103 protein-coding genes and 1 tRNA gene (2 of these 104 only partly in view) are annotated in these 113134 nt (G+C 66.0%); 45 read left to right on the top strand and 59 right to left on the bottom strand.

Annotated features, from left to right (window positions below; translation table 11 throughout):
• The 5 genes from Sj15T_RS16565 to Sj15T_RS16585 form a co-directional block, all read right to left on the bottom strand.
• Positions 1-408, bottom strand: the 5' portion of a protein-coding gene (locus Sj15T_RS16565; protein WP_007686537.1) for a hemerythrin domain-containing protein. 57 nt of this gene lie to the left of the window's left edge; the window shows 408 of its 465 coding nt (coding positions 1-408); its start codon is at positions 406-408; its stop codon lies beyond the left edge, outside the window.
• A gap of 53 nt (positions 409-461) precedes the next feature.
• Positions 462-812: a hypothetical protein gene (locus tag Sj15T_RS16570; RefSeq protein ID WP_007686535.1), complete on the bottom strand. Its 351-nt coding sequence runs from the start codon at positions 810-812 to the stop codon at positions 462-464.
• 75 nt (positions 813-887) lie between these two features.
• Entirely contained in the window at positions 888-2135 is a 1248-nt protein-coding gene (locus Sj15T_RS16575; protein WP_013039189.1) for a putative DNA modification/repair radical SAM protein, read from the bottom strand.
• Between the two features lie 46 nt (positions 2136-2181).
• The gene (locus Sj15T_RS16580; RefSeq protein WP_013039190.1) at positions 2182-4053 is read right to left on the bottom strand and encodes a CHASE3 domain-containing protein; all 1872 of its coding nucleotides are present in this window, start codon (positions 4051-4053) and stop codon (positions 2182-2184) included.
• A gap of 150 nt (positions 4054-4203) precedes the next feature.
• Positions 4204-4974 carry a class II aldolase/adducin family protein gene (locus Sj15T_RS16585; RefSeq protein WP_013039191.1) on the bottom strand — a complete coding sequence of 257 codons (771 nt, stop codon included), beginning with the start codon at positions 4972-4974 and terminating at the stop codon, positions 4204-4206.
• Between the two features lie 223 nt (positions 4975-5197).
• Here Sj15T_RS16585 and rpsU point away from each other — a divergent pair, with 223 nt between their 5' ends.
• Entirely contained in the window at positions 5198-5404 is a 207-nt protein-coding gene (rpsU, locus tag Sj15T_RS16590; protein WP_004208618.1) for a 30S ribosomal protein S21, read from the top strand.
• 81 nt (positions 5405-5485) lie between these two features.
• Positions 5486-6046 (top strand): FKBP-type peptidyl-prolyl cis-trans isomerase, encoded by a 561-nt coding sequence (locus Sj15T_RS16595; protein ID WP_013039192.1) that lies wholly within the window; start codon positions 5486-5488, stop codon positions 6044-6046.
• Positions 6047-6219: 173 nt separating this feature from the next.
• Here the strand turns inward: Sj15T_RS16595 and Sj15T_RS16600 are convergent, their stop codons facing one another.
• The 5 genes from Sj15T_RS16600 to pyrE are packed head-to-tail and all read right to left on the bottom strand — an operon-like array spanning position 6220 to position 9986.
• Complete coding sequence (locus Sj15T_RS16600) at positions 6220-7317, bottom strand: AI-2E family transporter (protein ID WP_013039193.1); 1098 nt, start codon at positions 7315-7317, stop codon at positions 6220-6222.
• Positions 7318-7340: 23 nt separating this feature from the next.
• Complete coding sequence (gene lepB, locus Sj15T_RS16605) at positions 7341-8234, bottom strand: signal peptidase I (RefSeq protein ID WP_013039194.1); 894 nt, start codon at positions 8232-8234, stop codon at positions 7341-7343.
• 31 nt (positions 8235-8265) lie between these two features.
• Positions 8266-8667, bottom strand: a complete 402-nt coding sequence (gene acpS / locus Sj15T_RS16610; protein WP_013039195.1) for a holo-ACP synthase — start codon at positions 8665-8667, stop codon at positions 8266-8268.
• Positions 8664-9401: a pyridoxine 5'-phosphate synthase gene (locus tag Sj15T_RS16615; protein ID WP_007686507.1), complete on the bottom strand. Its 738-nt coding sequence runs from the start codon at positions 9399-9401 to the stop codon at positions 8664-8666. Before Sj15T_RS16615 ends, acpS begins: the two co-directional genes overlap by 4 nt.
• A gap of 3 nt (positions 9402-9404) precedes the next feature.
• Positions 9405-9986, bottom strand: a complete 582-nt coding sequence (gene pyrE, locus Sj15T_RS16620) for an orotate phosphoribosyltransferase (protein ID WP_013039196.1) — start codon at positions 9984-9986, stop codon at positions 9405-9407.
• Positions 9987-10276: 290 nt separating this feature from the next.
• Between pyrE and coxB the strand changes: the two genes are divergently transcribed.
• From coxB to Sj15T_RS16670, 10 genes are all read left to right on the top strand, one after another.
• Positions 10277-11290: a cytochrome c oxidase subunit II gene (gene coxB, locus Sj15T_RS16625; RefSeq protein ID WP_007688548.1), complete on the top strand. Its 1014-nt coding sequence runs from the start codon at positions 10277-10279 to the stop codon at positions 11288-11290.
• Positions 11291-11308: 18 nt separating this feature from the next.
• A complete protein-coding gene (gene ctaD, locus Sj15T_RS16630) occupies positions 11309-12976 on the top strand; it encodes a cytochrome c oxidase subunit I (RefSeq protein ID WP_013039197.1) in 1668 nt (555 codons plus the stop codon).
• A gap of 117 nt (positions 12977-13093) precedes the next feature.
• On the top strand, positions 13094-14014 hold the full coding sequence (locus Sj15T_RS16635) for a heme o synthase (protein ID WP_013039198.1): 921 nt from the start codon (positions 13094-13096) through the stop codon (positions 14012-14014).
• Positions 14011-14142, top strand: coding sequence for a hypothetical protein (locus tag Sj15T_RS16640; protein WP_007688554.1), 132 nt, complete (start codon positions 14011-14013; stop codon positions 14140-14142). Before Sj15T_RS16635 ends, Sj15T_RS16640 begins: the two co-directional genes overlap by 4 nt.
• The gene (locus Sj15T_RS16645; RefSeq protein ID WP_013039199.1) at positions 14142-14717 is read left to right on the top strand and encodes a cytochrome c oxidase assembly protein; all 576 of its coding nucleotides are present in this window, start codon (positions 14142-14144) and stop codon (positions 14715-14717) included. Before Sj15T_RS16640 ends, Sj15T_RS16645 begins: the two co-directional genes overlap by 1 nt.
• A gap of 36 nt (positions 14718-14753) precedes the next feature.
• Positions 14754-15584, top strand: a complete 831-nt coding sequence (locus tag Sj15T_RS16650) for a cytochrome c oxidase subunit 3 (protein WP_007688559.1) — start codon at positions 14754-14756, stop codon at positions 15582-15584.
• 72 nt (positions 15585-15656) lie between these two features.
• Positions 15657-16067 carry a DUF983 domain-containing protein gene (locus tag Sj15T_RS16655; protein WP_013039200.1) on the top strand — a complete coding sequence of 137 codons (411 nt, stop codon included), beginning with the start codon at positions 15657-15659 and terminating at the stop codon, positions 16065-16067.
• Positions 16064-16690: an SURF1 family protein gene (locus Sj15T_RS16660; protein ID WP_013039201.1), complete on the top strand. Its 627-nt coding sequence runs from the start codon at positions 16064-16066 to the stop codon at positions 16688-16690. The genes Sj15T_RS16655 and Sj15T_RS16660 overlap by 4 nt, the downstream gene beginning before the upstream one ends.
• 42 nt (positions 16691-16732) lie before the next feature.
• On the top strand, positions 16733-18133 hold the full coding sequence (gene thrC, locus Sj15T_RS16665) for a threonine synthase (RefSeq protein WP_013039202.1): 1401 nt from the start codon (positions 16733-16735) through the stop codon (positions 18131-18133).
• A 1-nt stretch (position 18134) separates the two neighbouring features.
• Entirely contained in the window at positions 18135-19004 is an 870-nt protein-coding gene (locus tag Sj15T_RS16670) for a class I SAM-dependent methyltransferase (protein WP_007688563.1), read from the top strand.
• 103 nt (positions 19005-19107) lie between these two features.
• On the opposite strand, the gene Sj15T_RS16675 is transcribed toward Sj15T_RS16670, so the two are convergent.
• From Sj15T_RS16675 to Sj15T_RS16735, 13 genes are all read right to left on the bottom strand, one after another.
• Positions 19108-19725, bottom strand: a complete 618-nt coding sequence (locus tag Sj15T_RS16675) for a MarC family protein (RefSeq protein WP_013039203.1) — start codon at positions 19723-19725, stop codon at positions 19108-19110.
• The gene (locus tag Sj15T_RS16680) at positions 19722-20396 is read right to left on the bottom strand and encodes a hypothetical protein (protein ID WP_013039204.1); all 675 of its coding nucleotides are present in this window, start codon (positions 20394-20396) and stop codon (positions 19722-19724) included. The genes Sj15T_RS16675 and Sj15T_RS16680 overlap by 4 nt, the downstream gene beginning before the upstream one ends.
• Positions 20393-21286, bottom strand: a complete 894-nt coding sequence (folD, locus tag Sj15T_RS16685) for a bifunctional methylenetetrahydrofolate dehydrogenase/methenyltetrahydrofolate cyclohydrolase FolD (protein ID WP_013039205.1) — start codon at positions 21284-21286, stop codon at positions 20393-20395. Before folD ends, Sj15T_RS16680 begins: the two co-directional genes overlap by 4 nt.
• 14 nt (positions 21287-21300) lie before the next feature.
• Positions 21301-21612, bottom strand: a complete 312-nt coding sequence (locus Sj15T_RS16690; protein WP_013039206.1) for a DUF167 family protein — start codon at positions 21610-21612, stop codon at positions 21301-21303.
• On the bottom strand, positions 21609-21899 hold the full coding sequence (locus Sj15T_RS16695; protein ID WP_007688568.1) for a YggT family protein: 291 nt from the start codon (positions 21897-21899) through the stop codon (positions 21609-21611). The genes Sj15T_RS16690 and Sj15T_RS16695 overlap by 4 nt, the downstream gene beginning before the upstream one ends.
• Before the next feature lie 188 nt (positions 21900-22087).
• On the bottom strand, positions 22088-23005 hold the full coding sequence (argB, locus tag Sj15T_RS16700) for an acetylglutamate kinase (protein ID WP_013039207.1): 918 nt from the start codon (positions 23003-23005) through the stop codon (positions 22088-22090).
• Positions 23006-23030: 25 nt separating this feature from the next.
• Positions 23031-23702, bottom strand: a complete 672-nt coding sequence (locus tag Sj15T_RS16705; RefSeq protein WP_013039208.1) for a queuosine precursor transporter — start codon at positions 23700-23702, stop codon at positions 23031-23033.
• 70 nt (positions 23703-23772) lie between these two features.
• Positions 23773-24282, bottom strand: coding sequence for a sterol desaturase family protein (locus Sj15T_RS16710; RefSeq protein WP_013039209.1), 510 nt, complete (start codon positions 24280-24282; stop codon positions 23773-23775).
• 106 nt (positions 24283-24388) lie between these two features.
• Complete coding sequence (locus tag Sj15T_RS16715; RefSeq protein WP_013039210.1) at positions 24389-25144, bottom strand: TorF family putative porin; 756 nt, start codon at positions 25142-25144, stop codon at positions 24389-24391.
• A 252-nt stretch (positions 25145-25396) separates the two neighbouring features.
• Complete coding sequence (locus tag Sj15T_RS16720) at positions 25397-26656, bottom strand: mechanosensitive ion channel domain-containing protein (protein WP_013039211.1); 1260 nt, start codon at positions 26654-26656, stop codon at positions 25397-25399.
• Positions 26653-27876: a cystathionine beta-lyase gene (gene metC, locus Sj15T_RS16725; protein ID WP_013039212.1), complete on the bottom strand. Its 1224-nt coding sequence runs from the start codon at positions 27874-27876 to the stop codon at positions 26653-26655. The genes Sj15T_RS16720 and metC overlap by 4 nt, the downstream gene beginning before the upstream one ends.
• The gene (sseA, locus tag Sj15T_RS16730) at positions 27873-28721 is read right to left on the bottom strand and encodes a 3-mercaptopyruvate sulfurtransferase (protein ID WP_013039213.1); all 849 of its coding nucleotides are present in this window, start codon (positions 28719-28721) and stop codon (positions 27873-27875) included. The genes metC and sseA overlap by 4 nt, the downstream gene beginning before the upstream one ends.
• Positions 28722-28816: 95 nt before the next feature.
• Positions 28817-30001, bottom strand: coding sequence for a hypothetical protein (locus Sj15T_RS16735; protein WP_013039214.1), 1185 nt, complete (start codon positions 29999-30001; stop codon positions 28817-28819).
• A 111-nt stretch (positions 30002-30112) separates the two neighbouring features.
• Between Sj15T_RS16735 and queF the strand changes: the two genes are divergently transcribed.
• The gene (gene queF / locus Sj15T_RS16740) at positions 30113-30577 is read left to right on the top strand and encodes a preQ(1) synthase (protein ID WP_041386247.1); all 465 of its coding nucleotides are present in this window, start codon (positions 30113-30115) and stop codon (positions 30575-30577) included.
• A 252-nt stretch (positions 30578-30829) separates the two neighbouring features.
• Positions 30830-33475, top strand: a complete 2646-nt coding sequence (locus Sj15T_RS16745) for a M1 family metallopeptidase (RefSeq protein WP_013039216.1) — start codon at positions 30830-30832, stop codon at positions 33473-33475.
• A gap of 125 nt (positions 33476-33600) precedes the next feature.
• Here Sj15T_RS16745 and Sj15T_RS16750 read toward each other — a convergent pair whose 3' ends face one another.
• The 3 genes from Sj15T_RS16750 to hspQ all read right to left on the bottom strand — a co-directional run bounded on the left by Sj15T_RS16750 (position 33601) and on the right by hspQ (position 36757).
• Positions 33601-35568, bottom strand: a complete 1968-nt coding sequence (locus Sj15T_RS16750; protein ID WP_013039217.1) for an oligopeptide transporter, OPT family — start codon at positions 35566-35568, stop codon at positions 33601-33603.
• Between the two features lie 78 nt (positions 35569-35646).
• On the bottom strand, positions 35647-36429 hold the full coding sequence (locus Sj15T_RS16755) for a GDSL-type esterase/lipase family protein (protein ID WP_013039218.1): 783 nt from the start codon (positions 36427-36429) through the stop codon (positions 35647-35649).
• Positions 36386-36757 (bottom strand): heat shock protein HspQ, encoded by a 372-nt coding sequence (gene hspQ / locus Sj15T_RS16760; RefSeq protein WP_007688595.1) that lies wholly within the window; start codon positions 36755-36757, stop codon positions 36386-36388. The genes Sj15T_RS16755 and hspQ overlap by 44 nt, the downstream gene beginning before the upstream one ends.
• Before the next feature lie 123 nt (positions 36758-36880).
• Between hspQ and Sj15T_RS16765 the strand changes: the two genes are divergently transcribed.
• Positions 36881-36970, top strand: a tRNA-Ser gene (locus tag Sj15T_RS16765).
• A gap of 256 nt (positions 36971-37226) precedes the next feature.
• Entirely contained in the window at positions 37227-37502 is a 276-nt protein-coding gene (locus Sj15T_RS16770) for a tyrosine-type recombinase/integrase (RefSeq protein ID WP_253720708.1), read from the top strand.
• A gap of 166 nt (positions 37503-37668) precedes the next feature.
• Here the strand turns inward: Sj15T_RS16770 and Sj15T_RS16775 are convergent, their stop codons facing one another.
• The 4 genes from Sj15T_RS16775 to Sj15T_RS16790 are packed head-to-tail and all read right to left on the bottom strand — an operon-like array spanning position 37669 to position 49162.
• A complete protein-coding gene (locus Sj15T_RS16775) occupies positions 37669-38856 on the bottom strand; it encodes an HlyD family type I secretion periplasmic adaptor subunit (RefSeq protein WP_013039220.1) in 1188 nt (395 codons plus the stop codon).
• The gene (locus Sj15T_RS16780; protein WP_013039221.1) at positions 38853-41000 is read right to left on the bottom strand and encodes a type I secretion system permease/ATPase; all 2148 of its coding nucleotides are present in this window, start codon (positions 40998-41000) and stop codon (positions 38853-38855) included. The genes Sj15T_RS16775 and Sj15T_RS16780 overlap by 4 nt, the downstream gene beginning before the upstream one ends.
• Positions 40993-42327 (bottom strand): TolC family protein, encoded by a 1335-nt coding sequence (locus Sj15T_RS16785; RefSeq protein WP_338756155.1) that lies wholly within the window; start codon positions 42325-42327, stop codon positions 40993-40995. Before Sj15T_RS16785 ends, Sj15T_RS16780 begins: the two co-directional genes overlap by 8 nt.
• 55 nt (positions 42328-42382) lie before the next feature.
• Positions 42383-49162, bottom strand: coding sequence for an Ig-like domain-containing protein (locus tag Sj15T_RS16790; protein ID WP_013039224.1), 6780 nt, complete (start codon positions 49160-49162; stop codon positions 42383-42385).
• Positions 49163-49585: 423 nt separating this feature from the next.
• Between Sj15T_RS16790 and Sj15T_RS16795 the strand changes: the two genes are divergently transcribed.
• From Sj15T_RS16795 to Sj15T_RS16815, 5 genes are all read left to right on the top strand, one after another.
• Positions 49586-49864, top strand: coding sequence for a hypothetical protein (locus Sj15T_RS16795; protein WP_148225530.1), 279 nt, complete (start codon positions 49586-49588; stop codon positions 49862-49864).
• A 77-nt stretch (positions 49865-49941) separates the two neighbouring features.
• A complete protein-coding gene (locus Sj15T_RS16800; RefSeq protein ID WP_235181741.1) occupies positions 49942-50538 on the top strand; it encodes a spore coat U domain-containing protein in 597 nt (198 codons plus the stop codon).
• 29 nt (positions 50539-50567) lie between these two features.
• Positions 50568-51287 carry a fimbria/pilus periplasmic chaperone gene (locus Sj15T_RS16805; protein ID WP_041385687.1) on the top strand — a complete coding sequence of 240 codons (720 nt, stop codon included), beginning with the start codon at positions 50568-50570 and terminating at the stop codon, positions 51285-51287.
• Positions 51268-53580 carry a fimbria/pilus outer membrane usher protein gene (locus Sj15T_RS16810; RefSeq protein ID WP_013039228.1) on the top strand — a complete coding sequence of 771 codons (2313 nt, stop codon included), beginning with the start codon at positions 51268-51270 and terminating at the stop codon, positions 53578-53580. The genes Sj15T_RS16805 and Sj15T_RS16810 overlap by 20 nt, the downstream gene beginning before the upstream one ends.
• On the top strand, positions 53577-54062 hold the full coding sequence (locus Sj15T_RS16815; protein ID WP_013039229.1) for a spore coat U domain-containing protein: 486 nt from the start codon (positions 53577-53579) through the stop codon (positions 54060-54062). Before Sj15T_RS16810 ends, Sj15T_RS16815 begins: the two co-directional genes overlap by 4 nt.
• Before the next feature lie 430 nt (positions 54063-54492).
• Here Sj15T_RS16815 and Sj15T_RS16820 read toward each other — a convergent pair whose 3' ends face one another.
• A complete protein-coding gene (locus tag Sj15T_RS16820) occupies positions 54493-55680 on the bottom strand; it encodes a GGDEF domain-containing protein (protein WP_013039230.1) in 1188 nt (395 codons plus the stop codon).
• A gap of 489 nt (positions 55681-56169) precedes the next feature.
• On the opposite strand from Sj15T_RS16820, the gene Sj15T_RS16825 reads away from it, so the two are divergent.
• Positions 56170-58704, top strand: a complete 2535-nt coding sequence (locus Sj15T_RS16825; protein WP_013039232.1) for a cation-translocating P-type ATPase — start codon at positions 56170-56172, stop codon at positions 58702-58704.
• Between the two features lie 14 nt (positions 58705-58718).
• Here the strand turns inward: Sj15T_RS16825 and Sj15T_RS16830 are convergent, their stop codons facing one another.
• On the bottom strand, positions 58719-59099 hold the full coding sequence (locus Sj15T_RS16830) for a c-type cytochrome (RefSeq protein WP_013039233.1): 381 nt from the start codon (positions 59097-59099) through the stop codon (positions 58719-58721).
• A 141-nt stretch (positions 59100-59240) separates the two neighbouring features.
• Positions 59241-61580, bottom strand: a complete 2340-nt coding sequence (locus tag Sj15T_RS16835; RefSeq protein WP_013039234.1) for a heavy metal translocating P-type ATPase — start codon at positions 61578-61580, stop codon at positions 59241-59243.
• A 186-nt stretch (positions 61581-61766) separates the two neighbouring features.
• On the opposite strand from Sj15T_RS16835, the gene Sj15T_RS16840 reads away from it, so the two are divergent.
• Together Sj15T_RS16840 and Sj15T_RS16845 are read left to right on the top strand one after the other, a co-directional pair.
• On the top strand, positions 61767-62990 hold the full coding sequence (locus Sj15T_RS16840; protein WP_013039235.1) for an HlyD family secretion protein: 1224 nt from the start codon (positions 61767-61769) through the stop codon (positions 62988-62990).
• A 7-nt stretch (positions 62991-62997) separates the two neighbouring features.
• On the top strand, positions 62998-64944 hold the full coding sequence (locus tag Sj15T_RS16845; RefSeq protein ID WP_013039236.1) for a glycosyltransferase: 1947 nt from the start codon (positions 62998-63000) through the stop codon (positions 64942-64944).
• A gap of 87 nt (positions 64945-65031) precedes the next feature.
• On the opposite strand, the gene Sj15T_RS16850 is transcribed toward Sj15T_RS16845, so the two are convergent.
• The 3 genes from Sj15T_RS16850 to Sj15T_RS16860 form a co-directional block, all read right to left on the bottom strand.
• Positions 65032-66021: a LacI family DNA-binding transcriptional regulator gene (locus Sj15T_RS16850; RefSeq protein ID WP_041385693.1), complete on the bottom strand. Its 990-nt coding sequence runs from the start codon at positions 66019-66021 to the stop codon at positions 65032-65034.
• Between the two features lie 308 nt (positions 66022-66329).
• Positions 66330-67751 (bottom strand): HAMP domain-containing sensor histidine kinase, encoded by a 1422-nt coding sequence (locus Sj15T_RS16855; RefSeq protein WP_013039238.1) that lies wholly within the window; start codon positions 67749-67751, stop codon positions 66330-66332.
• A gap of 120 nt (positions 67752-67871) precedes the next feature.
• The gene (locus Sj15T_RS16860) at positions 67872-68558 is read right to left on the bottom strand and encodes a response regulator transcription factor (RefSeq protein ID WP_013039239.1); all 687 of its coding nucleotides are present in this window, start codon (positions 68556-68558) and stop codon (positions 67872-67874) included.
• Between the two features lie 109 nt (positions 68559-68667).
• On the opposite strand from Sj15T_RS16860, the gene Sj15T_RS16865 reads away from it, so the two are divergent.
• On the top strand, positions 68668-69432 hold the full coding sequence (locus Sj15T_RS16865) for an IS6-like element IS6100 family transposase (RefSeq protein WP_001389365.1): 765 nt from the start codon (positions 68668-68670) through the stop codon (positions 69430-69432).
• Positions 69433-69648: 216 nt separating this feature from the next.
• Here the strand turns inward: Sj15T_RS16865 and linB are convergent, their stop codons facing one another.
• Positions 69649-70539 (bottom strand): haloalkane dehalogenase, encoded by an 891-nt coding sequence (linB, locus tag Sj15T_RS16870; RefSeq protein WP_338756157.1) that lies wholly within the window; start codon positions 70537-70539, stop codon positions 69649-69651.
• A gap of 85 nt (positions 70540-70624) precedes the next feature.
• Entirely contained in the window at positions 70625-70939 is a 315-nt protein-coding gene (locus tag Sj15T_RS16875) for a hypothetical protein (protein ID WP_020820348.1), read from the bottom strand.
• Positions 70940-70987: 48 nt separating this feature from the next.
• On the opposite strand from Sj15T_RS16875, the gene Sj15T_RS16880 reads away from it, so the two are divergent.
• Positions 70988-71752 (top strand): IS6-like element IS6100 family transposase, encoded by a 765-nt coding sequence (locus tag Sj15T_RS16880; RefSeq protein WP_001389365.1) that lies wholly within the window; start codon positions 70988-70990, stop codon positions 71750-71752.
• On the opposite strand, the gene Sj15T_RS16885 is transcribed toward Sj15T_RS16880, so the two are convergent.
• Together Sj15T_RS16885 and Sj15T_RS16890 are read right to left on the bottom strand one after the other, a co-directional pair.
• Complete coding sequence (locus Sj15T_RS16885; protein WP_338756158.1) at positions 71724-72206, bottom strand: PDZ domain-containing protein; 483 nt, start codon at positions 72204-72206, stop codon at positions 71724-71726. The genes Sj15T_RS16880 and Sj15T_RS16885 overlap by 29 nt on opposite strands.
• Positions 72207-72247: 41 nt before the next feature.
• Entirely contained in the window at positions 72248-75565 is a 3318-nt protein-coding gene (locus Sj15T_RS16890; RefSeq protein WP_013039241.1) for a glycosyltransferase, read from the bottom strand.
• A gap of 378 nt (positions 75566-75943) precedes the next feature.
• Between Sj15T_RS16890 and Sj15T_RS16895 the strand changes: the two genes are divergently transcribed.
• A complete protein-coding gene (locus Sj15T_RS16895) occupies positions 75944-76537 on the top strand; it encodes a nitroreductase family protein (RefSeq protein WP_013039242.1) in 594 nt (197 codons plus the stop codon).
• A gap of 257 nt (positions 76538-76794) precedes the next feature.
• Here the strand turns inward: Sj15T_RS16895 and rpoZ are convergent, their stop codons facing one another.
• Complete coding sequence (gene rpoZ / locus Sj15T_RS16900; RefSeq protein WP_007688625.1) at positions 76795-77139, bottom strand: DNA-directed RNA polymerase subunit omega; 345 nt, start codon at positions 77137-77139, stop codon at positions 76795-76797.
• 119 nt (positions 77140-77258) lie between these two features.
• On the opposite strand from rpoZ, the gene Sj15T_RS16905 reads away from it, so the two are divergent.
• The 5 genes from Sj15T_RS16905 (at position 77259) to Sj15T_RS16925 (ending at position 83901) form a co-directional block, all read left to right on the top strand.
• Entirely contained in the window at positions 77259-78485 is a 1227-nt protein-coding gene (locus Sj15T_RS16905; RefSeq protein WP_013039243.1) for a cardiolipin synthase B, read from the top strand.
• 57 nt (positions 78486-78542) lie between these two features.
• The gene (locus Sj15T_RS16910) at positions 78543-80051 is read left to right on the top strand and encodes a glycerol-3-phosphate dehydrogenase (protein WP_013039244.1); all 1509 of its coding nucleotides are present in this window, start codon (positions 78543-78545) and stop codon (positions 80049-80051) included.
• Complete coding sequence (locus tag Sj15T_RS16915; protein WP_013039245.1) at positions 80048-81514, top strand: glycerol kinase; 1467 nt, start codon at positions 80048-80050, stop codon at positions 81512-81514. The genes Sj15T_RS16910 and Sj15T_RS16915 overlap by 4 nt, the downstream gene beginning before the upstream one ends.
• Before the next feature lie 66 nt (positions 81515-81580).
• Positions 81581-83362, top strand: coding sequence for a sensor domain-containing diguanylate cyclase (locus Sj15T_RS16920; RefSeq protein ID WP_013039246.1), 1782 nt, complete (start codon positions 81581-81583; stop codon positions 83360-83362).
• A 161-nt stretch (positions 83363-83523) separates the two neighbouring features.
• On the top strand, positions 83524-83901 hold the full coding sequence (locus Sj15T_RS16925; protein ID WP_007688631.1) for a MerC domain-containing protein: 378 nt from the start codon (positions 83524-83526) through the stop codon (positions 83899-83901).
• Between the two features lie 78 nt (positions 83902-83979).
• On the opposite strand, the gene glpX is transcribed toward Sj15T_RS16925, so the two are convergent.
• The 3 genes from glpX to Sj15T_RS16940 all read right to left on the bottom strand — a co-directional run bounded on the left by glpX (position 83980) and on the right by Sj15T_RS16940 (position 87564).
• A complete protein-coding gene (gene glpX / locus Sj15T_RS16930) occupies positions 83980-84963 on the bottom strand; it encodes a class II fructose-bisphosphatase (protein ID WP_007688632.1) in 984 nt (327 codons plus the stop codon).
• A 321-nt stretch (positions 84964-85284) separates the two neighbouring features.
• Positions 85285-86589, bottom strand: a complete 1305-nt coding sequence (locus Sj15T_RS16935; protein WP_007688633.1) for a homoserine dehydrogenase — start codon at positions 86587-86589, stop codon at positions 85285-85287.
• A 114-nt stretch (positions 86590-86703) separates the two neighbouring features.
• Complete coding sequence (locus tag Sj15T_RS16940; protein ID WP_081440687.1) at positions 86704-87564, bottom strand: hypothetical protein; 861 nt, start codon at positions 87562-87564, stop codon at positions 86704-86706.
• A gap of 268 nt (positions 87565-87832) precedes the next feature.
• On the opposite strand from Sj15T_RS16940, the gene Sj15T_RS16945 reads away from it, so the two are divergent.
• From Sj15T_RS16945 to Sj15T_RS16965, 5 genes are all read left to right on the top strand, one after another.
• On the top strand, positions 87833-88489 hold the full coding sequence (locus Sj15T_RS16945) for an energy transducer TonB (RefSeq protein WP_013039248.1): 657 nt from the start codon (positions 87833-87835) through the stop codon (positions 88487-88489).
• 85 nt (positions 88490-88574) lie between these two features.
• Complete coding sequence (locus Sj15T_RS16950; RefSeq protein ID WP_013039249.1) at positions 88575-89333, top strand: MotA/TolQ/ExbB proton channel family protein; 759 nt, start codon at positions 88575-88577, stop codon at positions 89331-89333.
• Between the two features lie 115 nt (positions 89334-89448).
• Positions 89449-89937 carry a biopolymer transporter ExbD gene (locus Sj15T_RS16955; protein WP_013039250.1) on the top strand — a complete coding sequence of 163 codons (489 nt, stop codon included), beginning with the start codon at positions 89449-89451 and terminating at the stop codon, positions 89935-89937.
• A gap of 19 nt (positions 89938-89956) precedes the next feature.
• On the top strand, positions 89957-90379 hold the full coding sequence (locus Sj15T_RS16960; RefSeq protein ID WP_007688641.1) for a biopolymer transporter ExbD: 423 nt from the start codon (positions 89957-89959) through the stop codon (positions 90377-90379).
• A gap of 319 nt (positions 90380-90698) precedes the next feature.
• Positions 90699-91016: a PilZ domain-containing protein gene (locus Sj15T_RS16965; protein ID WP_007688643.1), complete on the top strand. Its 318-nt coding sequence runs from the start codon at positions 90699-90701 to the stop codon at positions 91014-91016.
• 171 nt (positions 91017-91187) lie between these two features.
• Here Sj15T_RS16965 and Sj15T_RS16970 read toward each other — a convergent pair whose 3' ends face one another.
• The gene (locus Sj15T_RS16970) at positions 91188-93863 is read right to left on the bottom strand and encodes a TonB-dependent receptor (RefSeq protein WP_013039251.1); all 2676 of its coding nucleotides are present in this window, start codon (positions 93861-93863) and stop codon (positions 91188-91190) included.
• Positions 93864-94052: 189 nt separating this feature from the next.
• Here Sj15T_RS16970 and pip point away from each other — a divergent pair, with 189 nt between their 5' ends.
• Entirely contained in the window at positions 94053-95006 is a 954-nt protein-coding gene (pip, locus tag Sj15T_RS16975) for a prolyl aminopeptidase (protein ID WP_013039252.1), read from the top strand.
• A 2-nt stretch (positions 95007-95008) separates the two neighbouring features.
• The gene (locus tag Sj15T_RS16980; protein ID WP_013039253.1) at positions 95009-95335 is read left to right on the top strand and encodes a hypothetical protein; all 327 of its coding nucleotides are present in this window, start codon (positions 95009-95011) and stop codon (positions 95333-95335) included.
• A 50-nt stretch (positions 95336-95385) separates the two neighbouring features.
• Here the strand turns inward: Sj15T_RS16980 and Sj15T_RS16985 are convergent, their stop codons facing one another.
• Positions 95386-97173, bottom strand: a complete 1788-nt coding sequence (locus tag Sj15T_RS16985; RefSeq protein WP_013039254.1) for an ABC transporter transmembrane domain-containing protein — start codon at positions 97171-97173, stop codon at positions 95386-95388.
• Between the two features lie 52 nt (positions 97174-97225).
• Positions 97226-98512 carry a class I SAM-dependent methyltransferase gene (locus Sj15T_RS16990; protein WP_013039255.1) on the bottom strand — a complete coding sequence of 429 codons (1287 nt, stop codon included), beginning with the start codon at positions 98510-98512 and terminating at the stop codon, positions 97226-97228.
• Positions 98513-98607: 95 nt separating this feature from the next.
• Between Sj15T_RS16990 and dgcA the strand changes: the two genes are divergently transcribed.
• The gene (dgcA, locus tag Sj15T_RS16995; protein WP_013039256.1) at positions 98608-99582 is read left to right on the top strand and encodes an N-acetyl-D-Glu racemase DgcA; all 975 of its coding nucleotides are present in this window, start codon (positions 98608-98610) and stop codon (positions 99580-99582) included.
• Between the two features lie 65 nt (positions 99583-99647).
• Here dgcA and Sj15T_RS17000 read toward each other — a convergent pair whose 3' ends face one another.
• From Sj15T_RS17000 to Sj15T_RS17025, 6 genes are all read right to left on the bottom strand, one after another.
• On the bottom strand, positions 99648-100034 hold the full coding sequence (locus Sj15T_RS17000) for a hypothetical protein (protein WP_041386254.1): 387 nt from the start codon (positions 100032-100034) through the stop codon (positions 99648-99650).
• Between the two features lie 103 nt (positions 100035-100137).
• Positions 100138-101316: a mechanosensitive ion channel domain-containing protein gene (locus tag Sj15T_RS17005; RefSeq protein WP_007688653.1), complete on the bottom strand. Its 1179-nt coding sequence runs from the start codon at positions 101314-101316 to the stop codon at positions 100138-100140.
• Between the two features lie 27 nt (positions 101317-101343).
• Complete coding sequence (locus Sj15T_RS17010) at positions 101344-102351, bottom strand: DNA topoisomerase IB (protein WP_013039258.1); 1008 nt, start codon at positions 102349-102351, stop codon at positions 101344-101346.
• Positions 102352-102594: 243 nt separating this feature from the next.
• Positions 102595-103290, bottom strand: a complete 696-nt coding sequence (locus tag Sj15T_RS17015) for a hypothetical protein (RefSeq protein WP_013039259.1) — start codon at positions 103288-103290, stop codon at positions 102595-102597.
• A complete protein-coding gene (locus Sj15T_RS17020) occupies positions 103287-104648 on the bottom strand; it encodes a putative O-glycosylation ligase, exosortase A system-associated (protein ID WP_013039260.1) in 1362 nt (453 codons plus the stop codon). The genes Sj15T_RS17015 and Sj15T_RS17020 overlap by 4 nt, the downstream gene beginning before the upstream one ends.
• Positions 104641-104769, bottom strand: coding sequence for a hypothetical protein (locus tag Sj15T_RS17025; RefSeq protein WP_013039261.1), 129 nt, complete (start codon positions 104767-104769; stop codon positions 104641-104643). Before Sj15T_RS17025 ends, Sj15T_RS17020 begins: the two co-directional genes overlap by 8 nt.
• A 180-nt stretch (positions 104770-104949) precedes the next feature.
• On the opposite strand from Sj15T_RS17025, the gene Sj15T_RS17030 reads away from it, so the two are divergent.
• Together Sj15T_RS17030 and Sj15T_RS17035 are read left to right on the top strand one after the other, a co-directional pair.
• On the top strand, positions 104950-106176 hold the full coding sequence (locus Sj15T_RS17030; protein WP_013039263.1) for a TIGR04063 family PEP-CTERM/XrtA system glycosyltransferase: 1227 nt from the start codon (positions 104950-104952) through the stop codon (positions 106174-106176).
• A gap of 5 nt (positions 106177-106181) precedes the next feature.
• Complete coding sequence (locus Sj15T_RS17035) at positions 106182-107033, top strand: hypothetical protein (RefSeq protein ID WP_013039264.1); 852 nt, start codon at positions 106182-106184, stop codon at positions 107031-107033.
• A 47-nt stretch (positions 107034-107080) separates the two neighbouring features.
• On the opposite strand, the gene Sj15T_RS17040 is transcribed toward Sj15T_RS17035, so the two are convergent.
• Entirely contained in the window at positions 107081-107449 is a 369-nt protein-coding gene (locus Sj15T_RS17040; RefSeq protein WP_013039265.1) for a hypothetical protein, read from the bottom strand.
• Positions 107446-107631: a hypothetical protein gene (locus Sj15T_RS17045; RefSeq protein ID WP_007683166.1), complete on the bottom strand. Its 186-nt coding sequence runs from the start codon at positions 107629-107631 to the stop codon at positions 107446-107448. The genes Sj15T_RS17040 and Sj15T_RS17045 overlap by 4 nt, the downstream gene beginning before the upstream one ends.
• Before the next feature lie 112 nt (positions 107632-107743).
• Here Sj15T_RS17045 and Sj15T_RS17050 point away from each other — a divergent pair, with 112 nt between their 5' ends.
• The gene (locus Sj15T_RS17050; RefSeq protein ID WP_013039266.1) at positions 107744-108415 is read left to right on the top strand and encodes a S24 family peptidase; all 672 of its coding nucleotides are present in this window, start codon (positions 107744-107746) and stop codon (positions 108413-108415) included.
• 256 nt (positions 108416-108671) lie between these two features.
• A complete protein-coding gene (locus Sj15T_RS17055) occupies positions 108672-109589 on the top strand; it encodes an XdhC family protein (RefSeq protein WP_013039267.1) in 918 nt (305 codons plus the stop codon).
• Positions 109590-109667: 78 nt separating this feature from the next.
• Here the strand turns inward: Sj15T_RS17055 and Sj15T_RS17060 are convergent, their stop codons facing one another.
• Positions 109668-109853, bottom strand: a complete 186-nt coding sequence (locus Sj15T_RS17060; RefSeq protein ID WP_007683172.1) for a CstA-like transporter-associated (seleno)protein — start codon at positions 109851-109853, stop codon at positions 109668-109670.
• Positions 109850-111898, bottom strand: a complete 2049-nt coding sequence (locus tag Sj15T_RS17065; RefSeq protein WP_013039268.1) for a carbon starvation CstA family protein — start codon at positions 111896-111898, stop codon at positions 109850-109852. Before Sj15T_RS17065 ends, Sj15T_RS17060 begins: the two co-directional genes overlap by 4 nt.
• A 166-nt stretch (positions 111899-112064) precedes the next feature.
• Between Sj15T_RS17065 and Sj15T_RS17070 the strand changes: the two genes are divergently transcribed.
• Positions 112065-112646, top strand: coding sequence for a 2'-5' RNA ligase family protein (locus Sj15T_RS17070; protein WP_013039269.1), 582 nt, complete (start codon positions 112065-112067; stop codon positions 112644-112646).
• A 5-nt stretch (positions 112647-112651) separates the two neighbouring features.
• On the opposite strand, the gene Sj15T_RS17075 is transcribed toward Sj15T_RS17070, so the two are convergent.
• Positions 112652-112954 carry an alkylphosphonate utilization protein gene (locus tag Sj15T_RS17075; RefSeq protein WP_007683177.1) on the bottom strand — a complete coding sequence of 101 codons (303 nt, stop codon included), beginning with the start codon at positions 112952-112954 and terminating at the stop codon, positions 112652-112654.
• 3 nt (positions 112955-112957) lie between these two features.
• Positions 112958-113134 carry the 3' end of a ribosome biogenesis GTP-binding protein YihA/YsxC gene (yihA, locus tag Sj15T_RS17080; protein ID WP_013039270.1) on the bottom strand. It continues 471 nt past the right edge of the window, so the window shows 177 of its 648 coding nt (coding positions 472-648); its start codon lies off the right edge, out of view — the gene reads right to left on this strand; the stop codon is at positions 112958-112960.

Below are 113134 nucleotides of genomic sequence, written 5' to 3' on the forward strand. Positions count from 1 at the left end.
GGCCAGCTTCTGCTCCTCCTCCGCGGTCAGTTCCTTCGCCGCGTCGGGGAACATCTCCTCCTCCTCCTCCTCGATATGATGGAGGTAGCGCTTCTTCATCTGGGCGAAGACGCGGTTCCATTCATCGCCATTGAAGGGCAGGCCTTCCAGTTCCTCAAGATAATCGTCGATCTCCTTATGCTCCGACACGCTGTGCTGCGCGTCTTCGCGCAGGTCGGGCCGCGCCAGCATGGTGGCGTAGAGCGTTTCCTCCTCCGCCGCCGCATGGGCCGTCACCTCCACCCGGAACTGTTCGAACAGCTTTTCCAGCCGATCCGGCTCCGCCTGCGCATCGGCCATCTTGTCGAACAATTGCCGATGGGCGTCATGATCCTGCTTCAATCGGTCGAAAATGCTGGCGTCGGCCATGGGGCATGCTCCTTCTCTTGCGGAAGGAACAACGATGGACCAGGCCTTTGGGTTCAGCCGAACAGGGCGTGAAAAATGATCGCGACGGGAATCCAGAGCAGCCCGCCGCCAATGCTGGCGCCCCAGAGCTGCACCAGATCGCGGCGGAAGCGAAGGTCGAGGCTGTGCGCGGGCAGGCCGCTGCTGTCGAGCAACTCCCAGCGGCGCTCCAGCCCCCGCGCCGCGACGGCAAAGCCGCCGATCGCCACGATGATGCCCAGATGCAGCAGCAGCGACCCGCCCATCTTGGCGACGATGAAGATCTGAAGCAGGCAGAAGACGACCAGGGCGACGGCCAGATGGGTGCTCATCCGCTGGGCATGGCCCGTGCGGCGGGTCGCGCCATCGTTCCACTTCGTCGCCAAAAATCCGGCCCTTTCCTTGCGTTGGACAAGGAAAACATGAACCGCCCGTCCGATCAACGGCAAAATGCGCGCGACTCACGGAAAAAGCTCATATTGCGAGGCGGGCGGGTGCGCGATGTGCAGGGTCAGCCGGTCGGCCAGATGCACCGGGCGCCAGTCGGCCGCGACCAGGAAGGGGCGCAGCTTGGCGACGCTCCGCGTCAGCCGGGCGACATCGTCCAGCCGCAGCCGCCGGTGGCGGCGGCTGGCGACGATCCGGTCCACCGCCTTCACCCCCAGTCCCGGCACCCGCAGCAACGCCTCGCGCGGGGCGCGGTTGACGTCGACCGGAAAGCAATCCCGGTGCCGCAGCGCCCAGGCGAGCTTGGGATCGATGTCGAGCGGCAGGCAGCCGGTGGCGGGATCGGCGGCGCTTTCCAGCTCCTGCGCCGAATAGCCGTAGAAGCGCATCATCCAGTCCGATTGATAGAGCCGGTGTTCGCGCATCAGCGGCGGACGCTTCAAGGGCAGCACGCTGCTGGGCGAGGGGATGGGGGAGAAGGCGCTGTAATAGACCCGCCGCAGCCCGTGCCGGCTGTAGAGCGCACTGGCCCGCCGGATGATGGCGCGGTCGTCCGCCTGGTCCGCGCCGACGATCATCTGGGTGGACTGGCCGGCCGGGGCGAAGCGCGGCGCATGGGCGTAGCGGCGACTGGCGTCCGACCCATCCTCTATGGCGTCGCGCATGCCCGCCATGGCGCTTTCGATCCGCTGCCCGTCCTTCTCCGGCGCCAGCCTGCGCAGGCCCTGCTCGGTCGGCAGTTCGACGTTGATCGACAGCCGGTCGGCATAAAGGCCCGCCTGGCGCGCCAGTTCCGGATCGGCGTCGGGAATGGTCTTGAGGTGGATATAGCCGCGAAAATCATGCTCCTCGCGCAGGCTGCGGGCGACGGCCACCAACTGTTCCATCGTGTAGTCGGACGACCGGATGATGCCGGAGGAGAGGAACAGCCCCTCAATATAGTTGCGGCGATAGAAGCTGAGCGTCAGGTCGACCACTTCCCGCACGGTGAAGCGGGCGCGCCGCACATCGCTCGACCGGCGGTTGACGCAATAATGGCAGTCGAAGACGCAGCTGTTGGTCAGCAGGATCTTGAGCAGCGAAATGCAGCGGCCGTCGGGCGCATAGGCATGGCATATGCCCATGCCCTCGGTCGAGCCGATGCCGCCCTTCCGGCCCGAGGCGCTGTCGCGCTTCGCCGTGCCCGACGAGGCGCAGGACGCGTCATATTTGGCGGCGTCGGCCAGGATTTCCAGCTTCTGTCGGGTGGTGAGGGCGGTCATGATTGTTCATCATATGTTCCTCATCCGCCCCTGTCCATAATCTCGATCAGTCGGACTCGCCGGGATCGGCATCAAGGACCTGGCGCACCTTTGCCGCCAGTTGATCGAGCGTGAAGGGCTTGGCGAGGAAGGAGACGCCGGGGTCGAGCATGCCGTTATGGACGATGGCGTTGCGGGTATAGCCGGTGGTGTAGAGGATCTTGAGGCCCGGTCGGCTCGCCCGCGCCCGGTCGGCCAGGTCGCGCCCGTTGATGCCGGGCATGACCACGTCGGTGAACAGCATGTCGATGCGCGGCTGGATCGTCAGCATTTCCAGCGCCTGTTCGCCGTCGGATGCCTGGACGATGGTGTAGCCCAGCTCCCGCAGCGAATCGACCGACATGTGCCGGACGCGCTCCTCGTCCTCCACCACCAGGATGATCTCTTCCCCCTTGGCGCGGGGCAGTTCGGCGGGCGCCGCCTGGACGGCGCCGGCGACCGGCTCCGGCCCGTAATGGCGCGGCAGGTAGATCTTGATGATCGTGCCCTCGCCGGGTTCGGAATAGATCTTCACATGGCCGCGCGACTGCTTGATGAACCCGAACACCTGGCTGAGGCCGAGGCCGGTGCCCTTGCCCACGCCCTTGGTGGTGAAGAAGGGGTCGAAGGCGCGCTCCACCACCTCGGGCGGCATGCCGGTGCCGCTGTCGGTGACCGACACCATCACATATTGCCCGGCCAAGACGTCGTTGTGGGCGGCGGCATAGGCATCGTCGAGATGGGCGTTGGCCGTCTCGATCGTCAGCTTGCCGCCCATGGGCATCGCATCGCGCGAATTGACGCAGAGGTTGATGATGGCCGATTCGAGCTGGCTGGGGTCGATGCTCGCCCGCCACAGCCCGCCCGCCAGCACGGCCTCCACCCGGATGCTCTCGCCGATCGTGCGGCGCAGCAGTTCAGACATGCCGCCGACCAGCTTGTTGACGTCGGTCGGCTGCGGGTCCAGCGGCTGCTGGCGGGAAAAGGCGAGCAGCCGGGCGGTGAGCTGGGCAGCGCGTTGCGCCCCTTCGGTCGCGTTGTCGACGCCCCTGACGATCCGGACGTCGGTGCCCGGCGCCAGCCGCCGCCGGACAATGTCGAGCGAGCCGATGACGATGGCGAGCATATTGTTGAAGTCATGGGCGATGCCGCCGGTCAGTTGGCCGATCGATTCCATCTTCTGCATCTGGCGCAATTGCCCCTCGGCGGCTTCGCGCTCCCGCGCCTCGCTCATCAGGCGGCGGTTGATGTCGGCCAGCGCCTGCTGGCTTTCCGTCGCCTCGGCCACGCGGCGATAGGCGGTGCGCAGCGCCACCGCGCCCAACAGGGTGATCAGCACGGCGGACACGGCAAGCCCGATCGAAACCATGGTGCTGAGGCGATTGTCATTGGCCGTCCGGCCCTTCAGCAACTGCGCCTCCCGCGCCCGCATCGCCGCCACCAGGGCGCGGATGCGGGCCATCGTGACCATGCCCGCATCGAAATCGCCCGCCGGGATGATCTCCCCCCGCCGCCGCCGCTCTATGCCCGTGCGCATCAGGAACAGCCGGTCGTCCAACAGTTCCTCCAGTTCCTCCACCGATCGGGCCTGCGGGGGATTGTCGCGCACCTCCACGCGCAGCGCGGCGAGTTCCTGCCGCCATCGGCCGCGAAATGCCTCATAGGGACCAAGGAAGGAGTCCTTGCGCGTCAGCATGAACCCGCGCTGGGCGCTTTCCGCCTCCTGCACATGCAGCAGCAGCGTCGAAAGCTGGTTCTCGACGCGCAGGGTGTGCTGGACCCAGATGTTGACCCGCTGCTGCACCGCGTAGAGCCAATAGGTGCTGCCCACCGCCAGCCCGACGATCAGCAAGGCCAGAAGCAGCAGGAAGATCGACCGTTCGGGGCGGATGGCGGGCATGGGGGGAAGATGCGGAAATATGGTGCGGGTAGCAAGCGGGGACAGGCGGTTGCAATCGGATGAGGCCTGACGGGCGCGTCGGGCATTGGCTGCCGAAGAGCGCGATGTGGGGGGCGGGGGAGTTGGAACGCCCGCCCTCATTCCCCCGGCCTAATCCCGCCAGCCTGGATCGATCCGGTCGATCTTCCGCACCAGCGCCTCGAAATCCGGCACGCCGGGGCCGGTCGGCAATTGCACGCCGCTCAGGTCGCGCTGGTGCACGGCGATGACCTCCGGCGGGATGTCCACCGGCGTCCCGGCCGCGCCGGTCGCGACCTGTATCTCGCAGGCGCGCTGGAGCAGCCATTGAGTCAGGAAGGCTTGGGGCAGGGACTTCGCCATGACCAGCGTGCCATGGTTGCGCAGCATCATGATGCGCCGGTCGCCCAGATTGGCGACCAGTCGCTCCCCCTCCTCCGGCCGGATCGTGACGCCTTCGAAATCATGATAGGCGATTCGGCCGATGAAGGCGGCGGCGTAGAAATTGGTGGGCGTCAGCCCCTCCCGCGTGGCGCTGACGGCCATGCCGGCGGTGGTGTGCGTGTGGATGATGCAGTGCGCGTCGGGCAGGTGGCGGTGGAAAACGCTGTGCTGGGTGAAACCGGCGCGGTTGACCGGATAGGGGCTGCCGTCCAGCACATGGCCGTCAATGTCGATCTTGACCAGGTTCGACGCGGTCACTTCGCCGTAGAGCAGGCCGAAGGGATTGATCAGGAAGGCGTTTTCCTCGTCCGGCACGCGCAGGGTGATGTGATTGTAGATCAGTTCCGACCAGCCCAGATGGTCGAAAATGCGGTAACAGGCGGCGAGTTGCTGGCGCGCGGCCCATTCCGCGGGCGACATGTCGGGGCGCTTGCCCTTGGTCTTGGCGACTGTTGCCATGGCGATCCTCCTTATCGTTGATGGGGCGACTATCTGCCTGTCCCGCGCCTCTGTCGAGAAAAACGGCTTTTGGGTTGAATTTGCGCGACTCTGCTGGTAGGGCGCGCCCCACACGGCGCAGGGTGACCTGCGGCGACTCACCGCTATTTCATTCGGGCGGCCCGTCGGGAAGGGTTGAATTTCCTGGCGATCCGTCCGTTTTCGACTGGAGTTTGACTGGCTTATGCAAATCATCGTTCGCGACAACAATGTCGACCAGGCCCTGCGCGCGCTCAAGAAGAAGCTGCAGCGCGAGGGCGTGTATCGCGAGATGAAGCTGCGCCGTCATTATGAGAAGCCCTCGGAAAAGCGCGCCCGCGAAAAGGCCGCCGCCGTTCGCCGCGCCCGCAAGCTGGAGCGCAAGCGCGCCGAGCGCGACGGCGTCCGTTAAGGACCGCCGTTTCGGGGCGGCCGCCCGGCCGTCCTTCCTTCCGCTGAAAACACCACCCGCACCAATTTGCGAGGCTAAGCCATGTCGACCACGGCCGTTCCCCTTCATCCTATCGCCAAGGGGTCTTTGACGCGCCTCTGGGTGGGTGTCGCCGCGGTGGCGCTGGCGGCCGGCGGCCTGGCCTGGGCCGGGCAGCGGGGTGTGGAGCCTTCGCCCGCCAGCTTCCTGGTGCATAATGGCGGCGAAGAGGGCGTGGTGACGACCGGATCGGGTCTCCAGTTCAAGGTGCTGGAGGAAGGCGCCGGTCCCAGCCCGACGGCCGCCGACGTGGCGCTGGTGGGCTATAAGGGCGCGCTGCTCGACGGCACCGTGTTCGACGAGAATCCGCAGACCGCCATGCCGGTGGACGGCGTGGTTCCGGGCTTCTCCGAAGGCCTGCAGAAGATGAAGAAGGGCGGCAAGTACCGCCTGTGGATTCCGCCGCAGCTTGGCTATGGCGAGCAGGCGGCGGGTCCGATCCCGGCCAATTCGGTGCTGGTGTTCGACGTCCAGTTGCACGACTTCAAGTCCAAGGCGGACATCATGCGCATGCAGCAGATGATGCAGCAGGGCGGAATGCCGCAGGGCGCGCCGGGGCGCTGAGTCCGGACATGGCGGAAAAGCAATTAGGGCCGGGATTTCCCGGCCCTTTTTGTTGAGCCAACGCTCCCTACGGCGCAACCTGCTCCTGCGAAGGCAGGAGTCCAGTTCAGGCGGTGCCATGGTCCACTAGGGCAGGACTAGGCTCCTGCCTGCGCAGGAGCAGGTTGCATACACTACCCCGCCACCGGAACCGCCGCGCTCCTGCCGTTCTCCGCCTCCAGCGCCTTCGACCGCTCCTCCAGATAGACCTTGATCATCGCGACGATGGGATCGGCCAGGAATAGCCCCATGATCCCGAACAGCGCGCCGAAGAGGATCTGCGCGGCCAGCACCAGCGCGGGCGCCAGGTCGGTCGCCCGCTTGGCCACCATCGGCACGATCAGATAGCCGTCGACGATCTGCACCGCCAGATAGACCCCGAAAGCGTAAAGCCCCGCATCCACCCCGGCGGAAAAGCCCACGAGCACGATCAGCACGCCCGAAATGATCGATCCGATATTCGGCAGGAAGGCGAACAGCCCGGTCAATATGCCCAGCAGCCCCGCCATCGGCACGCCGCCCGCCCACAGCAGCAGCCAGGTGCCGCCCCCCTCCACCGCCATGCCGATCAGCCGCCCGAACATCAGCCGCCGCAGCGTCCAGCCCATCCTGTCGGCAATGGCGTAGAAGCGGTCGCGCCTGTCCATCGGCAGCATCCAGGCGACGCCTCGCTCATAGATTTTGGGTTCTATCGCGATGAATATGGCCAGCACCAGCATCATCACCCCGCTGGTGACCGCGCCGACCATGGTCCCGACCGCCGCCGTCACCCGGCCGAGCGAGCTCATCGCCTGTTGCGCCAGGCTCTTGAAATCCTCCGGCCCCAAATCCCCCGGCATGGTGGTGACGCCCAGTTGCTGCAACCACTGGCCGATCCGGTTGACCTGCGTCTCGACGATCACCCGCATCGCCTGCGCCTGCGCGGCCAGGCTCGATCCGGTAAGGTAGAAGGTATAGACCAGGAAGGTCAGCGCGGCGACCAATATGATGGCCAGCCGCCAGCCCCGCCCGATGGGCATCAGCCTGCCCAACAGCCGCGTGCCGCCGTCCATCATCGTCGCCAGCACCAGCGCGCCCATGATCAGCATGATCGGCTGGGCCAGCAGCACCAGCAGCGCGATGGAGATGCCCATGGCGAACCACACGCCCGCCCGCTTGACCTCATGCTGGACCAGCGGGCTGCGCAATTCGCTGGGACCGGGTTCCTCTATGTGGATTTTCGTCCCGCTCAACCCAAAGCCCCTATCCGAAACGCTTATTTCGGCGGGGTAACGCTCGCCGGGCGCAGGCTGTTCCCCGCGCGGCCAGCGCGGAAGGCATGGAGCCAGCTCAGCGGGTTCCAGGACGAATCGCCGTCCAGCGAGAAGGTGATGAACTCAGCCCGGCCGCCGATCGCTTCCCACGGCACCGGCCCGCCCAACCCGTTTTCCTCCAGCGGCGCGCGGCTGTCCGCGCTGTTGTCCCGATTGTCGCCCATCAGGAAGACATGGTCCGCCGGAACCCGCACCGGCCCGTACCAGTCCAGCGTGCTCGGCCCCATGTCGATGGTGACATAGCTTTTGCCGTTGGGCAGCACCTCCTGCCGCACCGGCAGTTCGCACCAGCTTCTGCCGCTCGCGTCCGTCACCAGCGCGCCGGGGAACTGCATGGGCGGGCAGGGCGCGTTGCCGTCGACGGGGATGCGGATGGGCTTCAGCACCCTCTGCCGCACCGGCACGCCGTTCAGCACCACCTGGCCGCCGCGCACCTCCACTATGTCGCCGGGCAGGCCGATGACCCGCTTGATATAATCCTCCCGCTTGTTCTGGGGCGAGACGATGACGATGTCGCCTCGTTCCGGCAGGCGCCCGAAAATCCGCCCTTTCAGAAAGGGCAGCGGATGGAAGCTGGGGGACACGTAGGACCAGCCATAGGGATATTTGCTCACCACCAGCCGGTCGCCCTTCAGCAGCACCGGCATCATCGATTCGCTGGGGATGTAGAAGGGCTTGGCGACGAAGCTGTGGAAGGCCAGCACCGCCAGGATCAGCAGGGTGATGCTTTTAACCTCCTGCCACCAGTTCACCGGCGTCTTTTCCGGTTCGGAAGCCGGGCTGCCGGGCTGGTCGGATGAGGCGGAATCGTTTTCGGTCATGTCGGCTGCCGTCATGGGAGGATTTCCGGCTGGAGAGGTGCGACGCTTATAACGGCAGGGCTTCGATAATCACAAAGGCCTGCGCCCATGGATGATCGTCGGTGAGCGTCAAGTGAACGACCGGCCGGTGCCCCGCGGGAACCAGCGATTCCAGCCGGGCCAGCGCTCCGCCCGTCAAATGCAGCGTCGGCGCGCCGCTGGGGCCATTGACGACGCCGATGTCCTTCATGAACACGCCCTGCTTGAACCCGGTGCCGACGGCCTTCGAAAACGCCTCCTTGGCGGCGAAGCGCTTGGCGAGCGTGCCCGCCTTGGTGAAGGGACGGCGATTGGCCTTGGCCTGTTCGACATCGGTGAACACGCGCTTTTCGAACCGCTCGCCGAAACGGTCGAGCGAATTCTCGATTCGCTCGATATTGCAGAGGTCGGAACCCAGGCCGACGATCAACGCGCCAGGTCCATCTGGCGGCGCATTTCGCGGATGCTGCTCTCCAGCCCGCCGAAGATCGCCTCCCCGATCAGGAAATGCCCGATATTGAGTTCGGCGATCTGCGGGATCGCCGCGACCGGCCCGACATTGTCGAAAGTCAGGCCATGGCCGGCATGGGGTTCGATGCCGTTCTTCGCCGCCAGCGCGGCGGCGTCGGCCAGCCGCCGCAATTCCTCCGCCCGTTCGGACCCTTCCAGATGCGCGTAGCGGCCGGTGTGCAGTTCTACCACCGGCGCGCCCAGGCGCATGGCCGCCTCGATCTGCGCGGCGTCGGGTTCGATGAACAGGCTGACGCGCACGCCCGCCTTGCCCAGCGCGTCGACGATCGGGTGGAGAGCGTCGATCTGCCCGGCGGCGTCCAGCCCGCCTTCGGTGGTCCGCTCCTCCCGCTTTTCCGGCACGATGCAGGCGGCATGCGGCCGATGCCGCAGCGCGATGCCCAGCATTTCCTGCGTCGCCGCCATCTCCAGGTTCAGCGGCACCGTCAGCGCCGCCATCAGCGTGGCGATGTCCTCGTCCCGGATATGCCGCCGGTCCTCGCGCAGATGGGCGGTGATGCCGTCGGCGCCCGCCTTGGCCGCCAGCAGCGCGGCCTTGACCGGGTCGGGATGCGTTCCCCCGCGCGCGTTGCGGATGGTCGCCACATGATCGATGTTGACGCCCAGGCGCAGATGAGCGGGGGTTCGGGACATGGGCTACTGCTTCCGGCTGCCGGGCTTGATCGCCGGGATCGCCGCCAGTTCGGGCGGGATCTGGTCGGCGTCATAGACCGGGAAGTTGATGCTGACGAGCGGGTAGAAGGGCACGCCCAGCTCCACCTCTCCGGCGGAACGGTCCACCAGCGTGGCTTCCGCTATGACGATGCCGCCTTCCGCCGCGACCGCCTCTATCGCCTGGCGGGAGGACAGGCCGGTGGTGACGACGTCCTCCACCATCAGCACCTTTTGTCCCGGCGCGATGGAAAAGCCGCGACGCAGTTCGAACCTGCCCTCCGGCCGCTCCAGGAACACGGCGTCCTTGTCCAGCGCGCGGCCGATTTCATGGCCGATGATGAGTCCCCCCATCGCCGGGGATACCACCAGGTCGATTTCCTGCCGCAATTCGCGCGGCAGCTTCTGCACGGTGGCGCGGGCCAGCCGTCCGGCGCGTTCCGCGTTCATCAGCACGCGCGCGCATTGCAGGTAGTTGGCGCTGCGGCGGCCGGAGGACAGGATGAAATGCCCCTCCAGCAACGCGCCCGCAGCCCTGAATTCCGCCAATACTTCCTCGTCGGTCATTCTTGTCTTCGATCCATTCGCCCGTGCCGCCCGCTTCATGCGCGATGCGGCGCGCCTTTCCCGTCATGGGTCGCCCCATGATCTCGCCCCATGTTTGCGCGGTTGCGCGCGGGGAGCGAGATAGGCTCACCAACTAGGCGTTGCAACAGCGAAGAAAATCTGGTTGTGGAACCTTGAGGCGTTACAAAAGATGCTTATAAGCCGCGGCAGACCGATACGGGCGGGGGGGACGTGTATGCGTGCGTCTTCGTTGCCGCGGCGCCAAGGGGTTACGGGGTAAGAAGACGCTTATGAACAAGGTGAAATCGCTCGTTCTCGCCGGGTTGTTGGCCTTTGCGCCGACGCTCGCCATGAACGGTCCGGCGCTGGCCCAGGACAATGCCGCGGTTGCGGCTCCGGCTGCCGGGAATGAAGCTGTGGCCGCTGATTCGGCCGGCAATGCAGCGGCTCCCGCCGCGGAAGCCGCGCCCGCCGCGAAGGTGGCCGCGCCGCCCCGGATGAAGCCGACGCCGGGCATCGGCATGCCCATGCCGGGTGAAATCACTCTCCAGAAGCAGTTTTCGCCCACCGGGCACACCGCACGCTGGCTGCATGACGTGATGCTGCTGCCGATCATCACCATCATCTCGATCTTCGTGCTGATCCTGATGCTCTACGTGATGGTCCGTTTCCGCCGCAGCGCCAATCCGACGCCGTCCAAGACCTCGCACAACACGGTGATAGAGGTGATCTGGACCGTGGTGCCGGTGGTGATCCTGCTGGCCATCGCGGTTCCCTCCATCGGCCTGCTCGCCGACCAGTACAAGCCCGCGCCTAAGGATGCGCTGACCGTCAAGGTTACCGGCTATCAGTGGTATTGGGGCTATGAATATCCCGACAACGGCATCCCGGAATTCGTTTCCAACATGCTGCCCAAGGACAAGGCGGAGGCGAACGGCGAGCCCTATCTGCTCGCTCCCGACAATCGCCTGGTCCTGCCGGTCGGCCGCCCGATCAAGCTGATCATCACCGGCGCCGACGTCATCCACAGCTTCGCGGTCCCCTCCCTCTGGGTGAAGATGGACGCGGTGCCGGGCCGCCTCAATGAAAAGAGCTTCACCATCGAGAAGCCGGGCGTCTATTACGGCCAGTGTTCGGAATTGTGCGGCGCGCGCCACGGCTTCATGCCGATCGCGATCGAGGCTCTGGAACCCGCGCAGTTCGACCAGTGGCTGCTGTCGCAGGGCGGCACGCTGAAGGGTGCCGCCGCCGCGACCACGGCTGAAGCTGCCGCGCCCGCCGCCGCTCCTGCCGCCAAGCTTTGATGTAAGGGCATAGACGCCATGACCACCATTACCGCAGATCATCACGGCGATCATGCTCATGATCATCATGACGCCGACCACAAGCCGGCCTTCTTCCAGCGTTGGTTCATGTCGACCAACCACAAGGACATCGGCACGCTCTACCTGATCTTCGCGATCGTCGCCGGCATCATCGGCGGCGCGATTTCGGGCCTGATGCGCGCCGAACTGGCGCAGCCGGGCATCCAGTATCTCCAGACCTGGGCGCAGTTCAGCGACGGTCCCGAAGCGACGCTGGACCAGGCCTATCACCTCTGGAACGTGCTGATCACCGCCCACGGCCTCATCATGGTCTTCTTCATGGTGATGCCCGCGATGATCGGCGGCTTCGGCAACTGGTTCGTGCCGATCATGATCGGCGCGCCGGACATGGCCTTCCCGCGGATGAACAATATCAGCTTCTGGCTGCTCATCCCCGCCTTCGTCCTGCTGCTCGGCTCGACCTTCGTGCCCGGCGGCACCGGCAACGGCGCTGGCACCGGCTGGACGGTCTATGCCCCGCTCTCGACCAGCGGTTCGGCGGGTCCGGCGGTGGACATGGCGATCCTGTCGCTCCACGTCGCGGGCGTCAGCTCGATCCTGGGCGCGATCAACTTCATCACCACCATCCTCAACATGCGCGCACCGGGCATGACCCTGCACAAGATGCCGCTGTTCGTCTGGTCGGTGCTGGTCACCGCCTTCCTGCTGCTGCTCGCGCTTCCCGTGCTCGCCGCGGCGATCACCATGCTGCTGACCGACCGCAATTTCGGCACCACCTTCTATGATGCGGCCGGCGGCGGCGATCCCGAACTCTACCAGCATCTCTTCTGGTTCTTCGGCCATCCCGAAGTGTACATCATGATCCTGCCGGGCTTCGGCATCATCAGCCAGATCGTCTCGACCTTCAGCCGCAAGCCGGTGTTCGGCTATCTCGGCATGGCCTACGCCATGGTCGCGATCGGCGTGGTCGGCTTCGTCGTCTGGGCGCACCACATGTTCACCACCGGCATGTCGGTGAACGTGAAGATGTACTTCACCGCCGCCACCATGGTGATCGCGGTGCCGACCGGCATCAAGATCTTCTCCTGGATCGCGACGATCTGGGGCGGCTCGATCAGCTACAAGACCCCGATGGTCTGGGCGCTGGGCTTCATCTTCCTGTTCACCGTGGGCGGCGTCACCGGCGTGGTGCTGGCGAATGGCGGCGTCGACGACGTGCTGCACGACACTTATTATGTCGTCGCGCACTTCCACTATGTGCTCTCGCTGGGCGCGGTGTTCGGCCTGTTCGCGGGCTTCTACTACTGGTTCCCGAAGATGTCGGGCCGGATGTACAACGAATTCCTCGGCCATCTGCACTTCTGGGTGTTCTTCGTCGGCGTGAACATGCTGTTCTTCCCGATGCACTTCCTGGGCCTGTCGGGCATGCCGCGCCGCTATCCCGACTATCCGGAGGCGTTCGCCTATTGGAACAAGTTTGCCAGCCACGGCTATGAGATCATGGCCGCCGGCATGCTGATCTTCTTCGTCAACCTCATCTGGTCGCTGGCCGCGGGCAAGAAGGCGGAGGGCAATCCCTGGGGCGAAGGCGCCACCACGCTGGAATGGACCCTGTCCAGCCCGCCGCCCTTCCACCAGTTCGAAACGCTGCCGGTCATCGACTGACCGCAGCCGGGGGCGTTCCGGTTTGCCGGAACGCCGGGATTGGCGTAAAGGCCGCCAGTTCCTGGAATCAGGCAATCCCGGCACGGTCGCCGCGCCGGGATGCCGCATGAGGAGACTATGGCAAGTTCGCCGTTCATGTCCGAAGGTCCGCTTCCCGTGATTCCCGCGCATTGGCGGGACTTTGTCGCGCTGACCAAGCCCAGGGTGATGACGCTGGTCGTCTTTACCGGGCTGTGCGGTCTGCTCGCGGCGCCGGGGCATATCCATCCGGTGCTGGCCTTCACGGCGATTCTCTGCATCGCGCTCGGCGCGGGCGCGGCGGCCGCGCTCAACCAATGGTATGAGGCGGACATCGACGCGAAGATGAAGCGCACGGCCAACCGCCCGCTGCCCGCGGGCCGGATGGACCGGCAATCCGCGCTGCATTTCGGCGTCGGCCTGTCCTTCTTCTCCGTGCTGCTGATGGGCGTCGCGACCAACTGGCTGGCGGCGGCCGTGCTGGCGGTGTCGATCCTCTTCTACGTCTTCGTCTACACCATCTGGCTCAAGCCCCGGACCGCGCAGAACATCGTCATCGGCGGCGCGGCGGGCGCCTTCCCCCCGGTCATCGGCTGGGCGGCGGTGACGGGCGACATCGGCGCCTTGCCGGTCGCGCTGTTCATGCTGATCTTCTTCTGGACGCCGCCCCATTTCTGGGCGCTGGCCCTGTTCGTGAAGACCGATTATGCGGCGGCGGGCATCCCCATGCTGCCGGTCGTCTCCGGCGAGGTCGCGACCCGCCGCCAGATCTGGTTCTACACCGCGATCATGGCGGTCGCCGCCATGGCGCCCGTGCTGCTGCGCCTTACCGGCCCGATCTACGGCACGACGGCCCTGCTCGGCACGGCGCTGTTCGTCGCCATGGCCTTCCAGGTGCTGCGGCGGCGGGAAAGCGACCCCGCCCACATGGCGCCCGAACGGCGGCTGTTCAAATATTCGATCCTCTATCTCTTCCTCCTCTTCGGCGCGGTCGTGGTCGACCGCTGGGTGTTCGCATGACTCCCGACGAAGACAGGCAGGTCCGGACGCGGCAGAAATCCCGCGCCATCGTGACGGGGGTGCTGCTGGGCGCGCTGGTCATCCTTTTCTACGCGATCACCATCGCCAAGATCGGTGGGGGACAGTGATGGCCAGCCTTCCTCCTTCGCCCTTCGACCGGGATCGCCGCAACCGGCGGACGATGATCGGCATGGCGGGCGTGGGCCTTGCCATGCTGGGCCTGGGTTTCGCCTCGGTTCCGCTCTACCGCATCTTCTGCGAGCGGACCGGATTCGGCGGCACCACGCAGCGGGCTGACGCCGATGTGCAGGTTGCAGAAGCGGCGGGGCATCGCATGTCGATCCGCTTCGATTCCAACGTGACGCCGGGCATGCCGTGGCAGTTCCACCCGGAACGCCACACCCAGACGGTGACGGTCGGCGCCCGGAACATGGCGATCTTCGTCGCGAAGAACCTGTCGGACCGGCCGGTCACGGGCACCGCCACCTTCAACGTCACGCCATCCCAGGCGGGCGCCTATTTCACCAAGATCCAGTGCTTCTGTTTCACCCAGCAAACGCTACAGCCGGGGGAGCAGGTGCGCATGCCGGTGATCTATTATGTCGATCCGAAGATATTGACGGATGCCGACAATAAGGACACGCAGGAAATCACGCTGAGCTACACCTTCTATCCTGTTGAGCAGGATAAAAAGCCAAGCTAAGGCACAATCATAACGCGAACGGGGATGAGAAACGTCATGGCAGGCGCCAAGAACCACGATTATCATATTCTTCCGCCCAGCATCTGGCCCTTTTTCGGCTCCATGTCGGTGCTGGTCATGGCTTTCGGCGCGATCATGTGGATGCATCCGGACGCCACGCCGGCTGGCGGCGGCTGGGTTTTCCTGATCGGCCTCGCGGGCGTGCTGTTCACCATGTATAGCTGGTGGGCCAATGTCATTACGGAGGCGCATGCCGGCGACCATACGCCGGTGGTGCAGCTCCACCTGCGCTACGGCATGATCCTGTTCATCGCATCGGAAGTCATGTTCTTCGTGGGCTGGTTCTGGTCCTTCTTCGACTTCTCGCTCTTCCCCAGCCAGTTGGCGCCGATCGAGGGGATGTTCCCCTCGAAGGGCATAGAGGTGATGAACGCCTTTGAACTGCCGTTGCTCAACACGCTGATCCTGCTCTGCTCCGGCACGACCGTGACCTGGGCGCACCACGCCCTGATCCATGGCGACCGGGACGGGCTGAAGAAGGGGTTGACGCTGACGGTCATCCTGGGCGCGCTCTTCTCCGCGATCCAGGCCTATGAATATGCCCATGCGCCTTTCCCCTTCGGCGGCAGCCCCTACAGCTCGGCCTTCTACATGGCGACCGGCTTCCACGGCTTCCACGTGCTGGTGGGCACGATCTTCCTGATCGTGAACCTGATCCGCGCGCATCGGGGCGATTTCACCCCGCGCCAGCATTTCGGCTTCGAAGCCGCCGCCTGGTACTGGCATTTCGTCGACGTGGTGTGGCTGTTCCTCTTCGTCGCCATCTATGTCTGGGGCGGCTGGGGCGCGCCGGTCCACGGCGGCTGATCCTCCCACCAATGAGTGCACGAATAACGGCCGGACCTGTTCCGGCCGTTTTCTTTTTGGGCGGCGGGCATTATGCCTGACGCCATGTCCGCCCCCGATCCTCATCCGCCTGCGCCGCAGCCCTTGCTGATCGGCGCGATGGCAGGCGCCTGCCCGCAATGCGGCGCGCCCACACTGTTTTCCGGCCCGGTCCGTTTCGCCCCATCATGCCGCGCCTGCGGAATGGATTACGGCCAGTTCAATGTCGGCGACGGCCCCGCCGCCTTCCTGACGCTGATCATCGGCGCGCTGATGGTGGCGATGGCGCTGATATTGGAACTGAAGGTCCACCCGCCGCTCTGGCTGCACCTGCTGCTCTGGACGCCGCTCACCGTGGCGGCGGTGATGGGCAGCCTGCGCGTGGCGAAGGGCGCGCTGCTGATCCTGGAATATCGCAACAAGGCGCGCGAGGGCCGCCTGATCGCAAGGGACCGCGAAGCATGAGCCGCCGCCTGCCCCTCATCCCCACGCTGATCGTCGCGGCGGCGGTGCTGGTCATGATCGGCCTCGGCGTCTGGCAACTCCAGCGCCGCGCCGAAAAGGAAGCGACGCTGGCCCTGGTTGCCGCCAATCCGGCCAAGCCGCCCGTCGCTTTCCCGGCCCATCCGCCGGTGCCGCCCGAACTTCTGTTCCGCCGCTCCTCCGCCCATTGCCTGCGCGTGGTCCGCTGGCGTAGCGAGGCGGGGCGCGCCGCCGACGGATCGGTCGGCTACCGCTATATCGCCGAATGCGCGACCGGCGCGGAAGGCCCCGGCGTGCTGGTCGCGGCGGGCGTCGCGAAGACGCCTGACGCAAGGCCCCAATGGCAGGGCGGCCAGATGCGCGGCTGGATAGGGGAGGAACCCGATCACCGATCCCTTCTGTCGCGCATCGGCGGCCAGGCCATGCCCCTTCGCCCCATGCTGATCGCCGGGGAGCCGGTGCCTGGCCTCAAGCCGCTGGCCCCGCCCACCGCCGCCGACGTGCCCAACAACCATCTGGCCTATGCCGGGCAATGGTTCTTCTTCGCCGCCATCGCGGCGATCATCTACCTGCTCGCGCTGCGCAGACGGACGCCGCGACCTTAAATGCTTGCCCGAAGGCGCGTCGAGCGCTACCGGGCTACCCCCATGCACTATGTGAGCACCAGGGGAAGCGCGCCCGCGCTCGGGTTCGAGGATGTGACGCTGGCCGGGCTGGCGTCCGATGGCGGACTTTACGTTCCGGAAAGCTGGCCCAGCTTCTCCGCCGACCAGATTCGCGCGCTTTCGGGCCTGTCCTATGTCGAAACGGCGGTGCGGGTCATGGCGCCCTTCGTCGCCGGATCGCTCAATGAAGAGGAACTGCGCGAATTGTGCGCCGCCGCCTATGGCCGGTTCAGCCATGATGCGGTGACGCCGCTGGTGCAGCTCGACCATCGCCACTGGCTGCTGGAACTGTTCCACGGGCCGACCCTGGCGTTCAAGGATGTGGCGCTGCAACTGCTCGGCCAGTTGTTCGAACGCTTCCTGTCGCGGCGGGACGATCATCTGACCATCGTCGGCGCGACGTCCGGAGACACCGGGTCGGCGGCCATCGACGCGGTGGCGGGGCGAGAGAAGATCGACATCTTCATGCTGCATCCCGACGGCCGCGTGTCCGACGTGCAGCGCCGCCAGATGACCACCGTGCTGGCGCCCAACGTCCATAATATCGCCATCGACGGCAGCTTCGACGACGCGCAGGCGCTGGTGAAGGCGATGTTCAACGACGCCGATTTCGCGCGCCGCTTCAACCTGTCGGCGGTGAACAGCATCAACTGGGCGCGGCTGATGGCGCAGGTCGTCTATTATTTCTACGCCGCCGTGCGCCTGGGCGCGCCGGACCGGGCCATCGCCTTTTCCGTCCCCACCGGCAATTTCGGCGACGTGTTCGCAGGCTATGTCGCGGCGAAGATGGGCCTGCCCGTCGCGAAGCTGATGGTCGCGACCAACGTCAACGACATCCTCCACCGCGCCTTGGCGGAGGGCGACTATAGCCAGGGCCAGGTGGTGGCGACCGCGACCCCCAGCATGGACATCCAGGTCAGTTCGAACTTCGAACGGCTGCTGTTCGACGCGGGCGGCCGCGACGGCAAGGCGCTCGCCGAACAGATGAAGGGCTTTGAAGCCAGCAAGGCGATGCGCCTCACCAACGCCCAGCGGGATGGCGCGTCCGCGCTGTTCACCTCGGCGCGGGTCGATGCCGACGCCATGACCATGGCGATGCGCTGGGCCTATGACGCGGCGGGGCAGGTGATCGATCCGCACAGCGCCATCGGCCTGGCGGCGGCGCGCTCGATCGACCTCGATCCGGCGGTGCCCGTGGTCACGCTGGCGACGGCGCATGCGGCGAAATTCCCCACGGCGGTCGAGCGGGCTACCGGCATCCGCCCGTCTCTGCCTTCGCGGGTGGGCGACCTGTTTGCGCGGGAAGAGGCCTATGCCAAGCTGCCGGGCACCTTCGAAGCGGTCACCGCCTATGTCGCGGGGCGGGCGACGCCGAGGGGCTGAGGTGAACCTCCAGACCCTTCCCGGCGAACCCTGGTCCGATTACGGCCTGATCGATTCGGGCCATGGGCGGAAGCTGGAACGCTATGGCCGTTATCGCTTCATCCGGCCGGAGCCGCAGGCCATGTGGGCGCCCGCGCAGGACGACTGGCAGGCCGACGGCGAATTCATCCCCGGTTCCGACGAGGAAGGCGGCGGGCGCTGGTTCTACGAACGGCCCGTCCCGGCCGAAGGCTGGCCGCTGCACTGGCAAGAGGTGACGTTCCAGGCCAGCTGCACGCCCTTCCGCCATCTGGGCTTCTTTCCCGACATGGCCCCGGTCTGGGACTGGATGCGCGGCAGGATCGCGGACAAGGACCAGGCGCAGGTCATGAACCTGTTTGGCTATACCGGCGTCGGCACGCTGGCGATGGCGGCGGCGGGCGCGCAGATGGTGCATGTCGACGCTTCCAAGAAGTCGGTGGCGCAGGCGCGGGCCAATGCGGCGCTGTCGGGGCTGGAGGATCGCCCGGTCCGCTGGATCGTCGACGACGCGGCCAAGTTCGTGGCGCGGGAGGTGCGGCGCGGCCGGCGCTATGACGGCATATTGCTCGATCCGCCCAAATATGGGCGTGGCCCCGATGGCGAGGTCTGGCGGCTGGAAGAGGATCTGCCGGGACTGATCGCGCATTGCCGCCAATTGCTGGACGCGGACAGCCGCTTTCTGTTCCTGACTGTCTATGCCGTCCGCATGTCGGCGCTGGCCATCGGGGAATTGCTGCGCCAGGCCTTTGCCGATCTGCCGGGCACCGTGGAAGCGGGCGAACTGGCGGTGCGCGAAGAGGCGCGCGGATTGATGCTGCCCACCGCGATCTGGGCCCGGTGGAGCCGCTAAGTCCATTCCGTCATTGGGCGACGGGCGGCTGAAGTTTGTTCCGTCTGCGCGGTTCAGACGTGTCAACCGGGCTCCTGCCCGCGCCCGATTAACGCGGTGCGCTCTAGAAACTGGCCTTCAGCCCGTCGATCACGAACTGAGCGGCCAGTGCCGCCAGCAGGACGCCCAGCAGCCGCGTGATGACCGCCTCGATCTTGGCGCCGAGCAGCGCCATGATCGGCCCAGCGGCCAGCAGCGACGCCAACATCAGCACCAGCGTCACGACCACGGCGCCGATCACCACCAGTCGTTCGCTCAGCCCTTCCGCCCGCGACATCAGCAGCATCACCGTGGCGATCGAACCCGGTCCGGCGATCATCGGCATCGCCATGGGGAAGACCGACACATCCTCCACCTCGGGCGTCTCCGCGATCTTCTGCGCCCGGTCTTCGCGCCGCTGGGTGCGCTTTTCGAACACCATGTCCATGGCGATGATGAACAGCATGATTCCGCCCGCGATGCGGAAGCTGTCCAGTTCGATCCCCAGAGTGCCCAGCAACTGCTTGCCCCAGAGCGCGAACAGCAGCAGGATTCCGGCCGCGATGGCGACGGCGCGGATCGCCATGCTGCGCCGCTGGACCTGCGTCGCGCAGGTGGTGAGGCTGGCATAGATCGGCGCGCAGCCCGGCGGATCGATCACTACGAACAGGGTGACGAAGGCGGAGATGAACAGTTCCGTCATGGCGCCGCGGCCACCCTGTCGTCGATCACGGTTTCATAGTCGGTCCCGTTCCACATGCGCACGGTCACGCGGCGGCTGCCGTCGGCTGCGGCCTCTGCGTTCCAGCTCAGGCTTTCGTCGCGGGGAGCCGTCGGCATCTCGCCCTTTGCCGCTTTGCGGCCCGGCGGAGGGCTGGCGGGGCGCGGGGCCCCTCCTGCGAGGGAGCGCTTGCAGGTCGCGACCTTGCCGATGAGGAATTCGGGCGCTTCACGGGCGCTGGCGAGCGTGTCGCCATGGTCCATGACCCATTTCCACTCGCCCTTCCTGTCCCGCTGCCAGATGGTGGTGAAATAGCCGACCGATCCGTCCGGCCGCTTCCAGCCGCCGGTGCTGGCCGCCAGATCGCCGTCGCAGGACACGTAGATGGCCGACGGCGTCCAGCTTACCGGGGCAGGGGGGTCGGCCCGCCCCTTCAGCCATTGCTTCGCCAAGACCCGCTGCGGCACGAACATGACGGCCTCGTCCGCAGCAGTTTCGCGGAAGGCGGTCCATTGCCCCTTCTGCTGCGCCAGCCGGTTGAAGGCGAGTTCGGCGGCGAACACGGAACTGGGGTCGGGCTGATAACGCATGGGCGGGCGCGCGCCCACCAGCGCCGGCAATGTCAGGGCAAGAAGCGCCGCGCGCGCCTTCACAGCCCCTCCGGCCTGGGCAGTCCGGCCCGCGCATGCGCCGCCACCAGCGTATTGCGCAGCAGGACGGCGATGGTCATCGGCCCGACGCCGCCCGGCACCGGGGTGATGGCGCGGACATGCGCCAGCGCTTCGGCTGTGGCGACGTCGCCGACGATCCGGCTCTTGCCGTCCTCCGTATCGGTGACGCGGTTGATGCCGACGTCGATCACGGTCGCGCCCGGCTTGATCCATTCGCCCTTCACCATCTCCGCCCGGCCTACGGCGGCGACGACGATGTCGGCGCGATGCACGACCGAGGCAATGTCCCGCGTGCGGCTGTGCGCGATGGTGACCGTGCAATTTTCCGCCAGCAGCAATTGCGACATCGGCTTGCCCACGATGTTGGAGCGGCCGACCACCACGGCTTCCAGCCCCGAAAGGTCGCCCAGCTCATCCTTCAGCAGCATGATGCAGCCCAGCGGCGTGCAGGGCACCATCGCCTCCTGCCCGGTGGCGAGCAGGCCCGAATTGACGACATGGAACCCATCCACATCCTTGGCGGGATCGATCGTGCCGATCACGGACGCCTCGTTGATGTGCGGCGGCAGGGGCAACTGGACCAGGATGCCGTCCACCCGCTCGTCGGCATTCAGTTCCTCGACCAGGTCCAGCAATTCCTCCTCGCCTATGGAGGCGGGCAGCTTGAACTCCATGCTCTCCATGCCCGCGGCGACGGTCATCTTGCCCTTGTTGCGGACGTAGACGGAACTGGCCGGATCTTCGCCGACCAGCACCACGGCCAGCCCCGGCTTGCGCCCGGTCTTGGCGATGAAGGCGCCGACCCCGTCCGCGACCTTGCCGCGAAGCGTCTCTGCAAAGGCCTTGCCGTCGATGATCTTGCCGATGGTCATGATGCTTCACCCTGTTATTCGATAATGGTGGAGAGCCGGCCAGAGGCTAACGCTTCACCGCCCCCCTTGATCCGCAGCCGCTTTAGCCGGTTGGCGTCGCCCGATTCCAGCGAAATCGCGCCGCGTGGCCAATCCAGCCGCTTCGCCAGCAGCGCGATCAGCGCCGCATTGGCCTTGCCCCTTTCCGGCACGGCGCGGACGCGGGCGCTCAGCCAGTTCGCGCCCTTGTCGTCCGTCCAGACGCCGCCGACCTCTTCCCGCGCCGCGCCCGGCGTCAACCGGACGGAAAGGATGAGGTCGTCTCCGTCCCGGCTCCAGACCGTCACACCAGTCCGAACAGCGGCGGCAATATGGCCTGGCGGATGATCAGAATGCCCAGCAGCACGACCATGGGCGACAGGTCCAGCGCCCCCAGGTCCGGCAGCACCCGGCGGATCGGATTGTAGATGGGCGCCGTCATCCGATCCAGCGCCACCATCACCGTGCGCACGAAATCATTGGAAAGATTGACGACGTTGAAGGCGATCAGCCAGCTCATGATGGCCTGGATGATGATGATCCACCACAGCACATCGAGCAGGATGACGATGATCTGATAGAGGGCGTAGGCCATGCGATCTCCGATTTGATTGGGATTGCTCTAGCCGAGGCGGGCGGCGCGGGACAAGCCATGGCGGGAGATTTGATTGGGTTGGGTGGTTGAAGGCTGGTGGAGGGAATGGGGCGTGACCTGCGTATTTCCCCTTCATCATCGGCTGCGCCGACGGTCCCCTTCCCCATGCAGGCATGGGGAGGAATGGGTTAGCGGCGCACCAGGGTGCCTGCGCCGCGATCGGTGAAGATTTCCAGCAGCATCGCATGCGGCACGCGGCCGTCCAGGATGACGGCGGCGTCCACCCCGCCTTCGACCGCGCGGACGCAGGTTTCCAGCTTCGGGATCATGCCGCCGCTGATCGTGCCGTCCGCCTCCAGCCCGTTGATCGCCTCCGGGTCGAGATCGGTCAGCAACTGGCCCTGCTTGTCCAGCACGCCCGCCACGTCGGTGAGGAGGAAGAAGCGCGCCGCCTGCAATTCCGCCGCGATGGCGCCCGCCATGGTGTCGGCATTGACATTATAGGTGTGTCCGTCCGCGCCGATGCCCACCGGCGCGACCACCGGAATGATGCCGTTCTGGGTCAGCGTGTCCAGGATGCTGCGGTCGACCCTCACCGGATCGCCGACAAAGCCCAGGTCGACATTGCGCTCTATGCCGGAATTGGGGTCCGCCTCACGCTTGCCCAGCACCTTTTCGCACAGGACCAGGCCGCCATCCTTGCCCGAAATGCCGACCGCGCGCCCGCCAGCGCCGGAGATCCAGCCGACGATCTCCTTGTTGATGGAACCGGCCAGGACCATTTCCGCGATCTGCGCGGTTTCCTTGTCGGTGACGCGCAGGCCGCCGACGAACTGCGATTCGACGCCCAGCTTCTTGAGCATCGCGCCGATCTGCGGGCCGCCGCCATGGACGACGACGACATTGATGCCGACCGCCTTCATCAGCACGACATCTTCCGCGAAATCGCGGGCCGCCTCCGGATCGCCCATGGCGTGGCCGCCATATTTCACGACGAAGGTCTTGCCCGCATATCGCTGCATATAGGGCAATGCCTCGACGAGGGTTTCGGCCTTGGCGAGGAGCGCCGGATCGGGGGAGTGCTTGCTGTTCATGCGCGGGCGCATAGGGCTTTATGCCCCCCGCTGCAAGTTAGCGGTCGAGCCGCCGCCCCAGCGCGACCAGCGCGTAGATGACCGGCGGCACCAGCAGGGCCGACAGCGCGACCTTCGCCAGCATCTGGCCCAGCAGCAGTTCGCCGATGGGGAACACGCCGTAGAAGGCGATGGACACGAAGAGAAGCGTGTCCGCGATCTGGGAGAGGATGCTGGCCACCGCGGCGCGCAGCCAGAGGAGGCGGCCGCCCTCCCTGCCTTTCAGCGCGGCGAAGAGGGTGACGTTCAGCGTCTGGGAAATGCCGTAGGCGACGATGCCGCCCAACCAGATGCGCGGCGTGCCGCCCATCATCAGCGCGAAGGCGTCTCGCCTTGCCGGGTCCATGTCGCTCGCGGCGGGCACGGCCAGCACGGCGATGGACAGCAATATGGAGGCGATCAGCGGCAGGAAGCCCACCTGCACCAGCCGGTTGGCGACGGCGCGGCCGTGCAATTCCGTCACTGCGCTGGAAATCGTCACCAGCAGCAGGAAGGCGAAGATGCCCGCCTCCACCGCCAGCGGGCCAAGGCCGAACCAGGGGCCGATGGCCGACAGCGGTCCCAGCGTCACCTGCTTGTTGCCGAGCACGCCCGCGATGCAGACCATGCCGCCGTAGAAGATCGAGAAGACGAAAAGCGAACGCGCGATGGGCGCGGGATGCGAAGCCATTGCCGGCACTTACCGGGGTTTTGGCGGAGTGGAAAGTGGTTAGACGACGGGACAGCTTCCGTTCGCTCGCTCAGCTCTCCAAAACGCCCTTGGCGGCGCGCAGCCCCGCCTTGCCGTTCCGCGCGAGCGTGCGTTTCAACGCTTCCGGACTGGGCGCGACGAGGAAGCCGAAGCTGACGCAGCCCTGTTTCGTCTCCACCGCATGGTGCAGGCGATGGGCCTGGACGATCCGCTTCATATAGGCGGAGCGCGGGACATGGCGATGGCCGACGCGGCGGTGGACGATGATGTCGTGGAAGCCGAGATAGATGGCCCCATAGGCCGCGATGCCGTCGCCCATTGCCGTCGCCCAGTCGCCCCATTGCCATTGCACGCCGCCCAGCAGCAGCAGGATGGAGGGCATGGCGAAGATCACGAAATAGAGGTCGTTCGCTTCCCAGCGGCCGGTGCGTTCCCGATGGTGGCTGGCGTGCAGGAACCAGCCCGGCCCGTGCATGACCCAGCGGTGCATGACATAGGCGAAGCCCTCCATCGCGGCGACGGTGGCCAGGAAGATCAGGATCGGCGGCAGGGCGTTCATGCGCGCCCTTATAGGGCGAGGAGCCTGCTCAGGCGACCCGCAAAAAGGGCAAAGGAAAAAGGGCCGCGATCCAATGGATCGCAGCCCCCCAAGACTTTTCCGTCAATCAGAAGGACGCGGTGATGGAACCGACCACGCCACCCCTTGCCGCGTCGCGGAAGTTGCCGACGCCAGCATTGGGCCGGAAATGGGTGTCGGTGTCCACATAGCTGACGCCGAAGGTCAGATGGCTCCATGTATAGGTCGCGCCGACGCTCCAGTCGGTATAGCCCTTGCCGACGGGAACCAGATAGCTGGGACCGAAGCTGTGGCCCAGATGCGCCGACACGCCCAGCGGGGTGTTCGGGATGCTGGCCGACAGGTCGCCTGCGAGGTACAGATTGTCTTCCTTGCCGTTGCCGACGGACAGGGCTTTCGCCTTGGGCGCATAGGCTGCGCTCAGCTTGGCGGTCGCCGGGCCGAACGTGCCCTTGACCGAGGCATAGGGCTCGACGAAGTCGGTGTTGCCGCCGCCCGAGCCGGGATAGTAGTAATAGAGCACGCCGAGATCGAAGGTGGCCGCGCCGACGGTCTTGGAATAGCCGGCGATCAGGTCGAGTTCCTGGTCGCTGCCGGCGGCGACATAGTCATCGATCGAGCTGCCCCAGGTCGAGACATAGAAGCCGGACGCATGGGTCACGGTGAGGCCGCCCTGCAGCGCGAAGCGCTTGTCGGTCTGCGAAATGCCGCGGAAGCGATAATCCGTGACCACGGCGGCGTTGCCGGTCACGGTGAGTTCCGGAGCGGGCTCGTCCTGGGCGAAGGCCGGCGCCGACATGGCGGCAAGGGCAAGGGCCGAGAGGCCGAATATGGACTTACGCATGTGATTTCCCCTTGATGGTATCTGCGATCGTCCCACCTGCGTCATGGTCCCGGATCTCTATTGCCCTGCACGGGATGGACCGGGTTGCCTCAACGAGGGAGGGATGCCTGCCCCCGCTGCGGCGCACAAGATCTTATTGCTATTTGGTGTCTTTTTGATTCTGTAATGTTGCTGGTATGCAACAAAATCAGGCATGATTATGGCGCTGCGCGCCGCTCCGCGCGGTTTTCGCCGCAATTGACGGGCCAGCCGTTACGGGAGAGGGGGCGCTGCGTCCCGCGCCGCGTGAATGACGCGCTGCGGATAGGGAATGGTGATGCCATGTTCGCGGAACAGCAGCCACAACCGGCCGAGAACATCGGACTTCACATTGCCGACGCCGCTTTCCGGATCGCTGATCCACACCAATATGTCATGTTCGACGCGATTCTCGCCAAAGGCGGTGAGCCAGACATTGGGCTTGGGATTGCGCAGCACGCGGGGGCTTTCCTGCGCGGCGCGCAGCATCAATTCCTGCGCCAGCTTCAGGTCGCTGTCATAACCGATGCCGACGGGGATGCGGACGCGGACGTTGCGGTCGGAATAGGACCAGTTCTCCACCTCCTGCGTCATCAGGTTCTCGTTGGGGATCAGATGCTCCTTGCCGTCGCGGGTGATGACGCTGACGGCGCGCACGCCGATCTTGTTCACCCAGCCGAAGCTGTCGCCAACGACGATGACGTCGCCCGGCTTGATTGATCGGTCCATCAGCAGGATGATCCCGGCGATCAGGTTGCCGAAGGTCTTTTGCAGGCCGAAGCCGACCGCCAGCCCCAGCGCGCCCGAAAAGACGGCGAAGGCGGTCAGGTCTATCCCCAGCAGGTCGACGCCGATGAAAAAGGCGGCGACGACAACGACTATGGCGGCCAGCTTCTGCGCGAGCAGCTTCTGCGTGGCGTCCAGCCCATGGGCGCGGGTGATGCTGCGCCCGACAATGCGGTTGGCAAGGCGGACTAGGGCGAACAGCGCGACGCAGATCGCCGCCATGCTGACCAGCCCCAGCAGCGTGACGCGCCGCTTGCCCAGGTCCAGGCCCACGCCGTCCAGCATGTCCGCCACCGGGGCGAAGCCGCCGCTGCTGCCGGAAAGGACCATCACGAACAGCAGCAGGGCAATCGGCAGCACCGCAAGGCGCGGAATGGCGAGGCTGCGCAATATGTGCACCGCCAGCAGCGAGAGCGAGAGGGCGAGCGCGGCGCCCAGGATCAGATGGGCGAAATCCCCGATCGGCCAGAGGGCGACGGCCAGCGCCATGACGGCGGCGGCGATGGCGTGGCGCAGGATCGGGCGCAGATGCCCGGCCAGCGCCTCCCCCAAAGCGCGGAATCGGCGGCGCAGGCGAGGCGAGGCGAATCGGGCGACGGCGCTGGCGACCAGATGGATGGCGACGGCCAGCGCCAGCGCGACCAGTGGGTGGACGACGGCCGGATCGCCGGGCAACAGGGACAGGAGGTCGTGCAGGCCAGGCGTCATCCGCGCGCCGCCCGGAAGCGGGCAAGGCTGGCGTCCAGATCCGCCATCAGGTCGTCGCTGTCCTCCAGCCCGATCTGGAGGCGGACGACCGGCCCCTCCGCCTGCCAGGCGGTGGCCGTGCGGTATCGGGCCGGATCGACGGGAAGCGCGAGGCTTTCGAAGCCGCCCCAGCTATAGCCGATGCCGAAATGGGCGAGGCCGTCGATCAGGGCGGCGCGCGCCTTTTCATCGCCGCCCTTGAGGACGAAGCTGAACAGCCCGCTGGAGCCGGTGAAATCACGCTGCCACAGGGCATGGCCAGGGCAGGAGGGCAGGGCCGGATGAAGCACGCGGGCGACATCGGGCTGCTGCGCCAGCCATTGCGCGATGCGCAGGGCGCTGGCCTGGTGCTGGTTGAGGCGGACGCCCAGGGTGCGCAGGCCCCGCGCCGCGAGCCAGGCGTCGTCGGGGCTGGTCATCTGCCCGAACAGATAGGCGGCCTGGCGGATTTTCGCGAAGAAGGCCGGGGTGGCCGTCACCGATCCGATCATCACGTCGCTGTGGCCGACGATATATTTGGTGCAGGCAAGAATGCTGATGTCGACGCCATGGCTGAGCGCCGGGAAGAACCAGGGCGTGGCCCATGTGTTGTCGATCAGGGTCGCGATGCCCCGGTCGCGGGCTATGGCGGTGATGGCGGGAACGTCCTGCACCTCGAAGGTCAGGCTGCCGGGGCTTTCCAGGAAGATGGCGCGGGTGGCGTCGGTGATGAGGTCCGCGATCCCGGCGCCCGCCATCGGGTCGTAATAGACCGTCTCTATGCCGAGCGGCCGCAGCATCTGTTCGCAGAAATTGCGCGTCGGGTCATAGGCGCTGTCGACCATCAGCAGTTGGTCGCCGGGCTTCAGCACCGCCATCAGCGCGCAGGCGATGGCCGCCACGCCCGACGGATAGAGCATGGTGCCTTCGGCGCCCGGCTCCATTTCGGTGAGGGCGTCGGCCAGGCTCCACGCCGTCGGCGTGCCCTTGCGGCCGTAGAACAGGCGTTCATGCGTGCTGCGCCCTGCCGCGCTACGCAGATGCGCGACATCGTCGTACAGGATGGTCGATGCGCGCCAGACCGGCGGGTTGACGATGCCGCCGGGCTGGCCGGGCATGCCGGTCCATTCGGGCTTGCGGCCCGCCTGCGCGATCTGGGTCAGGGGCTTGCGGTCGCGCCGCTTGTCGGAATCGCGGCTCATGCGGCAGGGCCGGTCGCTTTCGGCGTGGCGGGGTCCAGCCCCCATTCTGACCAGCTTCCGTCATAGAGGGTGACGTCGGTCTTGCCGAGCAGTTCGAGGCCCGCAAGCAGGATCGCCGCCGTCACGCCGCTGCCGCAGCTCGTGATGATCGGGCGGTCGAAATCCGTCCCGGCGTCAAGGAACAGGCGGCGCAGTTCCTCGCCCCGCTTCATGCTGTTGTCGGCATGGTAGAAGGCGGAGGAGGGAATGTTGCGGCTGCCCGGAATATGGCCTGACGCCATGCCGGGGCGGGGCTCCTTCTCCTCGCCCGTGAAGCGCGGCGCGCCGCGCGCGTCCAGCACCTGTTCGGCCTGACTTTCGACATTGGCGAGAAGATCCTCCTTGGTGCGGACCTGGTCCGCGGCGCGCTTCGCCACGGCATTGCCGGGTGGCGGCGTCGGCATGCCGCTTTCCGTCGGCCGTCCCTCCGCCAGCCATTTGGGCAGGCCGCCGTCCAGGATCGCCGCGCTCTTGCCCACGCCATAGAGGCGCATCATCCACCAGCCGCGCGCCGCGCTGTGGGTCGGGCTGTTGTCATAGACGACGATGCGGCTGTCCGCGTCGATGCCAAGCCGGCGGCAGCGTTCCGTCATGAAATCGTCGGTCGGCAGCATGCCGGGACGCGGATCGTCGGGATCGGCCAGGGTGGGGAGGTCGAGGAACGCGGCGCCGGGGATATGGGCGGCCTCGAACTCGGCCCTGGGGTCGCGGGGCACGCCGGGCAGGAACAGGCTGGCGTCGACGAGCCGCAGGTCGGGCTTGCCCAATTCCCCCTCAAGCCAGTCGGTCGATACCAATATGTCCATGCGCGCCCTTGCTCCCTGGCTGGTTCGGCCACCCGCACGGGTGGCGCGGAGCCATTCTAGGAGCGGCAGGCGGAGGTGGAAAGGGCCGATTGGCCTTAGCTGGAGAGGCTGAGCGCGGTCGCGCGGCTGCCCGGCGCGCGGTATTGGCGCGGGCCAAGATCAAGGCGGAAGGGGGAAAGGCGCTCGGCCGGGGGCGACTGTTCCTCCCCGACGATGAAGACGCCGCCGCTGCGTCCCGTCCCTTCGCTCTCGCCCGTCCAGCGATAATGGGCGTCGAAGGCGATCAGCGGGATCAACAGGGCGCGCTGGCCCATGGGGATCGCGGCGATCGCCTGGGCGTCGAGGCGCATTTCCCCGCTGAGCTTCTGCGTTTCGCCCGGCGCGATGGATACCACCGAATGGACGGGAAGGCCGGTTTCGCCCGCGAAGAACGACTGGAACAGCGCCTGTTGCTGCGCATCGGCATTGGCGATCAGGCTGCGGACGAGGATGTCCTCCGCCGCGCGGGTGCCGCGATTGCGGAGCGTCAGCCGATAGCCGATGGTCGCGCCCAGCAATGTCAGGCGGGCGGCCTGCACGTCCATGGCAAGTTCGATCCATGGGCGGTCGGCATCGTCCGGCGCGGCTTCGGGTTCGGGCGGGGCAGGCGTTGCGCTGGGAGGCGGAGGGGGCGGCGGCGGCGCGGTGTCGGCTTCGGCTTCAGCTTCGTAAGGCGGTTCCTCCGCCGCGTCCTGCCTGCGGCGGCGCAGCCAGGAATAGGCTCCGATCAGCAGCATGGCGGCCGCCGCTGCGGCGGCGATCCAGGGCCATGCGGGCGCGGACGGCCGCTCAGGCGGACTTGGCGATACCGGCGTCGGACTCGAAACAGTGCCGTTGTCGGCAGAGGGGAGGTTCTGGTCGGCGGCGGGAGGCGGCGGCGGAGCGGCTTCGCCGGGAACCGCGCTTTCGGCCGGGGCCTGGCTTTGCGGTGCGGCTTGCGGCGGGCGCACCGGCTCGGCGGATCGCTGGACAGGTTGGTTTTGCGCCGGTGCCGGCGTCGGGACCGGCGCGGCGATGGGCGGAAGCTGAATCGTCGGCGCGACGACCGGCGGCGGCGTCGCTGGGGTCGGCGCGCCGCGGAACACGTCCAGTTCCGGCCCCTGCGCATTGGGATCGGTCCGCGGCTGCGCGGGCGTGCGCGGCAGGTTGAAGACCGGCTCCGCGCCATTGTCCTGCTGCGCGAGGGCAGGCGCGGCCAGCAGCAGCGGCGCGGCGAACAGAAGCGAGAAGCGAAACCCCATGGGTGGCAGCCAAGGCATTCGCCCAAGTGAACCCGCCATGAACGAAAGGCAAGAGAGGCGCGACGATGACATCTGCCGTGCGATGGCGTAGATGGCCTGCCCATGACTGACATGCCGACTCCACTTCAGCCGTCCCCGATTCATTTGGGCCAGACCAGCGCCCTGCCTGCGCGTCCGGAAGACGCCGTGCTGGACTATGTGCCCAATCCCCGGCCGGGCAAGCCCTATCTGGTGCGCTTCACCGCGCCGGAATTCACCTCGCTCTGCCCGGTGACGGGACAGCCGGACTTCGCGCATCTGGTGATCGACTATGCTCCCGCCGCGACCATCGTGGAATCCAAGTCGCTGAAGCTGTTTCTGGGCGCCTTCCGCAACCATGCCGCCTTCCACGAGGATTGCACGGTCGGAATCGGCGAACGCCTGTTCGCGGAGATGAACCCGATCTGGCTGCGCATCGGCGGCTACTGGTATCCGCGCGGCGGCATTCCCATCGACGTGTTCTGGCAATCCGGCGAGCCGCCCGCAGGCCTCTGGCTGCCGCCGCAAGACGTGCCGGGCTATCGCGGCCGGGGGTGAGTTTAAATCAATTCCACGGTGTTCCTGCGGAGGCAGGAACCCAGTTCAAACCGTAGACCTGGGCTCCTGCCTCCGCAGCAGCGCGCCAGCTTCGGGATTGTCTTTTGTTTGACAAACGAACAACAAGATTCGACCAACGACATCGGCGGCGGGGCGCCCGGCTTGACCGGCAGGCCGAAACAGCCGATCCCCCTGTCATCCTGGCGCGCGTCTTCAGCCGTGCCGTTCCAACCTGTCGGAGTTGCGAACCCCATGTCCTTTTCGAAGATACTTCCGCTGATGCTGGCGGCCGCGCCTCTTGCGATGGCGATGCCGGCGCTGGCGCAGACGGCGGCTGCCGGGCCAGCCGCGGGCGTCACCACCCAATTGCCCCGCGGCGCCGCGCCCAGCCATTATGCCATCACCGTCACGCCCGACGCGGCGAACCTGAAGTTCACGGGTAAGGTGAAGATCGACCTCGCCGTGGCGCAGGCCATGCCCGCGCTGGTGCTGAACGCCGCCGACCTGACCGTGAGCAACGTCACCCTGACCCCGGCCAAGGGCAAGGCGATCAAGGGAAGCGCCAAAATCGACGCCGACGCCCAGACCGTGACCTTCGATTTCGGCAAGCCGGTCCAGCCGGGCAGCTACACGCTCGCCATCGACTATGCGGGCATCATCAACACCCAGGCGAACGGCCTGTTCGCGCTCGACTATAGCGACAATGACGGCAAGGCGAAGCGCGCCCTCTTCACCCAGTTCGAGGCGCCCGACGCCCGCCGCTTCGTCCCCAGCTTCGACGAGCCGAGCTACAAGGCGACCTTCGACCTTTCCGCCGTCATCCCCGCCGACCAGCTTGCCGTCAGCAACATGCCGGTCAAGAGCAGCGCCGACGCCGGATCGGGCAAAAAGCTGGTGACGTTCGGCACCAGCCCCAAAATGTCCTCCTACCTGCTCTTCTTCGGCCTGGGCGAGCTGGAGCGCGCAACGAAAATGTCCGGCGCGACCGAAGTCGGCGTGATTACCGGCAAGGGGAATACCGGCAAGGCGCAACTGGCATTGGACGCCTCGGCAGCGATCCTGCCCCATTATAACGACTATTTCGGCGTCCCCTTCCCGCTGCCGAAGCTCGACAATGTCGCCGGGCCGGGCCAGAGCCAGTTCTTCTCCGCCATGGAAAATTGGGGCGCGATCTTCACCTTCGAACGCGCCCTGCTGGTCGATCCGCGCTTCACGTCGGAAAGCACGCGGCGGACCATCTATTCCATCGTCGCGCATGAAATGGCGCATCAATGGTTCGGCGATCTCGTCACCATGGCCTGGTGGGACGATCTCTGGCTGAACGAAGGCTTCGCAAGCTGGATGGCGACCAAGGTCACCGACAAGCTGAACCCGGAATGGGAAATGCTGCTCAGCCGCGTCAACGGCCGCGAGCGGGCGATGAGCCTGGATTCGCTGGCGACCACCCACCCGATCCTTCAGAAGATCCACACCGTCGATGAAGTGAATCAGGCGTTCGACGACATCACCTATGAAAAGGGCGAGGCGGTCATCACCATGCTGGAGGGCTTTGCCGGGGAGGATGCGTGGCGTTCGGGCATCCGCGCCTATATGAAGCAGCACGCCTATGGCAACACCGTGACCGACGACCTGTGGAAGGCGGTCGAGGGCGCGGGCGCGAAGGGCGTGGTGGGCATCGCCCATGATTTCACCAGCCAGCCGGGCATTCCGCTGGTGAAGGTGGACAGCGCCCAATGCCAGGGCGGTTCGACCCTGCTGTCGCTCAGCCAGGGCGAATTCAGCCGCGACCGCAAGGACAAGACGCCGCTCAAATGGAATGTGCCCGTCATGGCGCAGACCGTTGGCGGCGCGCAGCAGCGCCTGATCCTCAACGGCTCCGCGCAGGTCACGCTGCCGGGTTGCGGCGCCTATGTCATCAATGCGGGCCAGACCGGCTATTATCGCTCGCTCTATCCGGAAGCGAATGTGAAGGCGCTGGCGAAGGACTTTACGAAGCTCGCCTCCATGGACCAGATCGGCCTGCTGGCGGATAATTTCCAGCTTGGCCTGGGCGGCTATCAGCCCATGGGCCTGGCGCTCGACCTGGTGGACGCCGTGCCCGCCGACGCCAGCCCCGCCGTGCTGGCGGAGGTGCCGGACTATCTCGACAGCGCCCACACCATGTTGGAAAGCGACAAGGCGGCGCAGGCGCGGGTCGCGGCCTATGCCTCCAAAAAACTGAGCCCGGTGCTGGCGACGGTCGGTTTCGACGCCAAGCCGGGCGAAAATCCGCAGGTGCCGGTGCTGCGCTCGGCGCTCGTCTCGACCCTGGGCGGCATGGGCGACAAGGCCGTGGTGGCGGAGGCGAACAAGCGCTTCGCCGCGCTGGCGTCCAATCCGGCGGCGCTCGACGGGCCGCTGCGCAATGTCTGGCTGCGCATCATCGCTGAAAATGCCGACGCCGCGACCTGGGACAAGCTGCGCGCCATGGCCAACGGCGCGAAGTCGGACCTGGAAAAGAGCACGGTCTTCGCGCTGCTGGGCGTCGCCAAGGATGAAGCGCTGGCGAAGAAGGCGCTCGACCTCGCCATGACCGACGAGCCGGGCAAGACCACCAGCGCGGCGATCATCTCCGCCGTTGGTGGGGAGCATTCGATGCTAGCGGTGGACTATGTGCTGGCGCATCGCCAGCAATATGAAGCGATGATCGATGTGTCGGCGCGGTCCCAGGCGATTGCGCGGCTGGGCGGCAATTCGGCCGATCCGGCGATGGCGACGAAGCTCGACGCCTATGCGACCCAATATCTGACGCCCGAATCGCGCAAGGTGGTGGACCGCTCCATCGCCGCGATCAAGACGCGGATCGAGACGCGGGCGCGGCTGAAACCCGCGCTGACCGCCTGGTTCGCCTCCAGGTAAAGGGAGGGGCGGTGGAGTGATCCACCGCCCTTTCTCATTCCTCCCTACGCGAAGCGTGGGGAGGGGGACCATGCGAAGCATGGTGGAGGGGAAGCAGCACAGGTCGCGCTCCTTCCCCCTTTTCCTTACCCCAACGGCGCGCTCGCCCAACGCCGCAGCCGCCTGTACAGCGCCGCAATCACCCCGAAGAAGGCAAGGATCGACAAGGGCACCGCCCAGCCATTTTCCGCCACCAGCGCCAGCGGCGCATCGCTGTCGGTCGCCGCGACCATCCCAGCGAAGGCCACGCCGAACAGGCTCTCCCCCACGATGAAGCCGGTCGCCATCAGCACGCCCATGCGCTCGGCGAATTCGGGGTTGGACTGGCGCAGCGCCCAGCGGTTGTAGACATGCCCGATCACCGCGCCAACCGGGATCAGCAAGGTCAGCGCCATCGGCAGGTAGATGCCCATGCCCACGGCCAGCGGCGGCAGGCGCAGCTTGCCAGCCTTGCCCAGCAGTTCGTCGATGGCGACGACGACCACGCCGATGCCCGCGCCGAAGCCGATCAGGCCCCAGTCGAGATCGCCGCCCAGCACGCCCTTCGCCAGCGCCGAAATCAGCGCCGCCTGCGGGGCGGGCAGGGCGGTCTCCTTGGCGCCCGGCGCGCCCGCGAAACCGAAGGCGCTGTTGAGCAGGTCCAGCACCGGCGGGATCACCAGCGCGCCGAAGATCACGCCCAGCACCAGCGCGACCTGCTGCTTCCAGGGGGTCGCGCCGACCAACTGGCCGGTCTTCAGATCCTGCAAATTATCGTTGGAAATGGTCGCGATCCCAAAGATAATGGCGGTCGTGAACAGCGCATAGGCGATCAGCGCCTGGGCCTGCTTCGGATCGCCGCCCGACCCGTAGATCGCGGCCAGGATCAGCGAAGCGCCCAGCACCGCAAGGATGCCGACGCCGGAAATCGGGCTGTTCGACGCCCCGATCAGGCCCGCCATATAGCCGCAGACCGACGCGATCACGATGCCCGCGACCAATATATAGGCCAGCGTCAGGCCGATGATCGGCACCGGATTGGCCGCGATCGGCCCGCCCTGCGCGAACAGCCACAGCAGGATGGCGATGGGGATCAGAGAGGCGAGAATGGTGCCGCCGACGATGCCGATGGGCAGGTCGCGCTCGGTCAGTTCCAGCAGCCCGGCATTGCCGCCCTTTCGCACCTTGGCGGCGGCGAGGGCGGACCGGATGCCGCTGACGATGGGGCCAAGGATCTTGAGCAACGTCCAGATCGCCGCGACGCCGATGGTGCCCGCGCCGATGAAGCGGGCCTTCATGCGGAAGGTGGCGCCGACGATCTCCGAAAGGTCCGCGCCCGAAGGCAGCGGCGCGGTGAGATAGGGCACCAGCCCGACCCAGCTTATCAGCAGGCCGAAGAACATGGCCACGCCCACCGACAGGCCGACCAGATGGCCGACGCCGATCAGCGCCATGGAAAAGCTGGTGGAGACGCTCGTCGCGCCCGCGCCGAATTTGAAAAAGGTCGCGGCTTCCTCCGCGATCAGCTTCGTCTTGGCGAGGACGGAGAAGGCGGCGGCGGCGACCGAACTGGCGACGATGGCGGCCAGCCCGCGCTTATTCTCCTCCAGCCCCTCGCGGGAGCCTGCGCCGACCTTCAGCACTTCGGCGGCGGCCACGCCTTCGGGATAGGGCAGGTCCGATCCCGTCACCAGCGCCCGGCGCAGCGGCACCGAATACATGACGCCCAATATGCCGCCCAGCGCGATGGTGAAGGCGGAGAGCCAATAGGGAAAGCCCTGCCACCAGCCGATGATGACCAGCCCCGGCAGCACGAAGATGATCGCGGACAAGGTGCCCGCCGCCGACGCGATGGTCTGGACGATGTTGTTTTCCAGGATCGTGCCGGTCGCAAACAGCCGCAGCACCGCCATGGATATCACGGCGGCGGGGATCGACGTGGCAAAGGTCAGGCCGATCTTCAGCCCCAGATAGACGTTCGCCGCCGTGAACAGCAATGTGATGAGCGCGCCCAATATCACGCCGCGAAGCGTCAGCTCCGCCATCGGGGCCGCCCTGGCCGAATCACCTGTCACTTGTCTGTCCCCTTGGCTGCGGCTGTTTTATCGATGTCTGGTAATAATGTTGCTTGCGCGTGGATCAATCGGAAAGTGTCAGGAAGGGGAAACCGGCTTGCGCTCGGCGGCGACGGCCTCGTCCAGATAAGCGTCCACCAATTGGGTCCAGAGCATATAGCCGCGCGGGTTCATGTGCAGCCCGTCGGGCCGGAACAGCGACGCGTCGGGCAGGCCGTCGGCCGCCAGCAGCACGCGGCCGACGTCCAGATAATCGAAGCGCGTCACCCGCGACCGCGCCGCCACCGTCATGTTGACCGCCGCCATCTTCGGCCAGAGCGTCCAGCGGATCGGACTGGGCTTCAGCGACAGATAGGCGATATGCGCCTTGGGATAATCGGTGCGGAGTTGCCTCAGCAGGGTCAGGACATTGTTGGCGACCTCGCCCGGCGATGCGCCCGCCGCCAGATCATTTTCCCCGACATAGACCAGGATGGAGCGCGGCTTCGCCCTGGGCAGCAGGCGCTTGTAATAATGCAGCACGTCGGGCGTGGTCGCGCCGCCAAAGCCGCGATTGACCGTGCCGATGTCGGGGAAGCTCCCGCCAATGTCCCACAGGCGGATGCTGGAACTGCCCAGGAACAGCGTGGCGTCGGCGACCGCCGGCCCCGCCTCATTGGCCTTGGCGAAGGCCTCGATCTCCCGGGAAAAGGGGAAGGCGGGATCGGCGTTGATCCTGGGCGCCGGAATAGTGGGCGCCGGGATCTGCGGCTCCGCTGCCCGCAACGCGCCGCCCGGCCCGATCAGCAGGCCAAGGCCGAGCAGCGCGGACGCGACCTTAATGCCGATGCAGCGGACGGAGTTGATATTTGCCGTTCGCATAGGTGCCGAACATGCCGGAGATGGCGGGATGGTCGACAGGCTCCTCGCTGTCGTCCGCGACCAGATTCTGCTGGCTGACATAGGCGACATAGCTGCTTTCGCCATTTTCGGCGAGCAGGTGGTAGAAGGGCTGGTGCTTGTCCGGCCGGACCTCCTCGGGAATGGCTTGGTACCATTCTTCGGTATTGGCGAAGACCGGATCTATATCGAACACCACGCCGCGAAAACCGAAGAGGCGATGTTGCACCACATCGCCGAGGCTGAAGCGGGCGTGGACGATCGGCGGGGCGGTAACATCGGGTCCGAAAATCTGAATCATGTCGTTCATATGATGCAATTTAGGATGGTTGCGTTGCGAAACAAGAAAAATGCTCGCCGCTGCTTGGCAAGGTAGGAATCATTCGCTAATGGCCGCCGCTCGACCGGGACGGCGCGCGCCGGACCCTTCTGCGGAGAGGTGGCAGAGTGGTCGAATGCACCGCACTCGAAATGCGGCGTGCCGGCAACGGTACCGAGGGTTCGAATCCCTCCCTCTCCGCCACCTAGCTTTTCTTCCCCATCCGTGGCCCGATGATCGCAATCTGCTCTCCGACATCTGGCTTGCCAAGCCGGAGACTTGCCAAGCCGGAGACGGCGGCGGGTCCGTCAGCGGATCGGCACCATATTCGATTGGGCCTATGCCTCGGGCTACCGCGAGAGCGAGGCGCCGATGCGGGCGATCACCAAGGGGGCTCCCCCGTCAACCCAGGAAGGAGGGGCATTTCGCGGCCATGCCCTATGCGAAGGTGCCGGCCTTCATGGTCAAGCTAGCCGAGCGGGAATCCTTCAGTAGGTTAGCGCTGTGCTTTGCCATCCTGACTGCCGTGCGATCGGGTGAGGTGCGCGGAGCGGTGTGGGAAGAATTCGACCTGGAGGAGAGGCTCTGGACGATCCCAGCTGCGCGCATGAAGGCAGCGCGCGAGCATGTCATTCCCTTGTCAGCCCCGGCACTCGCTATCCTTCGGACAAGCCGGAAGCGGTCGATCGTGTTGGTCGAAGCAGACAAGCGACCAAGCGCCACTTCTTGCCGTTAGCTTTGAGTTCACGTCAGCTGAAGCGGACATCTCCTCGAATGCACCTCCTGCATGGCGGCCGAAATAAATCGGGACACACATTCATTTGTTCTCGCGCGGTTGCAATCGGATGAGCTCAGAGATTTGTCTTCGATACAGTGCCGAGCGGACAGTAGCTCGGAGGGACCTAACGCTCTCGCATGGCTTCCTTCGCTTTGTTGATGGGCTTCAGCAGATATTGAAGCACCGTCTTGCGTCCCGTGCGGATTTCGACATTGGCGACCATGCCCGGCATGATTGCATGTTCGCGCCCGTCTTTCGTGCGCAAGCTGGAGTGGCGCGTACGGACATAGACGCGATAATAGACCTGCTCGCGGTTGACCTCGTCCTGCAAGGTGTCCGGGGAGATGCGATCTACCGTCCCGTCCAGCGTGCCATAGATGGATGGGTCATAGGCGGTGATCTTGACCGTGGCCGGCTGGCCGGGGCGGATGAAGGCAATGTCGCGGGGGCTGATGCGCGCCTCGACAAGCAGTTCATCCTCCAGCGGAACGATCTCCATCAGGGATCCGCCAGGCTGGATGACGCCGCCAATTGTCGTGACCTCCAGATTCTTGACGATGCCGCGCACCGGCGAGATCAACCGGGTGCGGTTAAGCTGATCGCGGCGTCCGCCGATGACCTGGTCGATGACATCGAGTTCGGACCGGGTCTTGGCATATTCCGCGTTGGCGTCGATCACATATTGGTTGCGCAGGGAATCGAGCTTGGCCTGCAGCTCATTCTCCTGCCGCTGAAGCTGGATGATTTCGACCCGGTTCGCGGCGCCCAGATCCACGAGCGGCTCCGTCATCGCCAGTTGCCGCCGCGTCAGGGCAAGTGACTGACGCAGACTGGCAGTGGCAACCTCCAGATTTTCGCGGCGGGACCGGAGGAGCTGCATTTCGCGCGCGACAAGCGCGGGGAGGGCCTGCACATCCGCACTGAAGCGCGGCATGCCGCCATTGATTTCCGCCTCCAGCCGGGCGGCCGCGGCTTCCAGCGCGCGCGCCTTCGCCTCCGCTTCGCCGAGCATCGAGCTGAAGCGCGCGCGATCCAGCGTCGCAAGTTGCTGACGCGGCTTCACTATGTCGCCTTCATGGACGAATATGCCGTTGACGATGCCGCCTTCCAGACTTTGTATCACCTGCGAACGGGATGGCGGCGTGACCTTGCCCGGGCCCACGGCAACCTCGTCCAGAACGCCGAAATAGCTCCAGATGAAAAAGGCGATGACCCCTGCCGACACCAGCGGAATGATGCGCAGGCTACCGATCAGGCGGAGCCAGCGGCTTTCCTTTTGCGGATCGATGCGGGCATAGATGTTGGCGGTCATCGATTTTGCTCCGCCCGCGATACAGGCGGTCTTTGCAACTGTGCCAGAACCCGCGTCTTCGGGCCGTCCACCGTGACCCGGCCGCCATCGATGACGATGATGCGGTCGACCAGTTCCAGCAGGCCGGGACGATTGGTGGTGACAATCAGGGTGCGGCCGACCAGCCAGGCGCCCAGCTGGGCGACGAGGTTACGCTCGCTGATCTCGTCGAGCGGGGCCGTCGGCTCGTCGAGCAGCAGGATGTTGCTGTTGCGCAGCAGAACGCGCGCCAGCAGCAAGGTCTGCCGCTGTCCGCCGGAAAGGCCTGCGCCGCCCTCCTGCAGTAACAGGTCCAGTCCCTTGGGCTGGCTTTGCAGCAGGGGCAGCCCCCCGCTCACGCGCAGGGCCTCCAATATCTGGTCGTCAGTCGCGCCCGGCGCTCCGATCAACAGATTTTCCCGAATGGTGCCCAGGAACAGTTGCGCGCCCTGGCCAAGATAACCGGTGTCGCGCCTGACATCGACGGGATTGATCAATGTCATGGCGGTGCCGTCCAGCAGCAGGTCGCCGCCGGTAGGACGGGCAAGGCCCGCCAGCAGCCGCAGGAGCGTCGATTTGCCCGCGCCGATCCGCCCCAGCAGGGCGACCCGTTCCCCGGCACTGATCGTCAGCCGGTCGATCGTCAGCGCGGGAGCGGATTCGGGATCATAGGCAAATCGCAGATCCCTTGCCTCATAATGACCGCGCAGGCCGCTTCGGCGCAGCAGGCCCTGTTCGGGGTCGTGATCGACGGGCTTGGCAAGCAGGTCATCCAGTCCCGCCAGTGCCACCTTGGCATTCTGCCAGCGGGTGAAGATCTGGCCAAAAGGCACGAACAGCACGAGAGCGCGACTGGTGAGGATGGAGCAGGCGATGACCGCGCCCATGGTCATGTCGCCGCTCATCACGCGGAAGGCACCGGCCAGGATCACGACGGTATAGGCCAGTTGCTGGAGCGTCTGCGTCCAATTGGTGAAGAATGCGGCGACGAAGCGTTGCTCCGCGCCGACCCTGGTATTGGCGAGCGTCAGCCTTTCCCACATGGACTGGAAACGGGGTTCGGCCTGGGCGGCCTTGATTTCATCGATGCGCTCTATGGATTCGACCAATATGGCGTTGCGAAGCGCCGCTTCGCGCATTCCTTCGCCAGCCAGGCGCGCCAGCGGCCGCTGTAGCAGGATGCCCGGAACGACGATCAGCGCCGCCGCGCCGATCAGAACGAAGGTCAAAGGACCTGCGAGGAGGGTGAACAGCGCCAGGAACAGGATGATGAAGGGCAAATCGATCAACGCCCCAACGGTGGTTGAAGTCAGCATCTCCCGCACCTGTTCGATGTCGCGCAGCTGGGTGATGAGGGCGCCGGTCGAGCGCGGACGTGCGTCGTTGCGGATGTCGAGGGCACGGGCGAAGACGCGCGCGCTGATCTCCAGGTCCGCCCTGCGGCCGATCCGGTCGACGAGCTGGACACGGGCGGTCCGCAGCATCAATTCAAGCAGCAGCGCCATGCCGGCACCCAACGCCAGCACCCAGAGCGTCGGCAGAGATTGCGCCGGAATCACGCGGTCCCATACCTGCATCGCGAATAGCGATGTGGCAAAAGTCAGCAGGTTGCCGACCAGTGATCCAATCATCACCTCACCATAGCCGCGCCTGTCGCCCATGATCACATCCCAGAGCCACGACCGGCTGGGCTTGCGCAGAAATTCGTCAAGACGGGCATCGCGCGATTTGGTGGAAAGCGGTTCGACAAAGCCGATCCGGCCGGTAGCCTGCACCTGCAATTCGGCAAGCGATATGTCCGTCGGCGCATCGCGGCGAAGCGCGGGCATCGTGATCCGGGCGCTGTCCCCGTCCCGCGAGAGGAGCAGCACCGACCGGCCGTCGCGTAGTTCGACAATGGCGGGCAGCAGCATGGCCGGGATCGTGTCGATCGCCATCTGGATGATTTCGAAGCGGATGCCGGACAGGCGCGCGGCGTGCACCAGAAGCTGCTCCATGTCGGCATCGGGCGACCAGTATAGCCGCGTCATCAACTCGCTGCTCGTTACCTGCACGCCTTTCAGAGTGGCCAGTCTGGCAATGGCGCTGACCCAGGGATTGTCGGAGACGTCGGAGAAATCAGCCATGCTCTTCCTCTCCTTCGGTCAGGCGCGCGGGAAGGCCGAGCGAGGGCCGCAACGTTCCACGGACATTTTCAAAACGAATGCGCGCCGCCAGCACGTCATATTCGGCGACGATGCGAGCGCTGGCCGCGCGATAGATTTCCAGCTGGGTGTTGAGCAATTCGGTCAGGGTGCGCTTGCCGAGCTTATACTCCTCGAAGAAGATGCGGCTTGCTTCCTCCGCCTGCTTTTCCTGATGGCTGAAGGCTTCGATGCGCAACGCACCGCCGCGTATTTCCTGCCGGGCCGTCAGCGCCCGGCCTCGCGCATCCAGCAGCACGGAGTCGCGCGCTGATCGGGCGGCACGGCGTTCTTCCTCCGCCGCGCGGACCTGATAACGGGTTCCGCGCTTGTAGAGGTCGCCTGTGACGGTGACGAGGGCCGAAAAGGCGTTGTTTCTCTCATTATATGTGTAGTTGTTGCGCGTATAGCCCAGTTGCAGTCCCAGTTGGGGGTAGCGCTCCGCCTTGGCCTGGCCGACTCGCGCGGCGGCGGCCTGTTCGGCCTTGTCCGCAGCGACGATGGCCGGAAGAGAGGCAAAGTCGGGCTCTTCCTCGGCTGCGCCGAAGCGGGTGATCTGCGGGTTCGGGTCCTGATAAACAGTCGGCATCGCCCCGGTCAGATTGGCAAGCGCGGCGCGGGCGGTGATGAGGGACGATTCCGCCAGGATTGCATCCCCGCGCGCACTGTCCACGCGAACATTGGCAAGCATCAGGTCGGATTTGTCGGAAATCCCGGCATCGACGCGAAGGCCGATCAATTCACGCAGATGCTCCAGCGCCTCGACCTGTCTTGCGGCCTCCCGCCCAAGCAGCTCGAACCGCTTCACCTGGAGGAAGGCGAGAGCGGCCTGTTCGGCAAGCTGATCCGCTACCGATTCCAGTTCATACCGACGCTGCTCCTCGGTCGAGCGGGCATAGCCGATCTCCCCCTTCGCCCGACCGAAATCCCATATGCGCTGCTGCAAATAGAGGCTGGGCCCGGCCATATTGTCGTTAAGCCCCGAACCGCTTGATCGGGAAAACATGTTCGGCCCCAGATTGGCCTGATAGGTCAATTGCGGCGTCCAGGCGCTTTTGGCCGCGCCCAGATCGGCCTGACCGCGCGCAAGTGCCGCATTGGATCGCGCGATCTCCGGATGCCTGGCCAGCGTCATCGCAACGGCGCCAGCAATGTCGATGCTGGCCTGGCCTACGTCCTCGACAGAGGGCTGCGCGACCTGCGCCGCAGCCGGCAGTCCCGCCATCATCGACAGTAAGGGCGCGCTGGCACGCCATGCACCGTTTTTCATGCTTCTCCTTGTCATTGGCCGATCTTTGTCGGCCTTTCCCCTGAAGATCCTATATTCAGACAACGACCATTACAGGGTCCTCCACATAGATGTTGGTGGTGCCCAAGGCGTAATGATCGAAGGCCTGCCCGTTGATCAGCGTCTGCCCCTGCAAGGTTGCGCCAGTCATGGTGACGCTGTCGTTGAGATCGCCTGTGACGATCAGTTGATGGCTTGCCTCCGTGGCGCGGATGATGCCGGCTTCCGTCAGCGTAATCTGTCGCCCTGCATCGCCGACACCCAAGTCGATCCGCTCGATATTGCGAATGTTGTTTACGGCGTCGAGGTTCAGCACCATCCCCGTCCCGCTGTCGATCAGCAGCGTGTCGACGCCGGTTCCGCCATCGATCGATGCATCGGCCGCGTCATGGACGAGCACATCATTACCCGTCCCGCCATTAAGGGTGTCGGCACCGGCTCCGCCGCGCAGAAGGTCATTACCGCCGTTGCCGTTCAGCGTATCTGCGCCGCCATGGCCATAAAGCCTTTCGTTCGCGGCCGTGCCATTGATCGTGTTGGCGCTGGCATTGCCTTCCAGCACGGCGCTTGAACCGCTGGCGTTCAGCAGGCTCAGATTGGCAAGCGTGCCTGTGGCCGAACTGGCCGTCAGCCCATTCATGTCGGTCGCGGTGATCGTCGTCGTATCCAGCACGTTAAGGCCGAGCAGCGTCAGATCCTGATTGAAATGAACCGTGTTCAGCAGTTCATTGATGGCCTGATTGCTGATCGGCCCACCGTCGAGCGCCGTGACGGTCAGGACGGAGGAGGGCGCCAAGATGCCCAGCAGCCCGGGATTGTTGGCAATGGAAACCTGCAGGCCCAGTTCAGCCGCCAGAGCGGTGGAAGCCGTCAATGTGAAAGCGCCCAGATTGGCCGACAGCAAGGGTGCGAAACGCACCTCGACGCTGCGCAGATTATTGTTGGGATCGTAGGCGGTGAGGGACTGGGTGCTGAGATCGATCAGGCCCAGCGCTTCTGCCCCCACCAGCCCCAGCAGGGAAGTGCCGCTGGCCTGCACGATCGGCGCCTGATTGACGTTGGTGATCGTGAACTGTTGCGCTTCCACATCGCCGATATTCCCGGCGGAATCGATGACGCGGACGTTGACGCCATGCTGGCCGACGGCAAGCGTACCGGGGCCGTAGAACCAGCTCGTCCCGCTGGCCGTCGCGGAAACCCAGGCACCTCCATCGATCTGGATTTCCACCCGTTCACCAGCGCTGAGGGGCGCGGTCAGGGTGCCCGCTATCGTGGGGGCACTATCCTGCGTCGACCAATCGCCGACCACGCCCGTATCCTGGGTAAGGGTGGTGATGGCGATGCCGGCGGTCGGCGCGACCGTATCGATGGTGACGGAATAGACTGGCGATGGGCTGCTGGCATTGCCGGCGCTGTCAAGCTGGGCAACGGTGAAGCCATGCGATCCGTTCGCCAGCGCCCCGCCGGGCGTGAAGCTCCAGTTGCCGCCGCCGTCAGCAACGGTCGTACCCAGCAACGCGCCATTGTCGAAGATCTGGACGGTCGATCCGGCTATCGCCGTCCCGCTGATTTGCGGCAACACGTCATTGCTGATGCCGCCATTTGTGACCGTGCCGGTCTGTTGGGCGACATCGTCCGTGACAGCGGTGATCGTCGGCGCGGGCGGCGGAGTGAGGTCGACCGTCAGGGTGAAGGCGGCGGAAAGGGGACCGGCATTGCCCGCCTCGTCGGCGGCCGACGCGGTGAAGCTGTGCAGCCCTTCGGCAAGCGGGCCGACGGGAGATATGCTCCAGTTGCCGCTGGCGTCAACCACGGCCGTGCCCACGGGACTGCCATTGTCGAACAGCGTCACCGTCGCGCCTATTTCGCCTGTGCCTCGAATCTCGGGCGCGCTATCGTTGGTAAGGCCGCCGTCCGTGATGCCGCCGGTGAACGCTGCCACATCGTCGATCGCCACCGTGATGGCAGGAGCAGCCGGAGCGGCGGTGTCGACATTGATGGTGAACGCGCCCGACGCAGGCCCGAACGCGCCACCGCCCAGCGCTTCGGCTGCGGTCAGATCATGGGTGCCGTCGGTAAGGGCGGTGGTGGGCGTGAAGCTCCACGCGCCCGATCCGTCGGTGGAAGCGGTGCCGATCTGCGTGCCATTGTCGAAGATGGCGAGCGTGGTGCTGGCCGGTCCCGTTCCGCTGAGCGTAGGCGTGGCATCGTCCGTCACGCCGCCGTTCAGGACCGGTCCGTTTACGGCGCCGACATCGTCGCTCACGCCGCCGATGACGGGAATGCCGCCCGCCACCGCGATCAGCGTGAAGTTGAATGGCGCTCCCTGAAGGCTTTCATTGCCGACCGCGTCGATTGCCGAGGCCGTGATGCTATGGGCGCCCAGTGCCAGGGGGGAGCCGGGGGTAAAGGTCCAGTTGCCCGAACCGTCCGCCGTCGTGGTGCCGATCGCGGTGCCATTGTCGAAGATGGTGACCGTGGCAAGCGCCTCGGTCGTGCCCGACAGGACCGGCAAGGCGTCGTCCGTCAGGCCGCCGGGAGCAATGGGGGTCGGCGCGCCGCCCACATCGTCGCTGGCCTGGGTGATGATCGGCAGGCTGGGCGCAGCCGTGTCGATGGTGATGGTAAAGGGTGAGGACAGGCCACTGCTGTTGCCTGCCGGATCGGTGGCGACAGCGGTGAAATTATAGGTGCCGTCCCCCAGCGGCAGTGCCGGCGTGAAGGTCCAGTTGCCCGCCGGATCGACCGACGCGTTGCCCGCTGGCGTGCCGTTGCTGAAGATGGCGACGGTGGATCCCGGCTCGACCGTTCCCGACAGGGTCGGCTGGACTTCGTCGGTCGAGCCTCCGGCCGCGACCGTGCCGGTGATCGATCCACTATTGTCTGCCGCGGCATCGATGACGGGCGCAGCCGGGGCCGCGCTGTCGATCGTCACCGCATAAGCGGTTGAGGCGCTGCTGCCGTTTCCGGCGGCATCCACCGTCACGATGGTGAAGCTGTGCGCACCATCGCTCAGCGGCGCGAGCGGCGTGAAGCTCCATGCGCCCAGGCCATCGACGGGGGCGGTGCCGATCGCGACACCATTGTCCATGATGGTGACGCTCTCGCCTGGGTCCGCCGTGCCTGATAGGGTCGGCTGCGCGTCATTGGTCAGGCTGCCGTTCGGGATCGGGCCGATTGCTCCCGGCACATTGTCGCTGATGCCCGTGATCGCGCCGGCATTGGGCGAAAGCGTATCAATCGTGATCGCGAAGGAAGCAGACAGGCTGCTGACATTGCCTGCAGCATCAACCGCGCGGGCGCTGAAGCTATGCGGCCCGTCCGGCAAGGCGATGGCGGGCGTAAAAGCCCAGTTCCCCGAACCATCCACGGCGGCTGTGCCAATCTGCGTGCCATTGTCGAACAGCAGGACCGTGGCGCCGATGTCGGCCGTTCCGGCGATGGCGGGCCGATCATCGTCCGTCGCAGCGCCGGGAGAGATCCCGCCCGTTGATCCACCCTGATCATCGGTCAGGGCCGTGATCGCGGGTGCCGCCGGTGCGATGGCGTCGATAACGGTCGATGCCGGGCCGGAGACATTGCCCGCCGCATCGCTGGCCGTGACGATCACGGTCGTCCCGTCTGGAACCACGCCGATCGGATCGAAGGTCCAGTTGCCGGATGGATCGGCGGTGACGCTGGTGTCCGCCGACCCGTTGCCGTCCAGATCGATGTTGATCGTCGCGCCGGCTTCGGCCGTGCCGGTCAGCACATCCCCGTTGCTGGGGCTGATCGTGGGTGCGCCGGGGGCAGCGGTATCGATCGTCAGCAGGAAGGGGGCCGATGCCGCGCTTTCATTGCCCGACCCGTCCGTCGCGGTCACTGTCAGGCTGTGCGCGCCCTCGCTCAGCGGCGCGCCCGGCGTGAATGTCCAGTTGCCCGACCCATCGACGGTGCCGTTGCCCAGCAGCACGCCATTATCGTAGATGGAAACGGTTGCGCCCGCTTCCACGCCGCTCCCCGCCAGCAAAGGCTGGGTGTCGTTGCTGGTCGCGCCGCTGGACAGCGCGGACAGGACAGGGGCGACATCGTCCGTTGCGCTGTCGAAGGTGGGAATGGGCGGCGGCGTGCTGTCGATCGCGGTCGTGACGGTTACTGTTGAAGGTCCAGAACTGTTGCCCGCGCTGTCGCTTGCCGTCGCGCTGACGAGAGTGCCGTTCCCCAGTGGCGTGCCAAGGCCGACCGACCATTCGCCCGCACTGTTGGCGGTCGTGGTCGCGTCGGCCGCTCCATCGCCATTGATGTCGATGGCGATCGTGGCCCCCGCCTCGGCCGTGCCGGATATGGTGTTGCCGTCCGTAGGGTTCATGGCGGGCGCGGCAGGGGCAGCGGTGTCCACCGTGATCACGAAGGGGGATGACGGACCCGAGATATTGCCTGCTTCATCCGTTGCCGTGACGGAAAAGCTGTGCGCGCCATCGGTCAGGGCAGCGGGCGTGAAGGTCCAGTTGCCGCTGCCATCGGCCGCCGCCGTGCCGATCTGCGCGCCATTGTCGTAAAGATAGACCGTCGATCCTGCTTCCGCCGTGCCGCTGAAGGTCGGCTGGACGTCATTCGAGCTTGCGCCATTGGCCAGCCCGCCGATGATCGGCGCGACATCGTCGACGATGCCGGTGATGACGGGCGCCACCGGCACGTCAGCGTCCACCACGCGCGATGCTGGCGGGGAAAGGTTGCCCGCGGGGTCGCTTGCCGTGACGATGACCGTAGCACCGTCGGGCAGCCGGGCGTCGGGGACATATTGCCACTCACCCGTTCCATCGGCTGTGACCGTGACATCGACCGTGCCGTCGCCGTTCAGATCCAGATTGATCGTTGCCCCCGGCTCCGCCATGCCGCTCAATCCAGCGCCATTGCTCGGGCGGATCGTAGGCGTGTCTGGCGCGACGGTATCGACCGTCAGCACAAAGGCTGGAGAGGCGTCGCTCTCATTGCCGAAGGCGTCGGTTGCCGTCACGGTCAGGCTGTGCGCGCCCTCACCCAGGGCGTCGGTCGGAGTGAAGGTCCAGTTACCGGCGCCATCGGCCGTTGTCGTGCCGATCACCGTGCCGCCGTCATAAATGGAAATGGTCGCGCCTGCTTCGACGCCGCCGCCCGCCAACAGTGGCCGAACGTCGTTGGTCGCGCCGCCGTTGCTGAGCGGACCCTGTGCCGGATCGACATCGTCCGTGACGCTGCCCAGGATCGGTATGGCCGGAGGAGTCGTGTCGAGGCCGGTATCCACGATGGCCGAGCCGGGACCGGACCGGTTTCCTGCCGCATCCGTCGCCGTTGCGCTGACCTGGGTGCCGTTCGCCAGCGATGTCGGCAGAATGATGCGCCACTCACCATTGGCGTCGGCTGTCGTCGTCGCATCGGCAATGCCGTCCCCATCGGTGTCCAGCTCTATCGTCGCACCGATTTCGGCAGTGCCGGAAATCGTCGTTCCGTCGGTTGGTCCCAGGACAGGGGCTGCAGGGGCGATCGTATCGACCGCAAAGGCAAAGGGGGGCGAAGCGGCGCTGATATTACCCGCTGCATCAGTCGCGGTCACGCTGATGATGTGGGCACCCTCGGCCAGTGGGGCGGCCGGCGTGAAGCTCCAGGCGCCATTGGCGTCAGCCGTCGTCTCGCCCAGCAGCACGTTGCCGTCATAGATGGAAAGCTTCGCTCCAGCCTCGGCGGTGCCGCCAAGGGTCGGCTGCCTGTCGTCGGTAGCGCCGCCGCTGGCGATACCGCCGATGATCGCTCCGACATCGTCCGTCAGCGTGACAAGGACCGGCGCGGCCGGGGCGCTCAGATCCAGGGTCAGGGACGTGGGCGGCGAGACATTGCCGACGGCATCCGTGGCGGTGACCGTGACGGTGGTGCCGTCCACCAGCGGCGCGGCCGGGGTGTAGGCCCAGCGTCCGTCGGTTCCCGCGACAACGGATGCATCGGGCGCGCCATCGCCATTGAGATCGATATTCACGGTCGAACCGGCTTCGGCCGAACCGTTCAGCATGGTTCCGTCCGTGGGGTCGATCGTCGGCGCGGCCGGAGCCGCTGCGTCCACCGTGATCTGACTGGGTGTGGAGACATTTCCAGCGCTGTCCACGGCCGTAACGGATATGCGGGTGCCGTTGGCGATGGGATTGGGCGGCGTATAGGTCCAGTTGCCGTTGGCGTCGGCGGTCACGCTGGCGTCGATGGAACCATTTGCATCCAGATCGATGCGAACGGTTGCCCCCGCTTCCGCCGTGCCGGAGAGGGAGCGCCCATTGCTGGGGGATATTGCCGGGGCGGCGGGAGGCGTCTGATCGACAGGCCCGGCAGGCCCTCTGTTGCTACCCCCGCCGCCCGCTGCTGCGGCGATGCCACCCCCCAAAACAAGCGCGCCGAGACCAGCGAGCAGCCCGTCGCTGATCCCGCCGCCTGCTGCCGCTGCTGCGCCAATACCGCTGGCCATGGGCGTGTAGGCGTAGCTCAGCGCCTGGCTCGTGGCATCGGTGGCAAGACCGCAGGCGGCATCGGTGAAGCTTACCAGCCATTCGCCCGCACTGGCTGGGTCTGCGACGAACAGCTGGCTGATGTCTTCAGTGGGACAGGCGAAATAGCCATCCAGTCGGATGGTAGATCCGTCGGCGAAGTGGATGATGAGGTCATCGCCTTCGCGCAGCATGGAGGAAACGCTATTGGGCGGAGCGACGACCTTTATGACGGATTGGGGTTGGACGGAGACGACCGCGTTCCGGTCAGTTACAGCCGTCTTCTCTGGAAGCTTCGATCCGCGTTGCTGGATCTCGACATGCTTGTCCATCCACCATCTCCCACTGAGGGCCGTGGCTGTTTTCGTCACCCAAGGGTGGCGCGTGCCACAATCGCCTAACGACTCATGAATACCACTTGATATGGGCCAGGAGCAACAATAAATCCTTTATTTACAATGGATTAACTGAAGATTGGCTGTAGAAGAGGCTGCCTCGCGCGCCTGTTCACCATGGTGCAAAATGGAAAAATCGGCCGAACAGGGTTGGAATTCCCTAGCGGCTCGCCCCGTCGAAAGCCGATGGTCTGAAGAGCAGGGCGTTATCGACTGAAACTTGAGATCTTCCAGAAAGTTCCATACCTTAGCTGGCTGTGTGTGGAGACAAAGAAAAAATTACGCGATCGACGAAGGATCTTAACAGCAATTGTCCGCGACCATGTTTAAGAACTATTCTGCTGATCCGTTTTGGAGCTCATGAATATTCGCTTCCTGGTTTCGCCGCTGGTCGGCAGTCTCTTGGCCTTGCCCACCGCGGCATTGGCAGCTGATAAAAAACTGAACATGGAGGTGAGCGTACGGGTCGTTACGCCATGTATGATTGAGCTAGAGAGAGTGCGCTGCGCCACAGTTGAGCATTTCAATAGCAGAGTCACGCGGGTCGGGGCGGCTCCCGTTCTGCCTGGTCCTAAACCCCCTCCTGGGGCTGAAGCAGAAACGCCCCTGCAGATTTTCATGCAAGAAGTGACGTTTTAACGACTGGTCGGCAACCTATTGAAAAGGAGAATCAATTTTCAAAACCATTCCTCCGTGCTTGCGGCGAATTGTGCTTGTTGCCGGACTATCTGCAAAAATCGGATGTTCGCTTCCCACAGGTTAAGCGTTTGATTTTCACGAAAAATCGACGTTCGATACAGTGGGAGGTTGGAATGGACCATTGCGCCAAGCGTTTGATGACTGCGATCACAATGGCTGCGTTATGCGCCATATCTCCAGGCCAAGCCGCAACCACGACGACGACTTTTCCGGTAACGGCTTCGGTGCTGACGGCCTGCGCGGTCAGTGCCAACCCTCTTAATTTCGGCAATTATGATCCGACCTCTGCGACGCCTCTGGATGCGACGACAAACCTGTCGGTCCTGTGCACCGTGGGGACGTCGTTTACAGTAGGCTTGAACGCCGGGGCAGCGAGCGGAGCAACGGTCACGGCCCGCCGCATGGTCAATGGCGCCAACATCCTGAACTACGCGCTTTACCGGGAAGCGGCCCGCACCAACATATGGGGCAACACGCCGGGAACGGATATGCCGCCCGCGACCACCGCGCCAATATTGCCGACAGCGCTCACCGTTTACGGGCGCATTCCCGCGGGCCAAAATGTGCCCGCCGGAGGCTATGCCGACACTGTCACTGTCACCGTGAATTACTGACGCCTGTGATCGGCCAAAATTTGCGCGGAATGATTGCCGCCCTGCTCGCTTCGTTTCCGGCAGCTCCGCTTTGTGCGGCAAGCCTGAAGATTTTCCCGGTACGTCTGCTGCTGACCCAGGACGAGCCGGTGCAGACGATGACGATCGCAAATAGCAGTGACACGCCCACTCGCGTGCAACTGCACATCTATAGCTGGCGCCAGGACGGCGAGGAAGACCGGCTGGAGGAAACTCGGGAGGTGCTTGCCAATCCGGGGCAGTTCGAAATTCCTGCTGGCGGCACGCAGATCGCGCGTTTCGGATTGCGTACAGGGATTGGCCCGCAGGAAAAAAGCTATCGCGTCATTCTGGAAGAGATACCTGGAATGCGCGCGGCCCTGCCCGGGCAGGTCGAAACCCTGCTGCGCGTCAGTATTCCGATCTTCGTTCCCCCCTCGCGTCCCAGCGGCCGCCTGTCCTGGCGCGCTTGGCCTTCGGGCAACCGCAACCTCACGCTTGCGATCCGGAACGACGGCAATGCGCATGTCCAGATCAATCGGCTGAGCCTGACGAAGCGCAATCGGCGAGAGGTGGGCCGGCAGGACATGTCCACCTATCTGCTGCCCGGATCAGAACGGCGCGTGACTGTGCCGCTCGGCGCGCCGGTCGCCGCGGGAGAGGCGCTCACCGTCATCGCGATGACCGATCAGGCCGAAATGAGCGCGGACCTGGTAACAGAAGGGCCGCGCCATGAAGAAGCGACCCCTTGAGCCGATCATGGTCGCGCTCTGCCTTCTGTCCGGCCCTGTCTTTGGCCAAGAGTCCGATCCCGCTCGCCCGCCAGCCTTGACAGGACCTGAACCAGAAATGTTGCTGGTGGAAGTGGCGGTCAACGGCGATCTGCGTCCCGGCGAATATCTGGTCGCGCGACGACACGCGCGCTGGCTGATGCGACCGGCCGATCTTTCCCGATTGCGAATCGCTATCGGCACAGATGAAGCAGTGACGGTCGAGGGAGAAAGATTCATCGCCCTGCCGCCCGCCATTTCCGCCGGGCTCGACAGTGTGCGGCAACGGTTGGAATTGAACGTGCCGACGGATTTTTTCGAAGGTCAAAAGCTGTCCGCATCCAATGATCGGCTCCCGCCGACGGAGGGTGCCCTTGCCGCTTTCCTTAACTATGATGTTTCTCTGAACTATCAGCGTGGACTGAACGGAAGTGGATTTGTCGAGACCGGGGTGTCCGACGACTGGGGGTTGCTGGCAACCACGATGGGCTTCGGACAGGGTTTGGGCACAGGCGATGTGGTTCGGCTGGAGAGTTATTATCTGCGTGACGATCTTTCGGGCCTTGCCAGGTTGGTCGTGGGCGACACGGTCACGGCGGCGCCGGATTGGTCGCGGCAGGTTCGCTTCGGGGGCGTGCGTCTCGGTACGGACTTCAGTTTACAGCCCAACCTTATTACCTTTCCGACGCCTTCTTTTGCCGGACGTACTGCCGTTCCTTCCAATGTCGAACTACTGGTCAACAACGCATCCCGCTACCAGGGCCAGGTCGATCAGGGACCCTTTTCGATTAACCAGGCGCCGCTGGTCACGGGGGCAGGCGAAGTCACGATCGTGCTGCAAGACGCGCTGGGGGTCGAACGACGGGTAAGGACCAGCTATTATGTCAGCCCCAGGCTGCTCGCACGAGGCCTTGCGGCCTGGTCGCTGGAAGCGGGAGCCGAGCGACAGGATTATGGCATCCGCAGCTTCGCCTACCGCAATCCTTTCGTCGCGGGCACATACCGACGGGGTATAGCGGATTGGTTGACGGCCGATGGGCGAGCAGAGCTTAGCAAAGATGTGCGCATGGCGGGGGCTGGCGTCACAATGGTCTGGGCGCCTGTGGGCGAATTCGGCCTGGTAGTCGCGGGATCGCAAGGAGGGGATGGGCGAGGTGGGATGTATCGCCTTTTCTACAGCCGTGTGTCGCCCGCCTGGAATGTGGCGGTCAGCTATCAGCGCGCGTCGCGCCGCTTCGACCAGCTCGGCATTGATCGCGATCAGGACCGCATCGCCAAACAGATGCAGGCATCGGCCGGCGTGTCGCTGGGGGGCGGCGGCAGCGTCGCGCTGACCTGGACAGACCTTCGCTACGGCGATGGCAACGGGGCCAAGATCGCCTCCGCCAACTATAGCCTGTCGCTGGGCAGCCGCGCCTTTCTGAACCTTTATGCGATCCGCAGCGACCTGCGAGACGCGGGACATCAGACTTTGTTCGGCCTTGGACTGACTCTACCGCTGGGTCAGCGCAGCAGTGGCTATGTTCAGGCGGACCGCCGCAACCAGCTGGCGGAGCTGCGGCAGACGCCCCCGATGGAGGGAGGCTGGGGCTATCGCCTATCGGCAGGCACAGGTGACAGCGACCGGCAGCAGGCGGAAGCGCGATGGCGCGGGGATGTCGGCGAAGTCAGCCTGGAAGTGGCCCGTCAGGGGAGTGAGGAGGGCGTCCGCATGCTCGCCAGCGGCGGCTTGCTGATTGCCGGCGGCGGCATTCGCCCCACGCGACGGATCGAAGGCGGGCTTGGTGTGGTGGAGGTGCCGGGGCATGCCAATGTCCGCATCTATCAGGAAAACCGGCTGATCACCCGGACAAACTCCAATGGAATCGCGATCATTCCTGACCTTCGCCCTTATGAGGCCAATCGACTTTCGCTGGCGCCGTCCGATCTGCCGTTAGACACGCAAATGCCCGATGACCGCATGATCGTGGTGCCTCGGTATCGGGGCGCGGTGGCTGCGCGCTTCTCCATCGAACGGCGGAACCCCGCCACCGTCATTGTTACCATGGCGAACGGTCAGCCGGTCGAACCGGGAGCGGACGTCATGGCGAGCGACGGAAGCCAGCTGTTCGTTGGCCAGCAAGGCGAAATATTCCTGCCTGACTTCAAGCCGGGGACCACGCTGAAAATCGATATCGGTCAGGGGGAATGTCAGGTCACCTTGCCGGCCGCAAAGGCGGGCGAGACCCTGCCACGGATCGGCCCTGTCGTCTGCCATCACGGTGATGCGCGATGAGAAGGGTAAGGTGGCTGTTCGCGCCGTTTGTCGCCCTGTCAGTTCCCACCCCGGCGGAGGCGGCGTGCAATGGCCTTGCGGGCTGTTCCTGCACGGTTACCGCCTCCGGGGTCAGTTTCGGCAACTACAATCCTCTTTCCTCCACTCCTAGTGACGTGACGGGGACAGTGCAGGTCAACTGCACTTTGCTGCTTGCGCTCGCGGGGTCGTTCACGGTCGATCTGAGCGCCGGCGGTTCAGGCGCCTTTTCGCAGCGAAGGCTAAGGCGGGGTACAGACAGTCTCGCCTATAATCTCTACACGGATGCCGCCCGGACCCAGATTTGGGGCGACGGCACGGGCGGATCGACGCGCGTCACTCGCAATTTCGCCGCGCTATTGAACTTTACCGATACGATGACGGTGTACGCTAGGCTACCCGCAAGGCAGAATGTCTCCGCAGGCAGCTATAGCGACACGATGATTGTGACTGTGACCTATTAGATCTGCTCTCCGACATCTGACTTGCCAAGCCGGAGACGGCGCGGCGGGTCCATCAGCGGATCGGCACCGGACTCGATTGGGCCTATGCCTCGGGCTACCGTGAGAGCGAGGCGCCGATGCGGGCGATCATCAACGTGCAGCATAGCAGCGGCTTCTGCGGCCGACCCTTTTGCGGCCGTTCAGCTGACGATTTTGGATCCGTAGGTGCAGATGGTTCGCTAGCCGGCTCAGCTTGATCTCGGCGCTCAGGCTCGATGGATTTTACTGAAGGGATCGAGATGCCATGAACCTACACTTGCTGGATCATCGCCGTCGTCTGGCTGGCCTCTAGGAAGCCGGGGATAGCTAGCTTGCGCAACTTGGCCATGGATAGCTTAGCCGTACCGGGGCGGGTCAGCACTCTTCCGCTCCGGCCGGGAGAATGGCGCCTCTAAGCTGTCTGAGCCAGGGGCGGTGCCGCGGCGGCAAGTCTACCGTAGCGTCTTCCGACGCCTTTTCCTGCATCCTTGGCGGCGTAAAGAGCTTCGTCTGCCCTAAGCCGCAGTTCCACGGTATTTGCGGCGTCTTCGGGCAGACACGCGAAGCCGATACTGGCGCCTACCCGGGCTGGCACGCTCTGGCCGGTTTCGTATGCGTGGCGAGAAATGGCAGCAATTAATCGGTCGGCAAGTGGGCCGACTTGGTCTGGCACCATTCCCCGCACAACAACCATGAATTCGTCGCCTCCCATGCGCGCGAGCAAATCATCGTCCCCGAGTGCGTCGCGCAGTCGACGTGCCACCTGGGTGAGCAGGAGATCGCCAGCACCATGCCCGAACCGATCGTTCACCTCCTTGAAGCCATCGAGGTCGATGCTGATAAGCGCCATCTGCCGCTCCGCATCAGGAACTATCCGACTGAGGGCTTGATCCATCCCTTGTCGGTTGAGGACGCCGGTAAGCCAGTCGTGCTCGGCCAGATGGCGGGCGTGGGCCTGCGCTGCCAGGGTCTGCAACATCGATCGATGAAAGGTCATGATGATCTGCATTGCACCCAGCAAAAATGGTGGTGTGATTGGGAGGATAACGAGAAGCCATGGCTCGGCGGATGTGACTGCGCCGGTCACAAACGGGATGTCGCAAAGTAGAACGAGCAAGAACGCAAAGCGCGGAGCGGCATAGTTGCGGGCGCAGATCGGTCCGATCATTGCCATAACGAGCGTCGCTGAAAGGACGCTAAGGACAAGATCCCCCGAGGAAATGATCGTGAATGCAAGCAGGCCCTGCAAGGTGCACCATAGGACGGACAAAAGAACGGACCTGTCAATTGTCGGCAGGTGAGTCGAGCTACGCTGGGCCCGACCTTGCCATTCGATCACTCTACAGGCAGCAACCGCCACCTCGCCTGCGATGAACAACCAGTAGATCGGCTGTCCGCTGCGATGCCATGCAACCAGTTCGATGGTCAGCGCGCAACAGGATCCCATCAGCGCGGCCAGCGGCGTGGTGAGAAGTTGCGCTAACAAAAACTCGCGGCCGGCATCGTCGACGTCATTTGTCGGCTTAAAGAGCCACTGCGCCGCCCGAAGTCGGCAGCTAAGCCTTGCTCGACCCGATATGTCTACGGCAGGTTGACCCATAGCCCAAATGTGACCGGAACGCCTTCAAAAAAGGTTAATCATTCGCCGCGTTGAGACATCTTCGTGGATCAGGGGCGATATTCAGCGCCTCTGGTCACGACATGCATGGATAGTATGCAAACGGCGTCCACCTGGTCTGGCGCCATGGGTCCGCCGCTTCAAGCTGCCTGATTGCAGACGACCCATTCTTGCCCCTCAACCGCGCCATCTCCTTACTCTCCCGATCGCTGCGGCGCTCTTGCCGAGCCTTTCACGGCCAGAGCTTGATTCCGCAACCTGCGAGCAGAAATCCTGAGCTGCCCGGAAACCGCCTTGTCTCCAGCCGATGACGATGGTCTTGCCGCCCCTTCTTGACCCATGGATGATATCACGGCCGGAACAGTCCGTAGATATCCGGATGGACGGCAACCGGGGACATATCGATCTTCCGCCGGTTGACAGGCCGGCGCCTGACGCTGCCTGCCGGTCGTTTTGCCGGGGAGAAAAGGCGTGGTGAGGGTAGGGAAGCAGCTTGATCATGCCGGTCTCTCCGCTTCGCAGGCGCGGGAGCGGCTGGCCGAGGATGGTCCCAACGAGCTGCCCCGCCCGAACCGGAGGACGCCGCTGCGGATCGCGGCGGAAGTGCTGCGCGAACCCATGTTCGCCATGCTGCTGGCAGCCGGGATCATCTATCTGCTGCTTGGTGACAGGACGGAAGCGTCGGTCCTGCTCGGCTTTGCGGGTCTGTCCATCCTTATCACCATCGTCCAGGAAGCGCGGACGGAGCGCACGCTGGAGGCGCTTCGCGACCTGTCGGCACCGCGCGCGCTGGTCATCCGCGATAACGAAACGGTGCGCGTCCCCGGCCCTGAGGTCGTGCATGGCGATATGCTGGTGCTGGAAGCGGGTGATCGCGTCGCGGCTGATGCGCTGGTGATCGAGGCGCAGGAGATGGAGGCGGACGAATCGCTGCTGACCGGGGAGGCGGTTCCGGTTCGCAAGCGTGCCGCCCGAACCGGCGAACCGGATCGGGCCGAACCGGGCGGCGACGATACGCCTTATCTTTTTTCGGGCGCCGTCATCACGCATGGGCGCGGCATTGCGCGGGTGAGCGCCACTGGCCTGCGCAGCCGCATCGGTCAGGTCGGACGGTTTCTGGAGACGTTGGAAACGGAAGTCCCGCATCTCCAGAAGGAAACCGCGCGGATTGTCGGCCTTTGCGCCATCGGCGGCGTGGCTGTCGCGCTGCTGGTGGTCCTTCTCTATGGCGGCTTGCGCGGCGACTGGATGGCTGCGCTGCTTGCCGGGATCGCGACAGCCATGTCCTTGCTGCCCGAAGAATTCCCCGTGGTCCTCACCATCTTCCTCGCCATGGGCGCGTGGCGCATCGCGCAGGTGGGCGTGCTCACGCGCCGCGCGTCCGCCGTCGAGGCTCTGGGCGCCGCGACGGCGCTATGCACTGACAAGACCGGGACGCTGACGCAGAACCGCATGACAGTCACGGAACTGTGGCTCCCGTCAGGGGAAACGGTGCCGCTGAGCGACGGATTGGTCTTGCCCGAATTCCATGCCCTGATCGAAACTGCGGCGCTGGCCAGCGCCCCGGTGCCGGTCGATCCGATGGAGGTTGCCTTCCACAGTGCCGCGAGGGATGCCCGCGTTCCGATGCGGGAAGGATGGCAACTGGTTCACACCAATGGGCTTCGGCCCGATCTGCTGGCTATGTCCAATCTGTGGCGGACAGGCGCGGAAGGAACGCTGACCGTAGCCGCCAAGGGCGCGCCGGAAGCCATAGCCCGACTTTGCCGGCTGGATGCCGCAGCGTATCAGGCGCTTGATCAGGCCGTTCGCGCCATGGCGGCCCGGGGCATTCGCGTGCTGGGGGTGGCCAGCGCGACGATCGCGCCGGAGGATCGGGACAAGGGGCATGAAGCGCATGACTTTTCGCTGCTCGGGCTGGTCGGCCTGTCCGATCCGCTGCGGGCGGGGGTTCCCGAAGCGATAGCGCAATGCGCCGCCGCTGGTGTCCGGGTGGTGATGATCACCGGCGACTATCCCGCCACGGCCCAGGCGATCGCGGCGCAGGCGGGAATCGCTTCGGACGGAGTCATGACCGGCGATCAGGTCAGCGCGCTATCGGATACCGAACTGGCCGAGCAGGCGAAGGAAATGACCATTTTCGCCCGCATCATGCCCGAACAGAAGCTGCGCATCGTCTCCGCGCTCAAGGCCGCGGGAGAGGTCGTCGCGATGACCGGCGACGGGGTGAACGATGCGCCTGCGCTCAAGGCGGCGCATATCGGCATCGCCATGGGCAAGCGCGGCACGGATGTGGCGCGCGAGGCAGCAGCCATCGTCCTGGTGGAGGATGATTTCGGCGCCATCGTCGTCGCCATCCGCCTTGGCCGCCGCATCTACGACAATATCCGCAAGGCCATCGGCTTCATCTTCGCCGTGCATGTCCCGATTGCGGGGCTTGCCCTTTCCCCGCTGCTGCTGGGCCTGCCGCTGGTGCTGGGTCCGATCCAGATCGCCCTGCTCGAAATGATCATCGATCCTGTCTGCGCGCTCGTCTTCGAAGCCGAGCGCGCAGAACAACACATCATGCGACGACCTCCGCGCAATCCCGCCAAACGCCTCTTTTCCATGGACCTCATCGTCCCAAGCGTTCTTTACGGCGGCATCGCCTTCGCGCTGCTGCTGGGGCTTCACATCGCCATGACATATTGGGGCTTTGCACCCGATCGAGTGAGGACCGTCCTGTTCTTCGGGCTGGTTGCTTCCATCATGGCGCTGGTGCTGGTGAACCGATCCTTCAGCACGTCGCTGACCCGTGCGCTCTGGCGTAACAATGCGTCGCTGCGCTACATGGCGGCTGCCGTGCTGGCAGCGTGCGGATTGATCCTAACCCTGGAGCCGCTGCGCCGCCTGCTCCACTTCTCCCAGCCAGATCCAGCAGATTTGCTGTTCCTGATCTTGCTGCCTGTCCTGCTGCTCTTGCTGTGCGAAGGCATGAAAGGCTGGCAGAAAAATATCAGCCCCTGATCCTTCGCTCTCCCTCATTCTGCGGGCGCGAAACATCTCGCCATGGCTTCGTCATCCGACGACGGCTTGCCGCATGGGTCGAGGTCATGGAGGAATGCGATGATGTCCGTCACTTCCTGGGCTGACAGGACAAAACGGGGCATATTCCGGTGACCGACCTCCAGCCCCTTGAGCAATGCCGGCCGCAAAGCATCGACCGGATATTGTCGATAAAGATTCCGGAAGGGCGGCGCGAGCGGGTCGGGGCTGTTGCCGGCCTCGCCGATGGCATGGCAACTCGCGCAACGCCGCTCGGCCAGTTCACGCCCTCGGGATACATCTCCAGCATTCCCGGCCGCGGCCATGGTTGCGACACTCGTCAGCGCGAGGCTGATTGCGATGGCGACCTTCCACATGGCTCTTTACCCCGATGACAGGAGGTCTGAATAAATCCGAAGCCTGCTGCTGTCCAATCCCGTCAAGCCTTGAGCGCCACGGGCTTGCCGACCCTGCGCGAGGCCGAGATGCTTCCGCCCTCGAACTAGGGCGGTGGGCGTTCACAGCGGCTGCCGGTTGAGCCGGAGCGCGTTGGCGACCACGCTGACGGAGGACAGCGCCATCGCGGCGGCGGCGATCATCGGGGACAGCAGGATGCCGAAGATCGGGTAGAGCAGGCCGGCCGCGACCGGTATCCCCGCCGCATTGTAGATGAAGGCGAACACCAGATTTTGGCGGATGTTGGACATGGTCGCCTGCGACAGGCGCCGCGCCCGGACGATGCCGTTAAGGTCGCCCTTGAGCAGGGTGACGCCCGCGCTTTCTATCGCCACATCGGTGCCTGAACCCATGGCGATGCCCACATCGGCGGCGGCCAGTGCCGGGGCGTCGTTGACGCCGTCCCCGGCCATCGCCACGATCCGGCCTTCCTTCTTGAACTTCGCGACGACCGCGCTCTTCTGGTCGGGCAGGACTTCGGCCTCGACCTCTTCGATCCCCAGTTTCGCCGCGACCGCCTCGGCCGTCGTCCGGTTGTCGCCCGTCAGCATGACGACCCGGATGCCTTCCTGCCGCAGGGCCGCAAGCGCCTGCGGCGTCGTTTCCTTGACCGGATCGGCGATTGCGAAGGCGCCCGCGACTTTGCCGTCGACGCCGATGAAGATAGCTGTAGCGCCCGTGCGGCGAAGGTCATCCGCCTGCGCGCTCAGTTCGGAGGGGTCGACGCCCTGATCCTTGAGGAACGCCGCATTCCCCAACACGATCCGCTTGCCGTCGACGGTACCAAGCGCGCCTCGTCCGGTGGGCGAGTCGAAGTCGGCGACCTCAGGCAGATCGAGTTGCCGCGCCCTGGCGGCCTCGACGATGGCGAGGGCCAGCGGATGTTCCGATGCGCGCTCCACCGCCGCCGCCAGCCGCAGGACTTCCCCATCATCGAAGCCGGTTGCGGGCACGATCCCGGTCACGGCGGGACGCCCTTCGGTGAGGGTGCCGGTCTTGTCGACGACCAGCGTGTCGACCTTCTCCATATGCTCCAGCGCCTCGGCATTCTTGATCAGCACGCCGAGCCCCGCGCCGCGCCCGACGCCGACCATGATCGACATGGGCGTCGCCAGACCCAGGGCGCAGGGGCAGGCGATGATCAGCACCGCGACGGCCGCGACCAGGCCATAGGCGAAGCGCGGCTCCGGCCCCCATATGCCCCAGCCGATGAAGGCGAGCATGGCGATGCCGATCACGACCGGCACGAACCAGCCGGAGACCTGGTCGGCCATGCGCTGGATCGGCGCGCGCGACCGCTGGGCCTCGGCCACCATCTGGACGATGCGCGCCAGCATCGTATCGCGCCCGACCTTCTCGGCGACGATGACGAGAGCGCCGGTCTGGTTGAGCGTGCCGCCGATCACCTTGTCGCCCGCCGCCTTGGTGACCGGCATGGATTCTCCCGTCACCATCGACTCGTCGAGCGAGGAACGGCCGTCGGCGACGACGGCATCGACCGGCACCTTCTCGCCGGGGCGGACGCGCAATCGGTCTCCGGCGGCGACCAGATCCAGTCCGATCTCTTCGTCGGTGCCGTCCGGCCCGATCCGGCGCGCGGTCTTGGGCGCAAGGTTGAGCAGCGCCTTGATCGCGCCGGAGGTGCGCTCCCGCGCGCGAAGCTCCAGCACCTGCCCCAGCAGGACCAGCACCGTGATCACCGCCGCCGCCTCGAAATAGATGGCGACGCTGCCGTCCGCTCCCCGGAAGGCGGGCGGGAAGACGCCCGGCGCAAGCGCCGCGACCATGCTGTAGGCCCAGGCGACTCCGGTGCCCATCGCGATCAGCGTGAACATGTTGAGGTTGCGGCTCCTGAGCGACGCCCAGCCGCGCTCGAAGAAGGGCCAGCCCGCCCACAGCACCACCGGCGTCGCCAGCAGCAGTTGAATCCAGGTCGAGACCTTCATCGGCACCAGATGGTGGAGAGCAGGGAAGACATGTCCGCCCATCTCCAGCAGGAACACCGGCAGGGCCAGCGCAAGTCCGATCCAGAAACGGCGGGACATGTCGCGCAGTTCGGGACTTGGCCCGCTTTCGGCGGTGACCGTGGCGGGCTCCAGCGCCATGCCGCAGATCGGGCAGGCGCCCGGACGATCCTGACGGACCTCCGGATGCATCGGACAGGTCCAGATCGTCCCCGCCGGAACATCGGCCTGCGGGGCAGGGGGACCGAGATAGCGTTCGGGGTCGGATACGAACTTGGACCGGCAGCCCGCGCTGCAGAAATGATAGGTCATTCCGGCATGATCCGCATGATGCGGCGTCTTCACGGGATCGACCGACATCCCGCAGACCGGATCCCTGGCCTGAGGCCCGCCGGAAACATCCGCCTGATCATGATGATGGTGATGTTCATGCGTCATCGAGCAGCTCCTGTGGAGGCATGGATTTCCACCGTTTTATTTGCGGTTATGAACCCTCCCTCCGCCAGTTCAGCCCCTGAATGGACAGGGCGTCGCCCTCCATAGCGTCGCTGTTGCCGCCGATGTCGGCCTCCAATTTTCCTTAACCATATCTGCGTATGATTCGCCGAAAAGGTCGAGGGCGAAATGAGCGTAGAAGCAAAATTTTCAACCGATGATGCACAGGAACTGCAGCTACCACAAAGCCCGAAGCGACAATGGTTCCGTCTGCCGCGCAGGATGCTGGTCGGCGGCGTTCTGTTGGTGATGGCCTTCGCCGTGCTGGTGCGCAGCTTTGTCTTCACAGCCGGTTACAATACCACTTTGGTGGCAGATATAGGTGTCGTCAGGGCTCCGATCTCTGGCGAAGTCGACCGGCTTGGCGCGAATGTCGGGGACCGCGTGACGCGGAACCAGCTGCTGGGAAGCTTTGCCGCTCCGGTCGGCCTGTCGGCGGCTGTCCGCGCCGGATCGGAAGATGTGGATCAGATCCGCACGAAACTGGTCAGCATCGACGGCCGAATGGCCGCTCTTGCGGCGGACGCCGCCCGCATCCGCAGTGAATCGGGCATCTATCGGTCTGAAAAGCTGGTGCAGATGGATGCCGTCGCGGACGAAAGCTCCGCCCAACTGTCCGCCGCGCAAGCGCGGCTGGCCTTTGCGCAGAAGCAGTTGGAACGCGCCCGGTCTCTTGCCGAGCGGGGCTTTATCAGCGCGGCCGGACTTCAAAGGGCAGAACAGGATCAGCGCGCCGCCCTGGGAGAGCAGAATGCGGCGATGGCGCGCCGACGCACAAACCTGATCGAGGCGCGCGCCGCGGGTCGAGGCCTGTTCCTCAACAACGGCTACAGCAACGTCCAATATTCGACCCAGCGCCTGAGCGATCTCAACCTTGCCATGAGCGAACTGCGGGGCGAGAGGGAGAATCTCGCCGCAGCGCTCGCCAACGCGCAAAAGCTGAGCGACGGCGGCAAGGCCGGCGCCATGCGGCGGTTGCAGCTTCCGTTGCAGGCGAGCGTCAACGGGCGGGTGTGGGCGAAGGTCGCTGCCCCCGGGGAATCGCTGCGTGAAGGCGATCCGATCTACATGCTCGCGGACTGTTCGTCCTTCTTCGCCTATTTCACCGTTGGCCGCAGCGCCTACAGCAAGCTCAACATCGGCGCGCCCGTGACGTTCGTCGCATTTTCGAACGGCGATCGCTGGCCAGGCGCCATCGTCAACATGGGGGTGGGCGATCCTTCCCAGCTCCGCGTCACCAGCCACATTCCCAATCCTGCCGCGGGCGAATATCTGATCGGCGCGCGGATCATGCTGGATGCGCAAGGCCGGAAGCAGTGCCCGGTCGGCACGGCGGGCCGGGTGGTGCTGTAACGCGGCCATGAACATCGTCGAGATTCCCTCCTATTTCTGGGGCCTCGCCACCCTGGGCCTTTGCCTGCTGGTGTTTCCGCAACTCGACCCAGCCAACCGCCTGCATCGGCTGATCGTCAGCGGCGCCGCGATCGGATCGATCCTGATCTACATGATATGGCGCCTGCTCGCCACGCTCGATCTGGACAGGCCGGTTTCCGCGCTGCTTTCCGCCGGCTTCTTCATGCTGGAGGTCTGCTCCACGCTGGGCGGGGTGCTGGTCCTGGTCGTGCTGACGCGAAGGCGCGACCGCCTGAAGGACGTCAGCAGCAACATACGCTGGCTGCACGCCAACAGGCCCAGCGCGGCGATCTTCATCTGCACCTATAATGAAGATATAGGCATTCTCGACCGCACGATCACCGGCGCGCTCAACCAGAATTATCCGGCGAAGGTCTACCTGCTGGACGATGGCCGCCGGCCGGAGGTGGAGGCGTTGTGCCGCCGCCGCCAGGTGGAATGGCTGACGCGCCCGGACAATGTTCATGCCAAGGCCGGCAATATGAATGCGGGCATGACGACCCTGGCGGCGCGCGGCGAAATGCCGGATTTCGTCGCCATATTGGATGCGGATTTCGTCGCGCTGCCCAATTTCATGTCCCATTGCCTGGCGCTATTCCAGGATCCCGCCGTGGGGGTGGTGCAGACGCCGCAGCACTTCTTCAACCCCGATCCATTGCAGCACAGGATCAAGGGGCATCTGGACCTGCCCGACGAGCAGCGATTCTTCTTCGACACTTTGCTGCCCGCCAAGGACGGATGGGGCACGGCTTTTTCCTGTGGGACATCGTCGGTCGTCCGCACCGGCGCGCTTGCCCGGATTGGCGGCTTCCCTACCGACAGCATTACCGAAGACATGCTGCTGTCGATCCGCATGAAGGAGCATGGCTTCGTCACCGCCTATCTGAACGAAAAGCTCAGCCTTGGCCTCGCGCCGGAGGGAATCGGCGAATATTGCACCCAGCGCATCCGCTGGTGCATCGGCGCGATGCAGATCATGCGCAGCGCCGACGGCCTGTTTTCGCGCAAGGGGCTGAACTGGATCGACAGGATGAGCCTGATGGAAACCCTGCTCTATTGGATGGGCAGCTTTCCCTTTCGCCTCGCCTGTCTGCTGGTGCCGATCCTCTATTGGTTGACGGGCCTTACCGTCATGGACGCGCCGATCGGCGAGCTTGCGACTTTCCTGCTGCCCAGGATCCTGGTGGAAGCCTTCGCCATCAGCTGGTATTCCAACGGCCGCATCCTGCCGCTGTTGACGGACACGTCCCAGTTGCTGGTCGCGCCAGAGATTGTGGCGGCATCCTGCCACACCTTGCTGTTCCCCGGGGAACGTCCGTTCAAGGTGACCAACAAGGGCGGCGACCGTTCCCGGACGGTGATCCACTGGAAATTGCTTTCGCGCTTTGCGGTCGTCCTGCTGCTGACGGCGGGCGGGATGCTGTTCAGCTATGGCTCGCCGCTGGCGCCCACCTTCTTCTCCGAACAGAAAGACGTCGTGGCGTTCTGGAGCATATACAACGTCCTTGTCTGCATCATCGCGATCATCGTCTGCATCGAAAAACCCCGAAGGGCGGAAGAACGCGCCCCCATCAGCGGAACGGCGCTTTTCAACGCAGGGGACAGCGCCACCCCGGTCCGGCTGCTCGACATTTCCTCCAGCGGCGTGGCCTTTGCCAATGAAGGCGGTTGGCGCATAGGCGACAGGGGCACGATTTCCATCAGGGAATTGGGGGAGGTTCCGGCGATCATCGCGCGGATCACGGATCGCGTCGTCGGGGCAAAGATCCTCCTTTCGCCCCAGCAGCAGGTTGCGCTTACACATTTCCAGTTTGCCGGCGACCGCATGCGCACGCCCGACGTGTCCACGCTGGGCAGCGTCCTGGCGCTGATCAGGGGGCTGGCGCTGAACTGATCGGATGCGGCGACTGATCGGATGCGGCGACAATCGGCGCCAGCATGGCCACCGATATTATTGCCCCATCTCCCGTCGCGCCATGCGTCATGCCGGCGCCGGTCCGGAACTGTCCCGCTGCACCAGCCTGAAGCTGAAGTGCGGCGTGTCGGCCGCGCCCCCCGCCAGCGCGTCGATCACGGCGCTGCCCATCGCCTCCAGCGGCTGGCTGACGGTGGTGAGGGGCGGCCAGGCCGTAAGGCCGGCGGGCGTGTCGTCGAAGCCGACCACCGACAGATCCTCCGGCACGCGCAGCTTCAGCCGGTGCGCCACCGTCAGCGCGCCGAGCGCCATGTCGTCATTGGTCGCGAAGATCGCGGTGGGGCGCTGGCCCCGGGTCAGCAAATGCTCGCCGGCCTTTATGCCCGACTCGAAATCGAAGGCCCCTTCGACGAACAGCCCCTCCTCCAGGAGCAGGCTCGCCGCGATCATGCCGTCGCGAAAGCCCTCGACGCGCTGCATCGCCGCCTTGTGGCTGGCGGGCGGGGTGATCACGCCGATGCGGCGATGGCCAAGACCGATCAGATGATCCGCGACCATCCGCCCCGCCGCCCGTTCCGGCGTCGGGATGTTGAAGCTCTCCGCCATCACCGATCCGGCGATGCGGGCGCAGGGCAGCTTCAGTTCGGACAGGCGCTGGAGCAATTGCGCGTCGTCGGACAGCGGCGGCACCAGGAAGACCCCGTCGGGCCGCAGCGCCGCGACCAGGCGGTCGAGAATGGCGAAGCGTTCCTCCCCCGCCAGCGGCATCGGCTCCACCACCAGGTGATAGCCCAGATCCCGGCATCGGTTCGCCGCGCCCGACTGGATGCCGCCATTATAGGAAGGCGCGGGGTTGTTGTAGAGGAAGGCGATCATGAAGGACCGGCCCCCAGCCAGCCGCCGCGCCGACTGGTTGGGCCGGTATCCAAGCTGGCGGATCGCCGCCGTCACCCGTTCGCGCAGCTCCTCGCTGACATTGGGCGCCTTGTTGACCACGCGGGACACGGTCTTGATCGATACGCGGGCCAGGGCCGCGACGTCGTGGATGCTGGGCATCAGCGATGCCGGTCGGAAGGAGGAGCGGTCATAAGCCGGTCTTGCCATGGAAGGCGGAGCGAGGAAACAACGTTTACCCGGACAATCGACAGGCAAAGCCATCATGGTCGTGCCGGAATCGCAACCATGGCGCTCCAATCGGCAGATCGATGCCCATCGCCGTGAAAAATCTTCTTGATCGGCCATCGGCGCTGGGCTAGAGCAACAAGACAACGTTGTCATACTCTCCAAGCAGGACAACGGCTGTCATCCCGGGCGGCGGTCGGATGAACTGCACGCTTCAGGTCGTTGCCCGGGATGCGCTTTTTTCAGGATCGGCGCAGCGTCAGCAGCACTTTCAGGCCGGGGCCGTTGTCCGCCAGCGCCACTCCGCCATGATGCAGCCGCGCCACCGCCTCCTCCAGCGACAGGCCCAGCCCCGATCCCGGCCTGCCCCGCGCCGGGTCGAGCCGACCGAAGCGCCTCAGGGCGGCAGGACGGCTCTCCGCCGGGATGCCCGGGCCATTGTCGGCCACGGCGATCAGCAGGTCGCCATTCTCGATCGCCGCGCTCAATTCGATGCGGTCGCCGCCCTCCGCATAATAGAGCGCGTTTTCGACCAGATTGGCGAGCGACTGGCTCACCAATTCGCGATGGAGCGGAAAGACCAGCGCGTCAGGCGCGGAAACGGCCAGCGCAAAGCCGCTATCCTCCACCAGCGGGCCGTAGATCTCTTCCACGTCGCGCAGCAGTTCCGCGACCTGGGTATCGCGCCGCCGGTCGCCGCCGAAGCCTGCCTCGGTCCGGCTGATGAGCAGCGCGGTGGTCAGCATGGAACGCAGCGTCTGCGCTTCATGATGCACCTTTTCCAGCGCATCCAGCGCGGTGTCGTCCCGCGTCTGGGCGCTGGCCTGCTCGACCACGGAAATGAGGCGCGTCACCGGGGATTTCAGGTCGTGGGCAAGGCCGTCGGTCATCATGCGAAGCTGCGTCACCAGCGCATCGATCCGTTCCAGCATGGCGTTGATCGACTGGCCGAGCCGGTCGAAGGCGTCGCCGCTGCCGTCGGTCGGCACCCGCCGGTCGAGCGCGCCGACGGCGACGTCATTGGCGGTCGCCGCGATGTCCGACACCTGCCGCGCCAATATGCGGCCCAGCATGATCGCGATGCCCAGCGCCAGCACCAGGCTCATGACGAAGGCGACGGTCAGCGCTTCCTCATAGATGCGGGTGAGTTGCAGGCTGTTGGAAACCACCATGCCGGTCAGCAATTGCCCGCCGTCCCCCAGCTTCACGGGAATGACGCCCATCGGCTCCGGCGCGTCCCGGCCCGTGCGGTAGAGCGACATGATCTGCCAGCGCCCGTCGGCGCGCAGCCCGGCGGGCCAGGCGCCCAGATTGCCGCTGATCGGCCGCCCGGCCGCGTCGGTCAGCAGCAACACGGCGCGTTCCCCCTCTATGGCGCGGAATCGTCGGGCGATCTCGGCGCGCAGGGCGGCCGTCCCGCCGCTGCGGTGAAGCGCGAGCAGGTCGTCGCGGGCATCCTCCACCGCCTGCCGGTCGGCGGCGACGACGGTGCGCTGGCTGGCCTGCTGCACGAACAGCAACACGCCGCCCGTCACCAGGAACTGGCAGAGGAAGGCGAGGCCGACGAAGCGCCCGATGGTCGAACGGGCAAAGCCGAACCAGCGGCGGGAGGGGAGGGTCTTGCGGATCGCTAATGGGCCTTTTTTTGGGCGGTTTGCCTTCATTTCCCTTTCGTCACCCCGGGCTTGACCCGGGGTCCCGCTGCCTTTTCCAGGCGGGCACCTCGAAAGAAAGCGGGACCCCGGATCAAGTCCGGGGTGACGGTGGAGCCCTCCCGCACGCCGCTAACTCTCCGGCCCCAGCCGATAGCCCATGCCGCGCACGGTATGCAGCAGGGGCCTGTCGCCGCCATCGTCCAGCTTGCGGCGCAGGCGGCTGACATGCACGTCGATGACGTTGGTGCCGGGATCGAAATGATAGTCCCAGACGCCTTCCAGCAGCATGGTTCGCGTCACCACCTGGTCTGGATGGCGCAGGAAATATTCCAGCAGGCGGAACTCGCGCGGTTGCAGGTCGACGGAGCGTGATCCCCGCTTCACCCGGCGGGAAAGCAGGTCCATCTCCAGGTCCGCGTGCCGCAAATGGGTGACGACCCCGCCGCCGCCCCCGCCCCGGCGCAGCAGCAACTGGACGCGGGCCATCAGCTCGGCGAAGGCGAAGGGCTTGGCCAGATAATCGTCCGCGCCGCTGGTCAGCCCCTCCACACGGTCCTCCGGCGTGCCCAGCGCGGAAAGGATGATGACCGGCGTTTCGATCTCCGCCGCGCGCAGGGCCTTCAGCATCGCCATGCCGTCCATCGCCGGCATCATCCGGTCCAGGATGATCGCGCCATAGCTGCCGTCGCTCGCCAGGAACAGGCCGTCGCGGCCATTGTCCGCCCGGTCGACGGTGAAGCCCGCCTCGCCCATGCCCTTGGCGACATAGGCGGCGGTCGCCGCATCGTCCTCCACCACCAAGATCTTGTGGCTCATCTCTTTCCTCCCGGCCGGTCCAGCATCACCACCCGCATCCGGCGCGCAGGCTCTGTTGCAAAAATCGTGAAGCTTGAGCATGCTTGGCGGAGATTGGACGGACGGAACGATGACGGATTTCAAGTGGCGCCATTTCCAGGGTGATGTGATCCTGTGGGCGGTGCGCTGGTATTGTCGCTATCCGATCAGCTATCGCGACCTTGAGGAAATGCTGGCGGAACGCGGCATTTCGGTCGACCATACGACGATCTATCGCTGGGTCCAGTGCTACGCCCCGGAGATGGAGAAGCGGCTGCGCTGGTTCTGGCGGCGTGGCTTTGATCCGAGCTGGCGCCTGGATGAAACCTACGTCAAGGTGCGGGGCAAGTGGACCTACCTGTACCGGGCAGTCGACAAGCGGGGCGACACGATCGATTTCTACCTGTCGCCGACCCGCAGCGCCAAGGCAGCGAAGCGGTTCCTGGGCAAGGCCCTGCGAGGCCTGAAGCACTGGGAAAAGCCTGCCACGCTCAATACCGACAAAGCGCCGAGCTATGGTGCAGCGATCACCGAATTGAAGCGCGAAGGAAAGCTGGACCGGGAGACGGCCCACCGGCAGGTGAAGTATCTCAATAACGTGATCGAGGCCGATCACGGAAAGCTCAAGATACTGATCAAGCCGGTGCGCGGTTTCAAATCGATCCCCACGGCCTATGCCACGATCAAGGGATTCGAAGTCATGCGAGCCCTGCGCAAAGGACAGGCTCGCCCCTGGTGCCTGCAGCCCGGCATCAGGGGCGAGGTGCGCCTTGTGGAGAGAGCTTTTGGCATTGGGCCCTCGGCGCTGACGGAGGCCATGGGCATGCTCAACCACCATTTCGCAGCAGCCGCCTGATCGGCGCAGAGCGACAGCCTACCTCTGACTGCCGCCAATCTTTGCAACAGAGCCCGGCTGATCGGCGGCAAAACGCTTCAGCCCGGCCTCGACCACGCTATCTTCAGTGTGAAAAATGTCGTCGCTCATGTCGGTCTCTCCTATTGTCCTGCGCGGGTGATCGGCGTCGCCGCGTCTGTGGTTTGTTCGGATCTTAGAAAATGAGCCGGTTCCGGATTATGCTGGGCGCAATCGCCGGACAAACGCCGCAATCGCCGCGCCAATCTCGTCCGGACTGTCCTCCTGGATGAAATGGGCGCCTGCGACCGTGATTTCGGTCTGGTTTGGCCATGTGCGGCAGAAGTCGCGCATTCGGCCCGTGGTCAGGGCTCCCGGCTCGGCGTTGATGAAGAGTTTCGGAATCGGGCTTTCGCTGAGCCAGCCGGCATAGTCCCGGACGATCGCGACCACGTCGGCCGGGGTGCCTGCGATCGGGATTTGGCGAGGCCAAGACAGGGTCGGTCGACGGGCTTCGCCGGCGGCGAGGAAGGGCTCGCGATAGGCGGCCATCTCCGCTTCGCTTAAGGGGCGCAGGATCAATCCGGGGAGAACTTGTTCGACAAAAACATTGTCCTGCAACACCAATTCTTCGCCCGCCTGCGAGCGAAAGGCCTGAAACAGATCGCGATCCTGTTCGGGAAAATCCGCCCATTCGATCGGCATGGCGAGCGCTTCCATATAGGCAATCCCCTGTACACGCTCGCGGTGGCGGCGGGCCCAGTCGAAGCCGAGGGCGGACCCCCAGTCATGCACGACCAGAACAACCCTGTCCCCGAGATCGAGCGCCTCCCACAGCGCGTCGAGATAGTCACGATGCTCGGCATAGGCATAACGCTCGGGCCCCGACGGATCGAGCTTGTCCGAATCGCCCATGCCGATCAGGTCACAGGCGATCAGCCGTCCCAGCCCGGCGCAATGCGGCATGATATTGCGCCACAGATAGGACGACGTCGGATTGCCGTGCTGGAAGAGGATCGGATCGCCGGTCCCTTCATCGATATAGGCCATGCGCCGGCCCTTGATCTCAATGAATTTCTTCTCGCCAAATGGCTTTGCGCCGAGGCTCATCGATATTCTCCTTGAGCGATTTTCTGGTCTGCCCGGTCGGCGATGCATATCGCATGATGAATATCATGTCAATCGAGGAATCGTTCTAGCCATTGCCGTCGAGCGGAGAGTTGCTGCCGGAGCATCGATGGATGACGGCGTAGGCCACGCAGGCGCCTCTCAGGCGGTAGCTTTCCTTAGCCCCGGGCGCATCCGAAAGATCGAGGAAGGTTTTGTGAGTCGGATACCAGACCGCGAGAATCTCATCGATATGTTGAGTGCCCACGGCCTGGCCAAACACGGGCGTGCACCACAGGATCCGCGCGCCCACCGCCGCTTCCTGCGTGTAGCGGTTCAAATTCATCATCAGGACCGGCCCGTCGTTGCCGCTCTCGACGATCTCGCGGAGGCTCTGTTGCAAAAATCGTGAAGCTTGAGCATGCTTGGCGGAGATTGGACGGACGGAACGATGACGGATTTCAAGTGGCGCCATTTCCAGGGTGATGTGATCCTGTGGGCGGTGCGCTGGTATTGTCGCTATCCGATCAGCTATCGCGACCTTGAGGAAATGCTGGCGGAACGCGGCATTTCGGTCGACCATACGACGATCTATCGCTGGGTCCAGTGCTACGCCCCGGAGATGGAGAAGCGGCTGCGCTGGTTCTGGCGGCGTGGCTTTGATCCGAGCTGGCGCCTGGATGAAACCTACGTCAAGGTGCGGGGCAAGTGGACCTACCTGTACCGGGCAGTCGACAAGCGGGGCGACACGATCGATTTCTACCTGTCGCCGACCCGCAGCGCCAAGGCAGCGAAGCGGTTCCTGGGCAAGGCCCTGCGAGGCCTGAAGCACTGGGAAAAGCCTGCCACGCTCAATACCGACAAAGCGCCGAGCTATGGTGCAGCGATCACCGAATTGAAGCGCGAAGGAAAGCTGGACCGGGAGACGGCCCACCGGCAGGTGAAGTATCTCAATAACGTGATCGAGGCCGATCACGGAAAGCTCAAGATACTGATCAAGCCGGTGCGCGGTTTCAAATCGATCCCCACGGCCTATGCCACGATCAAGGGATTCGAAGTCATGCGAGCCCTGCGCAAAGGACAGGCTCGCCCCTGGTGCCTGCAGCCCGGCATCAGGGGCGAGGTGCGCCTTGTGGAGAGAGCTTTTGGCATTGGGCCCTCGGCGCTGACGGAGGCCATGGGCATGCTCAACCACCATTTCGCAGCAGCCGCCTGATCGGCGCAGAGCGACAGCCTACCTCTGACTGCCGCCAATCTTTGCAACAGAGCCGGCGCGCATGCTTCAGGCCCAGCGCTATCCTGGATCGGCCATGGCGTAGCAGATAGGCGCTGGCCTGATCCAGCGAGCGGATCGGCATGCCGTCCAGGCTGACCACGCCGTCGCCGACGCGGATGCCCAGCCGCGACGCCTGGCCGTCCGTCTCCATGCTGGTGACGACCAGCCCAGATCCGTCCGGCACGCCGTTGCTGAGGGTGATGCCGGGCAAGGCGCGGGCCTGCGCGGCGGCCGCCTCCATCCGGTCGTCGCCGGCATGGCGGACGTGCAGGAAGAAGGCGCCGCTCATGACCAGCGCGCAGAGCGCCAGCGTCGCCAGAAGGACGCCCGATGCCGCGTTGCTCAGCCTCTGCCTGTCCATGCGCCTGCTTTCATGGGCGGAAGGATGATCCATGGGAGCCGCCATGTCATGTTACGCTTTGTTCATGCCGCGGTTCATGCCGCGGCCGGGCCTTCATGGACGGCGACCCGCCCCGTCCGCTTCAGCTTGCCCCAGCCCACGACCCAGCCGCCAATGGCCGACGCGATGGCGCGCACCACGACCCCATACATGATCTGGCGATAGACGAAGCGCTGCGCCACCAGCAGATGCGGCGGATAGCGCATGCCGCGATTGTCGAGCGCATAGGCGGCCCAGCCGCACAGCATGTCGATGGCGGTGAAGGCCAGCCAGTACAGCCCCATGGTCCAGACGTCGCCGCTGGTCTGCGCCCAGCCATGCTGGTTCACCCGGACGATGGTGCCCAGGATCGAGGCGACAAGGGCCAGGTCGATCAGCGGGGAGATGGCGGCGAACATGATCTGGAACAGCCAGGCCTGCGGCAGGCCGACCAGCGCCAGTCCGGTGGGCCGCCGTTCGCGCAGGATGCGGCGATGCTTCCACAGGCATTGCAGCGTGCCGAACGCCCAGCGATAGCGCTGCCGGGCGAGCGCCCGGAAGCTCTCCGGCGCCTCGGTCCAGGCGACGGCTTCGGGATCGAAGGTGACGCGCCAGCCCGCCCGCTGGATCGCGATGGTCAGGTCCTGGTCCTCCGCCAGCGTATCTTCGGGATAGCCGCCCACCGCGTCCAGCGCCGCCCGCCGCCACGCGCCGACCGCGCCGGGCACCACGGTCATGGCATCGAACCCGGCCAGCGCCCGGCGCTCCAGATTCTGCGCGGTGATATATTCCACCGCCTGCCAGCGGGTGACCAGGTTGACGCGATTGCCCACCCGCGCATCGCCCGCGACCGCGCCCAGCGCGGGATCGGCGAACCAGCGGGCGAGCCGGGCGATCGTCTGCGGCTCGAACTGGGTGTCGGCGTCCAGCGCGATGACGATCTCTCCGGTCGCCTGCGCCAGCGCCCGGTTCAGCGCCGCCGCCTTGCCGCCGTTCGGCAGCGTCAGCAGCGTCACGCGGGGATCGTCGGCGAAGGCCTGCGCGACGATGGCGCTGGTGGCGTCCCTTGACCCGTCGTCCGCGACGATCAGTTGCAGGCCCGGATATTGGCTGGCCAGCACCCGGCGAACCGAGGATTCGATGACTCGCGCTTCATTATAGGCGGGGATGATGACGGATACGGTCGGCTGATGGTCCGGCGGCGCGGGGCGGCCGCGCCGCGCCTGGAACCAGGCGAGGAAGGTCATCAGCACCGCCCGCGCCAGCCCCAGCGAGATGGCGACGTAGAAAATCCACCCCAGCAGCGCGGACAGCGTCGCCAGCGCCACGAAGGCGGCGACGTCGACCCGCACCGCCAGCAGGTCGCCGGCCTCGACCGGCGGCATGGCCGCCTTCGCCGGAATCCCGGCAAGCTGCGATACCGGCACGAAGCGATAGCCCTCCGCCCGCAACTGCGCGATGATGCGGGGCAGCGCGGCCACCGTCTGCGACCGCTCGCCCCCGCCGTCATGCAGCAGGATGATGTTTTCGGAGCGGTCGTCGCTGGCCGCATGGACCTGGTCGATCACCTGCCGCACGATGGCGTCGGCGCCGGGGCGCTGCCAGTCATTGGGGTCGACATGCAGGCCGACCACCGTATAGCCCAGCTTCTGCGCCGCCAGCGCGGGGCCTAGCTCGTCCGCCGTGGTCGGCTCCGCATCGCCGAAATAGGGGGCGCGGAACAGCCGCATGCCGCGCCCGGTATAGGCCTGCACCAGCCGCTGCGTGGCGTTGAGCTGCAACCGGGTCGGCTCCTCCGACCAGGTGGCGAGGTTCGGATGGTCGTAGGTGTGGTTGCCGATCTCGTCCCCATCCGCGACGATCCGTTGCAGCAGCCCCGGATGCTCCAGCGCGTTTTCGCCGATGACGAAGAAGGTGGCAGGCGTGCGCGTGCTCTCCAGCACGTTCAATATCTTCGGCGTCCATTCCGCATCCGGCCCGTCGTCGAAGGTCAGGGCCAGCATCCTGCGGTCCTGCCCGCCTGCGCGCTCCACCTGATAGGGCGTGGGCAGCGCGCCATAGCTTTCCTGTTCGATGGTCCCCTGCGGCCCGAAGGCGATGGCGCGATGGCCCTGCGCGGGCGTGGCGGTGATGCGCAGGATTTCGCCCGAACCCTCGACATCGGTGTTGAGCGTGCTCGCCATCGTGCCCAGCTTCGGCCGGCCGCCGGTGCGCCATGCGGTCAGGTCCGCCCAGAAGCCGGGGTCTTCGCTGCCCAGCCGCCACAGCGCGACGCTCCGGATGCCGAGCCGCTTCAGCACCAGCAACTCGTTCCAGCTCGCGGCGGCGTCCAGCATCCAGATCTGGTGGCGCACCCCCGCCTCATCATAGGCGAAGCCCGCATTGCCGCTCGCCGCGTCGTAGAGCGGGCGGGCGGCGCTGTCATGCGCGGCGAGCCAGGCCTCGTCCAGCGACAGGGCGTCGGCGGTCCCGCCATGCCAGTCATAGGCATAGCTGCCGAGCGCGACGAGGATCCTGTCAGCGCCGATGGCGCGCAGCGCTGCCTCCGCCTGCCGGGCGAACCAGCCCTGCGCGGCGATGGGGCCGGGCTGACCGCTCTGCCAATGCTGGTCGTAATCCATCAGGATCACCCGGTCCGCCACGGCGGCGAAGCGGGCCAGCGGCCAGCCTTGCTCCCCCGCGGGCACGGTCAGCGCGATCTTCGCGCCCTGCGGCAGGGCGACGCGCAACATGCGCAGGAAGCGCAGATAGCCGGGCATGGCGCTGTCCGGCAGCGATTCGAAGTCCATGACCAGCCCCGCCTCATGGCGGCGGGCGACATAGCCGCCTAGCTGACGGGCCAGCGCCCGCGACGCGACGGCATCGCGCAGCAGCCGCGCCGCGCCCGCGCCGTCCCAGCTTTCGCTGCCGATATTCTGCACCATGGGCAGCACCCTGGGCGGGCGGGGCATGGCGGCGATCATGCGGTCGAACGCCGCGTCGGCCGCGACATGGATCGGCTTGCCGGCGCCGGGCACGCTGATCAGCGCCGGCACCACCCAGTCCAACTGCCCGACATGGCGGCGCAGGGAGGCGATGCTGCTTTCATCGCCCGGCATGTAGAAGCCGACGTTCAGCGGCCGGGCCTGCGCGCGATGCCCGCCCCAACGCGGCAGCCATCTGGCGATGCCCCGGCGCAGCGAGGATATGCCCGACAGCCGGGCGGCATGCGGCTGGGGCAGCGGCAGGGCAAGGTCGCCCTCCGATGGGACGGCGACCAGGGTGGTGGCGAAGGCGATGGCGGCCAGCAGGATCAGCAGCAACGCGCCCGCCAGCAGCCGCCGCGCCCAAAGCCCCCTGCGGCCGGTAGGATCGAAGAAGATCGGTCTGATCATGGTTCGCGCTGTCGCCCTGTTTCGCAGGGCAGCCTTTACCCGCCGCGCCCTGCCGAGCCGATGAGCCGTTCATGAAATATCGGTCATATATTCGAACGCGGGGAATTGGGCGGGAGCGGACGTCAATGCTTCCCCTCCCCTTCAGGGGAGGGGACCGAGGGGTGGGGGCGTGCCCCACCCGAAAACTGTCCTGTAAAGGCACGCCCCCACCCCAACCCCTCCCCTGAAGGGGAGGGGCTTGATGTCTTAAACCCCCCCAAACCAACCGCGGCAGTTCATACTCCACGCCGAAAATGCGCGGGCGGTCTTGCCCTTCATCGCCCGACATCCGATATCGCCGCCATCGTCCGCACGTTCCATGATTTTCAGGGAGTTTCCATGTCAGCCAGTCCCCGTGCCGTGACGCGCGCCGTCGAACCGCTTTTCCTCGATCGCTGGTCGCCGCGCGCCTTCGATTCCTCCGCGATCCCGCAGGAGGATCTGGACACGATCTTCGACGCGGCGCGCTGGGCGCCCTCCGCCTTCAACTATCAGCCCTGGCGCCTGCTCTACGCCACCCGCGACAGCGCCGACTGGGGCCGCTTCCTGGGGCTGCTGATGCCTTTCAACCAGGCATGGGTGCAGAATGCCTCGGCGCTGCTGTTCATCCTGTCCGACACGCTGATCGCCGCGCCGGGATCGGAAGATTTCAAGCCCTCGCACAGCCACAGCTTCGATGCCGGCGCGGCCTGGGCGCTGCTGGCGTTGCAGGCGACCCGGATGGGCTATCACAGCCATGCGATGACGGGCGTCGATTTCGACAAGGCGCGGGCGGAACTGGGCGTGCCGGATCGCTTCCGGATCGAGGCCGCCGTCGCCATCGGCCGCATCGCCGACAAGGCGATCCTTCCCGAAGCGCTCCAGGAGCGCGAGGCGCCGAGCGGCCGCAAGGACATTGCGGAATTCGTCACGGCGGGCAATTTCCCCGCATAAGGCGGGAAGGGCGCGCCTGAATTTATGTGTGCGCCGCGCTCCTGCGAAGGCGGGAGCGCGGTTCCAACCTCAGGCCTGGGTTCCTGCCTGCGCAGGAACACGGCCTTGCATCATTACTGGCGGGGCCTTCGGCTCGCCCTGAACTGAATGTCGATCCCAATGATCGACTGCCAGCCTCAAACCAACCCCAAAAATGGTGAGGCCCGGTCCCGCTTGCGCAGGCCGAGCCTCATTCCCTCTCCAAACTGGTAAGCGGATCAGCCGTCGTAATCGCCGCCGATATTCTGGTTGCGCGGCGGGGCGGCGGCGGTCAGGCGCAGGGCCTCCGCCGACTGGGCGATCGAACCGATTTCGTCCGGCGTGTCGTCGTCGTCGATCTGCACCTTCTGCAGCGAGGCGACGAGCGAATCGTGCAGATCCACCGGCAGGACGGTCTCCTCCGCGATCTCGCGCAGGGCGACGACCGGGTTTTTGTCGCGGTCGCGATCCAGCGTCAGCTCGGCGCCGCCGGAAATCTCGCGGGCGCGCTGCGCGGCAAGCAGGACGAGGTCAAAACGGTTGGTAACCTTGTCGACGCAATCTTCGACGGTAACGCGGGCCAAACGGGCGCTCCTGAACCAAGAGAAATCGTGAAAGGCGCGCCTAACAGCGCAGGTCTTAAGAGTCAATGAAAAGCCCATAAACTGTGGCAAGCCGCCCCGAATGAGGGCATGAACGGAGCATGGCGAGCATCCAGCAGGCAGAGCCGGGGCCAGGCGAGGGGCCAGGTGAGGGGCAGGGCGAGGGGCAGATCGGCCTGTCGCTGCATGGCGACCGCCTGCGCGTGATAGAGACCGGACCGGCGCTGCGCCAGGCGCTGGTGGACCTGATCGACGGCGCGCAGGAAAGCCTCAAGCTCTATTATTACATCTTCGCCGCGGACGGCAGCGGGCAACTCGTCCTCGACCGGCTGATCGCGGCGCGGGGGCGCGGCGTTGCGGTCACGCTGATGATCGACGCCTTCGGATCGGGATCGACGCCGCTTGCCTTCTTCGATCCGCTGCTGGCGGCGGGCGGGCATTTCGGCCGCTTCGGCGCGCGCCGCTCGATGCGCTACCTGATCCGCAACCACCAGAAGCTGGCGATCGCCGACGACCGGCGGCTGCTGATGGGCGGCTTCAATGTCGAGGACGGCTATTTCGGCATTCCGGAGGAGGATTGCTGGCACGATCTGGGCCTGCTGGTCGAAGGGCCGCAGGTGCAGGCGATGACGAGCTGGTACGGCCAACTCTGGCGCTGGGTCTCGACCCGCGGGCAGCGTTTCCGCACGCTGCGCCGCATGGTGCGCAACTGGCACAGCCCCCTCCATCCGAAGGCAGGCGATCCGATCCGCTGGGTGATCGGCGGCCCCACCCGGCGGCTCAGCCCCTGGGCGCAGCTTGTGAAGCACGATCTGGAACGGGCGCGGCGGCTCGACATGGTGGAGGCCTATTTCTCGCCGGGCCGCGGCATGTTGAAGCGCATCGCCCGGGCGGCGCGGCGGAAGGGATCGCGCCTCGTCCTGCCCTCCAGGTCCGACAATGGCGCCACCGTCGCGGCGGCGCGCCTGCTCTACGGCCCGCTGCTCAAGCGCGGCGTGGAAATCTGGGAATATCAGCCCTGCAAGCTGCACATGAAGCTGATCGTGGTGGACGATGCGGTCTATGTCGGATCGGCCAATTTCGACATGCGCAGCCTGTTCCTGAACCTGGAGATCATGCTGCGCGTCGAAGATCCCGGTTTTGCCCAGGCGATGCGCGCCCTGATCGACCGGCGGGTCGCGCAAAGCCGCCAGGTCACGCTGGAAACGCACCGCGCCCAGCGCAGCCTGCCGACGCTGGTCAAGCAGTGGATCAGCTATTTCCTGGTGGGCGTGCTGGATTACACCGTGACCCGCCGGCTCAATTTCCGCGACCCGGATGCCGATTAGGGCGGGGACAGAGCCGTTGCGGTTCCCCCCGCCCCGGAAGCGCGCTAGGGTGGCGGCGTGACAAGGGAGACGGACCCGGCGGCCTACGACCTCGCCGTGATCGGCGGCGGCGTCAACGGCTGCGGCGTGGCGCGCGATGCGGCCGGGCGCGGTGCGCGGGTGTTGCTGCTGGAGCGCGGCGACCTGGCGCAGGGCACCTCCTCCGCCTCCACCAAGCTGATCCATGGCGGGCTGCGCTATCTGGAGCATCGGGAGTTCGGCCTGGTGCGCGAATCGCTGGCGGAACGCGAGCGGCTCTGGGCGATCGCACCGCACATCATCCATCCGTTGCGCTTCGTGCTGCCCTGGGTGCCGGGGCTGCGGCCGCGCTGGATGCTGCGCCTTGGCCTGTTCGCCTATGACCATATGGGCGGCCGCCGCGCCCTGCCGCCGACCCAGAGCGTCGACCTGCGCCGGCATCCGGCCGGGCGGCCGCTGAAAACAGGCTTCGGCACGGCCTTCGTCTATTCCGACGGCTGGGTGGACGATGCGCGCCTCGTCATCCTGAACGCCCGCGATGCCGCCGACCGGGGCGCGGAGGTGCGCACCCGGACGGACGTGCGGCGGCTGGAGCGGGAAGGCGGCGGCTGGACGATCCATGCGCAGGCAGGCGACGGAACGACGCCGCGCTTCCGCGCCCGCGCCGTGGTCAACGCCGCCGGGCCGCTGGCGCTGGACCTGCTCCATCGCGCCCATGGCGAGACGGACCGCCACATGCGGCTGGTGCGCGGATCGCATATCGTCGTGCCGCGCCTGTTCGACCACGGCTTCGCCTATTTCTTCCAACTGCCCGACGGCCGCATCTTCTTTGCCCTGCCCTATGAGCGCGACTTCACCCTGATCGGCACGACGGACCGCGACCATGGGGGATCGGTCGACGACGTCCGGCCCGATCCCGAAGAGATCGCCTATCTCTGCGACGGGGCGAACCGCTATTTCCGAAGGACCATCGCGCCGCAACATGTGCTGTGGTCCTATGCCGGGGTCCGCCCGCTGGTCGACGACGGCTCCGGTCGACCGGAAGCGGCCACGCGGGGCTACCGGCTGGAGCTTGACGCGCCGGACGGAGAGGCGCCGCTGCTCAGCCTGTTCGGCGGCAAGATCACCACCTATCGCCGCCTTGCCGGGGAGGCGGTGGCGATGCTGAAGCCCTTTCTCCCCAGCCTGTCGGGCGGCGACTGGACCGCGAAGGCGGCGCTGCCGGGCGGCGACTTCCCGATGCGGGAGCGCGACCGGCTGATCGCGGACCTGGGCTGCGACTATCCTTTCCTGGACTATGCCTCGGTGGAGCGGATCGCCTGCGCCTATGGCACCCGCGCCTGGGATTGGCTGGACGGGGCGCGGGACATGGGCGGGCTGGGCACGCATTTCGGCCACGGCCTGACGGAGGCGGAGCTGCGCTATCTGGTGGCGCGCGAATGGGCGATGACGGCCGACGACATATTATGGCGGCGGACGAAGCTGGGGCTGCGTCTGGATGCGCGCCAGACCGCGCATGTCCGCGAGTGGCTGGGGGAGAGGGGATGAGCGAGCGGCCGATATTGGTGCTGGACGAGGGCACGACATCCACCCGGGCGATGCTCTACGCCCCGGACGGGCGGCGGCTTGGCATGGCGCAGGCGGACCTTGGCCAATATTATCCCCGGCCCGGCTGGGTCGAGCATGATGCGACGGAGATCTGGGAAAAGACCCTGGCCTGCGCGCGCGACATGGTGGCGCTGGCGGGCGGGGCGGATCAGGTCGCCGCCATCGGCATCACCAACCAGCGCGAAACCGTGGTCGCGTGGGACCGGCGGACAGGCGAGCCGCTGGCCCCCGCCATCGTCTGGCAGGACCGCCGCACCGCCGGTCATTGCGCCGCCCTGCGCGAGGCGGGGGAGGAGGAGGCGGTCCAGCGGCGGACGGGACTGGTGCTCGACCCCTATTTCTCCGCGACGAAGATGCGCTGGCTTTTGGACCATGCGCCCGCCGTGGCGGAGGCGGGAGCCAGGCTCGCCTTCGGCACCATCGAAAGCTGGCTGATGTGGAAGCTGACCGGCGGACAGCATGTCAGCGACGCCAGCAATGCCAGCCGAACCCAGTTGATGGCGCTGGACGGCACGGATTGGGACATCGGCCTGTGCGACCTGTTCGGCGTGCCGCCGCAGGCCCTGCCGGAGATCGTCGACAATATCGGCGCCTTTGGCGCGACGCAGGCCGAATGGTTCGGCCAGCCGATCGCGATCCGGGGACTGATGGGGGATCAGCAGGCGGCGACCATCGGCCAGGCCTGCCTGACGCCGGGCGACGCCAAGGCGACATTGGGCACCGGGGCCTTCGTCCTTGCCTATATGGGCGGGGCCGTGCCGGTGTCGCGGCATCGGCTGCTCGGCACCCTGCTTTGCCGCCTGCCGGGCGAGACGAGCTATGCGCTGGAAGGATCGCTGTTCGTCGCGGGCAGCCTGGTCCAGTGGATGCGCGACGAACTGCGCCTGATCGCCACGGCGGAGGAAAGCGAAGCGCTGGCCCGTTCGGTGCCCGACAGCGGCGGCGTCGCCATGCTGCCCGCATTGGCGGGGTTGGGCGCGCCGCACTGGCGCGCCGACGCCAAGGGGACGATCCATGGGCTGACGCTGGGCACGAAGCGGGCGCATATCGTGCGCGCGGCGCTCGAATCGCTCTCCCACCAGCTTCACGACCTGGCCGGCGCGTTCGCGGCCGACGGCATGCCCTGGCGGACCCTGTGCATCGACGGCGGGATGAGCGCCAACGACTGGATCGCGCAGGATCTGGCCGACATTCTGGACCTGCCCGTGGATCGCCCCGCCGATGTGGAGACCACCGCCAGGGGCGCGGCGATGCTGGCGGCGGTGGGCGCGGGCCTGTTTCCCTCCCTCGCCGCGGCAGCCGCGGCGATGCGGGCGGAACGGCGATGCTTCACGCCGGCCTTGCCGGACGATGCCAGGAACGAAAGGCTGCGGCGTTGGCATGCGCTGCTGGCCTGTGCGTGATTTCTCGCGTGTATATTCGGAATCGTGAGTATATTTTAACGATAAGCGTCTAATGCGGGGCGGAACATGCAGACGTCTCTTCAACATCCTTCTTCCCGCCTTGCGCCGCTCGCCCTGGGTTGCGCCTATTTCCTCATGGCGGCGCTGGCGCTGGCTAGCTCGCGCTTCGAAGGGGGATTGGCCTTCATCTGGGGCGCCAATGCGCTGCTCATGGCCTATCTGCTGACGTCGCGAGCCGGCGCCTGGCCCGGGGCGCTGATCGTCTGCGGCGTGGCGAGCGCGCTGTCGACCGCCCTGTGGGGCATGGGGACGCTCGCCGCCGTGCCGATGGCGGTCATCAACCTGCTGGAAGCGGTGATCGTCGCGCTGATCTGCCGCCGCTTCGCGCCGGGCGGCAAATTCGCCGGATCGATGCAGCGGCTGTTCGTCTTCATCCTGGCGCTCTGCGGCCCGGCCAATCTGATCGCGGGCCTGGCCGCCGCCACGGTCGCGTCGGCGCTGACGACGGTGCCCTTCGCCTCGTCGCTGCTGCAATGGTATACCGGGCATGTGCTGGGCGGGCTGACCTGCACGCCGATCCTGATGATGCTGATGCGGGGCGAATTGCGGCGCTGGTTCGGCCAGACCTCGCGCCGGGGCAAGTGGGAGGCGCTGGGGCTGTTGCTGCTCTTTGCGCTGGCGACCGCCTTCGTCTTCTATGCGGCGCGCTATCCGTTGCTGTTCGCGCTGCTGCTGCCGATGGTCGCCATCGTGTTCCGCCTGGGCAATCTGGGCGCGGCGGCTTCGGTCATGATCCTGGCCATGATCGGCGGCATGGCGACCATGACCGGCCACGGCCCGCTGTACATGATCCCCGGCACGCTGGGCGAGCGGATGCAGTTCTTCCAGCTTTTCCTGGCCTTCAGCTTCCTGCTGTCCATGCCGATCGCGGCGGAATTGAACAGCCGCCGCCGCCTGTTCCAGATGTTGCAGGAAAGCGAGGCGCGCTATCGCGCCATTGCGGAAAATAGCGGCGACGTGGTGCTCAACATCAGCGTCGGCGGCGTGATCGAATATGCCTCCCCCGCCGCGGCGGAGCAGATCGGCTGCGCCCCGGAACTGCTGATCGGCCAGGATGCCGCCAATCTGGTCGACCCCGCGGACCGGGACCAGGTGATCGCGACGCTGGAGCGCGCGCTGGACCAGCCGGGAGAGGTGCAGACGGTGGAATTCCGCCCCTTCATCTCCGCGCAGGGCAGCGAATGGTGCGAGATGGTGGCTCGCGCGGTCGTCGACGAACGCGGCCTGCCCACCGGCGTCGTCAGCACGATCCGCGACATGTCCCGGCACAAGGCGCGGCAACGCGCGCTTCAGCAGGTGGCGGCGCTGGATTCGCTGACCGGGGCGGACACCCGCCGGGCCTTCCTGGAAAAGCTGGAGGAGGAGATGCTGCGCGTCCGCCACGGTGCGCGGGCCTGCCTGTTGCTGATCGACATCGATCATTTCAAGGCGGTCAACGATTGCTATGGCCATGGCGCGGGCGACCGCGTGCTGGCGGGTTTCGTGGAGCGGCTGCGTCCGGGGCTGCGCGGCGGCGACAGCATCGGCCGTCTGGGCGGCGAGGAATTCGCCATATTGCTGAGCGGCACGGATGTCGTGCGGGCGAGCATGATCTGCGAAAGGCTGCGCGAAATGGTGACGGCCCATCCGGTTCAGATCGATTCGGGCGAGGTGATCCCGGTGACGTTCAGCGCGGGCCTGGTCGGGCTGGGCAGCCAGAGCGACGCTCAGGCGGTGCTGGAGGCGGCGGACAAGGCGCTTTACAACGCCAAGCACAGCGGACGGAACTGCCTGCGCCTGGCGGCGTAGGGAGCGTTTCGACTCTCTGGACGAAGCGCCCTCCCGGCGGTTGGGCGCGCGCAGCAGCGCGACGGGGATAATGGCGGGCCGAAAAGTTCCCCAAGTCTATCGCAAGAATCTCGCGATGATATGTTGTAACTTTCCCCCGCCTCGCTTATGTAGCACGCACCATGCCGATCAGCCTTCGCCAGCATCTGCTCAACGGCCGGATCGATCGCCTCGCGATCGCTCTGTCGGGCATGTGCGTGGCGCATTGCTTCGGCACGGCCGTGCTGCTCGGCGTGCTCGCCTCGGCCGGGGGGATTTTCGAAAGCCCGATCTTCCATGAGGCCGGACTTGCGCTGGCGATCCTGCTCGGCGCGGTGGCGCTCGGCCATGGCGCTGTGGCGCATGGCTTCATGATGCCGGCCGCCATCGGATCGCTGGGCCTGGGCATCATGGCGGGCGCGCTCACCATGGACCATGGCTGGCAGGAAAGCGCCTATACGTTGCTGGGCGTCGGCATCCTGGCGCTCGGTCACGATCTCAATCACCGCGCTGGACGATAGCCGCTCCGGCATCTCAGGCGGGACCGCCCAGCGATCCGGAAATGCGGCAAGCCAAGAAAGTCGGTCCTCGACCCCGGCTCAGATCGGCTTCCGGTCCAGCCGATGCTCGCCCTTCACCCATCGCACGGTGCCGGTGCTGGCGCGCATCACGACGCTGTCGGTGGTGAGCCTGCCGCCCGGCAGCCGCTTGACCCCGGCCAGCAGCGATCCGTCGGTGACGCCGGTCGCCGCGAAGATGCAATCGCCCTTGGCCAGTTCGTTGAGGTCATAGACCTTGTCCAGATCGGCAATTCCCCATTTGCGGGCGCGGGCGCGCTCGTCGTCGTTGCGGAACAGCAGCTTGCCCTTGAACTGCCCGCCGACGCAGCGCAGCGCCGCGCAGGCCAGCACGCCCTCCGGCGCGCCGCCCGAACCCATGTACATGTCGATATTGGTTTCCGGATCGGTGGTGGCGATCACCCCTGCCACGTCCCCGTCCGGGATCAGCATGATGCCGCAGCCGATGGCGCGCAGCTCCGCGATCAGCTTCTCATGGCGCGGCCGGTCCAGCACGCAGACGATGATCTCATGCGGGTCGACGCCCTTGGCGCGGGCGACCGCCTCGACATTCTCCTTCACCGGCCTGTTGAGGTCGATGACGCCGTCCGGCAGGCCGGGGCCGACCGCCAGCTTCTCCATATAGACGTCTGGCGCGTTGAGCAGGCCGCCCTCCTCGGAAATCGCCAGCACGGCCAGCGCGTTGGGACCGGCCTTGGCGGTGATGGTGGTGCCCTCCAGCGGATCGAGCGCGATGTCGATCCGGGGGCCGGTGCCGATCGCGTTGCCGACCTTTTCCCCGATGTACAGCATCGGCGCCTCGTCCCGCTCGCCTTCGCCGATGACGACGGTGCCGTCCATATAGAGGTCGTTGAAGGCCAGGCGCATCGCCTCGACCGCGGCGGCGTCGGCGGCCTTTTCATCGCCCCGGCCGATCAGCTTCGACGCGGCGATGGCGGCCGCCTCGGTCACGCGCACCATCTCCAGCACCAGCACGCGATCGAGTATCGAGCTTGCCTGCACCATGTCGTTTCCCCTTCAGCCGCTATTTTGGGGAGGGCGATAGGATGTCGGCCGGCCATTGTCGAGGGCGTGCCTTTCACGAAGCGATGCAATGAAGGCATTTGTCCGATTGAGCGCCGTCATATGGCGAGATTGGATGGATTGCGGACGTTCCCCTATTCGTCACCCCTCCCCCTATTCGTCACCCCGGGCTTGACCCGGGGTCCCGCTGCCTTGGACGAGGCGCGGTGTGGAGGGAAAAGCGGGACCCCGGATCAAGTCCGGGGTGACGGTGGTAATGTCAGCTATCGGCCAACTTCAGCCCCGCCAACACACCTCCAAGCATCAATCCAGTATATGCATCACCACCGGCGTTTGCAGCAGGCTGTCCGACCCGGCCAGCCGGTCCAGCGTCTCGCGCACGCAGCGTTCCTCGCCCGCATGGGTGACGATCGCCACCAGCACCCCGTCCGTCTGGCTGGCGCCGCGCTGGATCATGCTCTCTATGGACACGCCGGCGTCGCGGGTCGCCGCCGCGATCTCCGCCAGCACGCCGGGCCGGTCCTGCACCTTGAAGCGCAGATAGGCGCGGCCGACCCGCTTGCCGGCATCCGCGGGCTTCTGCTGCGCGAGCGCCGCGACCGGCATGGCCAGCGCGTCGCCATATTCGTCGCGCGCCACGTCGATCAGGTCCGCGACCACCGCCGATGCGGTGGGGCCGTCGCCGGCGCCGCGCCCCTGGAAGAAGAGGCGGCCGACGAAATTGCCCTCCGCCACCACGGCGTTCAGCGATCCGTCGACATGGGCGAGCGGATGGTCGAGCGGCACCAGCATCGGATGGACGCGCTGGAACAGGCCTTCCGGGCCATTCTCCGCCATGCCGACCAGGCGGATGCGATAGCCCAGCGCCGCCGCTTCCGCGATGTCGGCGGCGATGACGTGCCGGATGCCGGTGATCGCGACCGCGTCGAAATCCAGTTCCGTGCCGAAGGCGAGGCTGGCGAGGATGGTCAGCTTGTGCGCGGCGTCGACGCCGTCGATGTCGAAGCTGGGATCGGCTTCGGCATAGCCCAGTTCCTGCGCTTCCTTCAGCACCTCGTCGAAGCCGCGTCCTTCTTTCTCCATCGTGGTCAGGATATAGTTGCAGGTGCCGTTGAGGATGCCGTAGACGCGGGCGATCTCGTTCGCGGCCGCGCCCTCGCGCATGCCCTTGATGACCGGGATGCCGCCCGCGACCGCCGCTTCATATTTGAGCGCCACGCCCGCCTTTTCCGCCAGCCCGGCGAGGTCCAGGCCATGATGGGCCAGCATCGCCTTGTTCGCGGTGACGAAGGGCTTGCCGACGCTCAGGCACTGGCGGGCGAGGGTGAGGGCAGGGCCGTCCGCCCCGCCGATCAGTTCCACCACCACGTCGATGTCGTCGCGTGTCGCCAGCGTCGTCATGTCGTCGACCCATTCATAGGGCGACAGGTCGACGCCGCGATCCTTGTTCCGGTCGCGGGCGGAGATGGCGACGATCTGGATCGGGCAGCCGGCGCGGCGGGCGATCAGGTCCGCATTGGTCTGGAGCAGCCGGATGACCCCGCCGCCCACCGTGCCGAGGCCGACCAGCGCGACGCGCAGCGGGGCATGGCGGTGCAGATTGGTCATGGCTTGCGTTCATCCTTCCTGATCACGAGACGCCGCGCTGATAGCGGCCTCTGCGCGTCTGTCCAAGGAAAAGGAGCCGATGCCGGAACCGGAAAGGCTGTCGCCGCTGCCAGGTCAGCGAACCGTCCTCGTCCGCCCGCAGGGGCCAAGGGCGTCCAGGACAATCCGATAATCCGCGCGGGCCAGCTCGGCATCCTGGGGCGACAGCGCGCGCACGGACCGGGCAGGCAGGGCATCGGGCAGGCCGCAGGCCAGGCGGTACCAGAGCAGGCTGCCGGGCGCGGGGGGGCGGGCTGCCTCATCCACGATCTCGCCCAGCGCCACGGCCCAGCGCGGTTGCTGCCCGGGCCGGCGCAGGATGGACAGCGAGACAGGGTCGCCATTTTCGGTGCGCAGGAAGATCTGCGTCTCCCCTTCCCCGGCGATGGTGCCCGCGACGTGGAAGGCGTCGCCCAGCCCCACGATGCGGGGCGGCGCATCGACGGCGACCAGTTCGGACAGGATCGCCTTCACCCGCTCGGTCTCGGCCGGGGTGGCGAGGATCTGCGCGTCGCGGGCGATGAGCTGGATTTCGCCGGGACGCCCTCCGGGACGCGCGAACAGGATGACCTGCGCCTTCTTCAGCTTGGGCATCTTGCCCCGCGCGTCGAGCGGCGCGTCATAGAGGTAGCGGACGGTCGGGCTGATTCCCCCTTCGCCGCGAATCAGCGCGCCGACATTCGCCTCCACATAGACCCTTTGATGCCCCGGCTGGACGGCGCCGGCCTGCCCCGGCTTCAACTTGATGATGTTGCCAATCCGCGCCTGTGCCACCAGCGGCGCGGCGTCGGCGAGGTCGGCTATGTCCGTATAGGATAGGCCCGCGACACGCTCGGATGATTGCGCTACCATCCGGTCCGAATCCGGCTGAGCCGCAGAAATCCGCGATTGTGCGGCGAAAATGAGGCAGATCAGGGTGAGCGTCCGCAGGGGCATGGTGGATTTCTTTTTCATCTTCGTCCTAATGATGGCAGTCCGTGACATGTTTGTCACATGCAAGTCTTTCCGGTGTGTAATGGCGGTCGCAAATGATCATATCGATAAAGCGTTTGCGTGCCACGATGCGCCGCGATAGGAGTTCGCACGGTAGCAAATGGACGGATAGGGGCCAAGATGACCGGGGTTAGCCCGGCCAGCTCGGGCCGTTTTTGGCTTATTTGCCGAATAACAACTGGTAAGCTGAGTTAAGGAGTGTCGTTGCCGAATGGCCTATGCTGACCACTCGCAAGGATCGAGTCGTACGATCTCGATCATCATCGTCGCCCTGATTCACGCTGTTCTGGGTTACGCCTTCGTCACCGGCCTTGGCATGAAATATGTCAAAAAGGCGGCGGAACAGCTGAACGTGATCGACGTCAAGGAGGAACCGCCGCCACCGGACGAGGAGCCGCCGCCGCCGCCGCCAGACCAGCCGGTCGAACCGCCGCCGGTCGTCGCGCCGCCGCCGATCGTTCAGACCCCGGCGCCCGCACCGCCGATTCAGACGGTCCGGACCCCGCCGCCGGTCTTCAACCCGGTTCCGGTCGCCGCGCCGCCGCCGCCGGCTCCGCCGCCGCCGGAGGTTCCCGCCTCCCGCGCGTCCCCGCGCAGCAGTCCGGGTAGCTGGCTCAGCGATGCCGACTATCCCAGCCGCGCGCAGCGTGAAGAACGTTCGGGCACGGCCGGGTTCCGCCTGGAAATCGGTCCGGACGGTCGCGTGACCAACTGCACCATCACCTCTTCGACCGGCCATGCCGACCTCGACGAGGCGACGTGCCGCCTGCTGCCGCGACGTGCGAGGTTCAAGCCCGCGACGGCAGCCGGAGGCGGTCCGATGTCGGACACGTACAATGGCCGGATCACCTGGCGTCTGCCGGAGTGATTTTGAAAAGGGCGGGCGGTCGCCTCCGGATGATTGGACGCCGCCTACCCTTGTTTATTGATCCTTTGAGAGGGAAGTCTTGAACATGTTGATGTATCTCGCAGCAGCTGCCGCGCCCAAGGCGGAGAACCCCTATGGCCTGATGGAGGCCCTGGAGCAGGGCGGCACCATCGCCTGGACCGTTTTCATCATCCTTTGCGGTATGTCGGTCGGCACCTTCTACATTCTGTTCACCAAGCTGATCGAACAGCAGAAGGTGATCAACCAGGGCAAGAAGGTTCGCGCAACCTTCTGGCGCGCCGCCAGCCTGAAGGAAGGCACCGCCAAGCTCGAAAAGAACTCGGCCTACAAGCAGATCGTCGATGACGGCATCAAGGCCCAGGAAGAACACACCAAGCTGACCGACCCGGTCGAAGCCCATGACTGGCTGCACGGCTCGCTCGCCCGTTCGGAAGCCTCGATCAACTCGAAGCTCGGCGGCGGCCTGGCGTTCCTCGCCACCGTCGGTTCGACCTCGCCGTTCATCGGTCTGTTCGGTACGGTTATCGGCATCTACCGCGCGCTCATCAAGATCGGCGCCGCCGGTCAGGCCTCGATCGACGCCGTCGCCGGCCCGGTCGGTGAAGCTCTGATCATGACCGCCCTGGGTCTGGCCGTGGCCGTTCCCGCGGTGCTCGCCTACAACTTCCTGCAGCGCCGCAACAAGTCGATCGCCGAACAGCTCAACGGATTCACCGTCGACCTGCTGGCTCACCTGGTGTCGAACGGCGCCGTGAAGCCGACGATCGCCGCTGCCCCGGCCGCTCCGGCCGCCAAGCCGGCAGCCGCGCCGACCAAGGCCTGATAGGCTGAGATGCCGATAAGGGGGCCGGCGGCGGCTGCGACGCTCGGTCTCCCCTTATCGGACGTGGGCTCCGGAACGCCGGGGCGCCATCGACAAGCATGTTAGGAAATAATCAATGGCAATGAGTGTTGGCTCTGACGGCGGTGACGACAAGCCGATGTCCGACATCAACACGACGCCGCTCGTCGACGTCATGCTGGTGTTGCTCATCATCTTCCTCATCGCGGTCCCGGTCGTCGTCCAGACGGTTCAGCTACAGCTTCCCAAGGTCGCGTTCGAGCCGACGACGACGAAACCGGAAAATGTTTCCCTGTCGATCACGCAGGCTTCCGACGGTAGCTGTGCGGTCTACTGGAACCTGACCCGCGTGTCCTCCAACGAGCTGCTCGACCGCGCGGTCGCGAAGCTGGAGGCGGACATCAAGAAGGCGGGCGGCGTTGAGAACCTGACGCCGGAGGATCTGCCCGAAGTGCATATCCGCGGCGACATCAACGTTCCCTATCGGTGCATCGGCGGCACCATCTACACGATGCAGCGCGCCGGTTTCCCGAAGGTCGGCTTCATCTCCGAGCCCGAACCGGGCACGACGACCCGCCGGCTTTAAGTTCTAGGAGTATCGCCACATGGCTATGAGTGCCGGAAGTGAAGATGGCGAACCGATGGTGGAAATGAACACGACGCCGTTGATCGACGTCATGCTCGTTCTCCTCATCATGTTCATCATCACCATCCCGATCCAGACCCACGCGGTCAAGATCGACCTGCCGCAGAACGCCCCGCCGACCGACAGCGTCATCGACCCTGTCAAGAACAAGGTGGCGATCGATCCCAGCGGCGTCATCACCTGGAACGGTTCGGCCATCGACCTGCTGACCCTGCGTCAGTATCTGCAGCAGTCGCTGCGGTTGCCGGTCGAGCCCGAATTGCAGTTCCAGCCCAACGCGGCCACCCGCTACGTCGTCGTCGACGAGGTGCTGGCCGAGATCAAGCGCGCCGGCGTGACCAAGCTGGGCTTCGTCGGCAACGAACAATACGGCAATTTCTAAGGCCGTCGGGACCGGGTCCGGCAACGCTGGACCCCGGTTCGGGAAAGATTTGCGCATCGGTCGGGGCGCATGTCGGGCGTTCGCTGGATCATCGAACGCCTGTGCGCCCTCAGGGCACGAATACGCCGCCGCTGTCTGGCCGGGAATGTTCGACTTCCCGTTTCCGGGCGCGGGCTGGGGTGACGCAATCGAGCGCGTGATGCGCGGACCTGCATGGGGGCTGCTTCGGCGGCCCCTTATTTTTGCCTGGCCTTGCCCGGTTTAATGCTTTCTTCACCGCGACCGGCGATGATGCGGATGGTCAAATCGGCATTGGATCATGGGCGCCACAGTTCAGACAAATCCGTATCGCGGCAGCAATCGTCTGGCGGATCGCCGCACGGCGCTGATCGGCGTTCGGATCCGGCGGCCGGGCGAAACCTGGTTCAAGAGCCAGGTCACGGATGTCTCCGAAGTCGGCTTCCGCCTCAAAAGTTTCATGAAATTGGCGGCCGGCGACGATCTTTGGATCATGCTGCCGGGCTTCGAAGGCCGCCGCGCGCGCGTGTTGTGGAGCCGGTCGCATGAATCGGGCTGCGTCTTCGAACGCCCGCTGCATCCGGCGATCCTCGATCACATCATCCGAATCGGCCAATAAGCCATCGGGCCTTGCCTAAGGGCATGTGCCGACCATTCGCCCATCGCGCCTCTCATCGGCGCGATGAACGCCCCCGCGTCACGCGCAGCATTCTCTGGAGCATTTTCCAGTCGGCCCTAAACGCGCAGCGCTGGCCCAAACACGCCTGACCGGCGCTGCGGCGCGGGCCCGTCAGAAGAACAGCTTGCGGAAACTGATCGTCACCGCTCGCCCCAGCGGGTCGAGATAGCCGGGCTGGTAGCGGACCGGCGTGATCCCGTCCGCGTCGGTGACGCTGCGCCGCTGGTTGAACAGATTGTCGATGCCGATCGATATGCGCGCGCCGCGCAGGAAGGGATGCTTCTTCACCAGCGAAGGCATCTGCCCCAGATTGGCGAACAGGCGCAGGTCCACCGTCGCCAGGCTGCCGAAGTCAAGCCGCGATGCCCCACCCGTCGTTCCGCCCAGCGCGCCATCGACATGGGTGCCGCTTTCCCAATCCACGCTCAACCGCGCGCCCAGGCCGTTATTGACATAGCCCAGCCGCGCATTCAGCTCATGCCGCGGCTGGCCGCCCGACGACCCTGTGGCGTCGCCGTTCAGCAGGTCCAGTTCCGGCACGCCGGGCGCGATCAGGATGCTCTCGTTGAGATGCCAGGTGTGATAGAGGCTGAAGCTGAGCCGCCCACCGCCTCCGCCGCCCCTTCCGCCGCCGAAACCGCCCGGCCCGCCAAAGCCGCCGCCCGGTCTTCGCGGGCCTTCGCCAAGGCCTCCGCCCGGACCGCCGCGATCGCCTTCGCCCCGTGGCCGCTCGCCGCCATCCTGCCCTTGGGGGCGCTGCCCGCCCGGCCCGCGATTGCCGAACAGGCCGCGCAGATCCTGCAATTCCCTGGGTCGCTCCTCCGGCTTGGCGCCCGCGGCCCGCCAGGCCTCCACCACCTTCTGGATGTGCGATTTCAGTGGAACGGACAGGTCGAAACCCCAGCGAAGCTGCTCGCTCCGCGACCGCAGGAAATTGATCGGCCGCGCATCGATCTGCGTCAGATTGCCGTCATCGTCCCGCAGGAAACGCTGGGGGAACGCGTCCTCGATGGCGGGACTCGGCGTCGGAAAGGCCGAGATCGGGTTGCTCGTCCGGCTGTTGGCGTAGGTCGCCGTCAGCGTCAGATTGGGTTTCTCGAACGGCTTGATATTGGCGCTGAGGCGGAACTGATCGCGCACGCTTTCCCTGAGGGCTGCATTGCCCCCGCTCAGTTGCGTCACGAACACGGTCTGCCCGGTCGCATAGTCGAACACCGACACATTGGGCGTGGAGATCGGCGGATCGGTGATCTGCGCGCCCGTGGGCGCGGCGCGATCCTGGTTCGCGGACATCAGCAACTGCACGGCGGGCACCGGCCGCCAGCGCATGCCGTATCCCAGGGTCGAAAGCGTGCCGAAGTCGGAATAATGCTGCGCCGCCGCGTTCACATTGACGCCGATGTCGCCCACCGCGCCCAGCACGCCCTTCGACCGGCTGGTGATCGGCAGGTCGACGCTGACCTGCCCGCTGCCGATTTCCCGGCTGTAGCTGTTGTCGCGCTGCTCGCCCGAACGGATCGACCAGCTATCGAAGCCATTGGCCGATCCGCCCACGCGCACCGCGGTCGTCACCGCGCCGGCCGGCAGGTCGAACAGCGGACCCGACAACAGCAGGTCGCCCTGCACCGCCCTCGATTCCGCCTTCGCCCGGTCGATCACCCGCGTCGACAGCAGGTCGGACGAAAAGCCGCCGAACGGGTCCGCGCCCGCATCGATCGCGCTCTGGATCGCGCCGGTCGCGAATCCCCGGTCGGTCGAAGTGCGGGTGTTCGAATAATCGCCATTGCCGGTGAAGGACCATTGCCAGCCGCCGCCCAGAAGGCCGCTGAGCGTCACTCCGACATGGCCGGTCGTGCCCTTGATCTGCTGCCCCAGCTCGCCTGCCTGGCGCAGATAGCGATAGAAGCTCGTCGGCGTGGCGAAGGGCGAGAAGGGGTTGCTCGCCGGCAGGTCGAACGCCGCCGCCTGGAACCCTTGCAGGCTGTCATTGTCGGACAGCTCCAGCCGCCCGTTGACGGTCATCGACACCTTGCCCAGGGCGCGGGCCAGGGTGACATTGGCGGCGAAGCTCTCCGTCGCCGGGCTGAGCGTGCGATGATGGGCCAGCTCGCCGCCGGTCATGCCGTTCCCGCCCACCAGAAAGGCGTCGATGCCCGACTGCCGGTTGGCCCGCTCGCCCTGCACGGTCGGCGCCACGCCGCGCTCGCTTTCCAGCAGCGACGCGGCAGTCCTGTACTGCATGTCGAGGGTGAAGCGATTGTCGCCCCGGATGCGCAGCAGCGCGCCTTCGACGGAGCCATTCTCCCGCCCGCCCTGCGTCGTGGCGCCTGCCCGCAGGTCTGCCGTTTCGGCGCGGAACCGCTGGCGCAGCACGATGTTCACCACCTTCTGCGTCGGCGCATAGCCATAGCTGAGCGCCACCTGTTCGGGCAGGATGTCGACCCGCGCCACCGCTTCGGACGGGATGTCCTGGATTTCCGAAAAGCTGGAGATCCGCTTGCCATTCAGCAGGATCACCGGCGTGCCGTTGGTCTGGGGCGACAGTTCCGCGATCATCTCCGATATGGACGTGACGCCCAGGGCGCGGACATCGGCGGCGGAAAGCTGCTGCTCCGGCCTCACATTGCCGACCACGGCGCCGCGTTCGGGCTGGCCGGTGACGACGATCTCGTCCGCATCGTCCATCTGCCCGGCCGGGCCCCTGGGTTCCTCGGTCTGCGCCATCAGCGCGCCCGGCGCCGCACTCATCATCAACGGAAACAGAAGACAGGCAAAGGAACGGCGCACTGTTTACCCCTTAGGATCAAACCCTGAATGCTCTCCCTCTAGGCGGGAGTTGTCGCAAGACTCTGGCAATGCCCATAGAGATTTGTCGCAAAATGTAACCCGGCATCGCCCCGCCCGGCCCGCGACGCCGGAAAGGGGACCGTTCGCCTGCCGATTGCATTGCCCGCCAGACTTTCTACACCTTGGCCCATGCGCACGCTCTATCCCGCCATCGAACCCTTCGCCTCCGGACATCTCGACGTGGGGGATGGCCACCGCGTCTATTGGGAGCGGGCCGGGACGCCGGGCGCCAAGCCTGCCGTCTTCCTGCATGGCGGCCCCGGCGGCGGCATATCGCCCGATCACCGCCGCCTGTTCGATCCGGAACGCTATGACGTGCTCCTTTTCGACCAGCGCGGCTGCGGCCGCTCGACGCCCCATGCGGAGCTGGAGGCGAACACAAGCTGGCACCTGGTCGCGGACATCGAACGGCTGCGGCGGATGATGGGCGTCGAGCGATGGCTGGTCTTCGGCGGAAGCTGGGGGTCGACGCTGGCGCTGGCCTATGCCCAGAGCCATGCCGACCGCGTGACCGAACTGGTGCTGCGCGGCATCTTCACCATCCGCAGGCAGGAAATCGACTGGTATTACCAGCAGGGCGCCAGCCGCATCTATCCGGACAAATGGGAACGCTTCGTCGCGCCCATTCCGGAGGCGGAGCGCGGCGACCTGCTCCACGCCTATCGCCGCATCCTGACCGGCGACGATCGCGCCGCCCGGATCGCCGCCGCCAAGGCGTGGAGCCTGTGGGAAGGCGAAACCATCCGCCTGCTGCCCGACGAGGCGCTCTCCGCCACCCATGAGGCCGATGATTTCGCGCTGGCCTTCGCCCGCATCGAAAATCATTATTTCGTCCATGGCGGCTGGCTGGAGGAAGGGCAGCTCATCCGGGACGCCGGGAAGCTGGCGGACATTCCCGGCGTCATCGTGCAGGGCCGCTACGACATGGCCTGCCCCGCCGAAACCGCCTGGGCGCTGCACAGGGCCTGGCCGCAGGCGCGCTTCGAGATGATCGAAGGGGCGGGCCATGCGTTCAACGAACCGGGCATATTGGACGCGCTCATCAGGGCGACGGACGGGTTTGCCGCCCAAGCGAAAGGATAATCATGCGCACATGGATGGTGCTGGCGGGGGTGTTCAGCCTGATGGCCTGCGGCGAGGGCAGCGACCCGATCACCGCGGTCGACCGCCGGGAAACGCCGGAAACCGGCGCGGCGGCAGCCGTCGCGAAGCTGGACGAGGCCCAGCGCAACGGCGTGCTGGAACGCGCCGTGCGGGCGTCGGGCGCGGCTTGCCCCACCGTCATCCGGTCGGAGCGGATGCAGGTGCGGCCCGGGGCCCGGGGTTGGAAGGCCGAGTGCAATGACGGCACCGCGCATCTGATAGAGATCCACGCGGACGGCACCGCCGACGTCACCAGCCGCACGCGCTGATCGCCGGTTCGGGGCATGTCCCGGTCCGACGCGATGGCGGACCATCGCCGTCAGCCTGCGACGACATCCTGAAACTGGAGGTTGGCCAGCCGCGCATAGAGGCCCTTCTGCCGCATCAGCGTGGCGTGGTCGCCCTGTTCGACCAGCCGTCCTTCGTCCAGCACCAGGATGCGGTCCGCCGCCCTGACCGTGGCCAGGCGATGGGCGATGACGATGGTTGTGCGCCCCTGCATCAGCCGGCCGAGGGCGTCCTGCACCAGCCGTTCCGATTCGGCGTCGAGGGCGGAGGTCGCTTCGTCCAGCAGCAGGATCGGCGCATCGCGCAGCAGGGCGCGGGCGATGGACAGGCGCTGGCGCTGGCCGCCCGAAAGGCGCGCGCCGCCATCGCCCAGAAAGCTGTCCAGGCCCTGCGGCAGGGCGCGCAGGAAAGCCTCCGCATTGGCGGCGCGGGCGGCGGCCCAGATCTGATCGTCGCTGGCGTCCCATCGGCCGTAGCGCAGATTGTCGCGGGCCGACGCGGCGAAGATGATGCTTTCCTGCGGCACCATGGCCATCATGCCGCGCACCTCCGCCGGATCGGCCTGGGGCAGGGGAACGCCGTTCAGGCGGATCACGCCCGAATCGGGATCGTAGAAGCGCAGCGCCAACTGGATCAGCGTGGATTTCCCCGCGCCGGACGGGCCGACGATGGCGACCGTCTCGCCCGGCGCGATGTCGATGGAGATGCCGTGCAAGGCCGCCTGATCGGGCCGGGTGGGATAGCGGAAATGCACATCCTCGAACTGGAGATGCGCGCCATGCTCGGTCCGCGGCACCGGAACAGGGCGGGGCGGGGCTGTGATCTGCGGCGTGGCGCTCATCAGTTCATGCAGCCGCCCGGCGGCGCCCGCGCCGCGCAGCAGGTCGCCCCAGGTTTCCGACAGCGCGCCGAACGCGCCCGCCACCAGCCCGCCCGTCAGGACGAAGGCGGCGATGCTGCCCCCCGAAAGGCGCCCGGCGGCGACGTCCAGCGCGCCCTGCCACATGACCGCCGTGATCGACCCGAAGACCAGCGCGATGACGATGGCGGTCATCGCGGCGCGCAGGGCGATCCGGCGGCGCGCCGTGGCGAAACCCGCCTCGACCGTGGTGTCGAACCGCGCCGCTTCCCGTCCTTCCTGGCCGAAGGCCTGGACGATCTTCATCGCGCCCAGCGTTTCCGACGTGACGCTGCCGACATCGGCCAGCCGGTCCTGGCTTGCCCGCGACAGGGCGCGCACGCGGCGGCCAAGGCCGATGATCGCCACCAAGATGACCGGAATGCCGAGCAGCAGCAGCCCCGCGAGCTTGGGCGCCAGCGCGAAGAGATAGATAAGGCCGCCGGTCCCCGTCACCACATTGCGCAGCGCGATCGACACGGTCGATCCCACCACCTGGTCGATGATCGCCGTGTCGGCAGTCATGCGCGACGCGATTTCGGAGGGGCGGTTTTCCTCGAAGAAGCGGGGTTCCTGCCGCAGCAGATTGGCCTGCGTGGCCGATCGGATGTCAGCGACGACCCGCTCCCCCAGCCAGGACACGAAATAGAAGCGCGCCGCCGTGGCCAGCGCCAGGATCACGACGATCAGGAACAGATATTCGAACCACCGGCTGATGTCGCCGCCGCCCATGAAGCCCCGGTCGATGACCAGCCGGAAGCCGCTGGGGATCGCCAGCGTCGCGGCGGAAGAGACCAGCAGCGCGGCGAGCGCCCCGGCGATGCGGCCGGGATAGCGGCTGGCGAAGCGCCAGATCATCGCCAGGCTGCCAAGCGGGGGGCGCGTCCTGTCGCGCGGCGATGGCTGTTCCACATCTACCATGACGCCGCGCTCTAAAGGGATTTCGCGTGAAAGGGAACATTGTCCATCGGTCCTAGCCGGCGGGCGCGATCTCCGCCGCCAGCGTCATGATGCGCTGCGGCCCGGCCCGGCCGGTCAGGGCATAGGCCATGTCGCCCGCCTCCCAATAGGCGATGACGTCCTCTGCGCGGCGGGCGAGCAGCGGGCGCGCCTCCGCCGGGGTTTCGGCCCGGTCGGCGAAGAAGGACAGTTGCTCCCCCTCCGGCGTGGTGATCGACACGGCGACGGCGGGGCTGTCGGGCGTGGGATAAAGCTGCACGTCATGGACGCGCCATCTGGCGGGCAGCGGCGGCAGGACGATGCCGGTCGACCGTTGGATCTCGCCGGGGTTGAGCGTCGCGCTTTCCACTTGCGACGCCATGCTCTGGCGCAGCAGCCCGGTGCGGTGGGACGCGGCGGCCTCGTCCAGGAAAGTGGTGGCCTGCGCGGACTGCGGAAACTCGCCCAATTCGCCCCTCGCGATCCAGCCGCTCGCGACCAGGGCGGCGATGCCCGCCGCCCGGCCGATATGGCGCCAGGCGCGGCGACGGTCATTGTCGTTGGCGACCGGGACCGATGTGTCGCGGCGGCGGCCGACCAGCGTTCCCTTGGTCCCGTCATGCCTCAGCCGGAAATCGATATGCGGCCACCGCTTGCGCCAGCGCCTGGCGACCAGCCGTTCGCCGGGGCGGGCGGCGTCGTCCAGCAGCACCACCGCCCCCGGAGACAGGCGGGCGAACAGGCTGTCCGCCGCGCCCCGCACCAGCGGATGCACCGCCCAGGGCGGCCCGTCGATGATCAGCAGGTCGATGCTGTCGGGCAGGCTGTCGATGTCGTACCAGCGGCCCGGCCAGTCCTCGCTCTCCGCAACCAGCGGCGCATGGCGCAGATCGGCCGTCAGCCCATGGTCCGCCAGCCAGTTGCGGGTCGCCTGCACGAATCCGTCATGCTGGTCGAAGCTGGTCAGCCGTCCTCCGCCGTGCAGGGCAAGGGCGCGGGCGGCGATCAGCGTCGATGCGCCCGCCCCCAGTTCCACGACCTGGGCAGGCCGCAGCCGCGCGATTTCCCGCACGATATGGCGCAGGAAACCCATGTCCGCCTTCCAGCTTCCCAGATGCGGCAGGGCGTCATGGGGCAGGCCAAGCTCGTCCAGCAGGGCGCGCTTGTCCGCCTTGCGCCCGCCCGACAGGCTGGCAAGCAGCCAGGGCCAGCTGATCGCGCCGAAGCCGATGCGCCAGGCCATGTCGGACAGCCGACGCCGGGCCGCCAGCGCATCGGCGTCGTCGATGGGCAGCAGGCCGGTCAATTCTCTGGAGGTCACGGCTAAGCCTATCCTTTATCTGCGGGTCGAGACTGGTTATGCGGCGGGATAGCCCGTTCGCATAGACCCGACTATCGCCAGCATAGGGAACGCCGATGACCCGCATCATATCCGCGACTGTTGAACGTTGGCCGGTCGCGGGAACCTTCACCATCAGTCGCGGGGCCAAGACGTCGGTGGACGTCGTGGTCTGCACCGTGGGCGACGGCGCGCATGTCGGCCGGGGCGAGGGCACGGCCATCTATTATGAAGGCGAGACGGCGGAGGGCTGCGCGGCGGCGATCAACGCCTATTCAGGGCCGCTGGAGCGCGACGCGCTGCTGCGGGCGATGCCGCGTGGGGCGGCGCGCAACGCGCTGGACTGCGCGCTCTGGGATCTGGAGGCGAAGCGCGCCGGCGCGCCCGTGTGGAAGCTCGCCGGGCTGGCGGAGCCCGCGCCCCTGCCCACCGCCTTCACCATCAGCCTGGGCGACCCGGAGAAGATGGAGGCGGATGCGCGGGCGGCGGCGGGACGCGGCTTCGGCCTGCTCAAATGCAAGCTGACGGGCGAGGGCGACCGGGCGCGGATCGCCGCGGTGCGGGCGGGCGCGCCGGACGTGCGGCTGATCGTCGACGCCAATGAAAGCTGGCACGAGCTGGACATCGCGGCGGAGGCGCAGGCCCTGGCGGAACTGGGCGTGGAGATGGTCGAACAGCCGGTCTTCCACGGCAGGGAGGAACGGCTGGCGGGGATCAGGTCGCCGCTGCCGCTCTGCGCGGACGAGAGTTGCCACACGCGCGCCGACCTCGATCGGCTGGGGGATTTCGACGCGGTGAACATCAAGCTCGACAAGGCGGGCGGGCTGACCGAGGCGCTGGCCCTGTCGCGGGAGGCAAGGGCGCGGGGGTTCCGCGTGATGGTCGGCTGCATGCTGGGCACGTCGCTGGGCATCGCGCCCGCCGCGCTGGTGGCGCAGGGGGCGGACTGGATCGACCTCGACGGCGCGCTGCTGCTGGCGAGGGACCGGGAAGGGGGGATGCAACTGCGCGACGGGCTGCTGCTGCCTGGCGGGCTATGGGGCTTGGATTAAGTTATCTCCCAACCCGTCATGCTGAAACAAGTTCAGCATGACGAAGGAGGAGAGGGGGGCGACCCTCAATATCCCAGCGTCAGCCCCAGCGCATAATATTTCGGCCCCACATTGGCCTTGGCGCGCAGCTTGGGGATCAGCGGCATCGCAAGCGTCGCATAGGGGCGTGTATTGTCGCCGCTGAAGCGCACGCCCGCGCCGATGGTGGCGGAGGCGGGGAGGGTATAGCTCGCCTCCACCCGCCCATAGAGCTTCGTGTCCTCATCGCGCAGATAGACGCCGCCGCCCGGCGTCAGGCTGAAGCCGCCAATGTCCATCGCGTAGCCCGCGCCGATTTCCGTGCCCCAATGCCCATCGGCGCGCCCGTAATTGACCTCGGCCCCTATCCCTTCGGCATGGGCGGCGGGGGCGAAGGCGAGCGTGGCGGCGGCCAGCAGATAGAGGGGCTTCATGGCTGTTCCCAGATGTCCGTTCATGATCGCACCCGCCTGACTCCCGCCGCCGCGCCGGGCAAGCGGGAGCAGGCAGAGCGAGTCCGATATGCGGCCAGGCGAGTCAGGCGCGGGCGTCGCCCCCCGGCTGGTCGACCCGCACCACCGGCTGAACCTCAGCATAGGGCATGATCGCCCGGCCGTCGGGCGCGGCGGTGAAGCTGGTCTGCGTGGGATAGGCGAATTCGATCCCCTCCGCGTTAAAGCGCTTCCATATGGCCAGGCCCACCCGATGACGCGAGAGGAAATAATCGTGCGTGTCGGGGTCGGGCACGTCGAAATTGAGCTGATAGTCGAGCGAACTGGCGCCGAAGCTCACCAGCCCCGCATTGACGAAGACATGCCCTTCCGCCTCGACGATCTCCTTCAGCATGGCGGGGATCGCCTCGGCCTTGTCCTCCGGCGTCTGGTAGATGATGCCGATGGCGAAGGTCACGCGCCGCTGCGCCAGCGTCTGCAGGCTGGTGATCTCCTTCTGGAGGAGGTTCGCGTTGGAGATCACCTTCTTCTCGCCGCTCATCGCGCGCAGGTGCGTGCTTTTCAGGCCGATGCGCTCCACCCTGGCGGTGGTCTGGTCATATGTGATGACCTCCCCCTGCCGGAACGGCTTGTCGAAGATGATCGACAGCGCGGCGAACAGGTCGGAAAATATGCCCTGCGCCGCCAGGCCGATGGCGATGCCGCCGATGCCCAGGCCCGCGACCAGGCCGGTGACGTTCACCCCCAGATTGTCCAGCACGACGATCAGCGCGATGGCGAACAGGGCGAATGTCACCAGCACGCGGATCAGGCCCATGGCGTTGGCCAGGCTCTGGCTCTCGTCCGCCGTGGTGCGCCGCTCGACCAGCCCCAATATGATCTCCCGCGCCCAGATCGCGCATTGGAACACGGCGGCGATGGTGAACAGGAAGGCGACGGTCTTCAGCACCATCTGCGGCGGATTGGCGTAGCTCACCACCAGCCGCGCTGCGACCATCGCCATGAAGAAATGGGTGGTGCGGGCAAAGGCGCGGCCGGCGACATTGGCAAGGCCCAGCGTGTCGCCCGGATGCCCCTTCAGCCGTCCGCCCACGCTGCGCAGCGCCGTCAGCAGGCTGTAGATGACCACCGCCGCGCCGATGGCGATCAGGATCTGCAGATAATGGAGCGAGAACCAGTGGACCGTCGATTGCCACATCTCGCCGAGATTGGGCGGGCGGACGTCGATCTGCGGCAGGGCGGCGGTGTCTTTCTTGGCGGCCATGAATATCCTTGCGGTTCTGGATGCGGATCAGGCCGCCAGGGGAAGGGCGGTCGTGCCGCCGGCCTCCTCCAGAAAGGCGATCAGTCCGCGTTCGTAACGGGACAGATAGCGGGTTGCGCGCGGCAGGCGAAGCCCCTGTCGCCATATGTCCTGTCCGTTGCGGCAAAGCGCGATCAGCGCGGGGTGGATATAGCTTTTGCGGCTGATCGCCGGGGTGTTGCCCAGCGCCGCGGCGACCGGCTCGATCATCTGCTTGAGCGAGACGCTGCCCGCCGCCAGCGTTTCGAAGGCGATGACGGAGGCGCCCCAGGTGCGGAAATGCTTGGCGGTGAAATCGCCGCCCATCGCCTCCGATATATAGGCGTTGACGTCGCTGGAGGTGATCGGCCGGGCGATGCCTTCCTCATCCAGATATTGGAACAGATGCTGCCCCGGCAGGTCCTGCACCGCGCGGACGAAGCGGACGAGGCGGCGGTCGGTGATCGTCAGTTCATGCTCCCGCCCGGACTTGGCCCGATACCGCAGCCGCAGCGCCTGTCCGCGCAGGTCGACATGGCGGCGGCGCAGCGTGGTCGCGCCGAAGCTCTTGTTCGCGGCGGCATATTGCTCGTTGCCGACGCGCACCTTGGCCAGGTCGAGCAGGCGGACGACCGCGGCCAGCGTCTTTTCCTTGCGCAGGCCGCGCTTCGACAGGTCGGCCTCGATCCGGGCGCGCAGCCTGGGCAGGGCGCGGCCGAAGGCGGGGCAGCCGGCATATTTCTCCGCCTCCCGCGCGGCGCGGAAATCGATGTGATAGCGATATTGCTTGCGGCCCCGGTCGTCATAGCCGGTCGCCTGAATATGGCCCTGAGGGTGGGGACAGAACCAGCAGTCGCGATAGGCGGGCGGCATGGCGATGGCGTTCAGCCGGTCGATCTCCTCCCGATCGGTGATGCGCGTGCCGCTGGCGTCGAAATAGGCCCATCCCCTTTTCATCGCCCTGCGCGTGATGCCGGGCAGGCTGTCATTGGCATGGACGACGGAATCGGGCGGCATGGTTTTTCCTCAACCCGCCGTTCCTCGCTTCGTTCCGCAATGCGCGATGGGGGCAGGAAGAGAATGGGTAGTTACCCGCCATTTCCCCTATTCGTCACCCCGGGGCTTGACCCGGGGTCCCGCTGCCTTGGACGAGGCGCGGTGTAGAGGAAAAAGCGGCCCCCGGATCAAGCCTGTCCTGAGCTTGTCGAAGGTGACGGTGCGGCCATGTCAACTCCTGGCCAATGACCGAAGCCCAACCCCTCAATGAATCCGCCCGAACCGCATGCCGCCGGACAGTTGCCAGTGCTGCGGATGCCTGCGCATCACCGACAGATGGGCGAGCGTCAGCGTCAGGCACAGGATCGCGGCGGGGATCGCCACCGCCTGCGCCATTGGCGCCAGCAGGGCGACCGCCGTCGCGGCGACCGTTCCGCCCAGCGCCATCAAGGTCGCGCCCGGCTCTCCATCCGGGCCGCGCAGCCAGAAGACGCAGCCGCCTATGCCGAGCGCAAAGGCCATGGCGAACCGCGCCGCCTGCGCCGGTTCCGCCAGGCCGCAGCCGATCAGCAGCAGCAGGATCGCTCCCGCCAGGCCCCGGCGCGGCAGGCGTCCGAGCAGATGGGCGATGACCGGATAGATCAGCAATTCGCCCATGGCGATGGCGGCCAGTATCGCGGCGGCGAGCCGCGCCTGCTCCGGCCCCGCGATCAGCGCGACGAGCGCCGTCCCGACCCAGGGCGCCAGCCGCAGCGGCGCCATGCGGATATGGCTGATCCAGCCCCGCAGCCCCGCGCGCGCCTCCCAGCGCCGGTCCGCCAGCCGCAACTGGAAGGCGGCGACGATGAACAGGGCTTCGGCGCCCCAGGGCAGCAGCGCCGGCGCGACCAGCGGCGCGGCGAGCACCAGCCCCAGCAGCAGCCCGTGCGCCGCGCCCAATATCCTCAACTCGCCCTTCATGCGACGCTCCCCTGCGCGACTGGTGTTGCGGGAAATAACGGCCGCCGGGCCGCCAATTTGCGCTTGCGTGTCAAATAAGTGTCGAGTCCGATCTGCAACGACAGCATCATGAAGATGAACGGCTGATAGGCGATGCCCACGAACAGCGATCCGACCATGTAGATGACATGCCCCTGCTGCAGGGCGAGGGCGAAGGGCGACACCCATGCCTCGTCCCCGTCCCGCGCCCGGTACATGCGCCGTATCGCCTCGGTGCGGATGAAGCAGATGAGGTGCAGCAGCCCCCACAGGAGGAAACCGAAATAGCCCTGCTCTCCCAGCATCTCGAAATAGGCGCTGTGATAGGCGCGGCCATGGTCGGTGATCATGCGCTTTTCCATGCGCGATCCGGCGGCGTCGATCACCCGTTCCTGCATGACATAGGTGAACTTGTTTTGCAGGTAATTGTCGAAGCCGCCGCCGCCCGGATGGTCCTTCACATAGTCCAGCGTCCATTTCCACACGGCAAGGCGGGTGGAGGCGCTTTCGTCCTGGCTGTGATTCTCAATGGTCGACATGCGCTGGGTGAAGCTGGCGGGCAGGAAGGGGATCGCCGCCAGCGCCGCCAGCGCCATCAGCGGGCCATAGAGGAACCGCCGCTTCGACCGCATCAGCATCAGCCCCGCGAGGACGGCGATGCAGACCAGGCCCGTCCGCGCCTCCGTGCCGATGGGCATCAACAGGCAGGCGAAGCAGAGCGCATAGGCGAACAGCCTGACCCGCCAGTCGGGGGGAAAGACGGTGCCGTGCCGCGACAGCCACAGGATCAGCGGGATCAGCGAAATGGCGACGGTCGAAATGATGCTGCCTTCATAGAGGCCGCTGTTATTGTCCACCATCAGGTTCAGCACGCCATAGCCGCCGCCCGACAGCGCCGTCTTCATGCCGCCGTTGATGATGATCGTGCTGGCGCAAAGCACCATGAACAGGGCCAAGGCCTCGATCCGCAGGCGCGTGCGCAGCGTGACGGGCAGGAAGATGGCGAACAGCATCGCCTTCCACACCCATCCCCATTTGGTCGCGGCGTTGATCGGGAAATCCGCCGTCATCGTGGTATAGCCGCACCAGGCGAGCAGCAGCAGCAGGATCGCCTGGCGCGCCGACAGGCGGCAGTCCTTCTTGTCGTCGACCAGCATCCACGATCCCACCGCTGCCACGAAGGCGATGAAGGAAATGGGAATGCTGTTCAGCAGGAAATAGGACAGCCGCTGGGGCGAGACGATGTCGATATAGGCATAGACGGCGATCAGCAGGAACGGCCGCTTGAAGCCGGCCAGGAAAAAGGCGCCGAGGAAGGCGACGAAGAACAGGTCACGCATCGCGGCCGTCCCTTTCCGGGCCCGAAGGGGGATCGCGATCCAGATCGGGCCGCGACAGCAGCCGCCACGCCGCCAGCAGGATGACGCCATGGCTGATGAAAAGGGAAAGGGCGTCGATCATCGCGGCTGTGCGAACTATCCATCATCTACAACGTGCTCCTGCGAAGGCAGGAGCCCAGTCCCAACGTCTGAACTGGGCTCCTGCCTTCGCAGGAGCACGGTGCCATGGACGCCGGATCACCTCGTCATAGCCCAACAGAGTTGACGGCCCGTTAAACCTTTTCCGGCAAGACTCAGCGCCATGACACGGATTCTCCACGTGCTGGACCACAGCCTGCCGATGCACAGCGGATATACTTTCCGCACCCGCGCGATATTGCGGGCGCAACTGGCGAAGGGCTGGGACGTGCGCGGCATCACGGGCCATCGCCACGCCGCGCCGGGACCGTTGGAGGAAATCGTCGACGGCCTGCATTTCCACCGCACGCCGGGCGAATCGACCGGCGGCAATCCGCTGCTGCGCGAATGGCGCGATATTTCCGCCCATGCCGACGCCATCGAATCGCTGGTGCGCCAGTGGCGGCCCGACATCATCCACGCCCATTCCCCGGTGCTGAACGCGATCGCCGCGCAGAAGGTGGCGAAGCGGCACCAGATTCCCATGATCTACGAAATCCGCGCCTTCTGGGAGGATGCGGCGGTCGGCAACGGCACCGGAACGGAGGGCAGCCCCCGTTACTGGCTGACCCGCCAGCTTGAAACCCATGCGGTCCGCGCCGCCGATGCGGTGGCGGTGATCTGCGAAGGGCTGCGCGGCGACCTGGTGGCGCGGGGCATCGACAAGGACAAGATCATCGTCTCGCCCAACGGCGTCGACATGGACCAGTTCGGCACGCCCGTCCCCCGCGATGCCGCGCTGACGGCCAAGCTGGGCCTGGAAGGGGCCGATGTCGTCGGCTTCATCGGCAGCTTCTACGATTATGAGGGGCTGGACGACCTGATCGCCGCCCTGCCCAGACTGGTGCGCGCCCGCCCGAAGGCGAAGCTGCTGCTGGTCGGCGGCGGTCCCCGCGAACAGGCGCTGCGGGATCAGGCCATGGCCTCCCCCTTCGCCGACCATATCGTCTTCGTCGGCCGCGTGCCCCACGATCAGGTCGAGGATTATTATGCGCAGGTCGACATATTGGCCTATCCGCGCAAGGCGATGCGCCTCACCGACCTGGTGACGCCGCTGAAGCCGCTGGAGGCCATGGCGCAGGGCCGCCTGGTCGCGGCGTCCAGCGTCGGCGGCCATCGCGAACTGATCGAACATGGCGTCACCGGCACCTTGTTCGCGCCGAACGATCCCCCCGCCATCGCCGCCGCCCTGGCCGGGATGTTCGCGGATCGCGGCTTCTGGGACGAACGGCGGGCGGCGGCGCGCGCCTTCGTCGAGCGCGAGCGTAACTGGTCGTCAAACATTCTGCGCTACGAACCCGTCTATCGGCAATTGCTGGCGCGCCCCCATCGGGTGCGGGCGGCGGCGTGACGGGAATGCGCGGGCTGGCGAAGGCGCTGCTCGGCGCGCTGGGGGCCGGGCTGCTCCTCTTCTCGCTGCCGGTCGGGCTGGTCGAAACGGTCGTGGCGTCCAGCGGCCTCAGCGAAGCCGTGCCGGCCGCCGCGCCGCCGCTGGGGCTGAAGGCCCGGCTGCTGCTGGCGGGTTTCGGCGCGGCGATGGCGCTGGGCCTGATCTGGGCGGGACAAAGGGAAAAGCGCGTCGCTCTGCTGACGCATGACAAGCAAGGGCGCGGGAACGGCGCCGCAGGAGTGAGTGAAATGGGTTTTGCATTGTCGAAGCTGAACTGGCTGTCGCGGGACCGGCGCAAATCGGGGCCGGCGCTGCGCCGCGCCGACGCCCATCCCGACGCGCCCGCCCGGTCGCCCATCTTCGCCAGCCGCGACTTTGGCGGCCTCGACATTTTCGCCCGCACCGCGCCGGGACGCGAAGATGGGAAGGCGCAAGCCCCCGTCGAGGCGCCCGCCCCCGTGCCGGGCGGCCTTTCCATTCCCGGCGCACCGGAACGATTGCCGGAGGAAACGGCCTTTGCCCGCCTCCAGCGGGCGTTCGCGCCGGAAACGGCGGATGCCGAACCTCAGCAGGCCGCGCAACCCGCGCGATCGGAGCGGACTTCCGCCCCCACCGCGCATCTGTCGCTATCGGAACTGACCCAGAGGCTGGAACAGGGCCTTGCCCAGCGCAAGCGCATGGGCCGGCCCGCCTCCGTTCTGGCGGACATGCCGGTCGAACCCGCCGTGCCGGTGCGCGACCAGGTCGAGCAGGGCGTGGACGAAGCCCTGCGCGCCGCCCTGGGGACTTTGCGTACCATGGCCGGCCGCGCCCGCTGAACCGACCGGCAGGGCGCGCTGGACGGCGCGCTCCGACCGGGGCCGATTCACCAGTCCTCTATGGTGAGCGCCGACAATTCCATCCACTCGCCGCCCGGCGCCGGACGGCTGCTGTCGATGCCGATGTCCGCGACGAAATGGCCGGACAGGCTCCATTCCGCTTCCTCTATCCCCTCGGCGAAGGCGGCGCGCCGTTCCGCGGCATCCGGCCCGGCAATCGTCAGCGCGATGACATGGCGCCGCCCCTGGAACAGCGCGCTGGCCCATGGACGGCTGGCGGCGCGCTCCACCATGACCTCACCGCCCGCCCGCGCGATCAGTTGCGCCAGCAGGCGAGGCAGCGGGTCGCGCGCTTTTGCCCTACCTTCATTCTGGAGCAGATTCCGGATGGGAGCGTTCACCTGGATGCTTGTCATTCGCCCGTGCTCCTGCGATATGTGTTCATGAAATGTTCTACTCTTCTCTTCATCCGTTCGCCCGGTTCGCGGCCCCTGCGCAGGTCCAAGACCAGCCGGGGATCGCGCACGCTCTCGCGGCCGAACCTGGTCGCCGGAATATCGTTTTCCCGCAGAAATTTCTCGACCTCACGCAACAACATATCCCCGCTTCTCCTCTGCCGATTCGATCCGCCGGCGCGAATCCTCAGGCGATTTTCATGTTGCCAAATTTCCTACTTGTCTAGGAAAATTCCTATCAGTAATGGATGAGATATGGTCGGTACTGGAGAAGATCCGCGCATGGTGCTGGAACGGCTGATTGCCGAGCGGGGCGACAGCTATTCGGATCTCTCGCGCCTGCTGAACCGCAATCCCGCCTATATCCAGCAGTTCATCAAACGCGGCACGCCGCGCAAGCTGGATGAGGAGGACCGGCGCATATTGGCCCGCTATTTCGGCGTGGCGGAGGAGATGCTGGGCGGATCGGCCCAGCGCGGCGCGCCGCCTTCCAGGGTGCGCTCGCTGCCCTCGGTGGTCAGCGTGCCGCGCCTTTCGCTGGGCGCTTCGGCCGGGCCGGGATCGCTGGACGAGGATGAGCGGGCCGCCGGCCTGATGGCGTTCGACGCCAACTGGCTGCGCCACCTGGGGGTGCGGCCGCAGAAAATATCGATCATCCGCGTCGACGGCGAATCCATGGCCCCCACGCTCAGCGACGGCGATGAGATCATGGTCAATCATGACGACGATGCGGAACGTCTGCGCGACGGCGTCTACGTGCTGCGGCTCGACGGGGTGCTGATGGTGAAGCGTGTGGCCATGGGGCCGCGCCGGGGCTTTTTTTCCGTGCTCAGCGACAATCCCCATTATCCCGACTGGATCGACATCGATCCGGCGCTGGTCGTTATCGTGGGACGGGTGGTATGGACCGGACGACGGCTGGTCTAGGGCGTGTGGGGATTCAGTTCAGGGTGCGGCGAAAATAGTGGATTTCGAGAACTGGCGCGCAGCGTACTTCAGTACGTGAGCACCGGAAGCGCAGAAAGCCGCTATTTGCAGCCCGCCATGGACTGAATCCCCACACACCCTAGAGCGGGTTTCGATCTGATTGAATTAGATCGCCGCTCTAGATTCTTTGTTTTCCGCGATTTCTTAACCAGCGATCGGTTCCGATCGCTTGGAAATCGCTCCAGGAGGCTCGATTTTGAACGATAACGGCGCGGTCATCGGCAAGGCCATGGAATGGCGCAGTGCGCGGCTGGCGCTGGCGACGGTGGTGGCGACCTGGGGTTCCGCCCCCCGGCCGCGCGGCAGCCATATGATCGTGCATGAGGACGGTCGCTTCGAAGGCAGCATCTCCGGCGGATGCGTGGAAAGCGACGTGCTCCAGCGCGCCGCCGAGGTGATCGCGGGCCGGCCGGCGCATCTGGAAAGCTATGGCGTCGCGGACGGCGATGCCTGGGCGGTCGGCCTGCCCTGCGGCGGGGAAATCCGCGTGCTGGTCCAGCCGGTCGGCGCGGATGGATTCGATCCCACGCTGTTCGAACGGGTCGCGGCGGAAAGCGAAAAGGGCAGGGCGATCACCCTGTCGACTGACCTGGAAACCGGCCTGACGCGGGAAGGGTCGACCGAGGGCCAGTTCCACAACCGCTATGATCCGCCGCGCCGGGTGCTGATCGTGGGCGCGGTGCAGATCGCCCAGTCGCTAAGCGCCCTGGCCCAGGCTATCGGCGTCACCCCGGTCGTCATCGACCCACGCGGCCGCTTCCTGACGGAGGAGCGCTTCCCCGGCGTCGAACTGGACGACCGCTGGCCCGATGAAGCCGTCGCCGCCCGCTTCCCCGGCGAATCGACCGCGGTGGTGACGCTCAGCCACGACATCAAGATCGACGATCCGGCATTGGCTGCGGCCCTGCGCGCGCCCACCGGCTATATCGCCGCGCTCGGTTCCCGCAAAAGCCACGCAGCGCGGCTGGAACGGCTGGCCGCCCTGGGCTTCCCCCCGGAAGAACTGACACGCATAGACGGCCCCGCAGGCCTGAACATAGGCGCGGTGGGCGCCGCCGAAATCGCCCTCTCCATCGCCGCAGGCATGATCGCCGCCTTCAATTCCAAACGCTAAAAATCCTCTCCATAAACGATGGGGAGGGGGACCATTTGCAAGGCAAATGGTGGAGGGGAATTGCGCGACGCTCACCCCCTAACAGCACTTCCCCCCATTCTTGCCCCCATAGCGCGCCTCCTGCCGCTCCCGGAAAAAGGCGATCCGCTCCATCGGCACCCGCTCTGGATGATGCTCCCGCATATGCCGCAGATAGGCGTCATAATCCGGCACGCCGACCATCATGCGCGCCACCTGCCGCAGCCTGTGGAGAAACAGGCTCATTCCGCCGGCACCAGTTGCGCCGGAATTTCCCGAGCCGTCGGCGCCGCCGCCTTCCGCGCCGCCAGGCAGGTGCGCATCGTGAAGAACAGCACCGCCAGCACCACGAACAGGAATATCGCCACCAGCCCGGCGTCGACCCGGTCGTTGAAGATGATCGCCTCCATCTCCGCCATCGACTTGGCGGGGGCCAGCACTTCGCCCCTGTCGGCAGCCGCGCCGAACTTGGCCGCATGCGCCAGGAACCCGACCTTCGCATCCGCCGAAAACAGCTTCAGCCAACCCGCCGACAGGGTGCAGACCAGCAACCATGCAGCCGGAACGATCGTCACCCAGGCGAAGCCGTCCCGCTTCATCCTGAACAGCACCGCCGTCCCCAGCATCAGCGCGATGGCGGCCAGCATCTGGTTGGAAATGCCGAACACCGGCCAGAGCGTGTTCACCCCGCCCAGCGGGTCGGTAACGCCCTGATAGAGGAAGAATCCCCATGCCGCGACCGTCAGCGCCGTCGCGACGATCCCCGGCGCGATGGTCTTCGTATCCTTGAACCCCGGCACCGCCAGCGCGATCAGATCCTGCAACATGAAGCGTCCGGCCCGCGTCCCCGCATCCACGGCGGTCAGGATGAACAGCGCCTCGAACAATATCGCGAAATGATACCAAAACGCCTTCATCGCCGGGCCGCCCACGACATGGGAGAATATCTCCGCCATCGCCACCGCCAGCGTCGGCGCGCCCCCGGCGCGGGAGATGATGCTATGCTCCCCCACATCCTTCGCGGTCTGCAGGATCAGGTCGGGCGAGATGGGAAAGCCCATGGCCGTCACCGCCGCCGCCGCGCTTGCCGCGTCCGTGCCGATCGCCGCCGCCGGGCTGTTCATCGTGAAATAGATGCCGGGGTCCAGGATCGACGCGCCCACCAGCGCCATGATCGCCACGAACGCCTCCATCAGCATGGCGCCATAGCCGATCATCGGCGCATGCGCTTCGCTGGCGATCAGCTTGGGCGTGGTGCCGCTGGAAATGAGGGCATGGAAGCCCGAAACCGCCCCGCAGGCGATGGTGATGAACAGGAAGGGGAACAGTCCGCCCGCCCAGACCGGCCCGTTGCCGCTCGCGAACTGCGTCACGGCATGCATTTTCAGCGGCGGCGCCATGATGACGATGCCCACCGCCAGCGCCGCGATGGCCCCGATCTTGAGGAAGGTCGACAGATAATCCCGCGGCGCCAGCAACAGCCACACCGGCAATATCGCGGCCACCGCGCCATAGCCGATCAAAATCCAGCAAAGCTGCACCGGCGTGAAGGTGAAGGCCGGACCCCAGACCGGCGAATCGGCGATGCTCTGCCCATAGACGATGGCCGCCAGCAATCCGACCAACCCCAGCAGCGACACTTCCCCGATCCGCCCCGGCCTGATCCAGCGCGTATAGGCGCCCATGGCCATGGCCAGCGGCACCGTCGCCGCCACCGTGAACATGCCCCATGGGCTTTCCGCCAGCGCCTTCACCACGATCAGCGCCAGCACGGCCAGGATGATGACCATGATCATGAAGGCGCCGAACAGCGCGATGGTGCCCGCGACCTGCCCCATTTCCATGCGGATCAGCTCGCCCAGCGACTTGCCGTCGCGCCGCATGGAGATGAAGAGGACCATGAAGTCCTGCACCGCGCCCGCCAGCACAACGCCCGCGATGATCCACAGCGTGCCCGGCAGATAACCCATCTGCGCCGCCAGCACCGGCCCCACCAGCGGCCCCGCGCCCGCAATGGCGGCGAAATGATGCCCGAACAGCACGGTCCGGTCGGTCGCGACATAGTCCAGCCCGTCGGCCCGCCGGATCGCGGGCGTGGGCCGCGACGGGTCCAGCCGCATCACGTGCCGCGCGATGTAGAGCGCATAATAGCGATAGGCGACCAGGAAGCTGCTGACCGCCGCCACCACGATCCACAGCGCGTTGACCGCCTCGCCGCGCGACACCGCCACCACCGACAGCGCCGCCGCGCCCACTAACGCTATCATAATCCAGGGTATGTGCCGGGTCATCGCTTTCTGGCTGCCTTTTCGTTGGATACCCGCACAGTAGGGCCACGGTCCTCAAAGACAATCATCTTGTCCGGAACCCCGTCCGCGCACCGATTGCCGCTCATCGGCGGCGCGCTGATCTGCCCGGATTCGCCTTGGAAAGAAAAAGAACATATCATGAACATATATGACCGATTCGCATGGAGCAACCGCCATGGAAAGCCGCCCGACCGACACCCTGTTCCGCCTGTTCTTCGCGTTGAAACCGACGGCGCTGATCGCCCGTCAGACGGATCATTTCGCCGAAAGCATCGCCGGCGGCGCCCGGCGGATCGCCGTGGATCACCAGCATGTGACGCTGGCGATCACCAGCGACCATGTCGATTATCCCTATGCCGTGATCAAGGCGCTGATGCGGGCCGGGACGGGCGTGATGGCGGAACCGTTCGACCTGCGGCTGGACCGGCTCAGCATCGGCAGCCGGTCCGCCGCCCTGCGGCCATCCCATAATGTCCCGTTGCTCGGCGCGCTGCAAAGGCGGATCGCGGCGGCGATGAAGGGGGCGGGGGTGATGCTGCGCCCCGGCTGGAGCTTCAGCCCGCACCAGACGCTGTTCTACCGCGACGGCCCGCCCGAACAGCGCCGGGTGGAGGGCTTTGGCTGGCATGTCGACCGCTTCATGCTGATATGCAGCCATGTCGGGCGCACCCACCATGAAACCCTTGCCACATGGACCTTGAAGGGGAGCGGGCAGTACAGCCTTTTCTGAGGATCTCAGCGCTTGCGCACGAACTCGGCACGAAGCACCAGTCCCTTGATGCCGTCATGGCGGCAGTCGATTTCCTGGGGATCGCCGGTCAGGCGGATCGATTTGATCAGCGTGCCGCGCTTCAACGTCTGGCCAGCGCCTTTGACGACCAGATCCTTGATCAGCGTGACCTGATCGCCGTCCGCCAGCAGATTGCCCACCGCATCGCGCACTTCGACGGCATCGGCGGCCTGGGTTCGGGCAGCCGCTTCGGCGGCGCTGATCCACTCGCCGCTGGCTTCGTCATAGACATAGTCATCATCGGCCATGGCTTATCCCTGCGTCACGCTTTCCAGCACGGCGGCACGCAATTCGGGAAGGCCCATGCCCTTTTCGCTCGACGTCGCGATGATGTCGGGATGGGCGGCGGGCCGCTTGCGGATCGCCTCGGTCACGGAGTGGCGGACTTCCGCCAGATGGCTGGCCTTCACCTTGTCCGCCTTGGTCAG

The sequence above is a fragment of the Sphingobium sp. TA15 genome, assembly GCF_037101235.1.
GTDB classification, from domain to species: Bacteria; Pseudomonadota; Alphaproteobacteria; order Sphingomonadales; family Sphingomonadaceae; genus Sphingobium; species Sphingobium indicum.

Bases quoted from the DNA above. Each gene is read 5' to 3' on its own strand.
- Sj15T_RS16575 (WP_013039189.1), bottom strand. From the start codon at position 2,135: ATGACCGCCCTCACCACCCGACAGAAGCTGGAAATCCTGGCCGACGCC.
- Sj15T_RS16580 (WP_013039190.1), bottom strand. From the start codon at position 4,053: ATGCCCGCCATCCGCCCCGAACGGTCGATCTTCCTGCTGCTTCTGGCC.
- Sj15T_RS16585 (WP_013039191.1), bottom strand. From the start codon at position 4,974: ATGGCAACAGTCGCCAAGACCAAGGGCAAGCGCCCCGACATGTCGCCC.
- rpsU (WP_004208618.1), top strand. From the start codon at position 5,198: ATGCAAATCATCGTTCGCGACAACAATGTCGACCAGGCCCTGCGCGCG.
- Sj15T_RS16595 (WP_013039192.1), top strand. From the start codon at position 5,486: ATGTCGACCACGGCCGTTCCCCTTCATCCTATCGCCAAGGGGTCTTTG.
- lepB (WP_013039194.1), bottom strand. From the start codon at position 8,234: ATGACGGCAGCCGACATGACCGAAAACGATTCCGCCTCATCCGACCAG.
- Sj15T_RS16615 (WP_007686507.1), bottom strand. From the start codon at position 9,401: ATGTCCCGAACCCCCGCTCATCTGCGCCTGGGCGTCAACATCGATCAT.
- pyrE (WP_013039196.1), bottom strand. From the start codon at position 9,986: ATGACCGACGAGGAAGTATTGGCGGAATTCAGGGCTGCGGGCGCGTTG.
- coxB (WP_007688548.1), top strand. From the start codon at position 10,277: ATGAACAAGGTGAAATCGCTCGTTCTCGCCGGGTTGTTGGCCTTTGCG.
- ctaD (WP_013039197.1), top strand. From the start codon at position 11,309: ATGACCACCATTACCGCAGATCATCACGGCGATCATGCTCATGATCAT.
- Sj15T_RS16635 (WP_013039198.1), top strand. From the start codon at position 13,094: ATGGCAAGTTCGCCGTTCATGTCCGAAGGTCCGCTTCCCGTGATTCCC.
- Sj15T_RS16640 (WP_007688554.1), top strand. From the start codon at position 14,011: ATGACTCCCGACGAAGACAGGCAGGTCCGGACGCGGCAGAAATCCCGC.
- Sj15T_RS16645 (WP_013039199.1), top strand. From the start codon at position 14,142: ATGGCCAGCCTTCCTCCTTCGCCCTTCGACCGGGATCGCCGCAACCGG.
- Sj15T_RS16650 (WP_007688559.1), top strand. From the start codon at position 14,754: ATGGCAGGCGCCAAGAACCACGATTATCATATTCTTCCGCCCAGCATC.
- Sj15T_RS16655 (WP_013039200.1), top strand. From the start codon at position 15,657: ATGCCTGACGCCATGTCCGCCCCCGATCCTCATCCGCCTGCGCCGCAG.
- Sj15T_RS16660 (WP_013039201.1), top strand. From the start codon at position 16,064: ATGAGCCGCCGCCTGCCCCTCATCCCCACGCTGATCGTCGCGGCGGCG.
- thrC (WP_013039202.1), top strand. From the start codon at position 16,733: ATGCACTATGTGAGCACCAGGGGAAGCGCGCCCGCGCTCGGGTTCGAG.
- Sj15T_RS16675 (WP_013039203.1), bottom strand. From the start codon at position 19,725: ATGACGGAACTGTTCATCTCCGCCTTCGTCACCCTGTTCGTAGTGATC.
- folD (WP_013039205.1), bottom strand. From the start codon at position 21,286: ATGACCATCGGCAAGATCATCGACGGCAAGGCCTTTGCAGAGACGCTT.
- Sj15T_RS16695 (WP_007688568.1), bottom strand. From the start codon at position 21,899: ATGGCCTACGCCCTCTATCAGATCATCGTCATCCTGCTCGATGTGCTG.
- argB (WP_013039207.1), bottom strand. From the start codon at position 23,005: ATGCGCCCGCGCATGAACAGCAAGCACTCCCCCGATCCGGCGCTCCTC.
- Sj15T_RS16705 (WP_013039208.1), bottom strand. From the start codon at position 23,702: ATGGCTTCGCATCCCGCGCCCATCGCGCGTTCGCTTTTCGTCTTCTCG.
- Sj15T_RS16710 (WP_013039209.1), bottom strand. From the start codon at position 24,282: ATGAACGCCCTGCCGCCGATCCTGATCTTCCTGGCCACCGTCGCCGCG.
- Sj15T_RS16715 (WP_013039210.1), bottom strand. From the start codon at position 25,144: ATGCGTAAGTCCATATTCGGCCTCTCGGCCCTTGCCCTTGCCGCCATG.
- Sj15T_RS16720 (WP_013039211.1), bottom strand. From the start codon at position 26,656: ATGACGCCTGGCCTGCACGACCTCCTGTCCCTGTTGCCCGGCGATCCG.
- metC (WP_013039212.1), bottom strand. From the start codon at position 27,876: ATGAGCCGCGATTCCGACAAGCGGCGCGACCGCAAGCCCCTGACCCAG.
- sseA (WP_013039213.1), bottom strand. From the start codon at position 28,721: ATGGACATATTGGTATCGACCGACTGGCTTGAGGGGGAATTGGGCAAG.
- Sj15T_RS16735 (WP_013039214.1), bottom strand. From the start codon at position 30,001: ATGGGGTTTCGCTTCTCGCTTCTGTTCGCCGCGCCGCTGCTGCTGGCC.
- queF (WP_041386247.1), top strand. From the start codon at position 30,113: ATGCCGACTCCACTTCAGCCGTCCCCGATTCATTTGGGCCAGACCAGC.
- Sj15T_RS16745 (WP_013039216.1), top strand. From the start codon at position 30,830: ATGTCCTTTTCGAAGATACTTCCGCTGATGCTGGCGGCCGCGCCTCTT.
- Sj15T_RS16755 (WP_013039218.1), bottom strand. From the start codon at position 36,429: ATGCGAACGGCAAATATCAACTCCGTCCGCTGCATCGGCATTAAGGTC.
- hspQ (WP_007688595.1), bottom strand. From the start codon at position 36,757: ATGAACGACATGATTCAGATTTTCGGACCCGATGTTACCGCCCCGCCG.
- Sj15T_RS16770 (WP_253720708.1), top strand. From the start codon at position 37,227: ATGGTCAAGCTAGCCGAGCGGGAATCCTTCAGTAGGTTAGCGCTGTGC.
- Sj15T_RS16775 (WP_013039220.1), bottom strand. From the start codon at position 38,856: ATGACCGCCAACATCTATGCCCGCATCGATCCGCAAAAGGAAAGCCGC.
- Sj15T_RS16780 (WP_013039221.1), bottom strand. From the start codon at position 41,000: ATGGCTGATTTCTCCGACGTCTCCGACAATCCCTGGGTCAGCGCCATT.
- Sj15T_RS16785 (WP_338756155.1), bottom strand. From the start codon at position 42,327: ATGAAAAACGGTGCATGGCGTGCCAGCGCGCCCTTACTGTCGATGATG.
- Sj15T_RS16790 (WP_013039224.1), bottom strand. From the start codon at position 49,162: ATGGACAAGCATGTCGAGATCCAGCAACGCGGATCGAAGCTTCCAGAG.
- Sj15T_RS16795 (WP_148225530.1), top strand. From the start codon at position 49,586: ATGAATATTCGCTTCCTGGTTTCGCCGCTGGTCGGCAGTCTCTTGGCC.
- Sj15T_RS16805 (WP_041385687.1), top strand. From the start codon at position 50,568: ATGATTGCCGCCCTGCTCGCTTCGTTTCCGGCAGCTCCGCTTTGTGCG.
- Sj15T_RS16810 (WP_013039228.1), top strand. From the start codon at position 51,268: ATGAAGAAGCGACCCCTTGAGCCGATCATGGTCGCGCTCTGCCTTCTG.
- Sj15T_RS16815 (WP_013039229.1), top strand. From the start codon at position 53,577: ATGAGAAGGGTAAGGTGGCTGTTCGCGCCGTTTGTCGCCCTGTCAGTT.
- Sj15T_RS16820 (WP_013039230.1), bottom strand. From the start codon at position 55,680: ATGGGTCAACCTGCCGTAGACATATCGGGTCGAGCAAGGCTTAGCTGC.
- Sj15T_RS16830 (WP_013039233.1), bottom strand. From the start codon at position 59,099: ATGTGGAAGGTCGCCATCGCAATCAGCCTCGCGCTGACGAGTGTCGCA.
- Sj15T_RS16835 (WP_013039234.1), bottom strand. From the start codon at position 61,580: ATGACGCATGAACATCACCATCATCATGATCAGGCGGATGTTTCCGGC.
- Sj15T_RS16840 (WP_013039235.1), top strand. From the start codon at position 61,767: ATGAGCGTAGAAGCAAAATTTTCAACCGATGATGCACAGGAACTGCAG.
- Sj15T_RS16845 (WP_013039236.1), top strand. From the start codon at position 62,998: ATGAACATCGTCGAGATTCCCTCCTATTTCTGGGGCCTCGCCACCCTG.
- Sj15T_RS16850 (WP_041385693.1), bottom strand. From the start codon at position 66,021: ATGCCCAGCATCCACGACGTCGCGGCCCTGGCCCGCGTATCGATCAAG.
- Sj15T_RS16855 (WP_013039238.1), bottom strand. From the start codon at position 67,751: ATGAAGGCAAACCGCCCAAAAAAAGGCCCATTAGCGATCCGCAAGACC.
- Sj15T_RS16860 (WP_013039239.1), bottom strand. From the start codon at position 68,558: ATGAGCCACAAGATCTTGGTGGTGGAGGACGATGCGGCGACCGCCGCC.
- Sj15T_RS16865 (WP_001389365.1), top strand. From the start codon at position 68,668: ATGACGGATTTCAAGTGGCGCCATTTCCAGGGTGATGTGATCCTGTGG.
- linB (WP_338756157.1), bottom strand. From the start codon at position 70,539: ATGAGCCTCGGCGCAAAGCCATTTGGCGAGAAGAAATTCATTGAGATC.
- Sj15T_RS16880 (WP_001389365.1), top strand. From the start codon at position 70,988: ATGACGGATTTCAAGTGGCGCCATTTCCAGGGTGATGTGATCCTGTGG.
- Sj15T_RS16885 (WP_338756158.1), bottom strand. From the start codon at position 72,206: ATGGATCATCCTTCCGCCCATGAAAGCAGGCGCATGGACAGGCAGAGG.
- Sj15T_RS16890 (WP_013039241.1), bottom strand. From the start codon at position 75,565: ATGATCAGACCGATCTTCTTCGATCCTACCGGCCGCAGGGGGCTTTGG.
- Sj15T_RS16895 (WP_013039242.1), top strand. From the start codon at position 75,944: ATGTCAGCCAGTCCCCGTGCCGTGACGCGCGCCGTCGAACCGCTTTTC.
- Sj15T_RS16905 (WP_013039243.1), top strand. From the start codon at position 77,259: ATGGCGAGCATCCAGCAGGCAGAGCCGGGGCCAGGCGAGGGGCCAGGT.
- Sj15T_RS16915 (WP_013039245.1), top strand. From the start codon at position 80,048: ATGAGCGAGCGGCCGATATTGGTGCTGGACGAGGGCACGACATCCACC.
- Sj15T_RS16920 (WP_013039246.1), top strand. From the start codon at position 81,581: ATGCAGACGTCTCTTCAACATCCTTCTTCCCGCCTTGCGCCGCTCGCC.
- Sj15T_RS16925 (WP_007688631.1), top strand. From the start codon at position 83,524: ATGCCGATCAGCCTTCGCCAGCATCTGCTCAACGGCCGGATCGATCGC.
- glpX (WP_007688632.1), bottom strand. From the start codon at position 84,963: ATGGTGCAGGCAAGCTCGATACTCGATCGCGTGCTGGTGCTGGAGATG.
- Sj15T_RS16935 (WP_007688633.1), bottom strand. From the start codon at position 86,589: ATGACCAATCTGCACCGCCATGCCCCGCTGCGCGTCGCGCTGGTCGGC.
- Sj15T_RS16940 (WP_081440687.1), bottom strand. From the start codon at position 87,564: ATGCCCCTGCGGACGCTCACCCTGATCTGCCTCATTTTCGCCGCACAA.
- Sj15T_RS16945 (WP_013039248.1), top strand. From the start codon at position 87,833: ATGGCCTATGCTGACCACTCGCAAGGATCGAGTCGTACGATCTCGATC.
- Sj15T_RS16950 (WP_013039249.1), top strand. From the start codon at position 88,575: ATGTTGATGTATCTCGCAGCAGCTGCCGCGCCCAAGGCGGAGAACCCC.
- Sj15T_RS16955 (WP_013039250.1), top strand. From the start codon at position 89,449: ATGGCAATGAGTGTTGGCTCTGACGGCGGTGACGACAAGCCGATGTCC.
- Sj15T_RS16960 (WP_007688641.1), top strand. From the start codon at position 89,957: ATGGCTATGAGTGCCGGAAGTGAAGATGGCGAACCGATGGTGGAAATG.
- Sj15T_RS16965 (WP_007688643.1), top strand. From the start codon at position 90,699: ATGGGCGCCACAGTTCAGACAAATCCGTATCGCGGCAGCAATCGTCTG.
- pip (WP_013039252.1), top strand. From the start codon at position 94,053: ATGCGCACGCTCTATCCCGCCATCGAACCCTTCGCCTCCGGACATCTC.
- Sj15T_RS16980 (WP_013039253.1), top strand. From the start codon at position 95,009: ATGCGCACATGGATGGTGCTGGCGGGGGTGTTCAGCCTGATGGCCTGC.
- Sj15T_RS16985 (WP_013039254.1), bottom strand. From the start codon at position 97,173: ATGGTAGATGTGGAACAGCCATCGCCGCGCGACAGGACGCGCCCCCCG.
- dgcA (WP_013039256.1), top strand. From the start codon at position 98,608: ATGACCCGCATCATATCCGCGACTGTTGAACGTTGGCCGGTCGCGGGA.
- Sj15T_RS17000 (WP_041386254.1), bottom strand. From the start codon at position 100,034: ATGAAGCCCCTCTATCTGCTGGCCGCCGCCACGCTCGCCTTCGCCCCC.
- Sj15T_RS17005 (WP_007688653.1), bottom strand. From the start codon at position 101,316: ATGGCCGCCAAGAAAGACACCGCCGCCCTGCCGCAGATCGACGTCCGC.
- Sj15T_RS17010 (WP_013039258.1), bottom strand. From the start codon at position 102,351: ATGCCGCCCGATTCCGTCGTCCATGCCAATGACAGCCTGCCCGGCATC.
- Sj15T_RS17015 (WP_013039259.1), bottom strand. From the start codon at position 103,290: ATGAAGGGCGAGTTGAGGATATTGGGCGCGGCGCACGGGCTGCTGCTG.
- Sj15T_RS17020 (WP_013039260.1), bottom strand. From the start codon at position 104,648: ATGCGTGACCTGTTCTTCGTCGCCTTCCTCGGCGCCTTTTTCCTGGCC.
- Sj15T_RS17025 (WP_013039261.1), bottom strand. From the start codon at position 104,769: ATGATCGACGCCCTTTCCCTTTTCATCAGCCATGGCGTCATCCTGCTG.
- Sj15T_RS17030 (WP_013039263.1), top strand. From the start codon at position 104,950: ATGACACGGATTCTCCACGTGCTGGACCACAGCCTGCCGATGCACAGC.
- Sj15T_RS17035 (WP_013039264.1), top strand. From the start codon at position 106,182: ATGCGCGGGCTGGCGAAGGCGCTGCTCGGCGCGCTGGGGGCCGGGCTG.
- Sj15T_RS17040 (WP_013039265.1), bottom strand. From the start codon at position 107,449: ATGACAAGCATCCAGGTGAACGCTCCCATCCGGAATCTGCTCCAGAAT.
- Sj15T_RS17045 (WP_007683166.1), bottom strand. From the start codon at position 107,631: ATGTTGTTGCGTGAGGTCGAGAAATTTCTGCGGGAAAACGATATTCCG.
- Sj15T_RS17050 (WP_013039266.1), top strand. From the start codon at position 107,744: ATGGTCGGTACTGGAGAAGATCCGCGCATGGTGCTGGAACGGCTGATT.
- Sj15T_RS17060 (WP_007683172.1), bottom strand. From the start codon at position 109,853: ATGAGCCTGTTTCTCCACAGGCTGCGGCAGGTGGCGCGCATGATGGTC.
- Sj15T_RS17065 (WP_013039268.1), bottom strand. From the start codon at position 111,898: ATGACCCGGCACATACCCTGGATTATGATAGCGTTAGTGGGCGCGGCG.
- Sj15T_RS17070 (WP_013039269.1), top strand. From the start codon at position 112,065: ATGACCGATTCGCATGGAGCAACCGCCATGGAAAGCCGCCCGACCGAC.
- Sj15T_RS17075 (WP_007683177.1), bottom strand. From the start codon at position 112,954: ATGGCCGATGATGACTATGTCTATGACGAAGCCAGCGGCGAGTGGATC.